Source organism: Telluria sp. AZSoR62 (assembly GCF_058111565.1).
On sequence record NZ_JBYTST010000001.1, the window covers coordinates 568,524 to 683,058 of the forward strand.

A 114,535-nucleotide genomic window follows, 5' to 3' on the forward strand; every position below is an offset into this window, starting at 1 on the left:
CGATGGGGTGGCGGAGCTGATCGCGAACGGGATTCCGTTCACGCCTTACGGCTGACCGGCGCAGCACGGCAGGACCCTGAACGCCCCGTATTCCGGGGCGTTTTCCTTGGCCCGCACAGGCGCCGGATGCGCCACGCATAACCGCGAACCTGTTGCAATAATTACTCGACTTGTCTTGCTGAGTGGGCGATAGTAGCCGGTCACATTTTGCCAGCCACTGCCATGATCAAGCCTGCCGAACACCTGCCTGTCGACGAATCCGGCTATGGAAGCATGTCGGGCTCCTCGGGCGACGTTGCCGACACCACGCCGCCGACGCTGGTCTTGGGCCCCGTCAACGGACAGGACGCGAGCGCCGACCTGGTATTCACCTTCAGCGAGCCGGTCAAACTGGGCGCCGGAACGCTGGTCATCTGGACGAACATGGGTACTCCCTATTCCGCCGACGTCGCCGGCAACCCGCACCTGAGCGTGTCGGGCAACACCATCGTTTTCAATCCGCCTGCGCCGTTGGACCTGAAGGCCGACCACGGTATCCAGTTCACCCAGGGCGCCATCCTCGACCTGGCCGGCAATGCGCTGAGCGGAGCGAACGGTGTGGTGGTGTATTTCACAACCGGCATCAGCACCACGCCGGTCAACCAGACCGGTACCGCGGGCCGCGACATCCTGCACGGCAGCGATTTCGCCGACACCATCCTTGGTGCGGGCGGAGGCGACGAACTGTATGGCTATGGCGGCGACGATGTCCTCGATGGGGGTGTGAGCAAGGGCAGCGATTACTCTGCAACCGACTATATTTCCGGTGGCGCCGGCAACGACATCCTGTACGGCAATGACGGCTACGACTATCTGCTCGGTGGCGAAGGCAACGACAAGGTCTACGGCGGAGATGACTCCGATCGCCTGTTCGGCGGCGCCGGCGACGACCTTCTCAACGGCGGCGAGGGCAACGACGAACTGAAGGACGATGCGGGTGAGGACGTGCTGCTCGGCGGCGGCGGCGACGACTGGCTGGTCGCCGCCAGCGCCTCGACCGGCAGGCTTGATGGCGGCGAAGGCAATGACCGGCTGGCAGCCTACAGCGGCGCCGACATCAGTGGCGGCAACGGGAACGATCAACTGGTCCTCACCCTCGCCGGCGGCGCCAGCGTCTCGGCGGTCGATGCCGGCGCAGGCGACGACGCCATCGAACTGGTATTCAACCAGCCTGCCGACGCGCAGGTAAGCGTCACGGGCGGAACTGGCGCCGATACCTACGCCCTTCGGGTAACGGCCCTGGTGGAAAGCGCCACCACGCGCGTGCGCGTCACGGACTTCACTGCAGGCGCGCATGGCGATCGCATCGACCTGTTCCCTATCCTGGGCGCCAGCTACAACGGCAATCCGTTCGGTAACGGACTGCTGCGCCTGGTCGCCGAGGGCGGCGCAACGCTGATCCAGCTGCGTACCGCGGCGGGCAGCTACCAGACCCTGGTGGAACTGGACGGGATCGCCCCTGCCAGCCTGGGGCGAGCGAATTTTATCGGCGATATCGATCCGGCCGGCTCGCAAACCGGCCTCGCGATCGGCGGCACCGAGTGGTATGACGTCCTCGCTGGTACGGTGATGAACGACACCATCGACGGCCATAGCGGATCCGACCAGTTGCATGGCAATGGGGGCGACGATCTGCTGCGCGGCGGCGAGCACCAGGACACCCTGGTGGGCGGTACCGGCAACGACGTCCTGCTGGGCGGGGACGGCGACGACTGGCTCGACGAACGCACCGACCCGACCGGCAACGACCGCCTCGAAGGGGGCGCCGGCAACGACCGGCTGTTTACTGCATCGAGCGGCACCAATGTGCTCGATGGCGGGACCGGCGACGACACACTATCCGGGGGTAACGGCGCCGACACCCTGCTCGGCGGCGACGGCAACGACACGCTCACGGTCGCCTCTGTGGGCAATGGCGCGGCGCGCAGCATCAGCCTGCAGGGCGGCGCCGGCAACGACCTGCTGAAACTGGGCGCCATGTCCGGCGCGGCTGCCGTGAGCGCGCAGGGCGGCGCCGGCGCCGATACCTTTGAGGTGCTGGCACTGGGCGCCCAGGCGCGCGTGACCGATTTCAACGCGGGCGAAGGCGACCGCCTGGACCTGCGGGCCCTGCTGCCGGCCAGCCTGGAGGACAATCCTTTCGGACCGGCCGGCTACCTGAAAGCCGAGCAGGTGGGCAACGACACCCTGGTCTATATCGACAGCGACGGCGCGGCCGGCGCGGCGCACCAGTTCCAGCTGGCGGTGACCCTGGCGGGCGTCTCCCCAGCATCGCTGTCGCGCACCAGCTTGAGCGGCGGCTACGACCGCCTGGGCAGCGAAATCGGCTTCACCATCCTCGGCACGAGCAAGGACGAGACGCTGCAGGGTGAAGACATGGACGACACCATCCGGGGCAATGGCGGCAGCGACACCCTGTTTGGCGGCAAAGGCAACGATCTGCTCGAAGTGGGCGACGCCCTCAGCTACGGTGCCCGCCTGGTTGGCGGCACGGGCAACGACACGCTGCGCGGCGGCGCAGGCCGCGACGACCTCGAAGGCGAGGCGGGCAACGATACGCTCGATGGCGGTGCAGGCGACGACCAGCTCGACGGCGGCGCCGGTGACGACCTGCTGCGCGGCGGCGATGGCGACGACCGGATCGAAGACGTATCGGGCAACAATGTGTTCGAGGGCGGCAACGGCAACGACACCATTCGCACCTCGACCTTCTACGATACCGAGGTTCTCACGCCGTTTTTCATCTCCGTCGATGGCGGCGCCGGCAACGACCAGATACAGGTTTCGCTCGACGCCGATACCGTGCTCGGTGGTACCGGCAACGACAACATCACGGTAACGGGATCCGGCAAGGATTTGGCTGGACAACCTGGGATGCGGATCGATGCCGGCGCCGGAGACGACATCATCGGCATCGAAACCTGGAATGCAACGACACGCTCGGTCGAAGCGGCAGGCGGTACGGGCCGCGACACTTATCGTTTCCTGCAAGCCGATCCACGGCTGCTGTTGACGATCACCGACTTCGCAGCAGGAGCAGGCGGCGACGTGCTCGACATCTTCTCGCTGCTGGCCTACGTGGATGGCAGCGGCAATCCATTCGGTCCCCTCAACAAGCTGCGGCTCGAGCAGCGCGGCAGCGACACGGTCCTTCAGCGCGAATCCGACACGGCAGCCGTTACCTGGCAGGATGTCGCCATCCTGCGCAACGTTGCAGCGACTGCACTCACTACCGACAATTTCACGGACGGTGCGCGTCCCGACGGCTCGCCCGCAGGCCTGGAGCGTAGCGGAACCGCGAACGACGACCATATGCGGGGCGGACGTCTCGACGATACCCTGCGCGGCGCGGGCGGCAGCGATACCATCTACGGTGGTCCCGGTGCGGACAGCCTGTACGGAGACGCCTGGTCGGACCAGCTCTTCGGCGAAGCCGGCGACGACCGCCTGTTCGGGGGCGACGATTCCGACAGCCTGCTCGACAATGCGGGCAATAATCTGCTCGACGGCGGCGATGGCCACGACTACCTTGCAACCTCGTCGCCGGACGGCGGCAAGTTGTTGGGGGGTGCTGGCCAGGACAGGCTGTACATCACCGGCGCCGGCGGCAATCTCGTACTCGACGGCGGCATTGGCGACGACGAGATCGACATAGGCTACTCAGCCTCGACCATCGCGGCAAGCGTGCGTATCCAGGGTGGAGATGGCAACGACCTGATCACGGTCAGCATGGGGGGCGTGCAGAAGATCGACGCTGTCGCCGAAGGCGGTGCCGGCCGCGACACTTACAAGATACTCGGCGTGCCGGGTCCAGCCCAGCTCACCGTTCTGGACTTCCGAACTGGCGAAGGCGGCGACCTCATCGACCTGAGCCGATTTGTCGACAGTGCATACGGCACCAACCCCTTCAGCCCGGCCCAGGGCATGCGGATGGAGCAACGCGGCGCCGACGCAGTGCTGCAGGCACGCATTGTCGAAGCAGGCCAGGCCGTGTACCGCGACGTGATCGTGTTCGCCGGGATCGACAAGGCCGCCATTGGCGCGGCCAATGTCGTAGGAGGCTTCAATCCTGACGGCTCCAGCACCGGCCGCACCATCGTCGGCACGGCCAACGCCGATACACTCGTGGGCGGCTGGCTCGACGACACCATCTCGGGCGGCGCCGACAATGACACGCTGTCCGGCCACGCGGGCAACGACCACCTGCTCGGCGGGGACGGCGATGACCGGCTCGACGGCGATGGCTACGTGAGCGCACCGGCTGCCGGTCATGACATCCTCGACGGCGGAGCAGGCAACGACGACCTGATCAGCCTGTGGGGAAGCGACGTCCTGCACGGTGGCGACGGCAACGACACCCTCACCCTGCGCTCCAGCGGCCAGGACACGGCGCCGCGCCAGCACGTGACCATGCACGGCGATGCCGGCGACGACATCATCAAGGTCCTTCCGTGGCGCGATGCGCCGCTCGATGTCGAGATGAGCGGTGGCATCGGCATGGACAGCTTCAAGATCTACTGGATGCCTGAGACGGGCTCGCTCACCATCACCGATTTCCAGGCCGGGACAGGCGGCGATGTGCTTGACGCCTTCATGCTCGACTACACCATCCCGCTGCGCGGGGAGATCTCGCCGTTCACCACAGGCCAGTTCCGTTTCGTCCAGCGCGGTGCCGATGCCGTCCTTCAAATGGACGCAAACGGCAGCGGGAGCTACCAGGATGTGGTCACGCTCAAGAACCTCGACAAGAACAGCTTGAGCGCGGCGAACATGGCCTACGGCCTGGCGCCGGACGGATCGACCAAGGGCCTCGACTGGATCGGCAGCGGCGCAGCCGACACCCATCCGGGTAGCTGGCTCGACGACACGCTCAGGGGCGGCGACGGCGATGACGTCCTGTATGGCGCGCGCGGCCACGACCTGCTCGACGGCGGCGCCGGGAACGACACGCTATCGGACTCCGAGGGAAAAGATACGCTGCTGGGCGGTCCAGGCAACGATACGCTCATATCGCGCGGCGATGACACCCTGGAGGGCGGCGACGGCGACGATTCCCTGATCAACCGGCTCGGCAACGTGCGCATGGATGGCGGCAACGGCAACGATTACCTGGCACTGTGGAGCGATTCGGGCGACTCTGCAACCGCGCACAGCATCCTGCTCGGCGGCGCCGGCAATGACAGGTTCAGCATCGAGTCGAACGCCAACAATCCTAACGTCGCCACAGTGACTGGCGGCAGCGGGCGCGACGTGTTCACTGCCGGGACCGGCCATTACACCGTGACCGATTTCCAGACCGGGATCGACGGCGACCAGATCACGATTCATGCATTGTCGGGCGGGTACGATGATCCTTTCGGCAGCGCGGCTTACCTGCGTTTCGTGCAGGATGGCGCCAACACGCTGCTGCTGTACGATGCCGGCCGCACCGGCAAGGGATTCGCCACGATCATGACCTTGCTCGGCACCGAGGCCGGCAGCATCACGGCGGCGAACGTCCTCGGGGTGAATCAACCGGCGCCGCCACCTCCGCCTCCACCTCCGCCGCCGCCTCCCCCACCGCCCCCGCCGCCGCCCCCGGTCGTGACCGCCCCGCCCGTCACCACCACCGGCAGCACGGGCAGCGACGAGATCCGCGGCGGCGCCGGCAACGACCTGCTCGACGGCGGCGCAGGCAACGACATCCTGGTCGGCGGCGCAGGCAACGACACCCTGGTTGGCGGCGACGGCCGCGACAGCGCCCACTATGCCGGCACGTTCGCCAATTATTCGGTCAAGGGCGGCAAGGACGAGTTCCGCATATTCGACCAGCGCACGTCCAATGGCGAAGGCACCGACTCCCTGGTCGGCGTCGAGCGCCTGCTGTTTGGCGACGGCGTGGGCATGGCCCTCGACATCGACGGCGTGGCCGGCCAGGCCTTCCGCATCTACCGCGCCGCTTTCGATCGCGCACCCGACCTGGGCGGCATGGGCTTCTGGCTCGCCAGCATGGACAAGGGCGCCACGGTGTACGACCTGGCCGTGGGCTTCGTGGCCTCGAAAGAGTTCGCGGATTTGTACGGCGCCGCGCCGACCAATGCGGAACTGGTCACGCGCCTGTACACCAACATCCTGCACCGCGCGCCGGAAGCGGCGGGTTACGCCTACTGGCTGGATATTTTGGACAGCAAGAAGGCCGACCTGGTGGGCGTGCTGGCGATGATCAGCGAGAGCGGCGAGAACGTGGACGGGGTGGCGGAGCTGATCGCGAACGGCATCCCGTTCACGCCCTACGGCTGATCGGGCAAATCAGGCGGGGTAGCGTGCGCGCGTGGCGGCCACCGACGCCGCCACCATCCGTTCCAGCACGGCGGCATCGACGTCGGCAAGGCTGCGCACATACAGGCAAGCCTTGCCCATCTTGTGCCGCCCGAGGCTGTCGCGGAAGGCCTGCAGCGCCGGTGCGTCGCAATCGAGGTAGATACTGATGTCGCCCTTGCGCGAGGCGAAGCCGGTCAGCGGCGCATCGCCTTCGCGGCCGCTGTCGTAGACGTAGTGGTAGCTGCCGAAGCCGACGATGCCGGGTCCCCACATGACGGGTGGCGCCCCGGTCGCCTGCTGCATCATGGCGGCGATCGCCTCACAGTCGCGGCGCCGCGCTTCGTCAGGGATGGCGTCGAGGTAGGCGCGCACGCTGGCGTCGGTCGCCACCGTCTTGTTCGCGGCCATGCGCTGGCTTACAGCTTGACGTCGAGGTGGGTCGCGACCCAGGCGTGGGCGTCTTCGACGCTGTCGAAGTGCACGGTGGCCAGGGTGGTCTTGTCGCCAGACAGAAGATTGGCGTACATGCGCTTCTCGTCGTTGTTCGAGCTGAGCAGGTCGGACTGCGGCGCCAGCTCGACGGTGGCGACCAGGTCGAGGTTGAGCAGGACCGCCTTCTTCGGGATGTTGTCCTTGTCGATGCGAATGAATTTGCTCATGGCCTGCTCCTGTCAGCTGCCGGCAATGACCATCTTCTCGATCAGGATCGAGCCGGTGGACTTGTTGCCGCGGGTAAGGACATCGTTACCGATGGCCACGATTTGCTGGAACATGTCGCGCATGTTGCCGGCAATGGTGATTTCTTCGACCGGGTACTGGATCACGCCGTTCTCGACCCAGTAGCCGGACGCGCCGCGCGAATAGTCGCCGGTAACGTAGTTCACGCCCTGCCCCATCAGCTCGGTGACGAGCAGGCCGGTACCCATCTTGCGCAGCATGCCTTCGAAATTGTCGGCCAGCTTGGTCTGGGTCGATACCAGGTCGAGGTTATGCGAACCGCCGGCGTTACCCGTGGTCTGCATGCCCAGCTTGCGCGCCGAGTAAGACGACAGGAAATAACCCTGCAGCACGCCGTTGTCGACAACCTTGCGGCGCACGGTTTTCACGCCCTCTTCATCGAAGGGCGCCGAGCCGACCGCGCCGATCAGGTGCGGGTCTTCCACCACGTTGATGTGGTCGGGGAAGACCTGCTTGCCGAGGGTATCGAGCAGGAAGGTGGATTTGCGATAGAGCGCGCCGCCCGAGACGGCTTGCACGAAGGCGCCCAGCAGGCCGGCGGCCAGCGGCGCCTCGAACAGCACCGGGCAGGTGCGGGTATCGAGCTTGCGCGCGTTCAGGCGCGCCAGCGCGCGTTCGGCGGCGTAGCGGCCCACAAGCTCCGGCTTGCCCAGCTTTTTCGGATCGCGCGCCGAGGTGTACCAGTCGTCGCGCTGCATCTTGTTGCCCTTGCCCGCGATCGGGGCCACCGAGATGGTGTGGCGCGAGAACGGGTAGCCGCCGATGAAGCCGCGGCTGTTGGCGCCGACGAAATGCGACTGCTGCACGTAGACGCTGGACCCTTCGCTGTTGGTCACCCGCGGGTCGACTTCGAAGGCCGCGTTTTCGCAGCGCTGGGCCAGCTCGACCGCTTCTTCGGTGGAGATCTGCCAGGGATAGAACAGGCGCAGGTCGCGCGGGTTCATCTCGAGCAGGTCGGCGTCGGGCAAGCCGGAGCAGTCGTCTTCGGCGGTGAAGCGGGCGATGTTCCAGGCCGCTTCGACGGTGGCCTTGAGCGAGCCGGTGGAGAAATCGGAGGTATTGGCGTTGCCGCGGCACTGGCCCACATAGACGGTGACGCCGATGCCCTTGTCGCGGTTTTGCTCGATGGTCTCGATTTTTCCTTTACGTACAGAAACTGATAATCCGCTTCCCTCGCTGATTTCGACCGAGGCGTCGGTCGCGCCCTGCTCTTTCGCATACGCCAAAACGTCGCGGGCGAGCTGTTTCAGCTGGTCCTGGGTGTGGGTGAAAGCGGAGTCGTTCATATAGTGTTTTTCGTGGCGAGCCCTAAAACAGTTATCATAGCAGCCGTTTACAGTTTTCACTGATCGGCCCAGTGCCAATCGGATCAATCCAAATCATGCCTAATCCAAATCGCGGCTCCGTTGGCTTCCAGTCCAACGAATTCGAGCAAGAGTACGAACGCCCATCGAAGTCCGAGGCCAAGCGCCACTCGAACGAGCTGCAAAAGCTTGGCGAACAGCTCGTCGACGCCGCGCGCGACCGGGTCAAGCGCATCGAGATGCCCGAGGACGTCAAGGAAGCCATCCTGACCTGCCAATCCATCACGAACCACGAAGGCCGCCGCCGCGCCCTGCAGTTCGTGGGCAAGAAGATGCGCACTCTCGACGAAGAGGAAGTGGCCGTCATCCAGCGCGCCATCGACAGCTGGAAAGGCGCTTCCAAGGCCGAAACCGCCTCGCTGCACGCACTCGAGCGCCGCCGCGAAAAGCTTCTCACCGACGACACCGCGCTCACCAAGCTGCTCGAAGAAGCGCCGGAACTGGACGTGCAGCACCTGCGCACCCTGATCCGCAACGCGCGCAAGGAGCAGGCCGAGAACAAGCCGCCGAAAGCCTACCGCGAGATCTTCCAGATCCTGAAGGACCTGAACAAGAAGTCCAAGCAGGCCGACACGGAAGCCGGCGACGAGGAAGCGGGCGATGACGAGTCCGACGACGAGTGATCACGAGTTGATCATCGGCCTGGTGTCGGTGTCGGACCGCGCCAGCGGCGGGGTCTACGAAGACAAGGGCATCCCGGCGCTAAGCGACTGGCTGGCCGCCGCGATCACCACGCCCTACCGGCTAGAGACCCGCTTGATCCCCGACGAACGCGCCGGGATCGAGCGCACCCTGATCGACCTGGTCGACCAGGTTGGCTGCGACCTGGTCTTGACCACCGGCGGCACGGGCCCTGCGCGGCGCGATGTCACGCCGGAAGCCACGCTGGCCGTGGCCACGAAAGAAATGCCGGGCTTCGGCGAGCAGATGCGCCAGATCAGCCTGCGCTTCGTGCCGACAGCGATCCTGTCGCGCCAGACCGCGGTGATCCGCGAAACCGCGAACCACGCGGCGCTGATCATGAACCTGCCGGGCCAGCCCAAGTCGATCAAGGAAACGCTCGAAGGGCTCAAGGACGATGCCGGCAACACGCTCGCCGGCGGCATCTTCGCTGCCGTCCCCTATTGCATCGACCTGATCGGCGGGCCCTACATGGAAACCGATCCTTCGGTCAGCAAGACCTTCCGCCCGAAGTCGGCGCTGCGTCCTGCCACGCCGACGTAACTTCTTAGGAAAAGCATGAACCAGCTGCTGGAAAACATCGAGATCGAAACCGCACCGAATCCGGAAATCGCCGTCATCTGGCTGCACGGCCTGGGCGCCGACGGCAACGACTTCGTGCCGATGGTGCAGGAGCTCTACCTGGCCGGCCTGCCCGGCATCCGCTTCGTGTTCCCGCATGCGAAGACCATGCCGGTGACGATCAACAACGGCTACGTGATGCGCTCGTGGTACGACATCGTTGCCACCGACCTGACCCGCCGCGAGGACGAAGGCGGCCTGCGCGCCTCGCAGCGCGACGTGGAAGCGCTGATCGCGCGCGAGAAGGCCCGCGGCATTCCCGCTTCGCGCATCATCCTGGCCGGCTTCTCGCAGGGCTGCGCGATGACGCTGCAGACCGGCATGCGCCATCCCGAGAAGCTGGCGGGCATGCTCTGCCTGTCGGGCTACCTGCCGCTGGCAACTGTTGCGGGTGCGGAGCGCACCGAGGAAAGCCTGGCCACGCCGGTCTTCATGGCCCACGGCCGCCAGGACGGCGTGGTGCCCTTCGCGCGTGCGCAGGAGTCGATGGAAGTGCTCAAGAAGCTGGGCTACCAGGTCGAGTGGCACGAATACAATATGCAGCACTCGCTGTGCCTGGAAGAGGTGCAAGATATCTCGAAGTGGTTCAGGAAGGTGCTGGCCTGAGGGCCACGCTGCTTCGTTCACCGCTACCCTTGATACCGTCGTTCCGGCGAAGGCCGGAACCCAATTTTTGCGCGCACTGCTGACGCTGAAAGCACGCGCTGAAGGATGCTAACCCTTCAACGCCGCTTCCACCGCATCCGACAAGCGCGACACAATCTCCGACAAATCCGCCGCCGTCGCAATGAAGGGCGGCGCCAGCAGCACGTGGTCGCCGTGCAATCCATCGATGGTCCCGCCCATCGGGTACACCATCAACCCGCATTCCATCGCCTTGGCCTTGATCGCCGCGTGCAGCTTGCGCTCCGGTGCGAACGGGGTCTTGGTTGCGCGGTCCTGCACGAATTCCAGCGCCAGGAACAGGCCGCGGCCGCGGATGTCGCCCACGTGCTCGTGGGTCCCGAAGACGTCGCCCAGCATGCGCCGCAAGGTCGCGCCGCGGCTGCGCACCCGTCCCAGTAGATCGTCGCGCTCGATCACCTTTTGCACTTCGAGGGCCGCCGCTGCCGCCACCGGGTGGCCGATATAGGTGTGCCCGTGCTGGAAGATGCCGCTGCCTCCCCGCAGGCAGTCGACGATGGTCTGGTGCGCCAGCACGGCGCCGATCGGCTGGTAGCCCGCGCCCAGTCCCTTGGCGATGGCGATGATGTCCGACGCCACGCCGTCCTGCTCGATCGCGTACATGCTGCCGGTACGGCCCATCCCGCACATCACCTCGTCGGCGATGAACAGGATGCGGTAGCGATCGCAGATGTCGCGCACGCCCTGGAAGTAGCCGGCCGTGGGTGGGATCGCGCCGCCGGTGGCGCCGACCACCGGCTCGGCGACGAAAGCGATGATGTTTTCCGGTCCGGCCTCGAGGATGCGCGTCTCGAGTTCGTCGAGCAGGCCGGCGGTGTAGTCGTCCACGCTTTGGTGCGCGGCGCGGCCGCGGTATTCGTAGCAGGCGCCGACCCGCACCGTGTCCATCAGCAGGGGCGCGAAGGCCTTGCGGCGCCACTCGTTGCCGCCCACCGCCAGCGCGCCCAGCGTGTTGCCGTGGTAGCTCTGGCGGCGCGCGACGAACAGCGTGCGCTGCGGCTCGCCCGCCTCGACCCAGTACTGGCGCGCCAGCTTGAGCGCGGTCTCCACCGCTTCCGAACCGCCCGAGACCAGGTAGACGCCTTTGAACTCCTGCGGCGCGCCGGCAATCAGGCGGTCGGCCAGTTCCTCGGCCACGTCGGTGGTGAAGAAGGAGGTGTGGGCGTAGGCGCAGCGGTCGATCTGGCGGTGCATGGCCGCGATCACGTCGGGATGGCCGTGGCCGAGCGAGGAGACGGCGGCGCCGCCGCTGGCGTCGATATAGGTGCGGCCGACGCTGTCGTGCATGCGGATGCCGCTGGCTGCCACCGCGAGCGGCGGGACCTGGCGCAGGTTGCGGTGGAGGATATGGCTCATTGCGACTCCCGAGGTAGAAGGACGACGCTTGACAATAAGCGTGCCGTGCGCGGGTTCTTTTGATTTTTGCCGGACGCTATGCAATTATTTTCCAATTACAACATTTGCGCCGCCCCATGACCGACCGACTCGGACCGATCGCCCCCCTTGATATGACGCCGGCCCAGCGCGCCGCGGCGCAAGCGATCATCGATGGCCCGCGCGGCGCGGTCTACGGCCCCTTCGTGCCGCTGCTGCGTAGTCCCGAGCTGATGGAGTATGCCCAGCGCATGGGCGAATACCTGCGCTACCGCAGCGCGATCGGGGTGCGGCTGTCGGAGCTGGCGATCCTGGTCACGGCGCGGCAGTGGAACCAGCAGGTGGAATGGGCGATCCATGCGCCGATCGCGGCGCAGGTGGGCATCCCGGGCTCGGTCATCGAAGCGATCGCCGAGCGGCGCCGGCCCGGGGACATGCTGGTGGACGAAGCGGTGGTGCACGACTTCTGCGTCGAACTGCACGAACGCAAATCGGTGTCGGATCGGGTGTATGCGGACGCGCTGGCGCTGTTCGGCGAACAGGGCGTGGTGGATTTGATGGGAGTGAACGGGTACTACACCTTCCTGGCCATGATCATGAATACGGCCAGGACGGCGGTGCCGGCATCGAGCGCGGGGCCGATGCCGGACTAGCGGCGCTCACTTCGGAAACGCCACCACTTCCTGCTGCTGCTCGCCGATCCCGGCGATCCCCAGGCGCAGCTTGTCGCCCTTTTTCAGGAAGCGCTGCGGCGTGCGGCCCATGCCCACGCCCGGGGGGGTGCCGGTGGTGATGATGTCGCCCGGCTCGAGCGTCATGAAGCGCGACACGTAGCTGACGATTTGCGCCACCGTGAACACCATGGTCGAGGTATTCCCGGTCTGCATGCGCTTGCCGTTCAGTTCCAGGTAAAGGTCCAGGTCCTGCACGTCGAAGATCTCGTCGCGCGTGACGAGGAAAGGGCCCACCGGGCCGAAGGTGTCGCAGCCCTTGCCCTTGTCCCACTGCGAGCCCATCTCGAACTGGAAGGCGCGCTCGGACACGTCGTTGACGACGCAGTAGCCGGCCACGAAATCCAGGGCGTCTTCTTCGCTCACATACTGCGCGCGGGTGCCGATCACCACGCCCAGCTCCACTTCCCAGTCGGTCTTCTTCGAGCCTTTCGGCAGCTGGATCGGGTCGTCCGGGCCGTTCAAGCTGCTGATGGCCTTGGTGAAGAACACCGGCTCGCTCGGCACGGCGGAGCCGGTCTCCGCCGCGTGGTCGGCGTAGTTCATGCCGATGCCGATGAACTTGCCGACGCCTTTGACCGGCACGCCCAGGCGCGGATTGCCGCGCACCAGCGGCAGCGTCTTCCAGTCGAGCTTGGCCAGCTTGCGCAGGGCTTTATCCGACAATACCGAACCGTCGATATCGTCGATCACCTTGGACAGGTCGCGCAGGCGGCCCTCTTCGTCGAACATGCCCGGCTTTTCCTTGCCTGGGCGGCCATAGCGCACCAATCTCATGCTTGTCTTCCCGTGAGTAGTCAGGCCCATGCGGGCCGAGGCGGCGATGATACCAAGGATCGGCGCGGGCGACGCGGTAGCCGGCGCGGCGGCTTATTGCAGCAGGAGATAGGCGCTCATGTCGAGCGCATCGCGTTCGGTGACGCCCATGTTGGGCATGGCGGTGTGGGGGTCGATCGATTGCGGGTCGCGGATCCAGCGTACCATGTTGGCCTGGTTGTTCTCCAGGTTGCCGGCCAGGACCTTCTGCCTGCCGTAGTCGAGCAGCGGCCGGCCGACGTACACCTTGGAACCGGGCACCGCCGTGATCATGTGGCAGGACTGGCAGGCATACTGGGTCAGCGCGACCTTGCCGCGCACCGGGTCGCCCTGGATGCCGGGCCGTTCGGGCGGTGCGCAGCCGGCCAGCGCGCCGGCCGCCAGCAGCACCCCGATGATGCGGGAGGCGGTCATGGCGCCACCTGCGTGGCGGTCGCGGCGCGGTAGTCGGCCGCGCTCATGGCCGGCATGGTGCGCACGAAGGCCACCACCGCCCAGATGTCCTCGTCGGCCAGGTGGTATTCCCAGGCCGGCATGCCGCTCATCTTGATGCCGTGCTTGGTAATCCAGTACAGCTCGCGCGTCTGCCAGCGCTGGGTCGCGTCCACCAGGGGACCGGGAATCGGCTGCATGCTCATGCCGATGGTCGACTGCGCGACGCCGGGGCCGCCATGGCACTGCACGCAGTTGGCGCGGTAGACCTGGGCGCCGCGCTGCAGCTGCTGGGCGCCGCCCAGTGCCGGGACCCGGATCTCCTGCGCGTGGTTCTGCACCGACTGTGTCATGCCTTCTTCCAGCACCGTGTACACGAAGGGGAAATGCTGGGCGGTGGCGCCGATGTTGTACCAGCCGCCATACAGCACGGCCAGGCCGGCCGCGCCCGCGGTGACGCCGGCCGCGAGCAGCGTCAGTACAGCGGTCTTGATGATCAGCCGGCGGCGGTTGGAGGGCATGCGAGGGGGCGTCCGATTGGAAGAGTTAAAAAAATTGCATCATTCTTTGTGTATTATAAAAGCCACCCAACAATCGTGATTTCCTAGCGTGCGCACCCTCTTATCCGACGAATCCGTCCCCCGAAACCATCACTATGCCGGCGTGTTGCTGGCATGTGCGGCGCTGCTGGCCGGCTGCAAGGGTGAAGCCGACGCCGTGCGCGTGCCCGGCGGCCAGGTCGAGCAGGGACTGCGCCTGGTCACCCAGTACCAGTGCGGCGCCTGCCATACCATTCCCGGGGTGCAGGGCGCGGCCGGCGAGTCGGCTCCCTCGCTCGACCATATCGGCAGCCTGAGCTACCTTGCGGGTGGCATTCCCAACCAACCGGCCAACATGGTGCAGTGGCTGCGCGTGCCGCACGCCGTCAAGCCCGGCACCGAGATGCCGGCCATGGGCCTGAGCGAACAGGAAGCGCGCCACATGGCGGCCTTCCTGTACACGCTGCGATAAGGCCGCCATGAACGACAACCTGCAATCGGTACTGCACCCGGCCGGCTGGGACGCCACCATCATCAGCCATTTCGCCTGGGTGCTGTTCGGCGCCGGCGCCCTGATCTTCGTGGCCGTGATGCTGCTGCTGGCCCTGAGCCTGCGGCCTCAGGGCCGCCCTGCCCACGCGATGCTGTGGATCGGCGGCGGGGGCATCGCCTTCCCGGTCGTGGTCTTGAGCGTGCTGCTCGGGTGGAGCACCTGGCGCAGCACCGAGCTGGCGCCGCAGACCTCGCGCGATGCGCTCGCGATCTCGGTGACGGCCAAGATGTGGTGGTGGGAAGTGCGCTACCGCGACCCGGTGAGCGGACGCGAGATCGTCGCCGCCAACGAGATTCACATTCCGGCGGGGCGCCGGGTCTACCTTGGCCTGAATGCGGCCGACGTGATCCACAGCCTGTGGATTCCGGCCCTGGCCGGCAAGCGCGACATGGTGCCCGGACGCGTCACGGGGCTCAGCCTGCGCGCCGACCGGCCCGGCATCTACCGCGCCCAGTGCGCCGAATACTGCGGCGCCCAGCATGCAAAAATGGCGCTGCACGTGGTCGCCCATACGCCCGCGCAATTCGATGCCTGGCTGGCGCGCCAGGCGCTGCCCGCGGCCCCGGCCAGCAGCCAGGTCCTGGCACGCGGCCGCGCCGCCTTCCTGGAGCAGCGCTGCCAGGCCTGCCACACCATCCGCGGCGTGACCGAAGAGGCGCGCCTGGGTCCGGACCTGACCCACGTCGGCAGCCGCATGCACATCGGCGCCGGCGCCTTGCCGGCCCGGCGCAGCAGCCTGCAAGCCTGGATCGCCGACCCGCACAAAGCCAAGCCGGGCGTGTTCATGCCGGGCTCGCAAGACCTCGACCGCGACACCCTCGGCGCGCTGGCCACTTACCTCGAGCACCTGAAATGAACGACGCCGCCGTACCGACTTCCCCGCACGCCAAGCTGCCCAGCTCCTTGCCCCGCCCTGAAGGCGAATTCGAGCAGCTGCAAGACGTCTGGCGCACGCCGACCGGCCTGCGCTTCATGACCTCGGTGAACAACACCAGCATCGGCCTGCTCTATATCGGCACCGCGCTGCTGTTCTTCGTACTGGCCGGCATCCTCGCGCTGATGATCAGGGTGCAGCTGGCGGTGCCGGGCAACACCCTGCTCAGCCCCGGCACCTACAACCAGATCTTCACGATGCACGGCACGGTGATGATGTTCCTGTTCGCCATTCCGGTGGTCGAGGCGATCGCGGTCTACCTGCTGCCCAATATGCTGGGCGCGCGCGACCTGCCCTTCCCGCGCCTGTCCGCCTATGCCTACTGGGCCTATGCGTTCGGCGGCCTGGCCTTCTTCTGCACCCTGTTCTTCAGCCTGGCGCCCGACGGCGGCTGGTTCATGTACCCGCCGCTGACCGGCGAAAAATACTCGCCCGGGCTGAACGCCGACTTCTGGCTGCTGGGGATCGGCTTCATCGAGATCTCGGCGATTGCCGGCGCGGTCGAGCTGATCGTCGGCATCCTGTTCACCCGCGCGCCCGGCATGACGCTGCGCCGCATGCCCGTGTACGCCTGGGCGATGCTGGTGGTGGCCGTGATGATCGTGTTCGCCTTCCCCGCCGTGATCGCGGGCACCGCCCTGCTCGAGATGGAGCGCGCCTTCGACTGGCCCTTCTTCATCTCCGACCGCGGCGGCGACCCGATCCTGTGGCAGCACCTGTTCTGGTTCTTCGGCCACCCCGAGGTCTACATCATCTTCCTGCCCGCGGCCGGGATGGTCTCGACCATGATCCCGACCATCGCCCAGTCGCCCCTGGTGGGACGGCGCGCCATCATCGTGGCGCTGGTGGGCGTGGGCTTCTTCAGCTTCGGCTTGTGGGCCCACCACATGTTCACCGCGGGCCTGGGCGTGCTGGAGATGAGTTTCATTTCGGCCGCCAGCATGGCGGTGGCCATCCCCACCGGCATCCAGGTCTTCGCCTGGATCGCCACGCTGTGGAACGGCCGCGTGAAGATGAGCGCCCCGACGATGTTCCTGATGGGTTTCATGTTCATCTTCGTGCTGGGCGGGCTGACCGGGGTGATGGTGGCCGTGATTCCCTTCGACTGGCAGGTGCACGACACCTATTTCATCGTGGCCCACCTGCACTACGTGCTCATCGGCGGGATGGTGTTCCCGGTGTTCGCGGCGATGTACTACTGGGCCCCGCTCATCAACGGCAACCAAATGTCGGAAAAACTGGCGCGCTGGGTGTTCTGGCTGATGTTTGGCGGCTTCAACCTGGCCTTCTTCCCGATGCACATCACCGGATTGCAGGGCATGCCGCGCCGGGTCTATACCTATGATGCGAACCTGGGCTGGAACCTGCTGAACATGCTCTCCACGATCGGCGCCTTCGTCTTCGCCGCGGGCGTGGTGCTGTTCTTCGTCGACCTGGTGCGCACCCTGCGCCGGCCCGACAAGGAAGTGGGCAACCCCTGGAATGCATCCACGCTCGAATGGCTTACGTCCGAATCCTACGGCAACCGCAGCATCCCACGCATCACCTCGACCAATCCGCTGTGGGACCAGCCAACCCTGTCCGCCGAAGTCGACCGCGGCCAGCACTACCTGCCCAATACCGCGACCGGGCTGCGCGAAACCATCGCCACCAGCCCGGTGAGCGCCGAGCCGCGCTACCTGATGGTGCTGCCGGGCGACAGCTGGCTGCCGGTGATCGCGGCGCTCGGCACGGCGGGCTTCTTCCTGCTGCTGACCGTGAAGCTGCACCTGCTGGCCTGGATCTTCGGCTTCATGGCGGTGGCCGGCACGCTCGGCTGGCTGTGGCAGTCCGACCGCAAGCCGATCATCGACCGGGCGCGCGTGTCCGACGACCTGGTGTTGCCGGTCAACGCCAAGGGACGCAATTCACAGTCGTGGTGGGGCACCATGGTCACGCTGGTCGTCGACGCCAGCATCTTCGCCTCCTTCGGCTTCACCTACATCCACGTGTCGATGCGGCTGCAGGTCTGCCCGCCGCCCGGCGCCGCGCTGCCGGCGCTGCCGTGGGCGTTCGCGTCTGGCGGTCTGTTGCTGGCCAGCTCCGTCCTGATGATCCTGGCGGTGCGCGCGCTCGGCAAGCGCCGCCTGCCCTGGCTGGTGCTGCTGGCGCTGGGCTGCGCGGTGGGCTCCTTCGTGCTCGATTTGGGCGGTCACCAGTACGCGGGACTGGAGCCGACCGCCAGCGCCTGGGGCGCCGCCATTGCCGCGCTGCTGAGCTACCAGGGCCTGCACATCGTGATCCTGGCCATCGCCGCGCCTTACCTGTGCCTGCGCGCCTGGCGCGGGCACCTGGGAGAACGCAGCCGCGCGACGCTCGACAACATCGCCCTGATCTGGCACTACACGACGCTGCAGGGCATCGCCGGCATGGCGCTGGTGCAGATCCTGCCGCTGCTGATGGAGTAGACATGGACGATCATTTCTGGCGCCGGCTCACACGCGGCACCCTGCCCCTGCTGGTGTGGGCGGCGCATTTCACCTTCTGCTATTTGCTGGCGGCGGCGCAGTGCTCGCCGGGCGGGCTGCGTGCCGGCGGACCGGACCGGGTGTTGCTGGGGGGCGTGACGCTGGCGGCGCTCGCACTGTGCGCGTGGCTGGCGTGGCGCGAACGCGCCATGCTGCGGGAAGACGTGCGTGACAAGGCGGGGCTGCTCGACTGGGCGGCCGCGCTGGGCGCGGTGATGGCCTTCGTGGCGATCGTGTGGACGGGGTTGCCGATCTTGCTGGTCGACGGCTGCGCCTGATGTGCCGGGAATCGACCTGCAGGCGTCGCAGGTTGAATGAATCAACGCCCTGCCGGCGTCACCCGCCAGATGACATTCCCCACATCGTCCGCCACCAGGATAGCCCCCCGCTTGTCCACCGCGACGCCCACCGGGCGTCCCAGGGCATCGCCCTTCTTGTCGACGAAACCGCCCAGGACCTCGACCGGCTTGCCCGACGGCTTGCCGTCGGTGAAGGGCACGTACACGACGTTATAGCCCGACAGCGGCTTGCGGTTCCAGGAGCCGTGCTGGCCGATGATGGCGCCGTTGGCAAACTGGGGCAGCAGCGCGCCGTTGTAGAAGGCCAGCCCCAGCGCCGCCACGTGGGCGCCGAGCGCGTAGTCCGGCACCAGCGCCTTGGCCACCAGGTCCGGGCGCGGCGGCTTGACCCGTTCGTCCACGTGCTTGCCATAGTAGCTGTACGGCCAGCCGTAGAAGCCGCCGTCTCTTACCGACGTCAGGTAGTCCGGCACCAGGTCGCTCCCCAGCTCGTCGCGTTCGTTGACCACGGTCCAGAGCGCGTCGGTCTGGGGATTCCAGGCCATGCCGTTCGGGTTGCGCAGGCCCGAGGCGAACAGCCGGGTCTTGCCGGTGGCGATGTCGATTTCAAGGATGGCGGCGCGGTCGACTTCCTGGTCCATGCCGTTCTCGGCGACGTTGCTGTTCGAGCCCGAGGTGGCGTAGAGTTTGCGGCCGTCGGCGCTGGCGATGATGTTCTTGGTCCAGTGGTGGTTCAGCGGACCGCCCGGCAGCGGCGCCACCGGCTGCGCGCCCGCGGTGATCTCGAGTTCGCCCGTGCGGTAGGGGAAGTGCACGATGCCGTCGGTATTGGCCACGTACAGCATGTCGCCGACCAGGGCCATGCCGAAGGGTGAATTCAGGCCCTTGAGGAACACCTTCTTGGTTTCGGCCACGCCGTCACTATCGGCATCGCGCAGCAGCGTGATGCGGTTCGCGCTCGGCACCGCGGCGCCGGCTTTTTCCATCACCTTGCCCATGATGTAGCCCTTGATGCCCTTCTTGTCTTCCGGGCGCTCGGGGGCATTGGTTTCGGCCACCAGCACGTCGCCGTTGGGCAGCACGTGCAGCCAGCGCGGATGGTCCAGGCCTGAGGCGAATACCTTCACCGCGAGACCCGGCGCGGTGCTCGGGGCGGCGCCTTGCGGCCAGCCCTTGGCGGGCGCGATGTCGACGGTCGGGATGACACGCTTCACCGGCGCCTTGATGACCGGCTCGGGGCCGACGTCGGCGCCGACCGGGAGGGTCGACTTGTCGCCGCAGGCGGCGAGCAGCAGGAGCATGGCGCCCGCCGACAGGCGGGGCAAGGTGTGGTCGCGCATGGCGTTCCCTCGGAGATAACGGACGGCATCCATTGTGCAGCGATGCTAGCCAATTTGGCAATGTTGCGCCGTCCGTTACTGCAAGGAAAACACCGTTCAGGAGGAAGTCACCAGTCCTTCTTCCCCTTGCGCCGCGGCGGCGGTCGATGCGCGCCGCCGGCGCAGCACGAAGCCCGCCAGTCCCGGCAGCTGTACCAGCAGCAGCACCGCAAACGCCGACCGGAAGGCAATGGCCGGCGCGTGGCCGGCGGCGTCCGGCGACCACAACCCGATCATCAGGCCAAAGCCCGCCTGCACCACGAAGGCGCCGATGAAGATCAGAAGGTTCAGGCAGGTCGCCGCGCGCCCGGTCAGCTCCTTCGGCATCGACTGCGCAATGATCGCGTATTCGATCCCGGTGATCGTGCCGACCAGCGTGAAAAGCACCGACAGCAGCTGGAAGCTCGGCGCGTAGCTGACCACGAAGGCCAGCTGCACCAGCAGGAACACGCCGATGCCGGCGGCGGCCACGTCGAGCGGGGCGATGCCGCGCCGTCCAGCCCATTCGGTGATCATGCCCACGGCGATCGCCCCGAAGATCACGGCGGCCATGCCCATGTAGAGCAGGTAGGCCACCGCGTCTTCGGGAAACAGCGCCACATCCGTCAGCCAGCGCCCGATCCACAGGCCCTGGATGCCGAAGAAGACCGCGTGCGGGACCAGCACCAGCGACGCCGTGGTGCGAAACACCGGCGCCCTGACGACCTCGCGCAGCGCCTGTCCCAGCGGGCCGCGCCTGGGCGCGGGGCCGCTGCTGCGCGGACAGAGGAGCCAGATCAGGAGGCCGCAGCAGGCGACGAGCGCCGCCAGGATCAGGAACAGGCCGCGCCAGTCGGTGTACTGCAGCATCTGCCGCACCGGCATGGTGGCGGTGGCCGCGCCCAGGCCGCCGACGGCGATCAGGTAGCCATGCACCGACGGCAGCCGGCTCGGCGTGATCCAGGTGGAGACGGCCTTGACCGCCGCCATGAAGCAGCCGCCCAGCCCGAAGCCCATGATGGCGCGCGCCGCCACCAGCTGGGCGAAGTCGTGGCCGCGCGAGAACAGCAGCGCCCCGAGCGCGCCGACCAGCATCATCGCCAGCTGCACCTTGCGCGGCCCGTAGCGGTCGAGCGCGATCCCGACCGGCAGCTGGACCAGGGCGAAGGCGAAGAAGAAGGCGCTGGTCAGCAGCCCCAGCTCGCCCGGCGTGAGCGCGAGCGCGCCCACCAGGTGCGAGGCCAGCACCGCGTTCACGTTGCGCAGCAGCGAAGACAGGTAGTGTCCCAGCGCGAAGGGCAGGAACACGTAGAAGAATACCGCCATGCCGGACAGGCGTGGCGTGGTGGCCTGGTCCGGCATGGTGCAGGTCTCCCGGGGGTCAGGCGGCGTCGGACTCGGTTCCGCCGTGCAGGGCCGGGCTGCAGCCGGTGTCCACCGCGCGCTGCCCCGCCGGCACCAGCGGGATCACCCGTCCGCGCGGGCCCTGGTGCGCGCTGCCGCCTTCCTCGAAGAAGAACTTGTCGCGCCCGAAGGCCGGCTTGAGGTGGTCGAGCCAGGTGGCCTCGGGATCGTACTTGGCAAAGAAGGGGCGGCGCACCCATTCCGGATTGCGGGCCTGCAGGAACTGCAGCGCGAACAGTTTCTCGTCGTTGATGGTGACCACGCCGTCGATCACCACCTTGCCCGGGAAGGCGCTCATCGACGGGCCGCGCACGGTGCGCGACAGGCCCGAGACCATCGAATACGCCTCCTGGAAGATCTGGTGGGCGCGCGCCAGCGGCAGCGAGAAATAGTCGCGCGGGCCGGTGTCGCGCTCGACGAACATGTAATACGGGATCGCGCCCAGGCGCACGCCGGTGGTCCACAGCTCGGCCCAGCTCTTCGGGTCTTCGTTGATGTGGCGGATCAGGGGGCCCTGCATGCGCAGCGTGGCGCCGGTGCCGACGATGCGCTTGACGGCCTGCTGGGCGATGGGGTGGCGCAGTTCGACCGCATGGTTGTAATGGCCCATGATGGCCAGGTTTTTACCCGACCGGACCACCTTCTCGAACAGGCGCAGCAAATCGTCGCTGTCCTTGTCCGACACGAAGCGCTGCGGCCAGTAGGCGACCGACTTGGTGCCGATGCGGATGTTCTGGATGTGGGCCAGCTCCGGCGCCAGCAGGGGCTCGAGGAATTCGGACAGCGAGCGGGTATTCATGATCATCGGGTCGCCGCCGGTGATCAGGACGTCGGTGACGTCCGGATGCGTCTTCAGGTAGGACACCAGTTCGGAGCACTCGCGCGCATCGAACTTCATGTCGTCCATGCCGACGAACTGCGGCCAGCGGAAGCAGAAGGTGCAGTAGGCGTGGCAGGTCTGGCCCGAGCTCGGGAAAAACAGCACCGTTTCCTTGTACTTGTGCTGCAGGCCCTTGAGCGGCGCATCGTTCACGCGCGGCACGTTGTGGGTCATCTGGCCGGCCGGGTGCGGGTTCATGCGCATGCGGATGCCGTGCACCAGGCGCGCGATGGCCGCGTCGTCCTTCTTGTACAGCACCAGGTCGCGCAGCTGCTCGTACTCCATCGCGGGCAGCATGTCGCGGTGCGGGAAAGTCAGGCGGTAGATCGGATCGTCCGGCACCTTGTCCCAATCGATCAGCTCGTCCAGCACATAGGCGTTCACGCGGAACGGCAGCACATGCGACACCACCTGCACCGCTTCCTGCAGGTCCGGCGACATCCATTGCCACTGGCGCGCCAGGTGGATCGTTTGCCGGGTATAGGGCTTGAACTTGGATGGCGTCGATTCGGTCATGATCACGGAAGGTCTCCAGGAAAACGTTGGACGGAAGGACCGGCAGGAGGAAAATCGTTGCCGGTAAGAATTCATCTTACGTTACGGAAATTAATGGAGAATTGCCGTCAATCAATCAGATTGGTCCTACGAATAGGCCTAGCACAAGGGATGAGCGCGCACGGGTCGATAGCGGGACAGCGCCTGCGCGCCTGACACGGATGCGCAACGTTCCTACCCGCCCTTGCCCTGCGATTGCGCTACCGCAATCCGCCGTCCTCCCACCCCGGTACATTTGCCAATGCACTTTAGCAATGTTGGCCCCAGAACATTCACCAAAGGAGTTACACCATGAAGTTGTTCGCTACTGCCGCCGCCCTGTCCCTGGCCCTCGTCGCCGCCCCCGTGCTGGCCAATTCGCCGACCGAAAAGGACGCCATCGCCATGGTCGAACGCGGTGTCGCCCTCGTGAAAGCCAAGGGCAAGGACGAGATGATGAAGAAGATCAATGCCAAGGACGCCGAATACGTCCAGGGCGAGCTCTACATCGACATGCGCGACCTCAAGACCGGCATCGTGCTGGCCCATCCGTATAACCCTTCGATCGTCGGCAAGGACCTGACCGACGTGCCGGATGCGAACGGCAAGAAATACCGCCGCGAGATCATCGACCTGGCCGCGGCCAAGGGCAAGGGCTGGGTCGACTACCAGTACAAGAACCCGACCAGCGGCAAGATCGAGCCGAAGACGACCTATATCCAGAAGGTCGACGACGTGGTGCTGGAAGCGGGCATCTACAAGAAGTAAGCCGACTGGATCAACTGGTACAACGCGTCCTGCCCTCCCCGGAGTCAAGCATGCTCAATAAATTGCGGATCGGTCCCAAACTCCTGCTGGCCCCGGGGCTCGTGCTGGTGCTGCTGACCATGCTGTCGGCAGCGGCCTACTACGGCATGGTGCGCCAGAACGCCTCGCTCGAGCACATGGTGCAGGTGCGCGCCGCGCGCCTGCAGTCGGTGGCCGACGTGGCGGGCGACGCGCGCTTTGCGCACGCGAACATCTACCAGCTGCTGGCCTGGGTGAACGGCAGCTTCGCGCAGAACCGCCTCACGGCCCTGACCGCGGACATCCACAAGAAGCATGCCGACGTCAAGACCAAGCTGGGCGAGCTGGCCAGGCTGGCCGAGCCGTCCGAGCGCGCCTCGCTCGACGGCTCGCTGGCGGCTCTGGCGAGCTACCGCAAGGCGGTGACCGAGACGATCGAACTGGCGCAAGTGGACCAGTCGATCGCCACCAATTCGATGCAAAAAGCGGAAAAGCAGTTCGTCGCGCTCGACACCGAGCTGCAGCGCCTGGCCGCGCTGGAGAAAAAACTCAGCGTCGAAGCGCACGCCGCCGCCAAGGCCGAGTTCCGCATGCTCGGCATGAGCATGGCCGGCCTGGTGGTGCTGTCGATCGGGCTGTCGCTCCTCGTGACGATGCTGGTGCGGCGCGCCATGCTGGCCGACATCCGCTCGATCGCCACCGTCGTGGGCGACCTGGCCGACGGCCGACTGCAGCCATCGGGCACGCCCGGCGCCGGCCGCGACGAGATTGCCGACACCTCGCGCGCGCTCGACCACAGCATCACCCGCCTGAACGGCGCCCTGCAAAGCATCATGCGCTCGGTGCGCTCGATCGACACGGCATCGAAGGAAATCGCCAGCGGCAACCTCGACCTGTCGACGCGCACCGAAATGCAGGCCGGCTCGCTCGAGCAGACCGCCAGCACGATGGAAGAACTGACCACGGCGGTGAAGGAAAACGCCAACAACGCGCGGCTGGCGTCCGACCTGGCGGCGGAAGCGGCGCAGCTGGCCTCCACCGGCGGCCAGTCGGTGGACCGCGCGGTGGCCACCATGGAATCGATCCAGGCCAGCTCGCGCAAGATCGTCGAGATCACCGGCGTCATCGACGGCATCTCCTTCCAGACCAACCTGCTGGCGCTGAACGCGGCGGTGGAAGCGGCGCGCGCCGGCGAGCAGGGACGCGGCTTCGCCGTGGTCGCGGCCGAAGTGCGCACCCTGGCCCAGCGCTCGGCGGCGGCGGCGCGCGAGATCAAGGCCCTGATCGCCGACTCGGTGAAGATCATCGAAGATGGCAGCGCCTCGGTCAGCCAGGCCGGCGCCAGCATGGGCGACATCGTCGCCTCGGTGCGCCAGGTGAACGACATCATCGGGCGCATCAGCATCGCCAGCACCGAGCAGGCCGACGGCATCGCCGAAGTGAACAAGGCGGTCGGGCAGATGGATGGCATGACCCAGCAAAATGCCGCCCTGGTCGAACAAGCCGCGGCAGCCGCCGAAAGCCTGCACGAGCAGACCGTCAACCTGGCCAAGGCGGTGTCGATCTTCACCTTCACCGATAGCGAACAAGGCCTGGCGACCGAGGCGGCGGAGATTGCAGCGGAAGAAGCGGACGAAGACGATGCGGGCTTTCACGGCCTGGACGAACGGCGTGGCCCAGGCAGCGCGATGCGCGGCCGGCCGCTGCGCGCCCTGACGGCCGCCCAGGGGCAGCGCCAGCGCCGCAGCTGATTCAACGGAACGGCCGGCTGACGTAACGCGAGCCGGCCAGCCCGAACCTCCACGGCACGTCCATCGCCTTCGAGATGCCGATGCGCGGCCCCACCACGACTTCCAGGTCGCGCGCCCCGGGCAGCAGCTCGAACGGCGGCTGCGACAATGCCATGCCGTTGTGGGCGCGCGTCACGCCCAGTGCCTGGCACAGCTTGCCCGGGCCGGAGCACAGCAGCAGGTCCTTGTCGCTGCCGCCGGTATCGCGCCGCACCCGCATCTGTTCCAGGCCCGCCACGGGTTCCAGCGCGCGGATCAGGACCCCGGCCCCATGCCCTTCCTCGCGGCAGACGAAATTGAGGCACCAATGGATGCCGTAGGAGCGGTAGACATAGGCGTGGGCGGGCGGGCCGAACATCGCGGCATTGCGCTCGGTCGGGCCGGAAAAGGCATGCGAGGCCGGGTCTTCGCGGTCGTAGGCTTCGGTCTCGACGATGCGTCCGCCGACGCCGTCCACCAGCACCGTCATGCCGATCAGCTGGCGCGCCACGATCTCCGCCGGGGCCGTGAAATCGATTCCTGCTATTGTCGAAAGTACCATGAGCCAATTTTATCGCGGGCTCAGGCAGGGCGCCGTTTTGGTGAAATCGCCACAGTCCGCAGCGTGTTAGAGCATTGCCTCAGTGCAATAGTTAAGCGGCTGGGGTATCATGGCGGCTGATCCCCGCTTCCCGCCGAAGCCATCGCTTGCCTGCCCTCGCCCATGAATACCGTCGCCGATCCCCTCCCGCATTCCGCGCAGCTCGACCAGGTCGATGCCCTGATCAAATCGATCCGCATCCCGCCGCGTCCCAGCCTGCTGGCCGACATGCAGCGCGAACTGGCGTCGGAAGACCCGTCGCCGGAAGCGATCGGCAAGATCGTGGCAAGCGACGTCGGCATGTCCGGCGCCCTGCTCAAGCTGGCCAATTCCTCGATCTACGGCGGCCGGCGCAAGGCCAAGTCGATCGAGCAGGCCATCCTTTTCCTCGGCATCAACCAGGTGGCGGCCCTGATGACCGGCCTGCTGGCGCGCCAGGCGATTCCCGTCAACAGTGCCAGCCTGGCCAGCTTCTGGGACATCTCGACCCGCCGCGCCCAGGCGATGGTGTTCCTGTCGCGCCGCCTGCGCATCGGCGAGGCCGACGTGGCGCACACCTTCGGCCTGTTCTGCGACACCGGCGTGCCGCTCCTGATGGACCGCTTCGCCGACTACGCCGACACCTATGCCGCCGCGTCGCTGGACGCCGAACGCCCGTTCACGGCCCTGGAAGACGAGCGCCACTCTAGCTCCCACGCCTCGGTCGGCTGCCTGCTGGCGCGCAACTGGGGCCTGTCCAGCGACGTCGGCTGGGCCATCCTGCACCACCACGATTTCGCCGTGCTGGACGACGCCTCGACCTCCGGCGCAGTGCGCTCGCTGGTCGCGCTCTCGCTGCTGGCCGAAGCGGCGATCAGCCGCTACCAGGGCCACGGCGAGTCGCTCGAGTGGGCCAAGGGCGGCGCCGCCGCCTGCGCCTACCTCGGCCTGACCGATGAGGAAACCGCCGAACTGCTGGACGAACTGGTGGAAGCCTTCCACGAGGACTGAACAAGCTTTGACAAGCCCCGGGCACAGGCAGATACTGCATTTGTAAGTACGCCTGTGGAGGGAGTCATGAAGCGTTTCGCGGTCCTGTTGTCATTGTCGCTATCGCTGCTGGCCGGATGTACCAGCATGCAGCCGCCGGCGGCCCCTCCCCTGTTTGCCGATGCGCGCTTCGCGCCCCCGCGCGAGCAAGTCGGCGCCGACGACCTGTTCACCCTCAGCCCGGCCATGCGGGCTTACCTGAACAGCCAGTCCTTCACCATCGCCTTGCGCCAGCAGGGCCAGCGCCACGGCCTGGTCGCCGCGCTCTACAGCAAGAGCGACCTGAAGCTCGAATACGAATCCACCAAGACCCGCACCGCCGCCGAGACCTATGCCGACCGCTCGGGCAACTGCCTGTCGCTGGTGATCATGACCGCGGCCTTTGCCAAGGAGCTGGGCATGCCGGTGCGCTACCGCAGCGTCGACGTCGAGGACAGCTGGAGCCGCACCGCGGGCCTGTACCTGGCCAGCGCCCACGTGAACATCAGCCTGGGCAACCGCATCGAGAGCGGCGTGCGCAGCACCGACCAGGACGACATGCTGTTGGTCGACTTCATTCCGCAGAAAGAAGCATCGCGCCTGCGTGCGCGCGAGCTGGACGAGGAAGACATCGTCGCGCTCTATTTGAACAACCGCGCCGCCGAGATGCTGGTACAGGACCGCATCGACGACGCCTACTGGTGGGCGCGCGCGGCTGTCGAAAAGCGCCCGGGCATGATCCGGGCGCTCAACACGCTGGGCGTGATCTACGAGAAACACGGCGACTTGCAGCTGGCCGAGCAGACCTACCGCGCGGCCCTGGAGCGCGAGCCGGAAAACATGGCCGTCATGCGCAACCTGCAGCCGGTACTGGCGTCGCTGGGCAAGCAGGGCGAGGCCGCGGCCCTGGCCAAGCGCATCGCCAGCATCGAGCCCTTCCCGCCCTACCACCACTTCGACAAGGGCATGATCGCCCTGCGCGCCGGACACTACGACACAGCCAGGGAACTGTTCGAGCGCGAAGTCAAGCGCGCGCCCTACAACGACGAGTTCCGCTTCTGGCTGGGCGTGTCGCACCTGCAGTTGGGCGACCTGACCCATGCGCGCGAGCAGATCGCCAAGGCGGTCGACACCAGCACCCGGCAAGAGATGCGGCAGGTGTATTCGGCCAAGCTGGCGCATTTGCGCAGGGTGAGTGCGGTGGGGACGCACATCCGCTGACAGCTGCCGCTACAGTTAAAACAGGGTGGACTGCGCCTGTGACGCCGGCAGCGTGGCGTCAGGCTGCTCGATCAATCGGCGCCACACCGCCAGCTTCTGATCAAACGTCATTGCCTGGTGTGCCGGTGAACTCGATGGCAGCACAACGGTGCGATAGCCGGCGGCTTCGAACTGCGGCGCGAACTTGCCCGAGGCCTGGCCGTTGAAGCCGACCGTTTCCAGCTGCGGGCACAGCGCGCGCAAGCGCTCGAAATCGTTCGCCGCCGGATTGCGGATGGCCGAATCCAGGCTGCCTTCGCGCTCGCAGCCGGCCAGCACGTCCCACAGGCCGAAGCGGTGCGCCAGCAGGCGCGGCAAGCGTTCGTCATAGGGCAGCGCCGCGAGATCCTCGCCAATGACCGCCGAGATCAAGGGCCAGAACTGGTTGCGCGGATGGGCGTAGTAGCGGCTGGCCGCCAGCGAGGCGGCGCCGGGGAAGCTGCCCAGCACCAGCACGCGGGTGTCCAGCGCGATCACGGGCGCCAGGCCGGTCAAGGAAGGGGTCGAAGTCGCCATGGGCTCGATTGTAGCCGGACGAAAAAAAGCGGCGAGCACTCGCGTACCCGCCGCAAAGGGCAGAACACCTGGAGAAACGGGTTTATTTCATGGCGACCTTGGCGGCGTCGATGGGTTGCGCATCCCAGCCGCCACCCAGAGCCCGGATCAGGGCCACGGTCGTCACCGCGCGGTTGCCGCGCAGCTGGACCGCAGCGCGTTCGACATTGGCCAGGTTACGCTGCGCGTCCAGCAGCTCGATATAGCTCGAGCGCCCGGCGTCGTACAGCTTCTGCGCCAGGTCGGCCGAGCGGCGCGCGGAGACCTGGGCAGCGTCGATCTGCTCGGCCTGGCCACTGAGGATGCGCAGGCCGGCCAGGTTGTCCTCGACTTCGGCAAAGGCCGTGAGCACGCTCTGGCGGTAGACGCCCACCGATTCCTCGAGCACCGCTTCGCTGCGCTCGACATTGGCGCGGTTGCGGCCGCCGTCGATGATCGGCAGCGACGTCAACAAGCCCAGTACCCAGGAGCGGCTGCTCCAGCGGAACACGTCGGAGAAGGCCCCGCCGATGCCGCCGCCGGCCGCGCTGATGGTGAGCGACGGGAACATCGCGCCGCGCGCCACGCCGATGCGGGCGTTGGACGCTTCCATCGCGCGCTGGGCGGCGACGATGTCGGGACGGCGTTCCAGCAGCGACGATGGCAGGCCGGCCGGCACCACCGGCATCAAGGCGGCATCGAGCAGCGGGCTCGGGCCCGCCACGAAATTCGCCGCGGGCTTGCCCAGCAGGACTGCCAGCGCATGCTCGGTGTTGGCGCGGTCGCGCTGCAGGCCGATTGCTTCGGCGCGCGCCGTCGACAGTTCGGTCTTGGCGCGCGACAGGTCGAATTCGCCGATGTCGCCCAGGTCGAAGCGGCGCTGGGTCAGCTTGACGCTCTCGGCGCGGAGGTTGACCGTCTGCGCCACCGTCTCCAGCTCCGCGTCGAGGGCGCGCAGCCGGAAGTAGGTTTGCGCCACGTCTGCCTGCAGCGCCAGCAGCACCGAGCGGTAGTTCGCCTCGCTGGTGGCGGCGTCGCTCCTGGCGGCCGACACGCCGGCGGCGACGCGGCCGAACAGATCGACCTCGTAGCTGGCCGTGAGATTGGCCGAGTAACTGGTCTGCGCCTGGGTCGGCGTGCCCTGCGGCAGGCCGGCCTCCAGTGGCGATGGACGGGCGCGCTGGGCGCCGATCCCGACGCCGACCTGCGGCATGCGGTCGGCATTGGCGATGCCGACGATGGCCCTGGCCTGCTTGACGCGGCTCGCGGCTACCGCCAGGTTGGCGTTGTTGGCAGTGGCTTCCTGCACCAGCGCGGTCAGCGCCGGATCCCGGAAGGCAAGCCACCATTCGCCGCGCGGCTGCGCTTCGGCCGGCTCGGCCTTCTTCCAGCGTGCACCCTCGATGCCGTCGACCACCGCCGGCGTCTGCGACTCGCGGAAGGCAGTAGGCGTTTCGATGGCCGGCTGCTTGAACTCAGGAGTGGCGCAGGCGGTGAGCAGCAGGGCTGCCAGCAGCGGGGCCACGCCCCTTGCGATCATGGTCTTCATCATTTCAATGCACTCCTTCCAGGTCCAGGACCGGGGCTTTCGCGGCCGGGACTTTTTTCTCGAAACGCTTGGCGAACGTGCGCAGCAAGACATAGAACAGCGGCGTCAGGAACAGGCCGAAGAAGGTCACGCCCAGCATGCCGAAGAACACCGCGACACCCATGGCATGGCGCATCTCGGCGCCGGCGCCGGTCGAGAACACCAGGGGCACCACGCCCATGATGAAAGCGATCGAGGTCATCAGGATCGGACGCAGGCGCAGGCGGCTCGCTTCCAGCGCTGCTTCGACGACGCTGCGGCCATGGTCTTCCAGTTCCCTTGCGAATTCCACGATCAGGATCGCGTTCTTGGACGCCAGTCCCACCAGCACGAACAGCGCGATCTGGGTGAAGATGTTGTTGTCGCCGCCGGTGAGCTTCACGCCGATCAGGGCGCACAGGATCGACATCGGCACGATCAGGATCACCGCCAGCGGCAGGGTCCAGCTTTCGTACTGGGCGGCCAGCACCAGGAAGACCAGCAGCACGCACAGCGGGAACACGTACACCATCGTGTTACCAGACAGGATCTCCTGGTAGGTCAGGTCGGTCCATTCGTAGGCGATCCCTTTCGGCAGCGTTTCCTTGGCCAGCTGCTCCATGATGGCTTGCGCCTGGCCCGACGACACGCCGGGGGCCGCGCCGCCATTCAGGTCTGCCGCCACGTAGTTGTTGTAGCGCTGGACGCGGTCCGGGCCATAGCTGTCCTTCACCTGCATCAGCGACGACAGCGGGATCATCTCGCCCTTGTCGTTGCGGACCTTGAGCTGGGCGATCTGCTCGGGCTGCGAGCGGAATGGCGCGTCCGCCTGCACCCGCACCTGGTAGGTGCGGCCGAACTGGTTGAAGTCGTTCACGTACAGCGAGCCGAGGTTCACCTGCAAGGTCTGGTAGATGCTCGCCAGCGGCACGCCCAGCTGCTTGGCCTTGACGCGATCGACGTCGGCGAACAGCTGCGGCACGTTGATCTGGTAGCTGGAGAACACGCCCGCCAGTTGCGGCGTGCCCCAGGCCTTGGCCTGCAGCGCCTGCGTGGCCTGGTAGAGCGCGTCGTAACCGAGGTTGCCGCGGTCTTCCAGCATCAGCTTGAAGCCGCCGGTCGTGCCCAGGCCGTTCACCGGAGGCGGCGGCAGCACCATGACGAAGGCGTCTTCCACCGCGCCCATGCGCTTGTTGATCTCGGCGGCGATGGCTTCGGCCGACTGCTCCTTGCCCTTGCGCTCGCTGGTTGGTTTCAGCGAGGTGAACACGATGCCGGCGTTCGGCGCATTGGTGAAGCCGTTGATCGACAGGCCAGGGAAGGCGATCGACGATTCCACGCCCGGGATTTCCTTGGCAATGGCCGACATGCGGCGGATCACGGCGTCGGTACGGTCCAGCGATGCCGCATCCGGCAGCTGGGCGAAACCGATCAGGTAACCCTTGTCCTGCGCAGGCACGAAGCCGGGCGGCACGACCTTGAACATGAAGATCGCAGCCACGCCCAGCGCCAGGTAGACGCCCAGGGTGGCGGTCTTGCGGCGCAGGACGGTCTTGACGCCACCTTCGTAGCTGTGCGACGAGCGGCCGAAGAAGCGGTTGAAGGCGGCGAAGAAGCGGCCGAAGACCTTGTCCATGACGCGGGTCAGACGGTCTTTCGGTGCGTCGTGGCTTTTCAGCAGCGCAGCCGACAGGGCCGGCGCCAGGGTCAGCGAGGCGAAGGCCGAGATCACGGTCGAAATCGCGATGGTCAGGGCGAACTGGCGGTAGAACTGGCCAGTCAGGCCCGCGACGAACGCGATCGGCACGAACACGGCGCACAGCACCAGGGCGATCGCGATGATCGGGCCGGACACTTCCTTCATTGCCTGGATAGTGGCGTCGCGCGGCGACAGGCCATTGCCGATATTGCGTTCGACGTTTTCCACTACCACGATGGCGTCATCGACCACGATACCGATCGCCAGCACCAGGCCGAACAGCGACAGCGTATTGATCGAGAAGCCGAACATCAGCATCACGGCAAACGTGCCCACCACCGATACCGGCACGGCCAGCAGCGGGATGATCGACGCGCGCCAGGTCTGCAGGAACACGATCACCACCAGCGCCACCAGCACCACGGCTTCCAGCAGGGTCATGATCACCGAATCGATCGACTCGCGCACGAACTGGGTCGGGTCATACACGATGCTGTATTCGACGCCTTCCGGGAAGTCCTTCGACAATTCGTCCATCTTGGCGCGCACGTCGGAAGACAGCTGCAGCGCGTTGGCGTTCGGGGCCTCAAAAATAGGGATCGCGACCGCCGACTTGTTGTTCAGCAGGGAGCGCAGCGCGTAGGAGCTCGAGCCCATTTCCAGGCGTGCCACGTCCTTCAGGCGCGTGACGGCGCCGTCTTCTCCGGCCTTGACCACGATGGCGCCGAATTCTTCCACGCTGGTGAGCCGTCCCTGGGTATTCACGGTCAGCTGGAACTGGGCGTCCTTGGTCGGGCCCTGGCCGACCACGCCGGCTGCCACCTGCACGTTCTGCTCGCGGATCGACGACACCACGTCGCCTGCGGTCAGGCCGCGCGCCGCCACCTTCTGCGGATCGAGCCACACGCGCATGGCGTAGTCGCCCGAGCCGAACAGCTGCACTTCGCCCATGCCGTTCAGGCGCGCCAGCTGGTCCTTGATGTTCAGCACCGCGTAGTTGCGCAGGTAAAGGTCATCGTAGCGGCCATCCGGGGAATTCAGGTGGACCACCATCGTCAGGTTCGGCGAACTCTTGACGGTCGTGACGCCGATCTGGCGCACCTCTTCCGGCAGGCGCGGCAGCGCGCGCTGCACGCGGTTCTGCACCTGGCTTTCGGCACGGTCGATGTCGGTGCCGATGGCGAAGGTCAGGGTCAGGGCCAGCGCACCGTCCGAGGTGTTCTGCGAGGTCATGTAGAGCATGTCCTCGATGCCGTTGATCTGCTCTTCCAGCGGCGCCGCCACGGTTTCGGCGATCACCTTCGGGTTGGCGCCCGGGTACTGGGCGCGCACCACGACGGAAGGCGGCACCACGTCAGGGTATTCGGAAATCGGCAGCTGGAAGATCGAGATCAGTCCGCCGACAAAGATGATCACCGACAGCACGACCGCGAAGATCGGCTTGTCGACAAAGAATCGGGAAAAGTTCATGTTCTTACTCCTTGGCGGCCGTGTTCAGGGCAAGCTTGGTGCCGGCCTTGGCCGCTGCCGCGGTCGGGTCGGCGTCCATCGCCACGATCTGCGCCGTGACAGGGGCGCCCGGACGCACGCGCTGCAAGCCGTTGACGACGATCTTCTCGCCTGCCTTCAGGCCGCTGCGCACCACGCGCATGCCGTCGACCACGGGGCCGAGGGTGACCGGGCGGTACTCGGCCTTGCTGTCGGCGCCGACCACCACGACGTACTTGCGGCTCTGGTCGGTGCCGACGGCACGCTCGTTGATCACCACGGTCTGGTTGGCCACGCCGCTGCCCACCTGGACGCGGGCAAACAGGCCGGGCGCCAGCATGCGGTTTGGATTGGCCAGGGTGGCGCGCATGCGCACGCTGCCGGTGGTGGCGTCGAGCTGGTTGTCCACGAATTCGAGCTTGCCTTCATGCGGGAAGCCTTCTTCGTTCGTCAGGCCGACCTTGACCACCGCCGGGGCGCCGCGCTGGGCGCGGCTGCCGACCCGCAGGTAGGTCTGTTCGTCGCCGTCGAAGCTGGCGTAGATGCGGTCGAGCGAAACGACCGAAGTCAGGACTGCACTGGCGTCGACCAGGTTGCCGAGAGTGATCTCGGCTTTCGACACGCGGCCGTCGATCGGCGCGGTCACGCGGGTATAGGCCAGGTTCAGGCGCGCCGATTCATGCTGGGCCTGGGCGGCGCGGGCGCCGGCGTCGAGTTCCTTCTGGGCGGCGGACTTCTCGTCGAATTCGCGCTGGGCGATGGCCTTGTCGGCCAGCAGTCGCTCGGCACGCTGCAGTTCCAGGCGCGCCAGGTCGGCACGGGCGCGGGCGGCATTGGCCGCGGCGCCGGCACGGTCGGCTTCGGCCTGGTAAGGGCGCTGGTCGATCACGAACAGCACGTCGCCCTTCTTCACTTCGGCGCCCGGCTTGAAGTTGACGGCGGTGATGTAACCGCTCACGCGCGGACGGATCTCGACCACCTCGACGGCTTCCAGGCGGCCCGAGAATTCCTGGGTCTCGGCGACCGGCTTCTCGAACACGATCGCGGCGGAGACCGGCGGCGCGGCGGGCGCAGCTGCCGCTGCTTCAGCCTTGCTGTTGGCATCGGAGCAGCCGGTGAGCATGGCGCCTGCCAGGCCCACGGCCGCCAGAGCGCCGACGAGGATTCTTACGCTGCCCTTGCGTTGTTGTAGGTTATTCATGATGAACCTTTCTTATGTGGTGAGACAGAAAACGTCGCTCGCAAAACAGGCGAGCAAAAAACGGGAAAAAGGGGGCCCCTCCACGCCTGCAGGCGCAGATGACGGATGTCTTGCTGGTTCAGTGACCGCTGCTTGCGATCAGGTCAGGATGCGAAGGCTAGCCCCGACATCGGCGGCGCATGACGCCGGGGTCGCAGGCGGCGATGCCGCGGGGTGCAGATGCCTTGTTCATGGCTCACCTCTTTCTTGATGGGGTCCCTCACGCCGCTTGCGCGGCGAATTTTGGGAAAAACGGGGCCTCCCCGCGCCTGATGGCACGGTGGTTGCGGGAAGCATTCAGGGTTGCAGCGGGCGCTGGCCGGTCAGCGGTCCAGTCCTGCAAGGAAGGTGGCCATCTCCGCGAGCGCCTGCACCTTGCATGCACATTCGTTGCGCCCGTTCGGGTCTTGCAGCGGGGCCGGCTCCATGCGGCGCACCGTCGTGCGCACGCCGGCGTTGATCAGCTTGGCGCCGTATTGTTCGGCCTCGTCGCACAATGGGTCGTCTTCGGCCGACAGGATCAGGGCCGGCGGCAGGTTCTTCAGCCGGGTCGAGCGCAGCGGCGACGCGTAAGGGTGGGCGCGGTCGGCAGCATGCGGCAGGTAGCCGCGGTAGGCGGCGGCGCAATCGGTGCTGAGCTTTTCGCGGTCCGGGCAGCCGTTGAGCTGGCGCATCGAGCCGGTGGACAGGCCCGGGTCGAGCATCGGCATGACCAGGATCTGGCCGGCCAGCTTGGGCGCGGCGCGGTCGCGCGCCATCAGGGCGCACACGGCAGCCAGATTGGCGCCGGCCTCGATGCCGGCCACCACCAGCTTCTTGCCGGACCAGCCGAGCTTCGTCTTGTTCTTGGTCGTCCACAGCAGCACGGCGTGGGCGTCTTCCACCGCGGCCGGGAAAGGGCTGACGGTAGCGAGCGTATAGTTCGAGGCCAGGACCGCGCGCTCCTCGTTGCTTTCGGCCAGGTGGCGCAGGAAGGCATCGGATTCCTGCAGGTCGCCATCGACGAAACCGCCGCCGTGGAAGAACACGATCAGCGTGTCGCGCTTGACGGGCGTGCCGGCCAGGTACAGGCGGGCGGCCAGCAGGCCCTGGGCGCCGCCGACTTCGAGCTCGCGCACCACCACCGCGCTGGCTTGCGCCTGTTCCAGCACTGCGCTCATCGCTGGCCTCCGGCGGGCGCCACGGCGAGGCGGTTCGCATCGAGGCAGGCATCGCAACCCATCTCGACCTGCATCGTCAGCGCCTGCAGGCCGCGCGCTTCGGCGCCGGCGGCCATCGAATAGGCGTCGGTTCCCAGCAGGCCCGCCAGGGCCAGCCCGCCGAGGGCGGCGGTTACCGTGTTGAAGATTGCGTTCCGAATGCTCATGGCCTGCTCCGTGTGTTTACTTTTTGCTGCGATGCACACAATATAGTCTTGTTCTACAATCGGATAAAGATGGCAATATCGAATTGATTGTTCAGATTTCCGAACAATCGCAAGAAACAGGACAACAGGAGTCCGACATGAACAAACTCCAGGCCATGGAAGTCTTCATCCAGGTGGTCGACTGCGGCAGCTTCACCAAGGCGGCCGAGATGCTCAACCTGCCCAAGGCGACCGTCTCGACCCTGGTCCAGACGCTCGAATCCACACTCTCGGTCAAGCTGCTGCACCGCACGACCCGGCAAGTGATGATCACGTCCGACGGCGCCGCCTATTACGAGCGCTGCATCCAGATACTGTCCGACGTGCGCGATGCCGAGGAATCGCTGTCGCGCCACCGGCTCAGTCCGGGCGGGCGCCTGCGGGTGGACACGCCCACCGGACTGGCTTCGGAGATCCTGATCCCCGCCCTGCCGACCTTCTTCGAGCGCTACCCCGACATCACGATGGAACTGGGCAGCACCGACCGTCCGGTCGACCTGGTCGAGGAAGGCGTCGACTGCGCCGTGCGCGGCGGCGAACTGCTCGATCCGAACCTGATCGCGCGCCGGGTCGGCGTCATCAACTTCGTCACCTGCGCCTCGCCCGGCTACATCGAGCGCTACGGCATGCCGCAGCACCCGCGCGACCTCGAGCGTCACCGCTGCGTCAACTACTTCTCCGCCAAGACCGGCAAGATCTCGAAATGGGATTTCACCCGCGACGGCGAACGCATCGACGTCGCCCTGCCCGGCGCCATCGCCCTGAACGATTCGAACGCCTACGTGCAGGCCGGGCTGGCGGGACTGGGCGTGATCATGATGACCGACTACCTGCTCAACCAGCACATCGCGGCCGGCCGGATGATCCAGGTCCTGCCAGAGTGGGGCATCGACCCGCTGCCGGTGCACATCGTCTATCCGCAGAACCGCCACCTGTCGGCCAAGGTGCGGGTATTCGTCGAGTGGGTGTCGGAGCTGTTTGCGGCGCACCCGAACCTGCGGCTGCAGGCGCCGAAAACGCCCGCAACCAGCAGCGTTGCGGAAGCGGAGACGGTGTAGAATCGGCTGAAACAAGAAGCCGGAGACCCCCATGGATCACAGTTCACAACCCCGCAATATCGATGTCCTGCTGGCGCGCTACGGCGACAGCCACCAGGACCACACCAACGAGATCATCCACTTCGTGTGCATCCCGCTGATCGTCTTCAGCCTGCTGGGCATCCTGTGGGCGATCCATCCGGCCGTGGCCATCGCCGTCACGCTCGGCTCGCTGGTCTACTACCTCAAGCTCTCGCGCGGCTTCGCGCTGGGCATGGGCGTGATGAGCGCCGCGATGCTGGGGATCCTGGCCCTGACGCCGCCGATGACGGTGCTGCCGGTGTCGGTCGCCGTCTTCGTGGTGGCCTGGATCGGGCAGTTCATCGGACACAAGATCGAGGGGAAGAAGCCGTCGTTTTTCGATGATTTGAAATTCCTGCTGATCGGACCCCTGTTTGTCCTGAGCTTCCTGTACCGGCGCTTCAGGATCGCCTACTAATCGCAGCGTGCGTCAAAACGCGGGAGCACGTATACTCCCGCGATGCCCTCTTCCGTCCTGTTTACCGTCGCCTCGCTGATCTGGGGCTCGACCTTCTTTGCCATCACCCTGCAGCTGGGCGAAGCGCCGCCCGCGGTGTCGGTGGCCTACCGCTTCTTCCTGGCCGCGGCCACGCTCTTCATCATCTGCATCGTGCGGCGCGACCGCCTGGCGCTGCCGCTGCGCACCCATCGCTGGATCGCGCTGCAGGGGATCCTGACCTTCTGCATCTCCTACCTGTGCACCTACGAATCCGAGCAATACGTGGTGTCGGGACTGGTGGCGGTGGTGTTCGCGCTGATGGTGTTCTGGACGCCCCTGCTGAGCCGCCTGTTCTTCGGCACCGGCATCAACCCGCGCACGATCCTGTGCGGCGTGGCGGCGATCGCCGGCGTCGCCCTGCTGTTCTGGCATTCGATCGGCACCGCATGGCGCGATTACCAGGCCGGCGGCAGCGCCAAGTTCATCGCCGGGGTCGTGCTGGCCCTGGTGGCCACGCTCGCCAGCTCGGCCGGCAGCATCGTGGTCAGCCGCGTGCAGAAGGAGTGCGCCAACCTGCCGCTGACCATGGCCTGGTCGATGCTGTGGGGCGCCTCGCTGGTGACTGTCTGGGCGCTGCTCACGGGCGACCGCTTCGTGCTGCCGCAAAGCGCCACCTACTGGGCCGGCCTGGTCTACCTGTCGATCTTCGGCTCCGTGGTCGCCTTCTTCGCCTACTTCACGCTGATCAACCGCATCGGCGCGCAGAAGACCGTCTACATCGGCGTCGTCACGCCGGTGCTGTCGGTGCTGCTGTCGATCCAGCTCGAGGGCTACCGCCCCGGCCCGGTCGAATTCGCCGGCATGATCCTGTGCCTGGCCAGCGTGGCCTGGGCCCTGCGCGCGCCCGCAGCCAAACCCGTGCAATCCGCAAACCTGAACAACGCCATCGAAACCCCATGACCCAATTTTCCATCCGCCCCGCCACTCCACTGGATGTCGCGCATATCCAGGCCATGATCCTGGAGCTGGCCGTGTTCGAGAAACTCGAACACCTGGTGGTCTCCACCGAAGCTCTGCTGCACGAAGGCCTGTTCGGCCAGCGTCCTTCGTGCGAAGCCATCGTCGGCGAAGAGGACGGCCGGGTCGTCTGCTTCGCCCTGTTCTTCCATAATTTCTCGACCTTCCTCACCAGGAAGGGCCTCTACCTCGAAGACCTCTACGTGCTGCAGTCGCACCGCGGCAAGGGCTATGGCACGAAGATGCTGGCGCGCCTGGCGCAGATCGCCGTCGAGCGCGAATGCGGCCGCTTCGAGTGGTCGGTGCTCGACTGGAACGAGCCGGCCATCCAGTTCTACAAGTCGATGGGCGCGGACGTGATGCCCGACTGGCGCATCTGCCGCCTGGCGGGCGACACCCTCACCGCGATGGCCGAACGCCAAAGCTAAGTACTTCCCCACTGCACAAAGAAAAACCCACGGGGCCGTGAGGCGCCGTGGGCGAACCCATTTGCATCAATGGGGAGGGGAGATGGTGAAGCACAGGTGTGAACTATAAGTGCGCTTCCTTAATCCGGGATTAATCCTTACCGCCAGTTACTGTTGTTACGACCGTTTAGGTAATAATTCCCGAGCTGGAATTTGGCGATTTGACGCCAATCAAGAAAAGCGGGGTCAGCCGCAAATGCGTTGCGCATGCCTGACGAATACGGGGAGCATGCGCCTGCGCGGCGCATCAAACCGCCGTCAAGCGGCTGTGATATGTGCTGGACGCAGCACGCCGCCATTCACCACCGCGCGGCAGGGATTGAACCCCATCGCATAGGCCAGGTCGGCCGGACGCGCGATCTCCCACAGGGCCAGGTCGGCCGCCTTTCCCACTTCCAGCGTGCCGATCTCGCCCTGCAGGCCAAGCGCACGCGCGGCGTGGCTGGTGGCGCCCAGCAGCGCCTCCTGCGGCGTCAGGCGCCACAGCGTGCAGGCGATGTTCATCGCCAGCAGCAGGGAAGTCATGGGCGAGGTGCCGGGATTGCAGTCGGTGGCGACCGCCATCGGCACGCCGGCCTCGCGCAGCGCCCCGATCGGCGGCGGCGTGGTGTCGCGCAAAAAATAATAGGCGCCGGGCAGCAGCACCGCCACCGTGCTGGCGTGCGCCATGGCGTCGATGCCGGCCTGGGTCAGGTGTTCGAGGTGGTCGGCCGACAGGCCGTCGAAACGCGCCACCAGCTCGGCGCCGCCCTGGCTGGAAAGCTGCTCGGCATGCAGCTTGACCGGCAGCCCGAGGGTGCGGGCCGCGTCAAACACGCGCTCGGTCTGGGCCACGGTGAAGCCGATGCGCTCGCAGTAAGCGTCCACCGCGTCGACCAGTCCCTGCTGCGCCAGCTGCGGCAGCATCCGTTCGCACAATTCGTCGACATAGGCGTCCGGCCGGCCGGCGAATTCCGGCGGCAGCGCGTGGGCGCCCAGGAAGGTGGTGGCCACGCGCACCGGCAGGCGCTGGGCTACCTGGCGCGCGGCGCGCAGCATGGCTTCTTCGGACGCCAGGTCGAGGCCATAGCCGGACTTGATCTCGAGGGTGGTCACGCCTTCGCACAGGAGCTGGGCCACGCGCGGCAGGCTTTGCGCCAGCAACGCCTCGACACCGGCCTGGCGCGTCGCGCGCACGGTGGACATGATGCCGCCGCCCTGGCGCGCGATGTCTTCGTAGCTGGCGCCGTTCAGGCGCGCTTCCCATTCGCTGCTGCGGTTGCCGGCATGGACGATGTGGGTGTGGCAGTCGATCAGGCCCGGCGTCATCCACCTGCCCTGGCAATCGTGCTGCGCCTTGGCGGCGGGCGCGTCGCCGCGCGCACCCAGCCAGGCAATGCGGCCGTCCTTGACGGCAAGCGCGGCGTCGCGCAGCTCGCCGTAGCCTTGCACCATGGTGGCCAGGTGCACGTTGGTCAACAGCAGGTCGGCCGCCTCACTCATAGGACTCTTCGTCCTCTTCGCTGTGGTAGTAGATGTCGACGATGTAGATCATCGCCTGCCCGGCTTCCAGCTTCCAGATGGAGCCCGCTTCGAGCACCACCGCATCGAAGCGCACCAGGCCGATGCGCTCCTTTTCGTTGCGCAGCTCGAGCGCTTCGCCTTCGGCCAGGAACAGCACCGTGATGTCGGCGCGCGCCACGAAGGTGGAGATGCCGGTGAGCCGGCGCCGCCCGAAGGTGTGGTAGCAGCGGTCGCTGCGCGTCATCGCGTTGAAGTCGGTGCTGCCGCCGCGGCTGAGCTTTGCGGTGACCTCCGAGCTGCCGTCGAACGCAATCACCGGATCGCCATCGGTAAGCAGGACCGGGTCGCCGTCGATGTCGAGCGTCATGCCATGGCCCTCCACCAGCGCCAGCGTGCGGTCCACGCCGGGGAACTGCGAGAAGGCGCCGTCCTTTTCGATGGTGGCCAGGCTGACGCGCCAGTCGAAATCCTCGAAGCCGGCGTCCGGCGGGCCGATGGCGATTTCGGTCGTGCTGCCGCCGCCGTTTTTCCACGGTACCGGCGACAGGCTTGCGAATGGGATCAGTACGGTCATTGGCTTACCTCGCGTAATTCGTTGACGGCTTGTCGGTAGCGCTGCGCGATCGCGTCCTGCGCCATGTGGCGGCCTGCCTGCACCACCCAGCGCCCGCCGCACAGCACGTCGCGCACCAGGTTGTCGTTACCGCAGAACAGGAAGCGGCCGAGAACGTCCTCGTCCGCCACGCCATCCAGGTTCGGATGCGTCCCGTCCAGCACCAGCAGGTCGGCGCGGCGGCCTTCTTCCAGCGCGCCGACCTTGCGGCCGGCCGCCTGGGCGCCGCCGCGTAACGCAGCTTGCCACAAGTACTGGCCGACGTCGCGCTGTTGCGGTGTGAAGGCGATATTGCGGCGCTGTTGCACCAGACGCTGGCCGTATTCCAGCCAGCGCAGTTCCTCGACCGGGCTGTGCGACACGTGGCTGTCGCTGCCGATGCCGAAGCGCCCGCCGGCCTCGATGAAGGCCTGCAGCGGGAACAGGCCGTCGCCCAGGTTGGCCTCGGTGGTCGGGCACAGGCCGGCCACGGCGCCGCTGCGGGCCAGCGCGCGCACTTCCCCGTCATCCAGGTGGGTGGCGTGCACCAGGCACCAGCGCTCGTCGATGGCGGCCTGCTCCATCAGGTACTGGACCGGCCGGCGCCCGGTCGCAGCAAGGCTTTGCTCTACCTCGGCCTGCTGCTCGGCGATATGGATGTGCAGCGGGCGTCCCGCCGGCAGGCCGGCTGCCAGCTCGCGCACCTGCCCGATGGTGGCCGCGCGCAGCGAATGCGGCGCCGCGCCCACTTCCAGCTGCGGCCCGCGCAGCGCGCCCAGCGCATCGACGATGCCGAGGATGTCGTCCACGCCCGTGCGGAAGCGCTGCTGCCCGGCGCCCAGGGGCTGCTCGCCGAAACCGGCGTGGCTGTACAGCACCGGCAGCAAGGTCAGGCCCATGCCGGTGGCATGGCCGGCCGCCGCGACGCGTTCGGCCGTCTCCGCGGGCCGCGCGTAGGGCGCGCCGCCCGGGCCGCGCTGCAGGTAGTGGAATTCGCACAGCGAGGTATAGCCATGGCGCAGGCATTCCGCGAACAGCTGGGCGGCGATGGCCTCGATCTGTTCCGGCGTGATGCGCGCGGCGAAGCGGTACATCAGGTCGCGCCAGGTCCAGAAGCTGTCCGGTCCCTCCCCTGCGCGCTCGGTGAGGCCGCCCAGCGCGCGCTGGAATGCATGCGAATGCAGGTTGACCATCCCCGGCACCACATAGTCGGCGCGCGCCACGCCCAGCGGCGGCGCGGACTGCGGCGCCACGCGGGTCAGGTCGCCGTGCACGTCCCATTCGACCAGCACGTCGCGCTGCCAGCCGCCGGGCAAGAGCGCATGGCGGGCAAACACGGCCCTCATCGGGCGACCCATTCGGCGGCCGAGCCGATCATGGCGCGCAGCAGCGGCTGCACCTGGGCCGCAACATCCGGGCGGTATTCAAAAGGCGGCGCTTCGTTCATGTACAGGCACTGGCACATCTCGAGCTGGATCGCGTGCACGCCGTCTTGCGGCTGGCCGTAGTGGCGGGTGATGTGGCCGCCCTTGAAGCGGCCGTTGACGGCGATGCTGAAGCGGTCCTGGGCGCGCGCGACGCCCACCACGGCCTGTTCCAGGCCGGGTGCGCAGGACGTGCCGCCGGCGGTGCCGAAGTTCAGGTCCGGCAGGCGGCCTTCGAAAAAGCGCGGCACGGTGGAAGCGATCGAATGCGCATCCCACAGCACCACGCGGCCGAATTCGGCTTTCAGGCGCTCGAGTTCCGCGCGCAGCTGGGCGTGGTAAGGCATCCAGTATTGCTGCAGGCGGCGCTGCACCTCGGCTTCGTCCGGCACCTTGCCCGGCAGGTAAAGGGGCTCGCTGCCGAAGGTGTCGACCGGGCACAGGCCGGTGGTGTCCATGCCCGGGTAGAGGTTGGTGTTCTCGGGCGGGCGGTTCAGGTCGATCAGGTAGCGCGACCAGCGCGCCGAGATGGTCGACACCCCCATCTCTTCCAGGAAGCCGTACAGCTCGGGCAGGTGCCAGTCGGTGTCCGCGCGCGCGGACGCGCAAGGCGCCATGGTGCTTGCTACCTCGTCCGGGATGTCGATGCCCGCATGGGGCATCGACACGAGCACCGGAAGCCTGCCTGCCTTGAACCGAAAGTCCATTGCCTCTCCTGGATCAGATTGTTAAGGGTGCAGCGCCACGAACAGTTCCTTGCATGACGCCGACAGCTCGCCGTCCACCACCATCTTGCGCGCGGCCTCGATGTCCGGCGCGAAGAAGCGGTCGGCATCGTACGGGGCCACCCGTTCGCGCAGCTGGGCGTGCACGTGCTCGAGGTGGTTCGAGGTGGTCAGGGGGCGGTGGAATTCGATGCCCTGGGCGGCCGCCAGCAGCTCGATCCCCACGATCACCGACGTATTGTGCGCCATCTGGTCCAGACGGCGCGCCGCGAAGGTGGCCATGCTGACATGGTCTTCCTGGTTGGCCGAGGTCGGCAGGCTGTCGACGCTGGCCGGATGGGCCAGCGACTTGTTTTCCGAGGCCAGCGCGGCGGCGGTGACGTGGGCGATCATGAAGCCCGAGTTCAGGCCCGGCTCGCGCACCAGGAAGGCGGGCAGGCCCGACAGGTTGGCGTCGATCAGCAGCGCGATGCGGCGCTCGGACAAGGCTCCGATCTCGGCGATGGCCAGCGCCAGCGTGTCGGCGGCGAAGGCCACCGGCTCGGCGTGGAAGTTACCGCCGGAGATGATCGCTCCGTCGTCCGGGAACAGCAGCGGGTTGTCGGTCACGGCATTGGCTTCGATCAGCAGGGTGCGGCCGGCGTTGGCGATCAGGTCCATCGCCGCGCCCATCACTTGCGGCTGGCAGCGCAGGCTGTACGGGTCCTGCACGCGCTCGTCGCCCACCAAGTGCGAGGCGCGGATGGCGCTGCCCGCCACCAGCTCGCGGTAGATGCCGGCGGCCGTGATCTGGCCCGGCTGGCCGCGCACCGCGTGGATGCGCGCGTCGAACGGGGCGTCGCTGCCGCGCGCCGCGTCGAGCGAGAGCGAACCGGCGACCATGCCCGCTTCCAGCACGCGCTCGGCCATGAACAGGCCGTGCAGCGCCAGCGCGGTCGAGACCTGGGTGCCGTTGATGAGGGCCAGGCCTTCCTTGGCGACCAGGTTGACCGGCTCGATGCCGGCCGCCTTCAATGCGTCCGCCGCATCGACGACTTCGCCCTTGTAGCGCACCGGGCCCACGCCCAGCATGGCCAGGGTCATGTGGGCCAGCGGCGCCAGGTCGCCCGAGGCGCCGACCGAACCCTGGCAGGGAATGGCCGGCATGATGCCGGCGTTGTACAGGGCGATCAGGGTCTCGATGATGACCGGGCGCACGCCCGAATAGCCGCGCGCCAGGCTGCCGATCTTGGTCAGCACGATCAGGCGCACGATGTGGTCGTCGATGAGCGGACCGGTGCCGACCGCGTGCGACAGGATCAGGTTGCGCTGCAAGGTCGCCAGCTGGTCGTTCGGGATGTGGGCCTTGGCCAGGATGCCGAAACCGGTGTTGATGCCGTAGGCCGGGTCGCCCTTGGCGACGATGGCGTCGACCAGCGCGAGCGAGGCGTGCACCGCCGGCCAGGCGCTCGGCGCCAGGGTCAGCGGCGCGTGGCCGGCCCAGACCGCGCGCAGGTCGGACAGTGTCAGCTGGCCGGGTTGCAGGGTGATGCCATGGTTCGATTGGTTCATATCGTAACTGCCTTACTTGATCATCGGGAGGTTCAGGCCATTGCGCTTGGCCGTGTCGATCGCACTGTCGTAGCCGGCGTCCGCATGGCGCATCACGCCCGACCCGCTGTCGTTCACCAGGACCCGCGCCAGGCGCTCGGCCGCGGCATCGGTGCCGTCGGCCACGATCACCACGCCCGAGTGCTGCGAATAGCCCATGCCCACGCCGCCGCCATGGTGCAGCGAGACCCAGGTGGCGCCGCCGGCCGTGTTGAGCAAGGCGTTGAGCAGCGGCCAGTCGGACACCGCGTCGGTGCCGTCGCGCATGGCTTCGGTCTCGCGGTTGGGGCTGGCGACCGAGCCGGTGTCCAGGTGGTCGCGGCCGATCACGATCGGCGCCTTCAATTCGCCCGTGCGCACCATCTCGTTGAAGGCCAGGCCGGCGATGTGGCGCTCGCCCAGTCCCAGCCAGCAGATACGCGCCGGCAGGCCCTGGAAGGCGATGCGCTCGCGCGCCATGTCCAGCCAGCGGTGCACCTGCGCGTGATGCGGGAACAGCTCCTTGATCTTGGCGTCGGTTTTATAGATGTCTTCCGGGTCGCCCGACAGCGCCACCCAGCGGAAGGGCCCGCGCCCTTCGCAGAACTGGGGACGAATATAGGCCGGCACGAAGCCCGGGAAGTCGAAGGCGTTCTCGACGCCCTCGTCCTTGGCCACCTGGCGGATGTTGTTGCCGTAGTCGACCGCGTAGCAGCCCATCGCCTTGAAGTCGAGGATGGCGCGCACGTGCACTGCGCAGGAGGCGGCGGCGGCGGCTTTCAGGCGCGCGTGCTGGCCTGGATCCTGCTGGGCCGCCTTCCATTGCTCGACCGTCCAGCTGCTGGGCAGGTAGCCGTTGATCAGGTCGTGGGCCGAGGTCTGGTCGGTGACGAGATCGGGCTTGATGCCGCCCGCCTGCGCGCGGCGCACCAGTTCCGGCAGCACGTCGGCGGCATTGCCGAGCAGGCCGATGGAGACGGCTTCGCGTTTCGCGACCGCGTCCTGGACCATGGCCAGGGCTTCGTCGATGTCCCTGGCCTGCTTGTCGAGGTAGCGGGTGCGCAGGCGGAAGTCGATGCTGGTCTGCTGGCATTCGATGTTGAGCGAGACCGCGCCGGCAAAGCTCGCGGCCAGCGGCTGGGCGCCGCCCATGCCGCCCAGGCCGGCGGTGAGGATCCAGCGGCCGGCCATGTCGCCGCCGAAGTGCTGGCGGCCGGCTTCGGCGAAGGTTTCGTAGGTGCCCTGCACGATGCCCTGGGTGCCGATGTAGATCCAGCTGCCGGCCGTCATCTGGCCGTACATGAACAGGCCCTTGCGGTCCAGTTCATTGAAGTGCTCCCAGTTGGCCCATTTCGGCACCAGGTTCGAGTTCGCCAGCAACACGCGCGGCGCGTCCGGATGGGTGCGGAACACGCCGACCGGCTTGCCGGACTGGATGAGGAGGGTTTCGTTGTCTTCGAGCGTGCGCAGCGAGGCCAGGATCTGGTCGTAGCATTCCCAGTTGCGCGCGGCGCGGCCGATGCCGCCGTAGACCACCAGCGCCTGCGGGTTTTCCGCGACCTCGGCGTCGAGGTTGTTCTGGATCATGCGGTAGGCGGCTTCGGTGAGCCAGCTCTTGCAGGTCAGTTCGGTGCCGCGCGGAGCGCGGATGGAGCGCGTCGGGTCGAAGCGCGGGTCGTGTGGCATCTGGTCGTTCATGGCGGCTCCTGGAAAGGAAAAGTGCAGCAATGAAGTCTAGGTTGTCTATACAACCAAGTCAACCGGTTTTGGTGGGCGTGTTGACGATGCCCGTAGGGTGGGCGTAAAACAGTCCACCGGACTGTTTTACCCTGCCCACCCTACGGGTGACGTCAATTTATGCTTTACTTCTTGAACACCTGCTTGCCCGCCACCCAGGTCTCCAGCACGCCGGTCTTGTGGATGTCGTAGGTCGGCATCCTGAACAGATCGCGGTCGATCACGATGAAGTCGGCATGCTTGCCCGGCTCCAGCGAACCCAGGCTGTTCTCCTGGTGGCCGGCATAGGCCGCATCCAGCGTGAAGCAGCGGAAGGCTTCCTTCAGCGACATCGCCTGGTTCGGGTACCAGCCCGCGACCGGCTGGCCGCTTGCATCCATGCGGGTGACGGCGGCGTGGATGCCGAAGAAGGGATTGGGCGACTCCACCGGGAAGTCGGAACCGCAGGCGATGCGCGAGCCCTGGTGCAGGAAGCTGCGCCAGGCGTAGGCGCCCTTGATGCGCTCCGGGCCCACGCGGGTCTCGGCCATGTTCTTGTCGGAGGTTGCGTGGGTCGGCTGCATCGACGGGATGATGCCCAGCGACAGGAAGCGCGGGATGTCGGCAGGCGCCACCACCTGCGCATGCTCGATGCGGTGGCGCTGGGCGCCGCTCCTGGTGGCCGCGACTTCCTTCTTGTAGATATCGAGGATCTGCTTGTTGCCGGCGTCGCCGATCGCGTGCACATTGACCTGGTAGCCACGGCGCATGGCCTTGGTCATCATGGCGTCCATCTGCGCGGTCTTGAAGAACAGCAGGCCATGCGAATGCTCGTCGCTGTAGGGCTTGAGCAGGGCGGCGCCGCGGCTGCCCAGGGCGCCGTCCGAGTACAGCTTCACGGAACGCAGCGCGTACATGCCGTCGGCATAGTCGCGTAGCGGGCCATTTTTTGCCAACTGGTCAAAATCCTTGTCGGTGCCGCCGATCATGCCGTAGACGCGGGCGGTGAGCTTCTTCTTGTCGGCGTAGTCGCGGTACAGGCGGTCTTCCGCCACGCCGACCCCGGCATCGTGCACGGCCGTCAGGCCGACGCGCGCCAGCTCCTGCAGCGAGCGGTCCAGCATGACCCGGCCTTCGGCTTCGGTCTGGGCCGGCATGACCTTGGTCACCAGTTCCTGCGCCGCGTCGACCAGCACGCCGGTGGCCTCGCCGTTCGCATCGCGTTGAATCTTGCCGCCGGCCGGATCGGGCGTCGATTTGGTGATGCCGGCCAGCGCCAGCGTGCGGCTGTTGGCCCAGCCGGCGTGGCCGTCGACGCGCTCGAGCCATACCGGGCGATCAGACACGACAGGATCGAGGTCGGCGGCGGTCGGGAAGCGGCCCAGCTTCCAGTTTTCCTGGTTCCAGCCGCGGCCGCGGATCCAGGCCAGGCCCGAGTTCGAACGCGCATAGGTGGCGATGGCGCGGGTGGCGTCCGCCAGCGAGGTAGTGGCGGAGAGGTCGAGCTGGGTCAGTTGCTGGCCCAGGCCGAACACGTGGCCGTGGGCGTCGATCAGGCCCGGCAGCACGGTACGGCCACCCATGTCGACCTGGCGCGCGCCCCTGGTTTTCGCCGCCACCTCGGCGGCCGTGCCGACGGCCGTGATGCGGCCCTTGTCGTCGTAGGCCAGCGCGCTGAACTGCACCAGCTCGCCCTTGCTGTTGAGGGTGTAGCCGTTGGCATTGGTGATGACCGTGTCGGCATGGGCCGAGGACAGGACGCCGAGGCCGGCAAGGACAATCAGGGAAGACAGGGGGATCCGGCGCGCGTGCATAAGCTGTTCTTTTCTCCGTGTTGGATGGGTTCGACGCCTTGTGGGCGTGGCACGGAGCAGTGTATAGGAATGCAGGCAGCGGGAAAAGCGCTCAAAGGGCGTCGTGGAAGATGATCCCGAGCGTGTGGCGGGTGCCGCTGCGCAGGCGGCTCACGCCATGGCGCATCGCCACCCGGTAGACCCCGCGCGTGCCCTGCACCGGGCGGTGGTTGACCGCGAACACGACCGCGTCGCCCTGCCCGAGCGGCACCACTTCGGCGCGCGACTGCATGCGCGGGCGCTGCTCGGTCAGGACGAATTCGCCGCCTTCGAAATCCAGGCCGGGCTTCGACAACAGCACCGCCACTTGCAGCGGGAACACCAGCTCGCCGTAGAGATCCTGGTGCAGGCAGTTGTAGTCGCCCTCGCGGTAGCGCAGCAGCAGCGGGGTCGGTTTCACCTGGCCCGCCGCATGGCAGCGCGCCAGGAAGTCGGCGTGTTCTTGACGGAAGCGCGACTCGACGCCCAGGGCCGCATGCCAGCGGTTGGCGATGCCGGCCAGCGGCGGGTACAGCGCCGTGCGCAGCGCAGCCAGGGCCGGTGGCAGCGGATAGGCGAAATACTGGTACTCGCCACGCCCGAAGCCATGCTGCTGCATCAGCACCCGGCTGCGAAACAGCGCGGGCCGGTCGTACAACGCGGCCGCCGCCATGCAGTCCGCATGCGGCAGCAGGCCCGGAATGACCGCGCAGCCGAAGGCGTCGAGCTCCGTGCCGACGCGCTCCCAGTCAACCTCGATCATTGCCCTGCCTCGCGTTCGAGCAGCGTGCGCTTGCGTTCGACGCCCCAGCGGTAGCCGGACAGTGCGCCATCCGTGCGCACCACGCGGTGGCAGGGAATCGCGACCGCCACCGGGTTCGCCGCGCAGGCGCCGGCCACCGCACGTGCGCCGGCCGGCAGGCCGATGCGTTCGGCCAGTTCGGCATAGCTCACCGTGGAACCGGCCGGAACCGCGCGCAGGGCTTCCCACACGCGGCGCTGGAAGGCGGTGCCGCGCACGTCCAGCGGCAGGTCCAGGCCCAGGCCGGGGGCTTCGACGAAACCGACCACCTGCGCCACCGTGCGCTCGAAGTCCAGCTCCGCGCCGATCAGTGCGGCCCGAGGAAAGCGCTCCTGCAGATCGCGCAGCAGCGGTTCGGGCTCGTCGCCGATCAGGATCGCGCAGATGCCGCGGCTGGTCGCGGCCACCAGGATCGCGCCCAGCGAGCAGGCGCCGATGGCAAAGCGGATCGTCTCGCCCTGCCCGCCCGCGCGGTAGCTGGTCGGGGTCATGCCGAGCGCGCCGGCGCTGGCTTCGTAAAAGCGTCCGCTCGAATTGAAGCCGGCATCGTAGAGCGCATCGGTGACGCTCGGCGCGGCCGCCAGGCCCTGCTGCAGGCGCGCGGTACGGCGTGCGCTGGCGTAAGCCTTCGGCGTGATCCCGGTATGCGCCTTGAATACGCGATGAAAGTGGAAGCGGCTCATGCCCACCGCCTGCGCCAGGCTGTCGAGGTCGGGCGCCGTGTCGGCTTCGTCGATCATGCGGCAGGCGCGCGCCACGGCGACGGCCTGGCGTTCGGCCAGGGGCGGCAGCGCCGGGTAGCAGCGCTGGCAGGCGCGAAAGCCGGCGCTTTCCGCCGCGGCGCAGCTGGCGTGGAAGGCGACGTTGGCGCGCAGCGCGCCACGCGAGGGACAGGACGGACGGCAGTAGACGCCGGTCGTGCGCACGGAATAATAAAAGCGGCCGTCGGCGTCGGGGTCGCGCCGCTGCACGGCGGCCCAGCGTGCGTCATCGGTGTCGTAAGGGCTGGTCATGGCGTTCATGGTGGAGTCCCGGTGAGGTGCGATGGGAACAGGCTAAGCGTCTTCCCCGCCCCCGGCACTCCGGGTCTTGCTTTCGAATTGCAATGCTAGAATCGATGCTCATGGCATACCTGGCGTCATCGCCTTCCCCGGAGAGTAGTTTGGAAGACCCCATCGCGCAAGACAGCACCCCCATTTTCCAGCGGATCAAGGATTACCTGGTCGGCGAGATCGCGTCCGCGCGCTGGAAGGAAGGCGAACTGGTGCCCTCGGAGCAGGCGCTGGTGCGCCAGTTCGGGGTCTCGCGCATGACGGTCAACCGCGCCGTGCGCGAGCTCACCGCCGAAGGCGTGCTCACGCGCCGCCAGGGTTCGGGCACCTATGTGGCGCCGCAAAAATACCAGGCCACGCTGGTCGAGATCCGCAACATCGCCGACGAGATCCGTGCGCGCGGGCGCGCCCACCGCAGCCAGCTAGGCCTGCTGCGCGAGGAAACCGCCGGCGACGAGCTGGCCGCCGAATTCGAGCTGGCCCCTGGCGCGCGGCTGTTTCACTCGATCATCGTCCACTTCGAGAACGATGTGCCGATCCAGGTCGAAGACCGCTGGGTCAACCCGGCCTGCGCGCCCAGCTACCTGGAACAGGACTTCAGCACCATCACGCCGAACGAGCACCTGATGGTGGCAGCGCCCCTGCAGGGCGCCACCTATGGCATCGAAGCGCAGCCCGCCCCGGGCGGGATCGCCGCCATGCTGGCCATCGAACCCGGCCTGCCCTGCCTGGTGCTGCACCGCCGCACCACCTCGGGCGGGCGCGTCGCCTCGGTGGCCACGATGTGGCATCCGGGCCACCTGGCGCGTTTCACCGGCAGCGTCTAGGCGCCTGCCTCGCGACTAGCGAGCAACACTCGCGCACACTAGTTGTTCAATAATTCCACGGGAGTGGAAAACTTCGCCATAATGGCCCCGGTCCAGGCGCAGCCCTCTTATTCGATCCCATGAACCCTTCGACTTCGTCCACTTTGCACGCCGCGCCCCAGCGCGTGCTGCTGCTGGACGACGACCGCTTCATGCTGGCGGTGCTGCGCGACATGCTGGAGGGCTTCGGCCCCTTCGACGTGCACGCCGAGTTCGATGCCCAGTCGGCGCTGGCCGAGCTGCCTCGTCATGCACCCGACCTCGTGATCTGCGACCTGGCCATGCCCGAGATGGATGGCATCGAATTCCTGCAGGCCGCGGCCAGCCGGGGATTCAATGGGCGGGTGATCCTGGTGTCGGCGCTGGACGACGGCCTGCGCGACGCCGCCAGCGAGCTGGCGCGCGCCCTCGGGCTGCAGGTGGCGGGCGCCTTCCGCAAGCCGGTCGCGGCCGAGCAATTGCGCCTTGCGATGCAATGTTAAGATTTTGTACAAACCTGCCCACACTTTTTAAAAAAATGGGGTATTATTCGGCACATCCCCGCCTGACACCCCCTTGCCGTCCTTCCATATTGAATTGTGCACACAGTGCCTCCACCATTGTGTAGCGGTTAGTCATTCAGTGGCAATGCGCGTTAAGCGATGCACGGAAGCCGGCCGGGACGACGCAGGATCGGCATTGGCCGCCAGGCGTTAAATTGATCCTTACCTCTTTTGAGGAACCTATGAGCGAAAACATTAAACACATCAGCGATGCAAACTTCGATACCGAAGTGCTCAAATCCGAGCTTCCGGTTTTGGTAGACTTCTGGGCCGAGTGGTGCGGTCCGTGCAAGATGATTGCACCTATCCTGGAAGAAGTCGCCAAGGAGTACGAAGGCAAGCTGATCATCGCTAAAGTGGATGTCGACGCGAACCAGGCCGTACCGGCCAAGTTCGGCATCCGCGGCATCCCGACCCTGATCCTGTTCAAGAACGGTGTCGCGGCTGCGCAAAAAGTTGGCGCGATGGCCAAGGGTCAATTGATCCAGTTTATCGATAGCAACATCTGATACCATAGAGGCGGCAGCGCGCCCGCGTTGCCGTCATTGTCGGGAAGCTTCGGCTCCGGTGCTTCCCAACGAGCAGTTTAACGAACCCACGTCGTTCCCTCCCCTACCTTTACTTTCCCGTCACGGGACACCCACACAAACATGCATTTATCTGAACTGAAGGCAATGCACGTCTCCGCGCTGCTGGAGATGGCTATCGGCCTCGACATCGACAACGCAGCACGCCTGCGCAAACAGGAACTGATGTTCGCGATCCTGAAGAAGCGCGCCAAAGGCGGCGAACAGATCTTCGGCGACGGCGCCCTCGAGGTGCTGCCCGACGGCTTCGGCTTCCTGCGCTCGCCCGATGCGAGCTACATGGCCTCGACCGACGACATCTACATCTCGCCGTCGCAGATCCGCCGGTTCAACTTGCATACGGGTGACTCGATCGAAGGGGAAGTGCGTACGCCGAAAGACGGCGAGCGCTACTTCGCACTGGTCAAGGTCGACAAGGTCAACGGCGAGTCGCCGGAAGCCTCGAAGCACCGCATCCTGTTCGAAAACCTGACGCCGCTGCACCCGAACGAGCCGCTGCGCCTCGAGCGCGACATGAACGGCGCCGAGAACATCACCGGCCGCATCGTCGACCTGATCTCGCCGATCGGCAAGGGCCAGCGCGGCCTGCTGGTGGCATCGCCGAAGTCGGGCAAGTCGGTCATGCTGCAGCACATCGCCCACGCGATCACCTCGAACCACCCCGACGTCACCCTGATCGTGCTCCTGATCGACGAGCGTCCGGAAGAAGTGACCGAGATGCAGCGTTCGGTGCGCGGCGAAGTCGTCGCCTCTACTTTCGATGAGCCGGCCACCCGCCACGTGCAGGTCGCCGAGATGGTGCTGGAAAAAGCCAAGCGCCTGGTCGAGATGAAGAAGGACGTGGTCATCCTGCTCGACTCGATCACCCGCCTGGCGCGCGCCTACAACACCGTGATCCCTGCCTCGGGCAAGGTCCTGACCGGTGGTGTCGACGCCAATGCGCTGCAGCGTCCGAAGCGTTTCTTCGGCGCGGCACGTAACGTCGAAGAAGGCGGCTCGCTGACCATCGTCGCCACCGCCCTGATCGAAACCGGTTCGCGCATGGACGACGTGATCTACGAAGAATTCAAGGGCACCGGCAACATGGAAGTGCACCTCGAGCGCCGCCTGGCCGAGAAGCGCGTCTACCCGGCGATCAACCTGAACAAATCGGGTACCCGCCGCGAAGAACTGCTGATCAAGCCGGACCAGCTGCAGAAGATCTGGATCCTGCGTAAGCTGCTGTACTCGATGGACGAGATCGAAGCGATGGAGTTCATCCTCGACAAGATGCGCGCGACCAAGAACAATGTCGAATTCTTTGACATGATGCGCCGCGGCGGCTGACCGGCCGACGCAGCGACGCGCGCAAGGCGGCCTTCGGGCCGCCTTGTCGTTTGTGGTTACCTGGAGCGACCGGCGCGGCCTGCTGGACGGCTTTGTTGCCTTGGCGGCGCAACCGTTTTATAATCGTGGGTTCAGCAGTCATCAACCCTGGCAAGTGATCGGCAATCGGGTCAAGAAGCAAGGCGACCGACGAAGTGCTGTTTGGCTACCAACTCTTAGAAAGCACCACCATGAAGACCGATATCCACCCAAATTACCGTGAAGTTGTGTTCCACGACCTGTCGTGCGACTTCAAGTTCATCACCCGTTCGACCATCAACACCCGCGAAACGATCCAGCACGAAGGTAAAGAATACCCGCTGATCAAGATCGAAGTCTCGGCTGAATCGCACCCGTTCTTCACCGGCAAGCACAAGATCGTCGACACCGCTGGCCGCGTCGAGAAGTTCCGCCAGAAGTTCGGTGCAGTCGGTTCGAAGACCGCCGTCGCCAACGGCTAATTCGCCGCAGCACGACACGCACACCCGGGCCGCAGCGCCCGGCGTTGCCAGAAGAGAAGCCGGTTCACCGGCTTCTTTTTTTTCGCGGCTATACTACGCGACTATTCTCATCTTGCAACAGACTACCCGATGAAACCCGTCCGCCTCCCCGCCGCCGCCACCCTGGCGCTGCCCCGCTGGGCCCTGCTCGCGCTGGGCATGCTGTACATCCTGCCGGGCCTGATCGGCCGCGACCCGTGGAAGGAAGACGCCGGCCCCTTCGGCATCATGTGGACCATGGCGCATGGCGGCCTGCAGGACTGGCTGTACCCGAACATCGCCGGCCTGGCGGCAAGCCAGGAAGGCCCGCTGGCCTTCTGGCTCGGCGCCCTGTGCATCAAGCTGTTCGGCTGGATCCTGGGCGACGTGCTGGCCGCACGCGTGTCGACCATCGGCATCTTCGTCACCGGCGCCATGTCGCTCTGGTACACCGCCTTCCACCTGGGGCGCCGCGCCGAGGCCCAGCCGCTGCGCCTGGCCTTCGGCGGCCAGCCCGAGCCGGACGACTACGGCCGCACCCTGGGCGACACCGCCGTCCTGATCTACCTCGGCTGCCTCGGGCTGCTGGTGCAGAGCCACCTGACGCTCTCGGCCACGCTGCAGGGCGCCCTGCTTGCCTATTTCCTGTACCGCGCGGTGCGCTATGTCGAGAGCGCCACCACCCGCAATGCGGTGCTGGTCGGCCTGTCGCTGGGGCTGCTGACGCTCACGCGCGGCATCATGCCGCCGGTGGTGCTGCTGCTGGCCCTGTTCGCCTGCACCGGCTACCTCAAGCTGCAGACCGCGGCCAGCCTGCGCCACCTGGGCCTGGCCGCAGGTGTCGGATTTCTTATCACCCTGGTGTGGATCGTCCCGGCCGCCCTGGTCCAGCCCTTCGGCCTGTCGCCGGTCGGCGACTGGCTGGCCTGGAACGCGGCCCAGATTGCGCTGCCGGGCGCGGCCTCGCTCAAGGGTTTCCTGCGCATCGGCGTGTGGTTCTTCTGGCCGGCCTGGCCCTTCGCCCTGTGGGCAGTGTGGGCCTGGCGCCGCCAGCAGCGCCTGCTGCACATCGTGATGCCGGTGATGTTCTTCCTGGCCCTGATGCTGCTGATGCTGTGCGACCCGGAACCGGAAAACGGCGACTTCCTCAAGATGCTCGCCCCGCTGGCGCTGATGGCCGCGTTCGGCCTGCCGACCATGAAGCGCGGCACCATCAATGCAATCGACTGGTTCTCGGTGATGGTGCTGACCATCCTGGGCGCGCTGATCTGGCTATTCTGGATCGCCAAGCTCACCGGCTGGCCGGCCCAGCTGGCCAAGAACGCGCTCAAGCTGGTGCCCGGGTTCAAGCCGGAAGTGGGCGTCGTCGCTTTCCTGGTGGCTGCCGCCGCCAGCATCGGCTGGATCATGCTGGTCCACTGGCGCCTGTCGCGCCAGCCTTCGGTGCTGTGGCGCGCGGTGGTGCTCTCGTCGAGCGGACTGATCCTGGTATGGGTGCTCTTGATGACCCTGTTCCTGCCGGACCTGAACTACAGCAAGAGCTACGCCGGCGTGGCCCAGCAGATCGCGGCGCGCCTGCCGGCCGACGCCGGCTGCATCGACACCAATGTCGGCCCGGCCCAGCGCGCCTCCTTCGCCTACTTCGGCCGCCTGCCTTTCGTCGGCCTGGCCGGTGGCGAATGCAATTACGTGCTGCTCCAGGACAGCATCAAGAATCGCGACGACAACATCCTCGCGCGCCGCTACGGCGTGCGCGGCGCCACCATGCTGTGGGAGGGCCGGCGCGCTTCCGACCGCGACGAACGCTTCCGCCTGTTCCGCCGCCGCTGAGTTTTACTGCTCCTCCAAAGCCGCCCGCCTCACCGCCGGCGGCTTTTTTCTTCTCTGGCACGATTCATGCATAGTTTATCCATCAGTGCGCGCACCCCAGCTTTGATGTGAGAACCTACGCCTTGATGGCAGTGCGTTTGAGCGGAGTCAACTTCTCCGTCAGGTTGGTGGTCAGAATAATACGGTCGCTCTGTTGTCGTGCGGCCCCACCGGTCAAGCAGCGCTGCGAGGAGATAGTCATGAAAAGTATTACGTTTTCCGAAATTGTCCGGATCAACGAGCGGCCCTTTTTCCTGGGCCGGCGTGGAACCTGGCGCCAGCTGCTGCCCTGGGTGCTGACCCTGGCGCTGGGCCTGCCCCTATTGATGCTGCTGCTGCACTTTATCGACCCGGCCACGCCGCTGCCCTTCATCGTCCTGCCGGCGCTCGCCGGCGGCCTCATGCCGGTCGCCATGATGGGCCCGGGCCGCTTCGAGATGAACACGCATTTCGACGCCCGCCACATGATCAGCAAGCTCGACGACGCGCTGACCTCGCTGGGCTACCGCCGCACCGCCTCCGAGACCGACCACCTCAGCTATTTCCGTCCGCGTCCCTGGCTGCGCGGCCGCGAAGGCGCGATCGAAGTCGCCGTCACCCCTACTGCCCTGCAGGTCGTCGGTCCGGTCGGCAGCCTGCGCCTGCTCCAGCAACGCATCGCCTGCTGAGGCGCCGGCAGCGGTCGCCAAAGGCATCTCCATCGGGGAGCGCGACGGTACTGGTCAGCGGGGCAAGGGGTGTGCTAAGATTCGCGCCTGCTGTTGGGCCTCTGTGGCGGAATTGGTAGACGCACTTGACTCAAAATCAAGCGCCGTAAGGCGTGCCGGTTCGATTCCGGCCGGAGGCACCAAGCATACCCAACGCAATACCCTGTCTTCCTGTTGTACAAGCAATCCGCGCATTCAGAAGTGCGATGTGCCGGAGCACTCCACATTCTCCCTTCCGCGTTAGCGATCCTTTCTGTTACACACACGCTTCACTCAAAGATGACGCATGAGTCACCTCGAAGAGAACGTAGAGCTTGACTTCGTATACAGGACGGCATAGCTAGCGTTAACCGATCTGCCCTTCCAGAAATGCGGTCCTGCAGCATCCTCGCTGTGGACTCTACCTTCGGCGGAATAAACCACAACACGCGAGGATTCAATCGACGGCAAACCGCTCGACCGAGCGTAAACCGCGCTGAATTCTGTCGAACATTTTTACAGTTACATTCAAGAATGAATGGCTGGCTGCCGGTCCGACATCAGCATCTGCTTGTTGACGTGCTGAGAGCATCCTAAAGAAAACCTGATAACACCCTCTCCCCTCAGTAATACCGCCAAACCAGCAAGACTCGTTGCCAAACATTAATATTTTCGATATTGTGTGTCCTGAATTGTTTGTTGAAAAAACGGGGGCGCGATGGGAATGCTGGCCGCATTGAAAGTATGGTTCGAACGCACTTATCCCGCGCACCAATGGGAATACGACGACTATGACAAGCGAACGTGCACCATCTGTGGCTGCGGTCAGGAGCTCGACCTAGGCGGCGGGCATTCCGGCTCCATGTGGGAGGAGATGATCAAGGGTGACCGCGCCGCGCACGTGACCACTGTTTCGCCTGTTGTCGCGCCTCTCCAACTGCCCGATACACCGACATTGTCGGGAAATGAAATCCTGAACTGATCAGATGCGGCGTTCCATGGCGGCTTGGCCACTGACTTAGTCACCATGGGTTGCGTCGTTGCCAACGCGGATTCGCTCAGCAGGAGCTTTCTGCAGTGCCTCACCTGAAAATCCCGCGACCTGCTATCCCCGATCCACTGTGACATCAGGCACCCGCTTGCTTGTCGACCGTAGGGTCCTTGCCCTCAGAATCCTAAGCTTCACACCGCCAAGGCAAAGCAAGGCAAGGCAAGGCAAGGCAGCGCCATTGCAGCAGGCGGTTCGCCGGTAACAGCTCAAATTCCGTTGGTAAATTTTATAGATCCTAACAGGCGCCGCTCTCGGTGCTGGGCAACTCCACAAGTAACGGTGACAGAGCCATCAAGTCCGGCCAGCATGCACCTTAGCGTCAGCGGCGTCTGGATCAGCGCCGGCGCGCCGGCATCCAGCGCTCGTAGCGCCGCTCGATGCGCTGGCCGGTGCCGTCCTGCGAGATCTGGTCGAAGGCCGTGTTCAGGCGCGCGACCACGTCGTTCGGCACGGCCCGGTTGCAGGCCAGGTACACCCCGATTTCATTGAACACGAGCAGCGGTACGAGTTTCTTGTCGTAGCCATAACGCGCCAGCACGGTGCTGCCGCTGCGCAGGCTGGCGGCCCACAGGTCGATGCGCCCCAGCATCAGCTTCTGCGGGTTGGACAAGTCGTTCGAGGTCGGGTCTGTCGTGAAGCCGCGCTCGCGCAAATAAGCGTCGCGGGCGTCGCCGTTATAGGTGCCGATGCGCAGGCCGCGTGCATCCTCGAGGTTGCGCAACTGCAGCTTGCGGTCGGCGCGCCCCACCAGCACCCATTGGGCGATATCGGTGGGGCCAACCCATTTGAAGAGCGGCTCGCGGTCGGGCGTGCGAGTGGTGGAATACACGCAGGCGTCCGGGCGCTGCAGGGCCGCATTGTAGGCGCGCTTCCAGGGCAGCATCTCGATCGTGTAGGCGACGCCGGCGCGGTCCATGGCTTCGCGCACCTTGTCGGTGGCGATGCCCACTACCCGGCCGCCATCGAGCATGCTCGACGGCGCCGACAATTCGGTCGTGATGTACAGGCGCGGCGGTTCGGACGCTGCCGGGGCAGGCGCGGCCGATGCGGCGCCGCTCACTACTGTCATGACAAACGCGACAAATCGATTACGCAACATGTTTGCTTACCCGGTACAACGCCGACTGCGTCGATAAATACAGCATATCAGCAAGATGTGATTTACCACAGGCATGTGACAAGGGTGGTGTCCGTGCGACACAATTCTGGCGAAACCTGCATGTTTCCTAAGCGGCACAAGACTTTGCCTTATGGAAATGCGATACTGATGAGAACAAGCCCGGGCGTACGCATACCCAAATTACTCAAAAAAGCCGACTATGCCGCAATTATTTTCAGTACCGGATGACCCGTCGCTGCTGACGTTTGGCGTGCATGAACCCAGTTTCGTGCTGTTGTCGGTGCTGATCGCGATTTTTTCGTCCTGGATGGGCTTGCAGATTGCAGGCCAGGCCGCAGCCAGCCGCACCCACCGCGCGATCGTCCTCGGCAGCGGCAGCCTGGCGCTGGGCGCCGGCGTCTGGGCCATGCACTTCATCGGCATGCTCGCCTTTAACCTGTGCACGCCGATCACCTACGATCCGCTCACCACCATCCTGTCGGCGCTGCCGAGCATCGGCGCCTCGGCCGTGGCCCTGTCGCTGATCTCGCGCAAGCGCCTGGGGCCCCTGGGCCTGCTCATCGGCGGCGTGGTGGTCGGCGCCGGCATCGGCGCCATGCATTATTCCGGCATGGCCGGCATGCGCATGAGCCTGCAATTGCGCTACGACCCGGCCATGTTCGCGCTGTCCATCGTGGTCGCGGTGGTGCTGGCCACGGTGGCGCTGGGCGTGCGCTTCGGCCTGTCGCGCTTCACCTCGCTGACCGAATCGCGCCGCCTGCTGCTCTCGGCCATCGTGATGGGCTGCGCCATCGCCGGCATGCACTACACCGGCATGGCGGCGGCGCGCTTCGTCGGCCAGGTGGCCCCGGGCGGCGTCGGCTCCTCGAACAGCTCCTTCCTGGCGCTGGCGATCTCGCTCACCACCGTGATCTTCACCGGCCTGGTGCTGGCCGCCAACGGCCTGCTGCGCTACCGCCAGATGTTCCTCGAACTGCAGCGCAGCGAAGCCTGGATGCGCGCCCTGCTCACCACCACCGTCGACGGCGTCATCACGATCGGGCGCGACGGCATCGTCACCGAATTCAACGCCTCGGCCGAGCGCATCTTCGGCTGGCGGCGCGACGAGATCGTCGGCCGCAGCGTGAGCCTCCTGATCGCCGACGAAGACAACTCGGCGCGCGACAGCCTGCTTGGTTTCCTGCGCAACGGCCATTCGGCCTCGCTGTCGAAAGGCAGCGAAGTACTGGGCCGGCGCAAGGACGGCAGCCTGGTGCCGGTGCGCCGCGCGATCGGCCATGCGCGCATGGGCCAGCAGGACCTGTACGTCTGCTTCATCACCGACATCAGCGAACGCCGCGCCATCATGCAGGCGCTGCACGAGAGCGAAGCCCAGTTCCGCTCCCTGATCAAGAACATCCCCGGCATTTCCTTCCGCAGCGCGATCGACGGCGACTGGCCGATGGTCTTCATCAGCGATGCGGTCGAACGCGTGACCGGCTATCCGGCCGCCGACTTCCTGGGCACGCCGCCGCGCCGCACCTTCGGCACCATGATCCATGCGACCGACCGGGTGCAGGTGGCGGCCGAGATCGAAGTCGCGCTGCGCGAAGAACGCCCCTACCTGGTCGAATACCGCCTGCTGCACGCCGACGGCGGCGTGCGCTGGCTGTGGGAAAACGGCAGCGGCGTGCGCCACGACGACGGCGAGCTGTGCTGGCTCGACGGCGTCATCCTCGACATCACCGAGCGCCGCCAGATGGAAGAAGCGCTGCGCGAAGCCAAGGAAAAGGCCGAGCAGGCCGCCGCCGCGCGCGCTTCGTTCGTGGCCAACATGAGCCACGAGATCCGCACCCCGATGAACTCGATCCTGGGCTTCACCGACGTGCTGCTCGACGGCGAGCTGGACAAGGACCAGCGCCGCCACCTCGACACCATCCGCAGCGCCGGCCGCGCCCTGCTGCGCCTGCTGAATGAAATCCTCGACACCGCCAAGCTGGACAAGGGCGCGGTGGAGCTCGAGCAGAACGACTACAACCTGCTGTCGCTGATCGACGAGCTGTCCTCGACGCTGGCCGCCAACGCGCGCGCCAAGGGCCTGCACCTGGACATCCAGTACGACCCGGCGCTGCCGACCGGCCTGCGCGGCGACGAACTGCGCGTGCGCCAGGTGCTGACCAACCTGAACGACAACGCCATCAAGTTCACCCCGTCCGGCACCGTCACGCTGCGCGTGACCGCGGACGGCGACCAGCTGTGCATCGCCGTCATCGACACCGGCATCGGCATCGCCCCGGACCGCCTGCAGGCGATCTTCGATCCCTTCACCCAGGCCGACGCCTCGATGACGCGCCGCTTCGGCGGCACGGGCCTGGGCACTACGATCTGCAAGCAGCTCGTGGAGCTCATGGGCGGCCGCATCTGGGCCGAGAGCGAGCCGGGCAAGGGCACCACCTTCCACGTGCGCCTGCCGCTGGTGCTGGCGCGCTTTGCCCAGCAGGCCCCGCGCGTGCGCAGCGCCGCCGTGCTGCCGCCGCTGCGCGTGCTGGCCGCCGACGACGTGCCGCAGAACCTGGAGCTGCTGCAGCTGCTGCTGTCGCGCCGCGGCCATACGCTCACTGCCGTGGCGGACGGCGCCGCCGTGGCGGAACAGGCCACCCGTGGCGAATTCGACGTGATCCTGATGGACTTCCAGATGCCGGTGCTCGACGGCCTGGGCGCCACCCGCGCGATCCGCGCCCACGAGGCCGCGACCGGGCGCGCACGCGTGCCGGTGATCGCGATGACCGCCAGCGTGCTGGCCGAGCATCGCAAGGCCAGCGTCGAAGTCGGCATGGACGGTTTCGCCAGCAAGCCGGTCGACTGGTTCACCCTGTCGCACGAGATCGCCCGCGTGCTGGGCCTGGCCCCGGCAGGCGCCGACAAGGACACTGACGGCATCCCGGGCCCGGCGCGCGAGGTGCTCAACCGCCGCGTCGGCCTGCGCCGCTGGGCCGACAAGGAAGACGTCTACCTCGAGGCGCTCGAGCATTTCGGCCGCCAGTACGCCGACCTCGCCACCACGCTGAAACTGCACGCCGCCGCCGGCGCCCACCAGGACCTGCGCATGCTGGCGCACAAGGTGCGCGGCGTGGCCGCCAACGTCGGGCTGGAGCAGCTGTCCGACGCGCTCTCCAGGCTCGAACACGCGACCAACACGGTGCCGACCGACGAGCGCGCGGCAGCCGGCGCACTGGAAACCTCGACCGCCGCCCTGGCAGAGGCGCTGGCCGCGATCCGCGCCGGCAGCGCCCAGCCGGCGCCGGCGCAAGCTGCCGACGGCGTCGACCTGCCGCGCGCCCAGCGCGCCGGCAAGCTGCTGCTGCAGGCCCTGCGCCGCGGAGCACTGGACGATGCCGCGCTGGCCGGGCTGGCGGCGGCGCTGGCCGGCCATCCGGCCGCGCCGCGCGTCGCCCAGGTGCAAGGCGCGATCGGCGATTTCGAATTCGACCTCGCCCTGGAACAGTTGGAGGCCGTGATGGCCACGCTGGGCGAATAAGACCCTTTCAGGACGTACGCGCATGACCCAACCGAACAACCGGCCGCTGATCCTCGCGGTCGACGACGAGGCCAGCAACCTGCAGTTGCTGCGCCAGATCCTGCAAGACCACTACCGCCTGCTGTTCGCCAAGGACGGCGCACGCGCGCTCGAGCTGGTGCGCCAGGAAAATCCCGACCTGATCCTGCTCGACGTGATGATGCCCGGGATGTCCGGCTATGAAGTCTGCGCCGCGCTCAAGGCCAATCCGGCGACGGCGTCGATCCCGGTGATGTTTGTCACCGCGCTGACCGATACCGCCGACGAGCTGGAAGGCTTCAACGCGGGCGCGGTCGACTACATCACCAAACCGGTCAGCCCGCCGATCGTGCGCGCGCGCGTACGCACCCACTTGTCGCTGGTTCGCATGGAAGAGCTGCGCGCCACGCGCCTGGAGATCGTCCAGCGCCTGGGCCTGGCGGCAGAGTACAAGGACAACGAGACCGGCATGCACGTGATCCGCATGAGCCACTTCTCGCGCATCATCGGCATCGCCGCCGGCCTGTCCGAGGCGGAAGCCGACGACCTGCTGCACGCGGCCCCCATGCACGACGTCGGCAAGATCGGCATCCCCGACCGCATCCTGCAAAAGCCCGGGCCGCTCGATCCGGACGAATGGAAGATCATGCAGAGCCACGTGACGATCGGCGCCGAGATCATCGGCGAGCACGAAGGCGGCATGCTGGCGCTGGCCGGCCAGATCGCCCTCACCCACCACGAGAAATACGACGGCAGCGGCTACCCGCGCGGCCTGCGCGGCGAGGAGATCCCGCTGGCCGGGCGCATCGTGGCGATCGCCGACGTGTTCGACGCGCTGACCTCGAAGCGGCCATACAAAAAGGCGTGGAGCGAAGAAGAAGCGCTGAATTTCCTGCGCGAGCAGCGCGGGCGCCATTTCGATCCGGCGCTGGTGGACCTGTTCATCGGACAGATCGATGCGGTGCGCACCGTCCAGCAGCGCTGGGCCGAGGCGTAACCGTTTCTCGGTTGGATGCCGGCGCGGACCCGCGCCGGCCACCGCTTATCGCGTCGGCGGCAACCCCGCCAGCCCGACGCCGCTTCCGGCACTAGCCGGCGCCTTGCGCGCCACCAGCTCCTGGTACAGGGCCGTATAACTGGCCGCCATCCGCTCCGACGTGAACAGTTCGTGGTAGCGCGCCTCGGCCTGCACGCCCATGCGGCGCGTGAGCTCGGGGTTTTCCCACAGCGTATGCAGGGCGCCGCGCAGGGCCTGCGGGTCGGACGGCGGCACGGCCAGGCCGGTCTCGCCGCCGATGTTGATATAGGTGGTGCCGGTGCCGATCTCGCAGGAGATCATGGCCTTGCCGTACATCGCGCCCTCCAGCAGCGAAATGCCGAAGGCTTCCGAGCGCAGGTGCGAGGGGAAGGCCAGCGCATAGCACAGCGTGAGCAGGGCCGCCTTGTCGGCTTCGTCGAGCGCGCCGGTGAACACCACGTTGCTCAGGCCCAGGCGCTGCGCCTGTTCCTTCAGCGCCTGCTCTTCCGGGCCGGTGCCGACGATGACGATCGGGTAGTCGAGCCCCTTGGCCGCCTCGAGCAGGATGTGCAGGCCCTTGTAGTAGCGCAGCACGCCCACGAACAGGAAGAACTTGGGGCCAACGCGCGCGCGCCAGTGCGCCAGGCGGCAGGGATCGACGCTCGGGTAGGTGGTCTTGTCCAGGCCGTAGGTGATGACGCGCGTCTTGTCGCGGTAGCGCGCCAGCACGGTCGAGGAAGCCAGGTAGTTGGGCGAGGCAGCGACGATGCTGTCGACGCTGCGCAGGAAGCGGTGCTTGAGCGGCTGGTACAGCCGCAGCAGGTGCTTCTGGCGCACGATGTCGGAGTGGTAGCTGACCACGGTCGGCTTCTTCACGCGCGAGATGAAATGCGCCATGTCCATGAAGGGCCAGGGGAAGTGGTAGTGCACGACGTCGGCCTCGTTGGCCATGCGCGCCAGCGCGCCCAGCGCCTGCACCGAGCAGGCGTTGGAAGCGATCTCGAAATTGAGCGGCACGCGCTGCACGGTGTGGCCGTCGAACTGGATCGGCGCCAGGTCTTTCTGGCGCGACAGCGACAGCACGGTGTTGGTCACGCCCAGGCGCGTCGTGCCGACGCACAGCTGGCGGATCACCTGTTCGATGCCGCCCACCGAGTCCGGATAGTACGTCTTGTAGAAATGAAGGACACGCATGTTGGGAGCTTACTGCGAAAGAACGGTTCGGTACACCGCGGCGGTCTGCCGTGCGGTGGCGTGCCAGGTGAGTTGTTCGGCGCGCGCGCGGCCGGCCGCGATGCAGCGGGCGCGCTCGGCGGCGTCAGTGGCCAGGGTCTGCATGGCATCGGCCAGTTCGCCCACGCTCGAGGGATCGACCTCGAGCGCCGCGCCCTGCGTGACTTCGGGCAGCGAGCTGGCATTCGAGGCCACCACCGGCACGCGCGAGGCAAAGGCTTCCACCACCGGGATGCCGAAGCCTTCGTAGAGCGAGGGGAAGGCGAACACGCCGGCGCCCAGGAACAGGTGGCGCAGCTCCGCCTGGTCGGTGAGCTTATCGAGCCAGGCGATGTTCTCGCCGTCGGCGCGCGCCTGTTCGAGGCGTGCCACGAGTTCCTCGCAGCGCCAGCCGCGCGCGCCCACCACCACCAGCGCGCGCTCGTCGCGCAGCTGCCTGGGAAGCGTGAGCCAGGCGTCCAGCAGGCGGCCGACGTTCTTGCGCGGCTGCAGGGTGCCGACGGTGAGGAAGTAGCCGGGCGTGAGCCGGTATGTGGCCAGGGTCGCGGCCACGGCCGGCTCGTCCGCCGGTTCCAGCCATTCGTCGTCCACGCCGCAGTACACCACCGAGACCCGGTTCGGGTTCACGCCGAAGCATTCGACCAGCTCGTCGATGGCGAAATGGGACAGCGCGATCACATGGTCGGCCTTGGCCGTGGCCTTGCGCTGGAGCCAGTTCTTGAGCGTGCGCAGGCGCGGGTTGCACCACTCGGGATACTTGATGGGCAGCGCGTCGTGCAGGGTCGCCACCACCGGGCAATCCATGCGCACGATGCGGTAGTCGGTGACGTGGAACAGGTCGGCCGGCATGTGCACGCGGTGGGCGCCGGGCGTGGCCAGGTCGATCAGGGAGGCGGCTTCGAAGGATTGCGGCAGCGGCCGGCCGATGCTGATGCCGCCATGTCCGCCACGGACACGCGGCCAGGAAAAGGGAAGGACGGTGCAGCCGGCGCGGGGAAGATGGCGCATCAGGGCGCGGGTGTAGACCCCGATGCCGTCGAGGCGGCCGCCGGTCAGGCCCGGTTCGATCATGGTCGTCCCGAGTCCGACGGTGAGACCGCCGCCACTCACGCCAGGTACATCCAGCGCAGCGTCTCGGACAGCGGCGTCGGTTCGAGCTGGCCGATGACGGCAGTCAGCTTGCTGTTGCTGCCGGCCAGCGTGAGCACGTCGTTGGCCCGGACGAAGGCCGGGTTGACGTGCACGTCGATGTGGTAGCCGGCGATCTCGCTCATCATGTCGATCAGGTTGGCCAGCGAATGCGAGCTGCCGGAACAGACATTGAAGGCTTCGCCGCTCGGCGCCACCGCCAGCAGGCGGCGGTAGGCGCGCGAGACCATGCGCACGTCGGAGAAATCGCGCGCGATCGCCAGGTTGCCCAGTTCGATGCGGCGCTCGTTGCGGCGGAAGTGCGAGACGATCTTTGGCAACAGGAAGTTCTCGGCCTGGCCCACGCCGGTGTAGTTGAACGGGCGCGCGATCGTGATCGGCAGCTTGTCCATCCACAGGCGCGCCATGTATTCCATGGCCAGCTTGCTGACGGCGTAGTCGTTGGCCGGGGCTGGAGCCACGTTCTCGTCGATGAGGGGAACGTTGGCATTGCCGTAGATATTCGCCGACGAGGCCAGCAGCACGCTGGTGGGGCGGTGCGACGCGGCGGCCAGCGCCTCGAGCAGGTTGCGCGAGCCGACCACGTTGACCCGATAGATCAGTTCGGAATTGGTATGCGCCACGAAGGCGATGCCCGCCAGGTGGGCGACCACGTCGGGCTGGACTTCTTCGACCATGCGCGCCACCGCTTCGCGGTCGCACAGGTCGAGCGCATGGATGTCGGGGCCGAGCGCTTCGCCCGGCATGACGGTGCCGTAGACGCGGTAGCCGGCGGCAGTGAGCTCCTGCGCCAGGTAATGGCCGGTGAAGCCGCGCAGGCCCGTGATGAGCGCGCGGCGTCCCTCGCCTTCCCTCCCGCCGATGAATGCCGGGATGTCGCCAGTGGCCACACGCTCCATATCAGAACGAGAACCCGATTTCGTTGCGACGCAGGTCGGCGTCGACCATCATCTGGCACAGCTCTTCCAGCGTGGTCTTCGGCTCCCAGCCGAGCACGCGCTTGGCCTTGGCCGGATCGCCGATGAGCAGCTCGACCTCGGCCGGGCGGTAGAACTTGGGCGAGACGCGCACCAGGGTCTTGCCGGTACGGGCGCAGTGGCCGGTCTCGTCTTCGCCGGAGCCGGTGAATTCGAGGTCGATGTTGGCGCCCTTGAAGGCCATGGTGACGAAGTCGCGCACGGTCTCGGTGCGGTTGGTGGCCAGCACGAAGGTATCGGGCTGGTCAGCCTGCAGGATGCGCCACATGCCTTCGACGTATTCCTTGGCATAGCCCCAGTCGCGCTTGGCGTCCAGGTTGCCCAGCTCGAGCACGTCGAGCTTGTTCAGGACGATCTTGGCGACCGAGTCGGTGATCTTGCGGGTGACGAACTCGCGGCCGCGCAGCGGCGACTCGTGGTTGAACAGGATGCCCGAGGAACCGAAGATGTCATAAGACTCGCGGTAATTGATCGTCATCCAGTGCGCGTACAACTTGGCCACACCGTAAGGGCTGCGCGGATAGAACGGGGTGTCCTCGACTTGCGGGACAGCCTGCACCTTGCCGAACATCTCGGAGGTGGATGCCTGGTAGAAGCGGATCTTCGGGTTGACGATGCGGATGGCTTCGAGCAGGTTGACCGCGCCGATGCCGGTGATCGAGGCGGTAGCCACCGGCTGCTCGAAGGACACGCCGACGAAACTTTGCGCCGCCAGGTTATAGACCTCGTCCGGCTGGGCATTGTCGACCAGGCGGATGCTCGAGGACAGGTCGGTCAGGTCGTATTCGACCAGGGACAAATTCGGGTGCTTCTCGATACCAAGTTCTTCGATGCGCCAGAAATTGACGGAACTGGAGCGGCGATAGGTGCCGGTCACGTGGTAACCTTTTTCCAGGAGGATCTGCGCCAGGTAGGCGCCATCCTGGCCGGTGATGCCAGTGATCAGGGCTCTTTTTGTTGTTTGCATGTTCTTGGGTTCTAGAAGATGGTCTCGCAGGCCGCCAGACAAATGACGAGCCGGGATTGTAACAGAGAGGGGAAACTCACACCCTTGCACGATAGAAAGTCGTGCAAGAAAAGCAACGGATATCTAGTCATTATGCCTTGAAATGGCTGGGGTCCGTCGCCCGCTTACGGTTTGTTACCGTTGTATTTGTGCGAAGACAAATAGTGAAGTTTTCCGACATTCCCGGCTGACACAGCCCAAAATCGGCCGCGCCAGACATGGCACCGGGGCCTGCCCCGGCGCCACGCTGACGCGCCGCCTAGCGCTGCGACACCGCGTCGACCACGCACAGCGCGGTCATGTTGACGATGCGGCGCACCGTCGCCGACGGGGTCAGGATGTGCACCGGGCGTGCGCAGCCCAGCAGCACCGGGCCGACGGCGATCCCGTTGCCGGCCGCGGTCTTGAGCAGGTTGTAGGAGATGTTGGCGGCGTCGATGTTCGGCATCACCAGCATGTTGGCGTCGCCCTTGAGCGTCGACTGCGGCATGATCTTGGCCCGCATCTTCGAGTCGAGCGCGGCGTCGCCATGCATCTCGCCGTCGATTTCCAGGCCAGGGGCCTTCTGCTGCACCAGCGCCAGCGCGGTGCGCATCTTCACTGCCGACTCGCCGTTCGAGGTGCCGAAGTTCGAGTGCGACAGCAGCGCCACGCGCGGGGTGATGCCGAAGCGCTCGAGCTCCTCGGCCGCCATGATGGTCATCTCGGCGATTTCCTCGGCGCTCGGGTTCTCGTTGACGTGGGTGTCGAGGATGGCCAGCTGGCGCTCGGGCGTGATGATGATGTTCATCGCCGCGTACACATTCGTGCCCTCGCGCCGGCCCAGCACCTTGTCGATGAATTCCAGGTGGGTCCAGGTGGTGCCGTAGGTGCCGCAGATCATGCCGTCGGCGTCGCCCTTGTGGATCATCATCGCGCCGATCAGGGTATGGCGGCGGCGCATGGCCAGCTTGGCCATGTCCACGGTCACGCCCTTGCGCATCACCATCTGGTGGTAAGTCTGCCAGTAATCGCGGTAACGCTCGTCGAAGTCGGGATTGATGACGTCGAAATGCTCGCCGAGCTTCAGGCGCAGGCCGAATTTCTCGATGCGCTTTTCCAGCACGGCCGGGCGGCCGACCAGGATCGGGCGCGCCAGCTTCTCGTCGACCACGACCTGCACGGCGCGCAGCACGCGCTCTTCCTCGCCCTCGGCGTAGACGATGCGCTTGACCTCGGCCTGGGCGGCCTTGGCCACCGAGAACAGCGGCTTCATGAAGGTGCCGCTGCGGTAGACGAACTGCTGCAGGCTCTCGGCGTAGGCTTCCATGTCGGCGATCGGGCGCGTGGCCACGCCGCCGTCCTGGGCGGCCTTGGCCACCGCCGGCGCGATATGGGTCAGCAGGCGCGGATCGAACGGCATCGGGATCAGGTATTCCGGGCCGAAGGACAGGTTGGCGATGCCATAGGCCGAGGCCACGATGTCCGACTGCTCGGCGTGGGCCAAATCGGCGATCGCATGCACCACCGCGATTTCCATTTCGCGCGTGATGGTCGTGGCCCCGCAATCGAGGGCGCCGCGGAACATGTACGGGAAGCAGAGCACGTTGTTGACCTGGTTCGGGTAGTCCGAACGGCCGGTGGCGATGATCGCGTCGCTGCGCACGGCCTTGACGTCTTCCGGCAGGATTTCCGGGTTCGGGTTGGCCAGGGCCAGGATCAGCGGGCTCGGCGCCATCGCGGCCACCATGTCCTGCTTCAGCACGCCTCCGGCCGAGAGACCCAGGAAGATGTCGGCGCCGGGGATGACTTCCGCCAGCGAGCGGTGCGGCGTATCCTGCGCGAAGCGCTCCTTGTCCGGGTCCATCAGTTCCGCGCGGCCCTTGTAGACCACGCCGGCCAGGTCGGTGACAAAAATGTTCTCGATCGGGAAGCCCAGGTCGACGATCAGGTCGAGGCAGGCCAGCGCGGCCGCGCCGGCGCCGGAGACCACCAGCTTGCAGCTTTTCAGGTCCTTGTTCACGACCTTCAGGCCGTTCAGGATGGCCGCGCCGACGATGATCGCGGTGCCGTGCTGGTCATCGTGGAAGACCGGGATCTTCATGCGCTCGCGCAGCTTGCGCTCGATGTAGAAGCACTCGGGCGCCTTGATGTCTTCCAGGTTCACGCCGCCGAAGGTCGGCTCGAGCGAGGCGATGATGTCGACCAGCTTGTTCGGGTCGTTCTCGGCGATCTCGATGTCGAAGACGTCGATGCCCGCGAACTTCTTGAACAGCACGCCCTTGCCTTCCATGACCGGCTTCGAGGCCAGCGGGCCGATATTGCCCAGGCCGAGGACGGCGGTGCCGTTGGTGATCACGGCGACCAGGTTGCCGCGCGCGGTGTACTTGAACGAATTGGCGGGGTCCTTGACGATCTCTTCGCAAGGCGCAGCCACGCCCGGCGAATAGGCCAGCGCGAGGTCGCGCTGGTTCAGCAGGCCCTTGGTCGGGGTCACGCTGATCTTGCCGGGGCGGGGAATCTGGTGGTACTCGAGCGCTGCAGCACGCAGTTGTTGACGCAATTCTTCTTTTTTGTCCGATGACGAATCCATGCTGGGCAGCCTTCCTGATACTAGAGGGGAACCTCCAATTTTATCAGACGAGCACTTATCGAAGGCTACGTATTTTCAACAAGGGGCCGGCCGATCCATAAGCTGGGCAGATATATCGCGTCGATTTAGTTGCCGAGCTAATAGTACGATCACCCGGGCCCGCCGCGCCATATCGATATCGTGATGGCCGTGCCAAGCTGTATGGCCGATGCCGGCTGCCGGTACAATCCGCCCATGCTTTCCGAATTCGACCTCATCAGGCAGTTCTTCAAACGCGACCGGCCGGGCCGGGCCGATCTGGGCATCGGCGACGACTGCGCCCTGCTCACGCCCGCTCCCGGACGCCAGCTTGCGATTTCCAGCGACATGCTGGTCGAGGACCGGCATTTCTTCGCCGGCGCCGATCCCACGATGCTCGGCCATAAAAGCCTGGCCGTGAACCTGTCGGACCTGGCGGCGATGGGCGCGCGCCCGCTTGCCTTCACGCTGGCCCTCAGCCTGCCGGCTGCCGACCCGGCGTGGCTGGAGGGCTTTTCGCGCGGGTTGTTCGAGCTGGCCGATGCGCATGGCTGCGAGCTGGTGGGAGGCGACACCACCAAGGGCCCGCTGAACATCTGCATCACCGTGTTCGGCGAGCTCGCGCCCGGCCACGCGCTGCGGCGCGATGCGGCGCGGGTGGGCGACGACATCTGGATTTCCGGGACGCTGGGCGATGCGCGCCTGGCGCTGGCGTCGGCCTGGAAGGAAGTGGCGCTCGATGACGCGGACCACGCGCAGGCGGCGCAGCGGATGCACATGCCGGCGCCGCGGGTGGCGCTGGGCCTGGCGCTCGCCGCAGAGCCCATCGCGCATGCCGCGCTCGACATCTCGGATGGTCTGGTGGGGGACCTGGGGCACATCCTGGCGGCTTCGCGGGTGGGCGCGACGCTGGACGTCGATGCGCTGCCGGCAGGACCTGTGCTGGCGCGGCAGGAGCTGGCCTTGCGGCGGCGCTTCACCGCGGCCGGTGGGGACGATTATGAGTTGTGCTTCACGGCGCCCGTCGCCAATCGCGAAGCGGTGATCGAGGCGGGGCGTGCGAGCGGCACGGCGGTGACGCGCGTGGGAAGGATCGAGGCGGCGCCGGGCTTGCGCTTCGTCGATGCAAACGGCGCGCCGCTCGACCTGCAACTGAGCGGGTGGGATCACTTCAGCTGATGCACGGCTGATTTGCCCGGCTCGTCCTCGTCCTCGTCGCGCGGCTCCTTGCGGTCGTCGTACGGCCCATACGTCAGCCAGTAATGGCGGAACGCCAGCCGGATATTCTCCCGCAGCTGCAGGTCGTGCCAGGGCTTGGTATAGAAGCGGTAGATCGCCCCGCGGTTGATCGAATCGAGCACCGACTCCACGCCCGTATAGCCCGACAGGATGATGCGGATCGTCTCCGGGTACATCTCCTTGACCTTGCTGAGGAATTCGGTGCCGCTCATGACCGGCATGCGCTGGTCGCACAGGATCACCTGCACGCGGTACAGGGCCAGCAGGTCGAAACCCTCGGCCGGCGAGGACGCCGTCAGCACGCGGTAGTTGTCGCGCCTGAACAGGCGGTGCAGCGAAGTGAGCACGTTGACGTCGTCGTCGACGATGAGCAGGGTCTGCACCTTGTCGTCGTGCGTGGGCGGCGTGTCGGGCTGGATGCGGTTCTCCTGCACCAGGCGCGCCGCCTCCACGGCGGGCAGCGCGCGCGAAAAGTGAAAACCCTGGATCTCGTCGCAACGGTTGCGCCGCAAGTAGGCCATCTGGGCCCGCGTCTCCACCCCTTCGGCGATCACCTGCATGTGCAGGCTGTGTGCCATGCTGATGATGGCCAGCGCGATGGCCGCGTCGTCCGGGTTGGTCACGATGTCGCGCACGAAGGCGATGTCGATCTTGAGCTTGTCGATCGGGAAGCGCTTGAGGTAGGCCAGGCTCGAGTAGCCGGTGCCGAAGTCGTCGATCGCGATGCGGATGCCCAGCTCGCGCAGGCGGCCCAGCACCTCGATGGTGTGCTCGGCATTGGACATCAGGGCGCTTTCGGTCAGCTCCAGTTCCAGCATGCCCGGCTCCACGCCATGGCGCTCGAGCGCGGCGCGGATCACGCCCTCCAGGTCGCCCTCGACGAACTGGCGGCTCGACACGTTCACCGCCACCCGGACTTCGCGCAAGCCTTCCTTGTTCCAGGCCGCGATCTGGCGGCAGGCCTCGTCGACGATCCAGTCGCCGACCCGCACCACCAGCCCGGTCTCTTCCATGATCGGCACGAATTCGGCCGGATAGACCAGCCCGAAACCGGGACGGTTCCAGCGCAGCAGCGCTTCCATGCCCGATACGCGGCCGGTATTGAGCTCGAGCTTGGGCTGATAGTAGAGCACGAACTGCTTGTCCTCGAGCGCGCCGCGCAGGGCCAGCTCCAGGTCCAGGCGCGCCAGCACCTGCACGTTCATCCCGGCGGTGAAGAAGCGGTAGCCGTCGCGCCCCGCTTCCTTGGCGCGCACCATGGCCGCGTCGGCGTATTTCACCAGGGTGCCCGGGTCGAGCGCGTCTTCCGGATACATGGCGATGCCGATGCTGGCCGTGAGCCCGGCCTGCTGGCCGCGCAGGTCGAAGGGCGCGCGCAGCGCGTCGCGCACTTCGTTGGCCATGTTGACCGCTTCCTGCTGGTCGCGCGTCATGGTCAGGAACAGCGCAAACTCGTCGCCGCCCAGCCGGCCCGCCGATTCGCGCAGGCGCACCACCCGCACCAGGCGATTGCTGAACTGGCCCAGCAGCTCGTCGCCCAGGTCGGTGCCGAGCGAATCGTTGATGATCTTGAAGCGGTCGAGCGTGATGCACAGCACCGCCACGCGCCAGTTCTTGTCGCGCGCCAGTTCGATCGCGACGTTCAGGTTCTCGAAGAACAGCGTGCGGTTCGGCAGCCCGGTGAGCGCATCGTAATGCGACATGTGGCGCATGCGCTGCTGGGCATGCAGGCGCTCGCTGATGTCGCGCGCCACCGCGATGAGCATGCGGTTCTTGCCGAGATCCTGCAGCTTCCAGCTGATCTCCACCGGGACCGCGCCCTGGCCGCCGGCGCGCAGCAGTTCGGTCTCGACGATATCGCCCGGCATGGTGTCGAAACGCGGCGCCGGGTGCATGCCGCCTTCGTCGCCGTCGGCGCCGGCAAAGGCGCGTGTGGCCGGCGCGTCGGCCGCCAGGTGGCGCTCGAGCAGCTCGCGCGTGCCCAGGCCCAGGGCCACCGGGTCGATCCGCAGCAGCGCCTCGCGCGAGAAGCCCAGCATGCGGCAGGCGCCGTCGGACACGTCCACCATCGCCATGCTGGCGGTGTCGATCAGGAAGATCGCATCGGGTGTGGCGTCCATCGCGCCGCGAAAGCGCGCCAGCTCGGCGGTGCGTTCGCGCACCTCGCGTTCCAGCCCCACGCCGTAGTCCTGCGATTCGCGGTGCAGCAGGCGCACTTCCAGCAGGTTGCGGATGCGCGTCATGACCTCCACGGTGTCGAAGGGCTTGCCGATGAAGTCGCGCGCGCCGGCTTCCAGCGCGGCCAGCTTCTTGTCCGGTTCGGCCGTCACCACCAGCACCGGCAGCCACGAGTCGCTCTCGAGCGGCTTGAGCGCCTCCATCACGTCGAAGCCGTCCATGCCGGGCATGTGCAGGTCGAGGATGATCAGGTCGAAGCGGTGCTTCAGGTGCAGCGACACGACCTGGCGCGGGTCGTTGGTACTCGAGACGTTCTCGTAGCCGGTGGTCTTGAGGAGGTATTCCAGCAGCTGGACGTTGACGGGCTCGTCGTCCACCACGAGGATGCGCGCGCGGCGGATGTCGGACAATGAAATCATTCGGCCTTCCTTTCGGCAGGCAGCGCTCCAACGGGGTGGAGCACCGCCAGCGTACTGTTGATCGCTTCGGTGAATTTGTCGATGTCGATCGGTTTGGTCAGGTAACGGTTGAAGCCCGCCGCCTGGCCGCGTTCGATATCGCGCGGCATGGCGTTGGCAGTCAGGGCGATCACGGGAATGGCGGCCGTCAGCGGATCGGAGCGCAGCTGCTTGAGCACGTCGATGCCGCTCATGCCGGGCAGGTTCAGGTCCATCAGGATAATCTCGGGCAGCTGCTCGCGCGCCAGCGCCAGGCCGACATGGCCGTCGGGCGCGGACAGCAGGCGCAGGTCGTCGCGGAAGCGCACGATTTCTTCCACCAGGCGCAGGTTGGCCGGGTTGTCCTCGACGTACAGGATCACATGCGGCTCGCCTTCGCGCGGCAGGGTCGGCAGCACCGGCAAGGCTTGCGCGCCCTCGTGCACCGGGACCGCCAGCGGCGCGGTGGTGGCCAGCTCGATCCAGAACACGCTGCCAACGCCGGGGCTGCTGGTCACGCCGATGTCGCCGCCCATCAGTTCGACAAGGCGCTTGGTGACCACCAGGCCGATGCCGGTGCCCTCCTGGTTGCCGCCCTCCTGGCCGAGCCGGTTAAACGGCTGGAACAGGCTCGCCACCTGTTCCGTATCCAGGCCCACGCCCGTGTCCTGCACCGCCATGCGCAGCCGGCTCGGGGCCACCTGCTCGCAGGTGAGGACCACGGCGCCATCCTCGCGGTTGTATTTCACCGCATTCGACAGCAAATTGAGCAGCACCTGCTTCAGGCGCGTGCGGTCGGCCAGCACCACCGCGCCCGGCGCTTCCGGGAACAGCACGCGCACGCCGCGCGCCGCCGCGATCGGGGCCACCATGGCGCGGCATTCGAGCAGCGTGTCCGACAGCGCCACCGGTTCCATCGACAGCGTCACCGTGCCCGACTCCACCTTGGCCAGGTCGAGGATCTCGTTGATGAGCGTGAGCAGGTGGCGGCCGGACTTCAGGATATGGTTGGCGAATTCCTTTTTCTGCTCGAGCGTCGAGGGCAGGCTGTCGGAGGTGAGGATCTGGGCAAAGCCCAGGATCGCATTGAGCGGCGTGCGCAGCTCGTGGCTCATCGACGAGAGAAACGCCGACTTGGCCTGGTTCGCGCTCCTCGCTTCTTCGATGGCGTTGGCCAGTTCGGCATTGGCCAGCGCCAGCTGCAGGGTGCGCTCGTCGACCCGGTGCTCGAGCTGCTCGTTCAGGCGCATGACTTCCTGCTGGGCGCGCGAGCGTTCCTGCACCTCGTGCGCGATTTCGGCGCTGGAGGTTTCCAGCTCGCGCGTGCGGCCCTCGATCTCGATCAGCATCGCATTGAACGAGTCGACCAGCTCGCCGGCTTCGTCGTTGCTGATGCGCGGCGCGCGGCGCGAATAGTCGCGGGTGGCGACGACGTCGCGCGCGATCTCGGTGATGGCCACGATCGGCGCCGTCACCACATGCCCCATGCGCCGCACCAGCAGGTAGGCCACCCCCATCGCCAGCAGGGTCACGCCGGCCGCGATGCTCAGGTAGCTCAGGGTGCGCTCCAGCAGCTGGTTTTCCGCGCGCAGGTAGACCGTGCCGAGCGTGTCGCCGTTCTCGACGATCCCCTGGTGAATGATCAGGTCGTCGCCGTCGGTGCCGGGCGCGCCGGAAAGCACGCCGGGCATGGCGCGGGTTTCCCCGGCAGCCTGGTAGGACGCGAACAGGTCGCCCTTGGCGTCGTAGATCGCCGCGGCGCGCACCTGCGGACGGGTGCGCAGCAGCGCCAGGTTCTCGTTGGCCAGGCGCGGGTCGTCGAAGGTCAGCGCGGCCGAGGTCATGTGCCCGACCAGTTCGGCCTGGGTGGCGAGGTCGTTGGTGAGGGTGCGGTGGTAATGGCGCAGGTCGTAGCCGATGATGATCGCGATCGAGACCAGCAGGGCCGCGAGGGTGGTCGTCATCACCGCCGTCACCAGCTTGGTGCGGATCGAGTTCAGCGCGGCCATGCGGCCTCCGGCGCCGGCCAGGCAGTGGGGGGCGTGCCGCACGGATGCGCCGGCCCCATCCGGTTACGCGCAATTCGTTCGAGCGGCATCGAGGGTCCTACGAAAACGGAAAAGTGGCCCTTGCCGGGTCGGGCGATGGGGCGTGACCAGCATAGCTTACCGTTGTGTGACATGTCGCACGGAACCTTTAACGATTCACATTGTCTCGCGCCGTACGCCCATCTATGCACGGAGGGTAGCATTTTGTCGATCCAACCCGTGCCAGGACGGGGCGGAGCGCGCTAGAATGAACTTGCGCGCACTCGGGTGCGCCATCCCTGCAGCGACGCCGGCACGCTCGCGCGGCCCGACCCCGACCAGCACTCAAAGGAGCCTCACGTGACGAACGATATTCTCGATCTAGCTAGCAAAGTTGGCCGCGCACTCGAGGCCAAGCGCCTGGTCCTGGCCACTGCCGAGTCCTGTACCGGCGGCGGCGTATCCCAGGCCATCACCGAAATCGCGGGTTCCACCGGCTGGTTCGACTGCGGCTTCGTCACCTATTCGAATGCCTCCAAGAGCGAGCTGCTCGACGTCCCGGCCGCGCTCATCGCGCAGTTCGGCTCGGTCAGCGAAGAAGTCGCGGGCAAGATGGCCGAGGGCGCACTGGCCAGCAGCACGGCCGACGTCGCGCTGTCCACCACCGGCATCGCCGGCCCCACCGGCGCTGTGCCGGGCAAACCCGTGGGCACGGTGTGCTTCGGCTGGTCGCGCGGCGACACCACGTTCACCGAAAGGCTGGTGTTCCAGGGCGACCGCCAGTCCGTGCGCGAGCAGACCGTGGCGCATGCGCTGCGCGGCCTGCTGCGCTTCATCGAATAAAGCCGGCGATGCTCAAACCCGCCTGCCGCATGGCGGGGGCCCTGGCGCTGCTCGCCGGCGCCGCGCCGGCCTGCGCCTTCGCGAGCGCCTATACGGTCTATGCCGCTGGCGACATCGCGCGCTGCAAGCACCCGGACCCGCGCTGGTCGGGCGCGGCCGCCACCGCGAACCTGGTCGAAGGCCTGTTGCGGGCCGACCCGCAATCGGCGGTGCTGAGCCTGGGCGACCATACCTATCCGCGCGGCACCGCAGCCGAATTCAGGGATTGCTACGGCCCGACCTGGGGGCGCTTTCGCGAGCGCACCTGGCCCACGCCCGGCAACCACGAATACGCAACGGCCGGGGCCAGGCCGTATTTCGAGTATTTCGGCGCGCGCGCCGGGCGCGGCTACTACAGCCTGCGCCTGGGCAGCTGGCTGGTGATTTCGCTCGACAGCAACCTCAAGGGCGCGGCGCATGCGGCCCAGATCGACTGGCTGCGCGCCGAACTGAAACAACAGCCTGCCACCTGCACCCTCGCCTTCTGGCACCATCCCCTGTACAGTTCGGGCGGGCATCCGCCGCCGGGCCGGATGCGCGACGCGTTTGCGCTGCTGCACGCGGCCGGCGCCGAGCTGGTGCTGTCGGGCCACGACCACGACTATGAGCGCTTCGCGCCGCAAGACGCCGACGGCAAGCCGGCGCCGCGCGGCCTGCGCCAGTTCGTGGTCGGCACCGGCGGGGCTTACGCCACGCCTTTCGTATTCTTTGCCCCGAACAGCGAAGTGCGCGAAGCCAGTTATGATGGCGTCCTCGCGCTGCGCCTGCTGGACGGCGCCTACGAGTGGCGCTTCCTGCCGGCCGAACCCGGCAAGGTGCCCGCGGGTGCGCGGCTCGACCACGGGCGTAGTCCCTGCCACTAAGCACCACCGAGCTGCCACCGACCGGAGTCCGGCATGCCTTCCTTCTTATTTTTTGCTCGTTTCATCCTGACCATCACCCTCATGACCGTACTTCCCCAGGACACGCAGGCCCAGCCTGCCACCACGCCGCTGCCCACCATCGCCTTTGAAAAAACCGTCCTGCCCAACGGGCTGCAGCTGATCCTGGTCGAAGACAAGCGCCTGCCGATCGTGGCCGTCAACCTCTGGTACCACGTCGGCCCCGCCAACGAGACACCGGGCCTGGCGGGCTTCGCCCACCTGTTCGAGCACATGATGTTCAACGCCACCCGCCACGTCCCGCGCGGCCTGGCCGACCGCCTGCTCGAGGGCGCCGGCGCCACCGACAGCAATGGCGGCACCGGCTACGACAGCACCAGCTATTACGACACCGTGCCCTCGAACCAGCTCGAGCTGGCGCTGTGGGTGCACGCCGACCGCATGGGCTACCTGCTCGACGTGCTGGACCAGAAGGCGCTGACCAACCAGCAGGACGTGGTGCGCAACGAGCGCCGCCAGACGGTCGAGGACGAGCCCTATGGCGTGGTCGAGGAAGCGCTGGCGCAGGCGCTGTTCCCGAAGAACCATCCCTACCACGCCTCGATCATCGGCTCGCATGCCGACATCCAGAACGCCCAGCTCAAGGACGTGCGCAGCTTCTTCGAGCGCTTCTACGGCCCGAACAACGCCAGCCTGGTGATCGCCGGCGACATCGACAAGGCAAGGACGCGCGCGCTGGTCGAAAAATATTTCGGCAGCCTGCGCCGCAGCGCGCCGGTGGCACGCCCGAGCATCGTCACGCCGCCGATCACCGCCGAACGACGCGTGGTGGTGCGCGACCGGGTCGAGCTGCCGCGCGTGTTCATGGGCTGGCTCACGCCGCCCGCCTACCAGGCCGGCGACGCCGAGCTGGCGCTTGCGGCCGAGATCCTCGGCGGCGGCAAGGCCAGCCGCCTGTACAAGAAGCTGGTGTACGAACGCCAGATCGCGCAGGAAGTCGGCGCCTCGCAGAACTCGTATGGCCTGAGCTCGACCTTCGTCATCGACGTCACCGCGCGCAGCGGCGTTCAGGCGCGCGAGCTCGAGGCGGCGGTCGACGCCGAACTGGCGCTGCTGCGCGAGCAGGGCCCGAGCGCGCGCGAAGTCGAGCGCGCCCGCCATAGCCTCGAAACGGCGCTGCTGAGCTCCATCGAAAAGCTGGGCGGCGACGGCCTGGCCGACCAGCTCAACCACTACAACCAGTACACCGGCGACCCGGGCTACCTGGCCAAGGATTTGGCGCGCCTGCGCCGCGTGACGGCGGCGGATATCCAGCGCGCGGTGCGCAGCCATCTTGGCCAGCAGGCGCGCGCCGTCGTCACCGGCCTGCCCGGCAAGCAGGTGGTGAACGATCCGCGCGCACCCAAGCCGCCCAAGGCCGGCAGCGGCGACAGCGCCGGCATCAATGCGCCCGAGCCGTGGCGCGCGCAGGCGCCCAAGCCCGGCCCGGCGCCGCAGTTCACGCTGCCGCAGGGCGAGTCCTTCAAGCTGGCCAACGGCCTGACCATCATCCACCACCACAACCCGGCGCTGCCGCTGGTGTCGACCCAGCTGGTGGTGCGCAGCGGCAGCGCCGCCAACCCGGCCGGGCTGCCCGGCCTGGCCGGCTTCACCGCCCAGATGCTCGAAGAAGGCACGGCCACCCGCAGCGCGCCGCAGATCGCCGACGAGATCGCGCAGCTCGGCGCCTTCCTGGGCAGCGGCACCAGTGCCGACGCGTCGATCGTGTCGCTGCTGTCGCTGCGCTCGACCTTCGCCCCGGCGCTGGACGTGCTGGCCGATATCGTGCAGCGCCCGGCCTTTCCCATCGCCGAAGTCGAGCGCCAGCGCGCCGACCGCATCGGTGAACTGATCCAGCAGCGCGACGATCCGGAGAGCGTGGCCTCGGTGGCCGCCGCCGGTGCCCTGTACGGCGGCAAGCACGCCAAGGGCTACGGCCAGCTCGGCACCGAGCCGGCCATCCGCGACGCCACCCGCGACGACCTGGTCGCCTTCTGGCGCCGCCACTACGTGCCGGAAAACGCGGCGCTGGTCGTAACGGGCGATATCACGCGCGCAGAACTGAAAGCCCTGGCCGAGGCGCGCTTCGGCGCCTGGGCCGGCGCGGATGCACCCGCCGGCAGCCCGGGCGCGCCCGCGACCACCGGGGCGCGCCTGGTCGTGGTCGACCATCCGGACGCCGGCCAGACCGCGCTGCGCGTGACCAGCATCGGCGTGGCCCGCGACACCCCGGACTTCCCGGCGCTGCAAGTGATGAACGGCGCGCTGGGCGGCATGTTCTCCAGCCGCCTGAACAACAACCTGCGCGAGACCAAGGGGTATAGCTACGGCGTGTTCTCCGAATTCCGCTACGACCGCACGCCGGGTCCGTTCGTGATCGCCGGCAGCGTCAAGCAAAGCGCCACCGGCGCTTCGGTGCGCGAGATCTTCCGCGAGGTCGCCGCCATGCGCGAGGCCGCGCTGCCGCCGGCGGAGCTCAGCGCCGCGCGCGACGCGCAATTGCTGTCGCTGCCGGGCCAGTTCGAGACCAATGCCGACATCGGCGCCAGCCTGGCGGAGAGTTTCCTGTACGGGCTGCCGCTCGACTATTACAGCCGCCTGCCCGCGCAGCTGGCTGCGGTGACGGCCGCGCAGGTGCAGGGGGCGGCGCGCAAGCACCTGGACCCGGCGCGGATGATCGTGGTGGCCGTGGGCGACCGCAAGCGCATCCTGCCGCAGCTGCAGCCGCTCGGGCTGGGCACGGCCGAGCTGCGCGACAGCGACGGGCAGCTCCTCGACGCGCGCTGAGCCGCGATGCGGCGGCCGGAGCCAGGATGTATCGGCGGCGGCGGCCGGTGCCGCCGGCAGTCAGACTGCCGGAGCTTATTTTCGGAGAGAAGCCTGCCGCATTTTGCCCGCGAACCATGACAGGGCGATCGCGGGAACCGACAGGAGAGCCACATATACGATCCCTGCACCCAACAGTGCGGAGGCACCGGAAGTCGCCAGGATCGCGGGGATCTGGGCAAACATGACAATGGCGCCCGCGGACCATTGGGAACGTTTCAGCGCCCACCCCATCATCACTGTCAAAACGAGCGCGATCGGGTAAATGACGGTCCAATAATGCGCCAGGTCCCAGGGTTCCGCACCGCCACCGATGACCGAGACGACAGTCCAGAAGACCAGGGCGACAGCGAAGACAGCAATATAAGCCATACATTTTCTTTGTGATGTGACCGGCATCCAGGCTCTCGCTCCGGATGACCCTCGCGCGACCGGCGCCGTGACCTTCTGCCGCCGGACCGGGGTACGGGGTTGAAGGCCGATGTGGAAGGTGCGCAGCCACGCGAGCAGAAATACAGCATCCTCACCGTGGCACGACCGCACCGGCGGTGGCAGCGGCATCGGATGCAGGACCGAATACTACAGGGGAAAAACGAACTCAGCCGTTTCATCAGGCAGCGCGTCATTGGGTCGTCGCGCCGCGGTGTAGCGGGTTGCACGCATGGCAGCGACAAGCCGCTTGCCGCATCCGCCAATTTGGCCTAACATGTGAACAACTCTTCACATGTTGAACAAATAGTACGATGACCCACCACCCCGACTTCGAACTCGCCGCCGGCGCCGTCGAAGAGCTGGCGGACCTGTTCCACCTGCTCGGCGACGCCACCCGACTGCGTATCGTGCTGGCCTGCCTGGGCCAGCCGACCGCGGTGGGCGAGATCGCCGCCTCGCTCGAGCTGTCCAGCTCCCTGGTCAGCCACCACCTGCGCCTGCTGCGCGCGGCCCGCATCGTCAAGGCCGAGCGCCAGGGCAAGCAGGTCTTCTATTCGGCTGCCGATGCCCACATCAGCAGCCTGCTCGCCAACATGTTCGAGCATATCGCCGAACCAGCCACCGGAATCGACGCATGAGCGACCACAAGCACGACCACCACGATCACGATCACGATCACGACCATGGCCACTCCCACGGCTTCGGGCACCACCATCACCACATGCCCGACCCGGCGGGCAACGGGCGCGCCTTTGCACTGGCGATCGGCGTCAATGCGCTGTTCGTCGTCATCGAGTTCGTCTATGGCTTCATCGCCCATTCCACTGCGCTGATGGCCGACGCCGGCCACAACCTGTCGGACGTGCTGGGCCTGATGCTGGCCTGGGGCGCGGCCGCACTGGCGAAAAGCGCCCCGACCCGCCGCTATACCTACGGCTTGCGCGGCTCCTCGATCCTGGCGGCGCTGGCCAACGGCCTGCTCCTGATGGTGGCCTGCGGCGCGATCGCCTGGGAAGCCGTGCACCGCTTCACCAACCCTGCGCCGGTCGAAGGCATGACGGTCACCGTGGTCGCGGGCATCGGGGTCCTCATCAACGGCTTCTCGGCCTGGCTGTTCCTGGCCGGCAGCAAGGGCGACCTGAACGTGCGCGGCGCCTACCTGCACATGGCGGCCGACGCCGCGCTGTCGCTGGGGGTGGTGATCTCGGGCCTGGTCATCCTCGCGACCAACTGGACCTGGATCGACCCGGCGGTGAGCCTGGTGATCGTGGTGGTGATCGTGCTGGGCACCTGGTCGCTGCTGCGCGAATCGGTGCAGCTCTCGATGGCCGCCGTGCCGCCCGGCGTGGACGCGGGCGCGGTGCGCAGCTACCTGGCCTCCCGGCCGGGCGTGAAGGAAGTGCACGACCTGCACATCTGGGCCATCAGCACGACCGAGAACGCGCTGACGGCGCACGTGGTGATGCCCGGCGGGTATCCGGGCGACCGGGTGCTGGACGAGATGGTGGCCAGCTTACGGCAGGACTTCGGCATCCACCACTGCACGCTGCAGGTGGAAGAAGGCACCACCCGGCACGATTGCGCGCTGGCCGGGCACGAGCATGAAGGGCATGCGCACGCGCACTAATCGCAGATGAACTTGCCGTTGCTGGAGTGTTCGATGTAGGTCGGCGGCGTATCGGGGGAAGCCGCCTGGATGTAGGTCACCGCGCAGGCCATCCTGTTCGCGCTGCTCACGTTTTTCGGCGACACCATCAGGCCGCCGTTCTCGAAGGTGATGTTGTAGTCGTCGTGCTGCGTCACGCCCATGCCCAGGCCCGCGGCCGCGGCAAACAGGCGTACCTGCCCGAGGTCGCCCGCGGCCGGGTAGCCGTTGTGGAGCAGGATGGTCTGGCCTTCGAAGAAGACCGCGCCGCTCATCATGTTGTTGCTGACCATTGCCTTGGCACGCACCATCGAGGCCGTCGATACCAGGGCGCCCTTGGCTGCCCGCAGGTTGGCGGCGCGCGCATCGCCGGCCAGGTTGGAAAACCGCGGCAGCGCGGTCGCGGCCAGGATGCCGAGGATGACGATGACGGCGATCAGCTCGATCAGGGTAAAACCACCCTGCTTGCCCGCCTTGAAAGGTGGTGTGGCCATAGCGCGCTCCATGGGAAAGTTGTCGGCGACGATCGTCCCGAGCGTTTCCCGACCGGTGCTCCGGTCGAACGCGTGTCGTCACCGCTGAAGACAGGATACGGCGCGCGCCATCCTCAGCACTGAGCTACAGCAACTTTTGTGTCCACATGGAAATAACTACGGTCTCAGCCGGCCAGGTTCGCGTACAGCGCCGTGCTGAGATAGCGCTCCCCGAACGAAGGGATGATGGTCACGATCAGCTTGCCCGCATTCTCGGGCCGGCGCGCCACCTGGATCGCCGCCCACAGCGCCGCGCCCGATGAAATCCCCACCAGCAGGCCTTCCTCGCGCGCGGCGGCCCGGGCGGTCTCGAAGGCGTCTTCGTTCCTGACGGTGATGACCTCGTCGTAGGCGTGGGTATTGAGTACCTGCGGCACGAAGCCGGCGCCGATGCCCTGGATCGGGTGCGGGCCCTTGCTGCCCTTGGACAGCATGGGCGAGGCTTCCGGCTCCACGGCGATGGCCTGGAAGCCCGGCTTGCGCGACTTGATGATCTCGCTCACGCCGGTGATGGTGCCGCCGGTGCCCACGCCCGCCACCAGGATGTCGACCTTGCCGTCAGTGTCGCGCCAGATTTCCTCGGCGGTGGTGCGGCGGTGGATATCCGGGTTGGCCGGGTTGTTGAACTGCTGCGGCATGAAACAGGTAGGGTCGGAGGCCACCAGTTCTTCGGCCCGGCGGATCGCGCCCAGCATGCCTTCGCTGCCCGGGGTCAGCACCAGCTCGGCGCCATAGGCGCGCAGCAGCATGCGCCGTTCGCTGCTCATGGTTTCGGGCATGACGAGCTTGCAGCGGTAGCCGCGCGCGGCGCACACCATCGCCAGCGCGATGCCGGTGTTGCCGCTGGTGGGTTCGACAATGACGGTGTCGGGCTTGATCAGCCCGGCCTGCTCGGCGGCCTCGATCATGGCCAGGCCGATGCGGTCTTTCACGCTATGGGCGGGATTATGGTATTCGAGCTTGCCCACGATGTCCGCGCCGGCGCCCTGCGCCAGCCTGCGGATCCGGACCAGGGGGGTGTTGCCGATCAGCTCGGTGACATCGTTTGCGATTCGCATGCCATTCTCCTCGGAGCCACCATCTCGTGATGGGATTGACTTACTTTACGTTCAGCAGTTCCACGTCGAAGATCAGGTCGGCATCCGGCGGGATCTCGCCGCCGCCTGCGCCGCGCTTGCCGTAGGCCAGTGCGCTCGGGATGATCAGGGTGCGCTTGCCGCCCACCTTCATGCCCGCCACGCCCTGCTCCCAGCCCTTGATGACGCGGCCCGCGCCCAGCTGGAACTCGAGCGGCTCGCGGCCGGCGTCGAGCGAGGAATCGAACTTGCGGCCACGCTGCTTCGGCGCCAGGGGCTTGTGGAACCAGCCGGTGTAGTTGACCACGACATTGCTGCCGATGGTGGCTTCCTTGCCCTTGCCCACGACGCGGTCGACGATCTCGACCTGTGGAGTCGGCAGCGGCGGCAGGGTCGGCGCGGCTTGCGGCGCCGGCTGGGTGGCTTGCGGCACGGTCTGCTGCTCGGGCGCAGGCTGGGTGGTCGGCTTGGAGGCGTCCTGGACGGTGGTGTCCTGGGCGCTGGCGGCGGTGGCCACCAGCATCAGGGCGGACAAGAGGGTGCGACGAATCATGGTGGCTCTTCCAATCAAAAGATCATTAACTGATCCTATGATAGCAAGGCCTCTTCCGCTTGCACAGTTTCCGGTTGAGCGCCCTCGAGCGGCTCGGCATTGGCCGCGTCGGCCAGCTTGCGCAGCAGGTGTCCGGCAGCCACCATCCCGAAGGTGGCCGTGACCACCATGCTCGAGCCGAAGCCGGCGCAGTTCAGGCCGGTCACGCCGTTGGGGTCGACCGCGCAGGCGTCGCCGCTGTCCGGATAGCGCAGTGGCTCCATCGAAAAGACGGCGTCGATGTGGTATTTGTTCTTTTCGCCGCGGGCGAAGCCGTACTGCGCGCGCAGCAGCTTGCGCACCTTTTTCAGCAGCGGCTCCTGCTCGGTGCGGCCCAAGTCGCGCACCTCGATTTTCGTCGGGTCGATCTGGCCGCCGGCGCCGCCGATGACGACCAGGGGCATCTTGTTGGCGCTGCACCAGGCGATCAGGGCGGCCTTGGACTTGACGCCGTCGATGGCGTCGACCACATAGTCGAACCCTTTGCCGGCCATCATGGCCTCGATATTGGTCGGGTCGATGAAGTCCTCGACCAGGGTCACCTTGCAGAACGGGTTGATCTGCGCGATCCGCTCCTTGAGGGCGTCGATCTTGGCCATGCCGATGGTCGAGGTCAAGGCCTGCAACTGGCGGTTGATGTTCGATTCGGCCACGTTATCGAGGTCGATCAGCGTGAGGTGGCCGACCGCGCTGCGCGCCAGCGCCTCGACGATCCAGGAGCCGACGCCGCCCACGCCGATCACGCAAACGTGCGCCGCACGGAAGCGTTCGAGAGCACGCTCGCCATAGAGGCGCGCAATCCCGCCGAAACGGCGCGCAAAGTCGACTTCATCGTTGAGGGTGGCTGCAAAAGCGGGGGTGTCTGTCAGGATCATCCCGCCATTTTAACGGACGATCGTTTCGCATCTGCACTAAAATAACTTCTCGTCAATCAAATATTTTCGCCTGTTAACAAAACGCCCCATGACCCCACTTCTCCACGACACCGCGCCCGATTTCGACCAGCCGATCGCTGTCCTCAAGCATTGCCACGGACGCATCCGCAAGCAGCTGGCGACGCTCGACAAGCTGCTGGCCCACCTGCCCGAATTCGGGGCCGACGAGCAGGCGCGCCAGGCGGCAGCGGCGGTACTGAAATATTTCGACAAGGCGGCCCACCTGCACCACGAGGACGAGGAGCAGGACCTGATCCCGATGCTGCGCGCCGTGGCGCAAGGCGAGGACGCCGCGACGCTGCAGGCGCTGGCGCCGGTAATCCTGCAGGATCACAAGGACATGGACGCGCTGTGGCAGGACTTGCACGAGCAGCTGGTGGCCATTGCCGAAGGCAGGTCGAGCGTGTTGTCGGCCAGCGCCGTGCAGCGCTTCAGCCAGCGCTACTCCTCGCACATGGACCGCGAGGAAAGCACGATGGCGCCGATGGCCATGCGCCTGTTCAGTCCGGAGCAAATGGCGCAGCTGGGCAAGGCGATGCAGGCGCGCCGCGGCATCGAGCCGCAGGGTGCGGCGCCGGCCGTGGGCCAGGCGGTGGCCGACCTGCGCAAGGATTACGGCCAGGCCAGCCTGAACGAAACCGAAGTAATGGACGATCCGATGCTGCAGTTCACGCAGTGGTTCGAGCAGGCCCTGAAGGCCGAGGTGAACGAGCCGAATGCGATGTCGGTGGCCACCGTGGGCCTGGATGGCAGGCCGAGCTCGCGTATTGTGTTGGTCAAGCAATTCGATGAGCGCGGCTTCACCTGGTACACCAACTATAACAGCCGAAAGTCTGAGGAGTTGCAAAATAATCCACATGCGGCCTTGCTATTCTTCTGGAGTGAACTTGAACGCCAGGTTCGCATTGAAGGACGCGTGGAGCGCACGTCCGCCGAGGAAAGCGACCGCTATTTCCGCAGCCGCCCCTTGAAAAGCCGCCTGTCGGCCATCGCCTCGCAACAGAGCGCTCCCATCGGCAGCCGTGCCGAACTCGAAGAGAACTACGACGCCACCGCGCGGCTGGCTGGCGAAGATCCGGCGCGGCCAGGCAACTGGGGCGGTTTCCGCCTCGTGCCCGAGCGCCTGGAGTTCTGGCAGGGACGCCGCTCCCGCTTCCACGACCGCATCGTCTACGAGCGGCAGGAAGACGGCAGCTGGACGCGACTGCGTTTGCAACCGTAAGCCGGGCGCAGCGCAACACTGCACGCCGGCTGTCAACGCCGGAGGTGATCGTGTTCGAACAGATGATGTTGTCGGCCTGGAGTGCAGGCCTGCGTAACAAGCTGTCCCTGCCCTTGCGGGTCGAACTATGGGACGGCCGGCAACTCGAGTTTTCTTCCGAGGCGACCGGCGCGGCCGCGTCGCGCGTCACCATCCGCGTGCCCGACCGCTCCGCCCTGCGCTACCTGCGCTCGCCTTCGCTCTACAGCCTGGGCCGCGCCTATGTCGAAGGCGCCATCGAGATCAAGGGGCGCGCCGCCGACATCATCAACGTCGGCAACACCCTCGCCGCCAACCTGGCCGGCAAGAGCAACCGCTTCACCGACGCCCTGCGTGTCGGCATCCACCGTGCGCCGCACACGCGCGAAAAAGACGCCGAAGCCATCCGCTATCACTACGACGTCTCCAACGATTTCTACGCCGCCTGGCTCGATCCCGGCATGGTGTATTCCTGCGCCTATTTCGAAACCGGCACGGAAGACCTGGCCACGGCCCAGCAAAAGAAGATCGACCACATCCTGCGCAAGATCGACCTGCGGCCCGGCCAGACCCTGCTCGACATCGGCTGCGGCTGGGGCGCGCTGGTGCTGCGCGCGGCCCGGCACTTCGGCGCGCGTTGCGTGGGCGTCACGCTGTCGGACAACCAGGCGGCGCTGGCGCGCGAGCGCGTGGCCCAGGCCGGGCTGCAGGGCCAGGTCGAGATCCGCCTGCAGGACTACCGCGACGTCGCCGGGCAGTTCGACCGCATCACCAGCGTCGGCATGTTCGAGCACGTCGGCGTGGCCCAGCTGAAGGCATATTTTTTACAAGTGGACAAATTATTGGCGCCGGGCGGCGTCGTGATGAACCACGGCATTACCACCACCAACGTGGACAACAGCGCCACGCCCTATGGCGGGGGCGATTTCATCGACGAATACGTCTTCCCGGACGGCGAGCTGGCCCACCTGGCCACGGTGGTGCATGCGATGCAGGAAGGCGGTCTGGAAGTGCGCGACGTGGAAAACTTGCGCCGCCATTACGCGAAGACGTGCGCGCTGTGGACCGACAACTTCGAGAACAATGCCGCGCATATCCGCACGCTGACCGACGAGAAGCGGTTCCGGATCTGGCATTTGTACCTGGCGGGATGCGCGTATGCGTTTGCGCATGACAGGATCAGCCTGTACCAGATCGTGTGCGGGAAGGCGGGTGGGGATCCGGGGCAGATTCCGTGGTCGCGCAAGTACATGTACCCGTGACGCTTCAACGAAATCGTAGGGTGGGCGTAAAACAGTCCGGTGGACTGTTTTACGCCCACCCTACGATGCCCGGCAGAGCGCACTCTCCTGTTACTTCAGCCGCTCCGTAAACGTCTTGCGGAATTTTGCGACTTTCGGCGCCACCACGAAGGCGCAATACCCCTGCAGCGGATGCTGCGCGAAATAATTCTGGTGATAATCCTCGGCCTTGTACCAGGTTTCCTGCGGCAGCAACTGGGTCACGATCGGCGCGTCCCACACCGAGGCCATCTCGGCCATCACCTTGCGCGCGGTCGCTTCCTGCTCGGGCGAGGTGGTGAAGATCACCGAGCGGTACTGCGGCCCCACGTCGTTGCCCTGGCGGTCCTGGGTGGTCGGGTCGTGGATGGTGAAGAACACTTCCAGGATGTCGCGGTAGGAAATCACGTTCGGGTCGAATTCCACCCGCACCACTTCGGCGTGGCCGGTGGTGGCCGCGCACACCTGCTCGTAGGTCGGGTTGACCACGTGGCCGCCCATGTAGCCCGATTCGACCCGGGTCACGCCGCGCGCTTCCAGGTACACCGCCTCCAGGCACCAGAAGCACCCGCCGCCCAGGATGGCCACTTCGGTTGCTGTTTGCTCGCTCATCGCACACCTTGTTTCGTCAGTTTCGATAGCACTTAATGTAACGCAAACCCGCTCCCTCTGCAGTGCGGCAGGGACCCGGGCTCGCCTTGGCGCGCGACAATGGCATAATGGCGCCATCCTTCAAGGTCCCCATGAATACACGTGCTCCCCACGCCGCATCGCGCGGTTTCGATTCGGCGCATTTCCGCCATGCGCTGTCGCAATTCGCCACCGGTGTCACCGTCATCACCACGCGTCTTGCCGACGGTACATTCCGCGGCCTGACCGCCAGTTCCTTCAACTCGGTCTCGCTCGAACCCCCGCTCGTGCTGTGGAGCCTGGGCGCGGGCGCGAACAGCCTGCCCATCTTCAGCGGCAATTCGCACTACGTGATCAACATCCTCGCCGCCGGACAAGAAGAACTGGCAATGCGCTTCTCGCGCCGCACCGACAATCCCTTCGAGGGCGTCGACTACGAACTGTCGCGCACCGGCCAGCCGATCCTGCAGGGCGTCTCGGCCTGGTTCGAATGCCACAACCGCAGCCGCTATCCCGAAGGCGACCACGTCATCTTCGTGGGTGAAGTCGAGCAATGCGCCGTCCATCCCCAGCCGGCCCTGCTGTTCCACGGCGGACGCTTCGGCAAGACCGGCTAGGCGCAAACCGACAGGATTACGCCAGCTCCCTGGAGTTTCAGGCAAGTCCGCGGGCAGCGCCCGCCCTACCATGCTCTCCATCTTAACGCCACGCACGTGGCATCACCTGGAGAGCACATCATGCGTAAAGTCTGGTTCATCACTGGCGCGGGCCGCGGTATCGGCGCCAACATTGCCCACGCTGCCCTGGCCGCCGGCGACCATGTCGTCGCGGCCGGCCGCAGCCTGGCCCAACTCAAGAACACCTTCGCCGGCATCGACCCAAACCAGGTCGCCCTGGTCGAACTCGACGTCGCCGACGAGGCCCAGGCGCCGCGGGCGGTGCAGGCGGCCGTCGCGCGCTTCGGCCGCATCGACGTGCTGGTGAACAATGCCGCCTATGGCCTGCTGGGCAATTTTGAAGAAATCTCGACGGGCGAGATCGCACGCCAGTTCGGCGTGAACGTCTACGGCGTCATGCACGTGCTGCGGGCGGTGCTGCCCGTGATGCGCGGCCAGCGCGCGGGGCACATCATCAATATCAGCTCGATCGCCGGCGTCACCGGCTTCGACGGCGCCTCCGTCTACTGCGCCACCAAGTACGCGATCGAAGGCCTGTCCGCCTCGCTGGCGCTGGAGGTGGCCAAGTTCGGCATCCGGGTCACGGTGGTCGAGCCGGGGTTCTTCCGCACCGAATTCCTCGACCAGAACTCGGTGCGCTACGGCGACAAGCTGATCGACGATTACGCGGCCCATGGCTCGGTCGAAGCGGCCTACGGCGCCTACAAGGGCAAGCAGCTGGGCGACCCGGTGAAGCTGGCAGCCGCCGTGCTGCAACTGGCCGGCATGGCCGAGCCGCCGCGCCAGTTCCTGGCGGGGAGCGATGCGCTGGCCATGGCCTCGGCCGCCATCGACGCCAGGCTGGCCGAGCTCGGCGCCCTGTCCAGCCTGTCGCGCTCGACCGACCACCCGGCCTGAGGCGGAAACGCGGAGCCAGGCAATGTTGTATCCTGCCAGCAGACCATGAACAGTCCTGCCCCCTCCCCTGTCCCGGCCGGCGCGCCGGGCGGCCCGCTGGCGCGCCTGGCCGCGCTGCTGGCCGCCCATGCGCCGCACGATGGCTCGTTTGCGACCTGCATCCCGGGCGTGCATGCGGTGCGCACCTCGACCGCAAGCGCCGAGCTGGTCCATGGCCTGCACCGGCCGGCCCTGTGCCTCGTCGCGCAGGGCGCCAAGACCGTGATGCTCGGCGGCGAGTCCTACGACTACGATCCTTCGCGCATGCTGATCTTCTCGCTCGACCTGCCGATCGCGGCCATGATCAGGCAAGCCAGCGTGGCCGCGCCCTACCTGTCGTTCCGGCTCGATTTCGACCAGGAGCGGCTGGCCGATCTGATCCTCAAAGCCTGGCCCGAGGGCGTGCCGCCGGTGCGCGACGGCCGCGCCGTGTATGTCGCCCAGGCCGGGGACGCGATCGTCGACGCCGCGGCGCGCCTGCTGGCGCTGGCCTCGGCGCCGGACGATGCCGCGCTGCTGGCGCCGCTGGCCATCGACGAAATCATGCTGCGGCTGCTGCGCGGCCCGTTCGGCGCCCGCCTGGCGCAACTGGGCCGGGTCGAGACGCGTCGCATCGGCAAGGTCGTCGCATGGATCCGCGCCCACTACGACCAGCCGATCCGCATCGACGACATGGCCGGGTTCGCCCACATGAGCCCGTCGTCGCTGCACGGGCAGTTCAAGTCGCTCACCTCGATGAGTCCCTTGCAATTCCAGAAAACCCTGCGCCTGCAGGAAGCGCGGCGGCTGATGCTGTCCACCGGCATGGACGCGAACCTGGCCTGCCAGCGGGTCGGCTATGTCAGCGCTTCGCAATTCAGCCGCGAGTACGCCCGTCATTTCGGCAACACGCCGACGCGGGACATGTCGCGCCTGCGCGATGCCGGGCTGGGCGAAACGGTATCGTTCAGCCAGTAGGCGGTCGCCAGCCCCGGGCTGCGCGCCCCGCACGACGCGTGCCGAGCAAAAATGAAAATCGTTGTCGCCATTTCAAAAGATGCGGCGGCGCGTCATTCCTATAATGGCCAATGATGGTGGGCCCGGGCCGGTGGCCGGGCGCGCGTCTTTCTACCAAGAACTTACCGAGACAGGATGATCCATGAACCGTTCCGATTCGCCCCGCAAAGCCGCCTTCCATTGGGATGACCCGCTGCTGCTGAACAGCCAGCTGACCGATGAAGAGCGCATGGTGCGCGACGCCGCCGCTGCCTATTGCCAGGACAAGCTCAAGCCGCGCATCCTCGAGGCCTTCCGCCACGAACGCATGGACACCTCGATCTTCCGCGAAATGGGCGAACTCGGCCTGCTGGGCCCGACCATTCCGGAGCAGTACGGCGGCCCGGGCATGAACTATGTCGCCTATGGCCTGATCGCGCGCGAAGTCGAGCGCGTCGACTCGGGCTACCGCTCGATGATGAGCGTGCAGTCCTCGCTGGTCATGGTCCCGATCTTTGAGTTCGGCAATGAAGCGACCAAGCAGAAATACCTGCCGAAGCTGGCCACCGGCGAATGGATCGGCTGTTTTGGTTTGACCGAGCCGAATCACGGTTCCGACCCGGGCTCGATGGTTACCCGCGCCCGCAAGGTGGACGGCGGCTACAGCCTGACCGGCTCCAAGATGTGGATCACCAATTCGCCGGTCGCCGACGTGTTCGTGGTCTGGGCCAAGGACGACGAGGGCGCAATCCGCGGCTTCGTGCTCGACAAGGGCATGCAGGGCCTCTCCGCCCCGGCCATCCACGGCAAGTTCGGCCTGCGCGCCTCGATCACCGGCGAAATCGTGATGGACAACGTGTTCTGCCCTGAAGAAAACGCCTTCCCGGACGTGCGCGGCCTGAAAGGCCCGTTCACCTGCCTGAACTCGGCCCGCTACGGCATTGCCTGGGGCGCGCTGGGCGCGGCCGAAGACTGCTGGCATACCGCGCGCCAGTATGTGCTCGACCGCCACCAGTTCGGCAAGCCGCTGGCCGCCAACCAGCTGGTGCAAAAGAAACTGGCCGACATGCAGACCGAGGTCACCCTCGGCCTGCAGGGCTGCCTGCGCCTGGGCCGCATGAAGGACGAAGGCACGGCCGCGGTCGAGATCACCTCGATCATGAAACGCAATTCCTGCGGCAAGTCGCTGGACATCGCCCGCGTTGCCCGTGACATGCTTGGCGGCAATGGTATTTCGGATGAATTCGGCATCGTGCGCCACATGGTCAACCTCGAAGTGGTCAACACCTACGAAGGCACCCACGACATCCACGCACTGATCCTGGGCCGTGCCCAGACTGGTATTGCCGCATTCTGATTCCCGTTTTGTGATGCAATGCGCCGCCAGCAACAGCTGGTGGCGCTGCCACGTCTGGTCATTCTGATTTTATTACAACAAGTTATTTACGGATTTCAATCGAGCGCTGTCAATACTGCTCTTATTTGCGGTACGATAGTTACCAGTTGCGCATAACTAGACGTTTCAACGACCACTTCGCGAGGCCCGATGAGCGCTCTCGATGGACCGCATTCGCACGCCATGGAAGACGCCCCTGCGTTATCCCTTGAGCTGCTGCTCCGCAATCTACCAGGTGCGGCTTACCGTTGCCTGAACGATAGTGACTGGACGATGGAATTCGTCAGCGATGGCATCGAACGGCTCACCGGTTACCCTGCAGCTGCGTTTATGGCCCGACCCGGGCTTTCCTATGCCAACATTATCGTTCCCGAAGATCGCCATGGCGTGGAACGCGGGATCGCACTCGCCATACAGGATGGGGGCGAATTCCAGCTGACCTATCGCATCCGCTGCGCTAACGGCGATTTGAAGTGGGTGTGCGAACAGGGGTCAGCTGTGCGGCGGCAGCGGGGTTACGTGCTGGAAGGCTTGTTGTTCGACTTCACCCGGCTGCATAACGCCAACATGCTGGTGCACGAACAGGCTTCTTACCTCCAGCGCGCGCGCGACGCCATCGTTGCCATGGACATGAATTCGCGCATCTCCTATTGGAACAGCGGCGCCGAGCGGCTGTACGGCTGGAGCGCTTGCGAGGCACGCGGCAGGAAGTTCAACGAGCTGCTGTGCGAGAACCTGCCGGCCTACCATGCCGCCTACGAGACAACGCTTGCAACGGGCGAATGGTCGGGCGAATTGTCCCACATGCGGCGCGACGGCGTGTGCATCGAGACCGACACCCGCTGGACCCTGCTCTGCCCCGACGAGACCATCCGCGCGCCGCAGAAGATCCTGGTGATCAGCACCGACATCAGCGAACGCAAGCACAACGAAGCGAAGATCTACCGCCTCGCCTTCTTCGACGCGCTGACCGACCTGCCCAACCGCGCCAGCCTGCTCGACCACCTGCGCCGCGCCCTGCTGGGCAGCGCGCGCACGCGCAAGTGCGGCGCCTTGATGTTCTGCGACCTCGACAACTTCAAATACCTCAACGATTCGCAGGGCCACGCCGCCGGCGACATGCTGCTGCAGGCGGTGGCGCGGCGCCTGGAGCATTGCGTGCGCGAAGCCGACATGGTGGCGCGCTTGGGCGGCGACGAATTCGTGATCCTGATCCAGCCGGTCGAAGACACGCGCGAAGGCGCGGCGGCCCAGGCCGAAACGGTGGCGGCCAAGGTGGTGGCCGCGATGGCCGCGCCTTTCCAGCTGGCCGAGATGATGTATTCGGTATCGGTCAGCGTGGGCGTGGCGACCATGTGCGGCACGGTGGACACGGTCGAATCCACGCTGCGCCAGGCCGACGCCGCGATGTACCAGGCCAAGGCCTGCGGGCGCAATACCTACCGCTTCCACGACCCGGCGGTGCAGGCCGCGTGGTCGGCGCGGGCGGAACTGGAGAGCGGCATGCGGCGCGCGCTGCGCGACAACGAATTCGTGCTGCACTACCAGCCGCAACTAGACCGCAGCAGCCGCGTGATCGGCGCCGAGGCATTGCTGCGCTGGCGCCTGCCGGACGGCCGCCTGCTGTATCCGGCGGAGTTCATCCACGCCGCCGAGGAAAGCGGCATGATCATCGAGATCGGCCGCTGGGTGCTGCGCACCGCCTGCGCCGAACTGGCGCGCTGGCAGCGCTATCCCGACACCGCCGGGCTGACCCTGTCGGTGAACGTCAGCGCCGGCCAGTTCACCGAACCGGACTTCGTGCCCATGCTCAGCGAGATCTTCGAGCAGACCGGCGTGCAGCCCTCCAGCCTCAAACTGGAGCTGACCGAAAGCCTGGTGGTGAGCGACTTCACCCAGACCGCGCACACGATGGGCATGCTCAAGCAGCGCGGCATCAGCTTTTCGCTGGACGACTTCGGCACCGGCTACTCGTCGCTGGCCTACCTGCGCAAGCTGCCGCTGGACCAGCTCAAGATCGACCAGTCCTTCATGCGCGACGTGCTCACCGACCAGAACGACGCCTCGATCGTACGCTCGATCATCGCGCTGGGCGACAGCCTCGGGCTACAGGTGATCGCCGAAGGGGTGGAGACGCCCGGGCAGCGCCAGTTCCTGTCGGACGCCGGCTGCTTCATCTACCAGGGCTTCCTGTACCAGCACGCGATCAGCGCCGAGCATTTCACGCAGTACGCGCGCACCGTGCACTAGCGCCCTGCCAGCGCCAGCGGCAAGCCACGCGCCCAGCGGTTCGAGGACAGCGAAAACTCGAGCGCCCGCACCTGGTGGTACCAGCCGGCCGGCACGTAGAGCATCTCGCCGGGACGCACGATGCAGTCGACCAGCGCCGCCTGGCGCGCCAGCGGAAAGCGCTCGTAATCCGGCGCTTCCGGGTCGACCGGTGAACCGAACAGGATGGCATTGGCTTCGCTCGGGTACAAAAAGGCGTCGTGGTGCGGCGGCGCCAGGAAGATGCGCTTGCTGCCCCAGATCTGCGCGAAGATGTTGTCGTCGTAGTCGCAGTGCAGCGGGGTCATGGTGCGCTCGGGGCCGAGCCAGAAGCGCGGCGGTCCCATCTTGTCGAAGTAGGCAGGCCAGTGGCACATGCGGTTCAATTCGCGCAGTTCCAGGTTGCCGACATAGGGCGGAAGCGCGTCGGTGCCCGGCGCCAGGTCGAGGTATTCGCCTAGCGACATGTCTTGCATCGCGCGGTCGGGGTGGAAGGCGGTGTTGATGTAGTCGCCCACGCGGGCCCGCACCCGCAGGTGGCTGTAGCGCTCGCGCAGGTCGGCGGGCGTCAGCGCCAGCAACGGCCAGCGATCGACGACGCCGGTCATGATGAAAGGCAGTCCCTGCATGGCGCGCGCGCGGAACGCCGCCGCGTCCAGCCGTTTCACGCGCGGGATCTCCTGCAGGGCCGGCAGGCTGCTTGCCGCCTGCTTGATGGCTTCGCGCATGGCGTCGATCGAGGCGACGCCGCGCACCTGCGCATCCTTCTGTTCGCGCGCGGCCTTCCTGGCGGCGGCTTCTTCGGGCGTGGCCGGTGCGGCGGCCGGCAGCGGCGGAAGGCGCGGCGCGGGACGTGTTTCTCTTACCATGGGTGCTGTACTTTCTGCGATGCGCTCTGTCAGGCGAGAGTATAGTCGCGATGGCAGCCAGACCGAATACCCCTTCCACCCGCAACGCGAAAGGCCTCCATGTCCAGCCAACTCGATACCAGCATCATCGACTCCTGGTCCCGCAATACCGATCCCTGGGTGGCCGCCGTGCGCAACGGCGACATCGAGACCCGGGTCCTGGTCACCAACGGGGCCATCGTCGACACGGTGCGGGCCCATGCGCCGCAAACGGCCGTCGACCTGGGCTGCGGCGAAGGCTGGCTGGTGCGCGCCCTGCCGGAAGTGGCCATGGTCGGCGTCGATGCCATCGGCGGGCTGGTCGAGGCGGCGCGCGCCATGGACGCCGGCGGCGATTACCGCTGCCTGAGCTATGAAGACATCGCCGCCGGCAAGCTGGTGCTGGAAGCCGATCTCGCCGTGTGCAATTTTTCGTTGATCGGCAACGAAGCGGTCGACGGCCTGTTCGGGGCGGCGCCCAGCTTCCTGCGCCCGGGCGGAATGATGGTGGTGCAGACCGTGCATCCGGTCATGGCCTGCGGCGACGCGCCTTATGTCGATGGCTGGCGCACGGGCAGCTGGGCGGGGTTCAGCAGCGACTTCCAGGATGCCCCGCCCTGGTATTTCCGCACCCTGTCGAGCTGGATCGCACTGTTCGAACGCCACGGCCTGCGTGTGCGCGCACTGCGCGAGCCCATCCATCCAGGCACCGGGAAGCCGGTGTCCCTGATCCTTGCCGGAGAGCTGCTCGCGTGAATCCGGATGCGATTCACCAGCACACAGGCGCCTGACATTGTGAGATTTACACTTCGTTACATTTAACTTTCCCAAAAATGTTGTTCGATTGAGTTTTGCTGTGTGGAAATAGTTTCTTTGTGGATATAATCGGCCAGACATGTTGCCGGCTACCGGCTAAGCTTTTTCTGGACAGGACAACCACATGGCAAGCACCACCAACTCGACCGTCAATTCGTTTTATCTCGCGTTCTATGGCCGTCCAGCAGACCCGGCCGGTATGAAATACTGGGCTGAGCAATTGACCAAGGCTAATGGCAACATCGACGCCATCAAGAGTGCCTTTGCTACCTCCGAAGAAGCCCAGGTCCGTTTCGGCAGCGATACCGCGGCCGAACGCATCACCGAGATCTACCAGCAACTGTTCAACCGCGCCCCGGAGCCGGCAGGCCTGGCCTACTGGGTCGATGCCGTGGCCAAGGGCCATGCCACCCTGGCGGACGTCGCCATCACGGTGCTGGGCAGCTCCCAGGGCGCCGACAGCACCCTGTCCACGATGCGCCAGCAGGCCGCCGACAGTTTCACCGCCCAGGTCGAGGCGTCGGGCAGCGCCTATTCCGGTAACGCAGCGGTCGAAGCGGCGCGCGTGCTGGTGCGCGCCGTCACCCTCAATACCAAGAAAGTCGATATCGACGCACTGGTGAAGTCGACCGCGGCCCTGGCCGAGGTCGCCACCAAGACCCCCGAGGCAGTGGCCGCCCTGGGCACCGGCAGCGAACTGCTGGGCCTGTTCGATACGAAGCAGGGCGGCGCCGATCCGGTGAGCCTGGTCGATACCCTGGTGGAAACCGCCCGTTCGGCGGCCGCCAACCCGAGCATCGTCGCCACCCTGATGCGCGGCGGCGGCATGCCCGGGCTGCTCAAGCAGCTGCCGGAAGGCGTCACCATCAAGGACCTGAAGGACCAGATCGGCAAGGGCGGCATGAAGGCCGCGCTCGAATCCCTGTTCGGCGACAAGCCGGGCAATGGCCCTAATCCAACGCAGCCAGGCACGCCCTCAAGCCTGACGCTGGAATTCCACCTCACCGAAGGCAATGGCTCGGTGATCCTGGACAGCAGCGCCGCCGACATCACCGGCCTGGGTAACGCGGCCGGCCTGGTCGTGCAGGACATCAGCACCGCCACGCCGAAAGCCGTGACCGGCTTCACCATCGACGGCGACGAACTCGCCTTCGCTGCGCCCTTGGCAGCGGGCCTGTACCAGGCGAGCTGGAAAGCAGACACCTTCACCACCGCGACCGGCCATGCGGCAGCGGGCTCGCTGGCATTCGCAGGTGGACGCGACGGGCTGTTCAACCAGGAAGGTTTCACTGTCGCCAAAGTCTCGACGATTTCGGCCAATGCGCTGCGCGCCGCGACCGAGAACGTCAACGAAGCATTCGTTGCCGGCGGCACCGCGACCCTGCGCATCGCCACCGGCGGCGGCCACGACGTGGTGGTCGACCAGGGCGCGAAGGTGGCGATCGTGGTCGACACCATCGACGGCGCATCGTCCGACCTGGTGCTGGGCTTCGACACCGGCAACGACACCGTGTCGCTGGAAGGCAAGGCAGCGACCGCCATCGACGACAATGCCGACGGCAAGATCCAGTGGGCCAGCGCCGGCGCGGCACTCGAGGCCACGGCCGAAGCCGTCTCGGTCACGGTCGCTACTGCCGTCACCATGGGCAGCACGGCCGCGGTCACCCAGACCCTGCTGGCCCTGAACACCGCGCTCGACTTCAGCAAGCTCGCCCTCAACGACGAGCTGCTGATCCTGGCCGAAGGCGCTACCGGCACCGGCGCCGCGCTGTTCCAGTATGTAAACAAGGACGGCAACGGCAAGATCGACGCCGCCGAACTGACCGAGATCGCCATGTTCGCCGGCGGTGCGCCGGAGCAGGTCGATATCGTGCTGGTCGGCGCAGCGCCGGTGACGACGCCGTAACCAGGATCGCGTCGCCCCCGAGCCCCCTGCCCTGGCAGGGGGCTTTTTTTGGGACGAAAAAAAGCCCGCACGCGGCGGGCCTTCGATCGAGCGAAACGCCCTTAGAACTTGTAGCCGACTGCCAGCATGACCGCCACAGGATCGAGCTCCATGTGCTGCTTCTGGCCGGTCGAGAAATGCACGTCGGTGCGCAGGCGGCCCTTGTTGACGTTGACGTCGGCGAACCACTTGTCGCTGAAGTTCATCGTCACGCCGGCCTGCAGGGTGTAGGTGAACTTGTTGTCGATGCTGAAGGTGGTCGGCACGCCGCGGCCCGGGTTGGTGATCGCCGTCATCCTGGCCGAACCACGCTCTTTCATGAAGTAGGCGTAGGTGGCGCCGATGCCCACGAAGGGACGGAAGGTCGCGGTCGGTGCGAAGAAGCGGTATTGCGCGAACAGGGTCGGCGGCAGCACTTCGACCGAACCCAGTTGGCCGGTGCCGGCAATCGCACCGGCGCCATAGATCTTGTGCTTGTATGGCGTGCCCAGGCAGGTTTCGAGCGAGATATTGTCGGTCAGGCCGTAGGCGATGCTCAGCACCGGCTGTATGTCGCTGCCGACATCGGCCTTGGTGCCCGGCAAGGCCGGCGCGCTGATGTCGCCGCTCTTGACCTTCGGGGTGATCTGGTTGAGGCCGAGCTTGGCGGTGAACTGGCCGGCCGACTGGGCCGATGCGGTCGAGGCGCAGGCCAGCGCGGCAGCCACTGCCAGCGCTTTCACGACGCTATTGAATTGGTTTGTCATTCTTGTTTTCTCCTGGTTCCGATGGTGAGGCCCGCCCTTACCGGGCGGGCCCGCGCAGTCTTACAGCCAGCCCTTGACGGCCATTTCCTTGAGGACGAAACGCGCCACCAGGTTGTTTTCGAACGGCGTCGGGTGGATGTCGTCGGCGAACATGTAGTGGCTGACGTCGCCCGCCACGGTATTGGCGTTCGTGCAGATCAGGGAAGTGGTGCCCAGTGCGTTCGGACCGCAGGCCGGGGTCGTGGTGTTGGTCAGGCCGTAGATCGCCGGATTCTTCACCTGGTCGTTGCTGATGGTGTAGAGGTCGACGTACAGGATGCGGTCGTCGGTGCCCAGGCCGGACTTGAGCTGGGTGTTGAAGGCGTTGACCATGGCGGCGATCAGCGCCTGGATGTCGGCGGTCCTCGACTTGGCGGCCGGGGTGCTGGCCACGTCCGGCAGGTTGGCCACCACCACATACCTGGCGCCCTTGCCCACGACTTCGTTCTTCACCAGTGCAGCCATCTGCGCGCCGGCGGCGCCCAGTTCGGCGACCATCTTCGGACCGTTGGCGGCGGCATAGTCGTTGCCGGCCTTGGTGCCGGCGGCGGTTGCGTCGGCCTGGGCCTTGGCGACCATCGGGCCGTAGACGGCCGGCTGCGCCACGGCGGCGTTGCCCGGCTGGGTCGCGGCAGCCGTCACGGCAGCCTGGACCACGCTCTGGTCGGTCTTGCCGGGACGGGCGTTCTCGGTGGCGATGGCCACGCCGATCGCCTGGGCGGCGCTTTGCGGATTGGTCGCGCCGGCAGCCAGCTGCATGGTCAGCGAGGTGGCGAAGGCCTGGGCGCCGGCCGCATTGCCGGCAGCCGTGGCGGCGGCAGACAGGGTCGCCAGCTGCATCAGCACGTCGTTACCGCCCGACAGCAGGGTGACCAGTTCGGTGCCGCTGAACTTGTTGCCGTTGCGGGACAGGTGGTTGGCGACCTGGGTCACCAGCGGTACGGTGGTCTCGCCGATCGGGGAACCGGTGGCCGGATTGCCCGGGCCGACCGGGTTGGTCACGCGCGAGCCGCCCTGGGCGTAGTTGAAGCAGGTGAGGTTCTGGACCACAGGGACCGAGAAGCCCTGGGCTGCGTTGCCGATCAGGCCGGTCTGAGCCGCGCAAGGCGCAGGCAGTTTCAGTTCCGCAGCCAGGTAGTCGACCCAGATCTTGCCGGTCAGTTCAGGATTCTTGGAAGTGCCGTCGCCGTTGATGGTGAACTTGCCGCCACCGGCGGCCTTGACCGCGCCCACGGCGTAGGTGCCCACGTCCGACAGGCTGTCGCCGAACGACACCTGCTGGGAGAACGTGATTTTCTGGGTCTGTTCGCCGCCGCTTGGACTGGTTCCGCCGCAAGCAGCCAGTACGGCCGCCGTCAACAGTGCAAGCGCGAGTTTGGTTTGACGCATTGTGTCTCCTGATAGGGAAGTTTTTATTGAAACGAACGGCCGTACTTTTCTTATGATCAATAATATGCCAGCGTTCAATTTCGAAGTATAGAAATTGTTGCCTGTTTGTCAGTTCCTAACGACAAAATGGCAAACGCGGGGGAGCCGATTATAGCCCCGGCAAGATGCTGGAAAGAAGTGGTTTTTTGAGCAGGTGATGTGGCAGAACGCCCGTACCGACAGGCGTTCTACCCGATCAGCATGTCAGGCGGGCGACGTGCCGGGAGCAGCCTGGTTCAGCAGTCCATGCACGATGCCGGTCGAGCCATGGGCGGCGCGGCGCAGGCGGTCATTGACCCCGTGCCAGTCCCCGCCTTGCGGCGGCGCCTCGACCAGGATCACGTCGGCGCCATGGCCGTCCATCGCGCGCAGCGCGGCGTAGAGCGCATGGGCGAAGCCGTCGGGCGTGGCCGGCAGGCGCAGCGCGGTGTGCGTGCCCGGCATGTCCGAGTAATGGATCAGCGCGACCTTGCGCCCTGCCCCGTCCAGCTGCGCCAGGGTCCGGCGCAGCGTGGCGCTGTCCTGCATCGCCACCGGCGTGTGCGGCGCGTAATGCGATTCCAGCGTGCCGGACGCGCGCGGCGCTGCGGCATCCGGTGCACCAGGCACGCGGTCGATGACGGCGGCAATCGCCTCGGCGCTGATGTGGCCCGGACGCAGCAATACCGGGCCGTGCGTGGCCAGGCGCGACAAGTCGACGATGGTCGACTCGATGCCCACTTGCGAGGCGCCGCCATCGAGCACCATGGCAACCGAGCCCTCTGCGCCGAATTCGTCGCGCACGTGCTGGGCCAGGGTCGGGCTCACGGCCCCGAACTTGTTGGCCGAAGGCGCCGCCACCCCGCCGCGGCCGCCCTTGAAGGCGCGCAACAGCGCGATCGCCACCGGGTGCGAAGGGCAGCGCAGGCCGACCGTGTCCTGGCCGCCGCTGACGGCCGCCGGGATGTTCGGGGCGCGCCTGAGGATCATCGTCAGCGGGCCGGGCCAGAAAGCCTCTGCCAGCGCATGCGCTTCCCTGGGGATGTCGGTGGCCCAGTACTCGAGCGGCGCATCCGGCGCCAGGTGCACGATGACGGGGTGGTCTTGCGGGCGGCCCTTGGCGGCATAGATGGCGGCGACCGCTTGCGGGTTCTCGGCATCGGCGCCCAGGCCATACACGGTCTCGGTCGGGAAGGCGACGAGTTCGCCCTGCTCCAGCGCGCGCGCAGCAAGCGCGATGGCGGCGTGGTCGACGGCGTCCATCATTCGGCGATGCCCAGGATGGCGCAGGCCTCGCGCAGGCTGGCCTGGGCCGCCTCCAGCGTGGGCGCCACGAACGTCACGTGGCCCATCTTGCGCGCCCGGCGCGGGTCGTCCTTGCCGTACAAATGCAGGTTGGCGCCCGGCAGCGCCAGCACGCGGTCCCAGGCCGGCTCGCGCGGCGAGTCGCTGCCTTCGTCGAACCAGACGTCGCCCAGGATGTTGAGCATGACGCTTGGGGAATGCTGGCGCACGTCGCCCAGCGGCAGGCGCGCCATCGCGCGCACCTGCTGCGCGAACTGGCTGGTGATGCAGGCGTCCATCGTGTAGTGGCCGCTGTTGTGCGGACGCGGCGCCATCTCGTTGACCACCAGGCTGCCGTCTTCCAGCACGAAGAACTCGATGCACAGCACGCCCACATAGCCCAGCTGGCCGACGATGGCGCGTGCGGCGTCCTGCGCCTGCTGCGCGCAGGCCGCGGACACGTTCGGTCCCGGCACGGTGGTGGTGAACAGGATGCCGTCGCGGTGCACGTTCTCGGCGATCGGGTAGACCACCGAGGCCCCGTCCGCGCCGCGCGCGGTGAGCACCGAGACTTCGTAGGCCAGCGGCAGCATTTTCTCCAGCAGGCAGGTCACCCCGTTCATGGCGTCGAAGGCGGCGCGCACGTCCTCGCGCGAGCGCACCCGCACCTGGCCCTTGCCGTCGTAACCCATGCGCACGGTCTTCAAAATCCCCGGCAGCAGCTCGTCCTCGATGGCGTCGATGTCGGCATGGGAAGCGATGGTCTTGTGCGGCGCCGGCATCACGCCGGAAGCCGGCGCGCAATCGACAAAGAAGCGTTTTTCCGCAATGCGGTCCTGGGCAATCGACACGCAGGCGGCATTGGGCGCAACAAAAGCGCGTTCGCCCAGCCAGGCCATGCTGTCGGCCGGGACGTTCTCGAATTCGGTGGTGATGGCCACGCATTGCGCGGCCAGTTCGCCCAGGGCGCCCGCATCGGTGTAGGCGCCGGCAATCAATCGTTCGGCGACCTGCCCGGCCGGGCAATCCTGGCCCGGTTCGAGCACGGCGACCTTGAAGCCCATGCCTTGCGCGGCGTGGGCGAACATGCGGCCAAGCTGGCCGCCGCCCATCACGCCGAGCCAGGCCGACGGTTGGGCGCTTGGGAGAAACGGTTTACTCATGTGGCATTCAAACGGGAAGTACCATGGCCTGGGCGGCCGCGGTCTGCTCGAGGCGGAAGGCCAGCAGTGCCTGGGCCAGCGCCTCGTCGCCGGCCGCCAGCATGGCCACCGCGGTCAGGGCCGCATTGGCCGCGCCGGCTTCGCCGATGGCGAAGGTCGCGACCGGCACGCCCTTGGGCATCTGCACGATCGACAGCAGCGAATCCTCGCCGCGCAGGTATTTCGACGGCACCGGCACGCCCAGCACCGGCACAATGGTCTTGGCGGCCACCATGCCCGGCAGGTGGGCGGCGCCCCCTGCCCCGGCGATGATCGCGCGCAGGCCGCGCGCACGCGCGGTGTCGGCATACGTGAACATCTCGTCCGGCATGCGGTGCGCCGAGATCACCTGCGCTTCGAACGGCACCTTGAACTGCTTGAGGATGGCGACGGCATGCTGCATCACGTCCCAGTCCGAGGACGAACCCATGATGACGCCCACTACAGGTTTTGCTTGCTCGGTCATCGTCAAGCCTTCAGCTTGTCGCCGGTGAGGCGCTCGATGGCTTCGAAATACTTGGCCTGGGTCTTGTCGATGACGTCCTGCGGCAGCGATGGCGCCGGCGCGGTCTTGTTCCAGCCGGTGAGCGTCTCGAGGTAGTCGCGCACGAACTGCTTGTCGAACGATGGCGGCGACATGCCGGGCGCGTACGAGTCCGCCGGCCAGAAGCGCGACGAATCGGCGGTCAGCACTTCGTCCATCAGGTGCATGACGCCGTTGTCGTCCAGGCCGAATTCGAACTTGGTGTCGGCGATGATGATGCCGCGGGTGGCTGCGTATTCCGCGGCAGCGGTGTAGAGCTGGATGCTCACGTCGCGCATCTTCGCGGCCAGTTCCTTGCCGATGCGGTTTTCCATCTCCTCGAACGAGATGTTCTCGTCGTGCTCGCCCAGGTCGGCCTTGGCCGCCGGGGTGAAGATCGGCTCCGGCAGCTTGTCGGCCTGGCGCAGGCCGCTTGGCAGCTGGATGCCGCAGATCGCGCCGCTGGCCTGGTAATCCTTCCAGCCCGAACCGATGATGTAGCCGCGCACGACGGCTTCGACCATGATCGGCTTGAGGCGCTTGGCCACGACCGCGCGGCCGCGCACCTGCTCCACTTCTTCCGGCGCCACCACGCTCTCCGGCGCCACGCCGGTCAGGTGGTTCGGCACGATGTGGCCGAGCTTCCCGAACCAGAAGTCGCTCATCTGGTTCAGCACCATGCCCTTGCCGGGGATCGGCTCGTTCATGACCACGTCGAAGGCCGACAGGCGGTCGGTGGTGACGATCAGGATCTTGTCGTCGCCGACGGCATAGTTGTCGCGTACCTTGCCGTGACCGAGCAATGGCAGGGACTGGATGGAGGATTGGTAGAGGCTGTTCATAGATGGGATATCAGGGAAACGGAACCGGTGGGTGCCACCGGTCGAGTGGGGCAGGCCGGGGGTGGCCTGTGCCAATGCGTGATTTTACGTCAATTCGCACGGCGCCGCCCCGGCATGGGCCGGGACGGCCTGCCCTGCGAAGTAAAACTTATTGCACGATCTGCGACAGCTCGCCCGCCTTGTAGCGCTCGGCCATCTTGTCCAGCGGCATAGGCTTGATCTTCGCGGCCATGCCTTCGCAGCCGAAGGACAGGTAGCGGGCCTTGCAGATCTCGGTCGCTGCTTCGCGGGCCGGCTTGAGGTAGTCGCGCGGGTCGAACTTGCCCGGATTCTGGAACATGTACTTGCGGATCGCAGCGGTCATGGCCAGGCGGATGTCGGTGTCAATGTTGATCTTGCGGACGCCGTGCTTGATGCCTTCCTGGATCTCTTCGACCGGCACGCCGTAGGTCTCTTTCATGTCGCCGCCGAATTCGCGGATGATCGCCAGCAGCTCTTGCGGCACCGACGACGAACCGTGCATCACCAGGTGGGTGTTCGGGATGCGCAGGTGGATTTCCTTGATGCGGTCGATCGCCAGGATGTCGCCGGTCGGCTTGCGGGTGAATTTATACGCACCGTGCGAGGTGCCGATGGCGATCGCCAGCGCGTCGCACTGGGTCTTGGCGACGAAGTCGGCGGCCTGGGCCACGTCGGTCAGCAGCTGCTCGCGGGTCATGGCGCCGTCGGCGCCGTGGCCGTCTTCCTTGTCGCCCATCATGGTCTCGAGCGAACCGAGCACGCCCAGTTCGGCCTCGACGGTCACGCCGATCGAGTGCGCGAACTTGACGACTTCGCGCGAGACGTCGACGTTGTACTCGTACGAAGCGACCGACTTGCCGTCGGCTTCGAGCGAGCCGTCCATCATCACCGAGGTGAAGCCCGAACGGATCGCGGCCATGCAGACTGCCGGCGACTGGCCGTGGTCCTGGTGCATGACGACCGGGATGTGCGGGTAGGCTTCGACAGCGGCGTCGATCAGGTGGCGGAGAAAAGCTTCGCCTGCGTATTTGCGGGCGCCGGCCGAGGCCTGCATGATCACCGGCGCGTTGACCGCGTCGGCGGCAGCCATGATGGCCTGCACCTGTTCCAGGTTGTTGACGTTAAACGCCGGCAGGCCGTAGCCGTGTTCGGCGGCGTGGTCCAGCAGTTGACGCATCGAGACGAGTGCCATGGTTGATTACTCCAAACAATTAAGAAACTTTTTCATCCAGCTCGCCCACGCGCACGATCTTGAGCGCATTGGTACCGCCGGCCTGGCCCATCGGCGAGCCCCAGGTGACCACGATCAGGTCGCCCTTGCGCACCATGCCTTCGCGCATCAGCACTTCTTCCGCCTTGCGCAGCACGGCGTGGCTGCCGCCCTCCTGCAGCAGATGGAATGCTCGCACGTTCCGGTACAGCGACGCCTTGCGTTGCGTCGTCTGGAGCGGGGTCAGGGCGAAGATCGGGGTATCGATCGAATGGCGGCTCATCCACAGCGCGGTCGAGCCCGACTCGGTCAGGGCGACGATGGCTTTCACCTTCAGGTGATGGGCGGTGAACAGCGTGCCGTAGGCAATCGACTGGTCGATACGGGTGAACTGGACGTTCAGGAAATCGGCGTCGAGCTTGTTGTATTCGGATTGTTCCGCTTCCAGGCAGATCGCGGCCATCATCTCGACCGTCTCGACCGGGTACTTGCCCGATGCAGTCTCGGCCGAGGTCATGACGGCGTCGGTGCCGTCCAGCACGGCGTTGGCCACGTCCGACACTTCGGCGCGGGTCGGCACGGCGTTGACGATCATCGACTCCATCATCTGGGTCGCGGTAATGGCCAGCTTGTTCGAGGCGCGCGCCATGCGGATCATGCGCTTTTGCAGCGCCGGCACGGCGGCGTTGCCCACTTCGACCGCCAGGTCGCCGCGGGCGACCATGATGCCGTCGGACGCGTCGAGGATTTCCTGCAGCACCGGAATGGCTTCGGCGCGCTCGATCTTGGCGATCATCATCGGCTTGTGGTGGAAAGGCTCGCCCGCGATATTCGCGAGCTGGCGCGCCATTTCCATGTCGGTGGCGTTCTTCGGGAACGAGATCGCCAGGTAGTCGGCCTGGAAGCTCATCGCGGTCTTGATGTCTTCCATGTCCTTGGCGGTCAGCGCCGGCGCGGTCAGGCCGCCGCCCTGGCGGTTGATGCCCTTGTTGTTCGACAGCTCGCCGCCCACCTTGACGGTGGTGCAGATCTCGTGGCCGACGACCTTGTCGACGATCAGCACGATCAGGCCATCGTTGAGCAGCAGCTTGTCGCCCGGCTTGACGTCGCGCGGCAGCGCCTTGTAGTCCAGGCCCACGCGTTCCTGGTTGCCCAGCTCGCCATCGTCGCCCCACTTGGCGTCCAGGATGAAACGGTCGCCATTGTTCAGGAAGATCTTGCCGTCTTCAAATTTACCGACGCGGATCTTCGGACCCTGCATGTCGGCCATGATCGCCACTTCGGTGCCGCATTCTGCAGCGGCGCGGCGCACCAGCGCGGCGCGGTCGATATGGTCCTGGGCCTTACCGTGCGAAAAATTCAGACGCACGACGTCGACGCCGGCGCGGATCATTTTCACGAGGATATCGAAGTCGGTCGATGCCGGACCGATGGTGGCAACGATCTTGGTGGCGTTGTACAGGGGGCGCGCAGCTTGCATGGTCGGGATCCTTGATTCTGAAATGAGAAGCGCAGCTTGCTAAGCTGCGCTGGTACTTGCTGGCCTTATTTCGCCTGGCGCTGGAGCAGGATGTCCACTGCCGGCAGGGTCTTGCCTTCGAGGAACTCGAGGAAGGCGCCGCCGCCGGTCGAGATATAGCCGATCTGGTCGCCGATCTCGTACTTGGCAATCGCCGCCAGGGTGTCGCCGCCGCCGGCGATCGAGAAGCCCTGCGATTTCGCGATGGCCAGCGCCAGGGTCCTGGTGCCTTCGGCGAACTGGTCGAACTCGAACACGCCTACGGGTCCGTTCCAGACGATGGTGCCGGCCTTGGCCACCTGCTCGGCCAGCATGGCGGCCGTCTTCGGGCCGATGTCCAGGATCATGTCGTCGTCGCTGACGTCCGCCACGTCCTTCACCGTAGCCGCTGCCGTCGGCGAGAACTCTTTCGCACAGACGACATCGACCGGAATCGGCACCGAGGCGCCGCGCGCGCTCATCATGTCGATGATCTGCTTGGCCTCGGCGACCAGGTCGTTCTCGACCAGCGACTTGCCGATGTTCAGGCCGACGGCCTTCATGAAGGTGTTGGCGATGCCGCCGCCGACGATCAGGTTGTCCACCTTGCCGGCCAGGCTTTGCAGGATCGACAGCTTGCTCGATACCTTCGAGCCGGCCACGATCGCCAGCAGCGGGCGTTTCGGTTGACCCAGGGCCTTGCCCAGCGCGTCGAGTTCGGCCGCGAGCAGCGGGCCCGCGGCGACGACGGGCGCGAACTTGGCGATGCCGTGGGTGGTGGCTTCCGCGCGGTGCGCGGTGCCGAAGGCGTCGTTCACGTACACGTCGCACAGCTTGGCCATCTTCCGGGCCAGCGCGTCGTCGTTCTTCTTCTCACCCTTGTTGACGCGGCAGTTTTCCAGCAGCACGACCTGGCCTGGCGCGACATCGACGTTCTCAAGCCAGTCCTGCTTCAGTTCCACCGGCTGGCCGAGCAGCTCGGACAGGCGCGCGGCGACCGGCGCCAGGCTGTCTTCCGGCTTGAATTCGCCTTCCGTCGGACGGCCCAGGTGCGAGGTCACCATCACGGCGGCGCCGGCCTTGAGTGCGGCCTGGATGGCCGGCACGGAAGCGCGCACGCGGGTGTCTTCGGTGATATTGCCAGCGTCATCCTGCGGAACATTCAGGTCGGCGCGGATGAAGACGCGCTTGTTTTTCAGCGCATCGCGGTCGATCAGGTCTTGCAGGCGGGTGAAACTGAGAACGTCGTCCATTGGCTAGTCAACAGTGAAATAGTGAAAGAACGTCATTGTACATTAGCCCGGGGCGCCAAAAACGTGTAAGACACGCAACAGTGTGAAGACCAGCATGCCGAACAAAATGGTCAAAATCATGCTGCGGCGCCATAGGTAAAACGCGAGCGCCGCCAGGCCGGCGAGCAGCTTCGGATTGGCCAAGGTGAATTGCGCCTGGCCCTGCGTATCGACCAGCATGTCGGGCCCGACGATGGCCGCCAAGGCGCAGGCCGGCGCATAGCGCAGCATTTCCTGTACCCGCGGCGGGATCGTCACGCGGTGGCCGATCAGCCAGAACGAGCTGCGGGTGGCGGCGGTCGCCACGCACAGCACGCCGATGATGGCCCAGATTTCCCACTCAGACATGTTTTGCCTTTCGCTTGGCAAAGGTCTCTTCGACCAGCATCGCCGTGAGCATGCCGACCACCACCGCCAGCAGCAGGCCCAGCTTGTAGGGAAGGCCGTAGGCCAGCACCGAGATGGCGACCGCCACCACCACGCCGCACAGCGCGGCGCTATTGATGATCAAGGGGACCATGATGCAGAGGATGGCCAGCGTGCCGGCAAAACCCAGGCCCCATTCGGACGGAATCGCGCTGCCCAGGAAGATGCCGATCAATGAACCGGCCTGCCAGGCGAACCAGTTCGGGTACATCAGCCCCTTTAAATAGGACAGCTTGCCGGCCACGCGCTCGACGGTCGGATAGCGCTGCAGGAACATCGCCACGGTCATGTCGCCGGAGACGTAGCCAAGCAAGAAGCGCTGCTTCCAGGGCAGGTGGGTAAAGTGCGGCCCGAGCAGGGCGGAAAAGATGACGAAGCGCAGGTTGACGACCAGCGCGGTGGCGAAGATGACCCAGATCGGCGCGGCCGCCGCGATCAGGGGCAGCGACGCCAGCTGGGCGGACCCGGCGAACACCAGCAGGGTCATGCCGACCGCCTGCACCGGGCTCAAACCGCTCTTGACCATGGCAATGCCGACCACCAGGCCCCAGGCGGCGATGCCGAACAGGGTGGGCAGGCCGGTCATGAAGCCTTCGCGCCAGGCGGCGGGGTCGTGCGCTTCCGTCGTTGCAGGATGGGGCTGGCCCGGCGGGGCGGCCAGGCTCATGTGGTCTTCCCGCAACGACCATGGCAGGCGGCTGCGGCGAGGGGCTTGAAACGACGAAGCATGAAACGCATGTAAAAAAGGGGTGGTCGGAGCGGCGCCGGGTGGCAAAGGCTGCGCCCGGGCTCGATTGGTGTCGGTTTGTTATTCTACCGATCATTTCGGTATGCAGGGTGAATCCGGTAGAATCGCGTCTTTGTCCAACTTTCGCTTGACGGAGAACCAGATGAACCAAAAGACGATGCCCGTGGTGGAGCTCGAGGCCAAGGACTTGCCGGCACATTGCCCGAACCCGGCCATGCCGCTGTGGTCGTCGCACCCGCGCGTCTTCCTCGATTTCGACCACCATGGCGACGCCAAGTGCCCGTACTGCGGCACCCAGTACCGCCTGGCGGCCGGCACCGTGCTCAAGCACCACTAATCCAGTCTTGTCCGGCGCGTTTCAACACCGCGCCCCTCCCCCATGCATTACCGTGCGCCCGCGTGGCTCCCCGGTGGCCACCTCCAGACGATCTACCCGGCGACCTGCACGCCCAAGCCGCCGGTCGCCTATCGGCGCGAGCGCTGGACCAGCAGCGACGGCGATTTCGTCGATGTCGATTTCGTCGACGGCCAGCCGGGCAAGCCGCTGGTGGTGCTGTTCCACGGGCTGGAAGGCTCATCGAACAGCCATTACGCACGCAGCCTGATGGCGGCCCTTGCGGCGCGCGGCTGGTCGGGCGCCGTGCCCCACTTCCGCGGCTGCTCGGGCGAGCCGAACCTGCAACCGCGCTTCTATCACTCGGGCGACGCCGACGAGGTGGACTGGATCGTGCGCCTGCTGCATGCGCGCGCGTCCGGCCCGCTGTTCGCCGCCGGCGTGTCCCTGGGCGGCAATGCGCTGCTGCGCTGGCTGGGCGAATCGGGCCAGGCGGCCGGCATCGTCGCTGCAAGCTGCGCGGTCTCGGCCCCGCTCGACCTGGCACAGGGCGGCAAGGCCCTGGGCTCGGGCTTCAACATGCTCTACACCCGCATGTTCCTGCAGTCGCTCAAGCCCAAATGCCTGGCCAAGCTGGAACGCTACCCCGGCCTGTTCGACCGCGACGCCCTGATGCAGGCGCGCGACCTCTACGCTTTTGATAACGTCGTCACCGCGCCGCTGCACGGCTACCGCGACACCGACGACTACTGGCACCGCGCCAGCGCGCGCCACGTGCTGCACGAGATCACGGTGCCGACCCTGGTGCTCAATGCCCGCAACGATCCCTTCCTGCCGGGCGAGCACCTGCCCCTTACCGCATCGAAGGCGGTCACGCTGGAATACCCGGACGAAGGCGGGCATGTCGGCTTTCCGGTCGGCCCCTTCCCCGGCCGCATCGACTGGCTGCCGCAAAAAATCCTGCATTTCTTCGATGCCGCGGCCCCGAACTGCGCGACCCGGACGCACGAACTATGCGAAGCTTCGTGACATGGACGACATCGTAAAACAGGCAATGGCCAAGTGGCCCAACGTACCCCACTGCTACGGCTGGCTGGCGCTGGACGCGCGCGGCAACTGGCGCATGCGCGACGACACCGCGCAGCGCGCCAATGCACCCGGCGACAAGCTCGCGCACGTGGCCCTCATCGGCTTCATCAACCGCAATTACGCGCACGACGACAAGGGCCGCTGGTATTTCCAGAACGGCCCGCAACGCGTGTACGTGAACCTGGAAGCGACGCCTTTCATCGCGCGCACCGATCCGGCCCAGGGTTTTGTAGTGCAGACCGGGCAGGCGCTGGCAAGGGTGGAAGGCGTGTTCCTGACCGACGCCGGCGCGGTGATCCTGCAGGCGGGCGAGGTCGTGGCGCAGCTCGACGACCGCGACGTGGAACAGGTGCTGGGACGGATGGAGCTCGATGGCCGGCCCGCCTCGATCGAAGCGATCATGGCCTGGATCGAGGACGATTCGGAGGAGCTGGTGCTGGCGCTGGGCCAGGCGCGTGTGCGCGTCGAACGGCTGGCATCGGACGCCGTCGCGCGCCGCTTCGGCTTCGTGCCAACCCCGGGCGCGTGACACCCTACCCAACCGGCCCATAGGGTGGTGCGGCTCCACCCGAGGATTGGATCGGCCTGCAACGCATATGCTGCCCACGCGTTCAACCACGCATGAACAGCCGCACGACCATTCATTCCCGGCCGAACGCCCGCCCTACGGGCGATCCTTCTCTTCTTCCTTCTCCGCTTTCTGGCGCGCCTTGAGCTCCCGCTCGCGCGCATCGATGACCGACTGGTCGTAGAACGACACGTCGCCCGCCTTGCGCGCCAGCTCGAGCTGCGCCACCGCCGCCGGCAGCGCGCCGGCCACCACATACGATTCGGCCAGCGCCATGTGCTGCAAGGCGATCTTGCCTTGCTTGGCATAGGCCCGTGCCAGCAGGTCGTGCAGCTTCGGTTCCTCGCGGTAGAGCTGGGTCTGGTCGCGCAGGTAGCGCGTGGCTTCTTCCAGCTTGCCGCCCGCGATCAGCGCCTCGCCATACTGGCGCGCCAGCGCGCGCGACAGCGGATAGCGCTGGCGCGCCAGGTCCGCTTCCTGCACCGCCTGCTGCACCACGGCCGCCGGCTGGCCCGGCGCCAGCTTGATCTCCAGCGCCAGCCCGGCAAACATCGTGGCGCCGTCGCCCGCATTCGATTCGCTGGAGAACACGCCTTCCTTCGGCTTGACGGTGGTGCGCGCCTTGTCCAGCCAGGACTGCGCCTCAAGCGTATTCCCCTGGCGCAGCGCCAGCAGGGCCAGGCCGTACTGGCCGCCGGCCTGCAGGTGGCGGTGCCCGTCCTTGAGCTGGGTCTCGAAGGCTTGTTTCGTTTCGCGCCGGCCGTTCACGCTTTCGTCCTGCAATACGCGCGCACGCGCACGCACCAGCTGGAAGTCGAGGTTGTCCACGCGCGGCTTCTTCGGGATCTCGCGGATGCGCGCCTGCATGTCGGTGATGCGCTCGGCCGTCAGCGGGTGGCTGCTCAGGCTGGCCATGTGGGCGGGGATGTCGCCATACATCTTGGTGGCGGTCTGCAGGCGCTTGAAGAAGCCGACGATGCCGGTGGTGTCGTAGCCGCCCGCACTCATGATCTGGAAGCCGACCCGGTCGGCCTCGCGCTCGGCGTCGCGGCTGAAGTTGAGCTGGCGCTGCACGGCCAGGCCTTGACCGCCCATCAGCACGCCCATCGCGGCGTCGGAACTGGTGCGGGCAGCCAGCGCCGCCAGGATCATCGCCGCCAGCGGCAGCAGCACGTCCTGCTTTTGCTGCCCCAGCATGCGGGCGATGTGGCGTTGCGAGACGTGGCCGATCTCGTGCGACATCACGCCGGCCAGTTCGGATTCGTTCTGGGCCGCGACGATCAGCCCCGTGTGCGCCCCGATGAAGCCGCCCGGCAGCGCGAAGGCGTTCAGGTTCGGGTCGCGCATGGCGAAGAAGGAAAAATCGGCATTGGTCTCGCCGCGCGCGCCCGGCACGGCCACGACCAGCGCGTTGCCGAGGTTGTTCAGGTATTCGGTGATCGGGTCGTCGTCGAGATAGGCCGGATCGCGCCGCACGTCGCGCATGATTTCCTCGCCCAGCTTGCGCTCGACCACCGGCGACAGGTCTTGCCGCGCGGCGTCGCCAAGCGTCGGCAGGCGGTTATTGTCGGGCTTTTTCTGGGGCTCGGCGGGGGCGGCCATGGCGAATGCGGCCGCCATGGACAAGGCCAGGGCGGACAATGCAGGGCGCCAGCGGCGCGCCGATGCTGGGCGGGGAGCATATTTCACAGTGCTATCATAACCTTATCCGCAGCCGCCTTGCTGCCCAGCGAAGCACTTTAATCCACCCCTAATTTTTCCCCGCAATGAGCTCCCCTACCCCGCCGACTGAACACCTGACCCACTTCGATTCGACCGGCCAGGCCCACATGGTCGACGTCGGCGCCAAGCAGGACACCCACCGCATCGCCGTCGCCGCCGGCACCATCCGCATGAAGCCCGAGACGCTGGCCCTGATCCAGTCGGGCACCGCCAAGAAGGGCGACGTGATCGGGATCGCGCGCATCGCCGCCATCATGGCCTCGAAGCGCACCAGCGACCTGGTGCCGCTATGCCATCCGTTGCCGATCACGCGGGTGGCGGTGGATTTCGAGGTGGAT

General features: G+C 66.5%; 100 protein-coding genes and 1 tRNA gene (2 of these 101 only partly in view). 48 read left to right on the forward strand and 53 right to left on the reverse strand.

The features are described from left to right. Positions 1–55: the 3' portion of a type I secretion C-terminal target domain-containing protein gene (locus AC3XQU_RS02505; RefSeq protein WP_489872543.1), read on the forward strand. 6,695 nt of this gene lie to the left of the window's left edge; the window shows 55 of its 6,750 coding nt (coding positions 6,696–6,750); its start codon lies beyond the left edge, outside the window; its stop codon occupies positions 53–55. A gap of 167 nt (positions 56–222) precedes the next feature. Then, the gene (locus tag AC3XQU_RS02510; RefSeq protein ID WP_489872544.1) at positions 223–6,318 is read left to right on the forward strand and encodes a type I secretion C-terminal target domain-containing protein; all 6,096 of its coding nucleotides are present in this window, start codon (positions 223–225) and stop codon (positions 6,316–6,318) included. A 9-nt stretch (positions 6,319–6,327) separates the two neighbouring features. Here AC3XQU_RS02510 and AC3XQU_RS02515 read toward each other — a convergent pair whose 3' ends face one another. The 3 genes from AC3XQU_RS02515 to pmbA are packed head-to-tail and all read right to left on the reverse strand — an operon-like array spanning position 6,328 to position 8,363. Further along, on the reverse strand, positions 6,328–6,747 hold the full coding sequence (locus AC3XQU_RS02515; RefSeq protein WP_489872545.1) for a DUF1801 domain-containing protein: 420 nt from the start codon (positions 6,745–6,747) through the stop codon (positions 6,328–6,330). 8 nt (positions 6,748–6,755) lie between these two features. Next, positions 6,756–6,998: a hypothetical protein gene (locus tag AC3XQU_RS02520; RefSeq protein WP_489872546.1), complete on the reverse strand. Its 243-nt coding sequence runs from the start codon at positions 6,996–6,998 to the stop codon at positions 6,756–6,758. A 12-nt stretch (positions 6,999–7,010) separates the two neighbouring features. After that, a complete protein-coding gene (pmbA, locus tag AC3XQU_RS02525; RefSeq protein WP_489872547.1) occupies positions 7,011–8,363 on the reverse strand; it encodes a metalloprotease PmbA in 1,353 nt (450 codons plus the stop codon). A gap of 95 nt (positions 8,364–8,458) precedes the next feature. Between pmbA and yjgA the strand changes: the two genes are divergently transcribed. The 3 genes from yjgA to AC3XQU_RS02540 are packed head-to-tail and all read left to right on the forward strand — an operon-like array spanning position 8,459 to position 10,349. Beyond that, positions 8,459–9,064, forward strand: a complete 606-nt coding sequence (gene yjgA / locus AC3XQU_RS02530; protein ID WP_489872548.1) for a ribosome biogenesis factor YjgA — start codon at positions 8,459–8,461, stop codon at positions 9,062–9,064. Beyond that, positions 9,042–9,665: a molybdopterin adenylyltransferase gene (mog, locus tag AC3XQU_RS02535; RefSeq protein WP_489872549.1), complete on the forward strand. Its 624-nt coding sequence runs from the start codon at positions 9,042–9,044 to the stop codon at positions 9,663–9,665. Before yjgA ends, mog begins: the two co-directional genes overlap by 23 nt. A 15-nt stretch (positions 9,666–9,680) precedes the next feature. Beyond that, positions 9,681–10,349 (forward strand): alpha/beta hydrolase, encoded by a 669-nt coding sequence (locus tag AC3XQU_RS02540; protein WP_489872550.1) that lies wholly within the window; start codon positions 9,681–9,683, stop codon positions 10,347–10,349. 108 nt (positions 10,350–10,457) lie between these two features. On the opposite strand, the gene AC3XQU_RS02545 is transcribed toward AC3XQU_RS02540, so the two are convergent. Then, positions 10,458–11,783 (reverse strand): aspartate aminotransferase family protein, encoded by a 1,326-nt coding sequence (locus AC3XQU_RS02545; protein WP_489872551.1) that lies wholly within the window; start codon positions 11,781–11,783, stop codon positions 10,458–10,460. 116 nt (positions 11,784–11,899) lie between these two features. Between AC3XQU_RS02545 and AC3XQU_RS02550 the strand changes: the two genes are divergently transcribed. Further along, entirely contained in the window at positions 11,900–12,454 is a 555-nt protein-coding gene (locus AC3XQU_RS02550) for a carboxymuconolactone decarboxylase family protein (protein WP_489872552.1), read from the forward strand. A 6-nt stretch (positions 12,455–12,460) separates the two neighbouring features. On the opposite strand, the gene AC3XQU_RS02555 is transcribed toward AC3XQU_RS02550, so the two are convergent. From AC3XQU_RS02555 to AC3XQU_RS02565, 3 genes are all read right to left on the reverse strand, one after another. Then, the gene (locus AC3XQU_RS02555) at positions 12,461–13,309 is read right to left on the reverse strand and encodes a fumarylacetoacetate hydrolase family protein (RefSeq protein WP_489872553.1); all 849 of its coding nucleotides are present in this window, start codon (positions 13,307–13,309) and stop codon (positions 12,461–12,463) included. A gap of 93 nt (positions 13,310–13,402) precedes the next feature. Next, entirely contained in the window at positions 13,403–13,762 is a 360-nt protein-coding gene (locus AC3XQU_RS02560; RefSeq protein ID WP_489872554.1) for a c-type cytochrome, read from the reverse strand. Further along, a complete protein-coding gene (locus tag AC3XQU_RS02565; protein ID WP_489872555.1) occupies positions 13,759–14,301 on the reverse strand; it encodes a c-type cytochrome in 543 nt (180 codons plus the stop codon). Before AC3XQU_RS02565 ends, AC3XQU_RS02560 begins: the two co-directional genes overlap by 4 nt. An 88-nt stretch (positions 14,302–14,389) precedes the next feature. On the opposite strand from AC3XQU_RS02565, the gene AC3XQU_RS02570 reads away from it, so the two are divergent. From AC3XQU_RS02570 to AC3XQU_RS02585, 4 genes are read left to right on the forward strand one after another with little or no spacing between them, the layout of a single operon-like run. Beyond that, positions 14,390–14,791, forward strand: a complete 402-nt coding sequence (locus AC3XQU_RS02570; RefSeq protein WP_489872556.1) for a c-type cytochrome — start codon at positions 14,390–14,392, stop codon at positions 14,789–14,791. 7 nt (positions 14,792–14,798) lie between these two features. Continuing rightward, complete coding sequence (locus AC3XQU_RS02575; protein WP_489872557.1) at positions 14,799–15,728, forward strand: cytochrome c oxidase subunit II; 930 nt, start codon at positions 14,799–14,801, stop codon at positions 15,726–15,728. Further along, positions 15,725–18,253, forward strand: coding sequence for a cytochrome c oxidase subunit I (ctaD, locus tag AC3XQU_RS02580; RefSeq protein WP_489872558.1), 2,529 nt, complete (start codon positions 15,725–15,727; stop codon positions 18,251–18,253). The genes AC3XQU_RS02575 and ctaD overlap by 4 nt, the downstream gene beginning before the upstream one ends. Before the next feature lie 2 nt (positions 18,254–18,255). Beyond that, positions 18,256–18,591: a hypothetical protein gene (locus AC3XQU_RS02585; RefSeq protein ID WP_489872559.1), complete on the forward strand. Its 336-nt coding sequence runs from the start codon at positions 18,256–18,258 to the stop codon at positions 18,589–18,591. A gap of 41 nt (positions 18,592–18,632) precedes the next feature. Here AC3XQU_RS02585 and AC3XQU_RS02590 read toward each other — a convergent pair whose 3' ends face one another. The 3 genes from AC3XQU_RS02590 to AC3XQU_RS02600 form a co-directional block, all read right to left on the reverse strand. Further along, entirely contained in the window at positions 18,633–19,952 is a 1,320-nt protein-coding gene (locus AC3XQU_RS02590) for a PQQ-dependent sugar dehydrogenase (RefSeq protein ID WP_489872560.1), read from the reverse strand. Positions 19,953–20,048: 96 nt separating this feature from the next. Continuing rightward, entirely contained in the window at positions 20,049–21,332 is a 1,284-nt protein-coding gene (locus AC3XQU_RS02595) for an MFS transporter (RefSeq protein WP_489872561.1), read from the reverse strand. 19 nt (positions 21,333–21,351) lie between these two features. Continuing rightward, positions 21,352–22,770 carry a KamA family radical SAM protein gene (locus tag AC3XQU_RS02600; protein WP_489872734.1) on the reverse strand — a complete coding sequence of 473 codons (1,419 nt, stop codon included), beginning with the start codon at positions 22,768–22,770 and terminating at the stop codon, positions 21,352–21,354. A gap of 330 nt (positions 22,771–23,100) precedes the next feature. On the opposite strand from AC3XQU_RS02600, the gene AC3XQU_RS02605 reads away from it, so the two are divergent. Both AC3XQU_RS02605 and AC3XQU_RS02610 read left to right on the forward strand, forming a co-directional pair. Continuing rightward, the gene (locus tag AC3XQU_RS02605; protein WP_489872562.1) at positions 23,101–23,556 is read left to right on the forward strand and encodes a cache domain-containing protein; all 456 of its coding nucleotides are present in this window, start codon (positions 23,101–23,103) and stop codon (positions 23,554–23,556) included. A 50-nt stretch (positions 23,557–23,606) separates the two neighbouring features. After that, on the forward strand, positions 23,607–25,325 hold the full coding sequence (locus AC3XQU_RS02610; RefSeq protein ID WP_489872563.1) for a methyl-accepting chemotaxis protein: 1,719 nt from the start codon (positions 23,607–23,609) through the stop codon (positions 25,323–25,325). 1 nt (position 25,326) lies between these two features. On the opposite strand, the gene AC3XQU_RS02615 is transcribed toward AC3XQU_RS02610, so the two are convergent. Next, on the reverse strand, positions 25,327–25,905 hold the full coding sequence (locus tag AC3XQU_RS02615; protein ID WP_489872564.1) for a DNA-3-methyladenine glycosylase: 579 nt from the start codon (positions 25,903–25,905) through the stop codon (positions 25,327–25,329). A gap of 162 nt (positions 25,906–26,067) precedes the next feature. Between AC3XQU_RS02615 and AC3XQU_RS02620 the strand changes: the two genes are divergently transcribed. Further along, a complete protein-coding gene (locus tag AC3XQU_RS02620; protein ID WP_489872565.1) occupies positions 26,068–26,934 on the forward strand; it encodes an HDOD domain-containing protein in 867 nt (288 codons plus the stop codon). Positions 26,935–27,000: 66 nt separating this feature from the next. Next, on the forward strand, positions 27,001–28,173 hold the full coding sequence (locus AC3XQU_RS02625; RefSeq protein WP_489872566.1) for a tetratricopeptide repeat protein: 1,173 nt from the start codon (positions 27,001–27,003) through the stop codon (positions 28,171–28,173). 15 nt (positions 28,174–28,188) lie between these two features. Here the strand turns inward: AC3XQU_RS02625 and AC3XQU_RS02630 are convergent, their stop codons facing one another. From AC3XQU_RS02630 to AC3XQU_RS02655, 6 genes are all read right to left on the reverse strand, one after another. After that, entirely contained in the window at positions 28,189–28,728 is a 540-nt protein-coding gene (locus tag AC3XQU_RS02630; protein WP_489872567.1) for a DNA-deoxyinosine glycosylase, read from the reverse strand. Between the two features lie 82 nt (positions 28,729–28,810). Further along, positions 28,811–30,295, reverse strand: a complete 1,485-nt coding sequence (locus tag AC3XQU_RS02635; RefSeq protein ID WP_489872735.1) for an efflux transporter outer membrane subunit — start codon at positions 30,293–30,295, stop codon at positions 28,811–28,813. A gap of 4 nt (positions 30,296–30,299) precedes the next feature. Next, entirely contained in the window at positions 30,300–33,482 is a 3,183-nt protein-coding gene (locus AC3XQU_RS02640) for an efflux RND transporter permease subunit (RefSeq protein WP_489872568.1), read from the reverse strand. A gap of 4 nt (positions 33,483–33,486) precedes the next feature. Beyond that, positions 33,487–34,701: an efflux RND transporter periplasmic adaptor subunit gene (locus AC3XQU_RS02645; protein ID WP_489872569.1), complete on the reverse strand. Its 1,215-nt coding sequence runs from the start codon at positions 34,699–34,701 to the stop codon at positions 33,487–33,489. Positions 34,702–35,063: 362 nt separating this feature from the next. After that, a complete protein-coding gene (locus AC3XQU_RS02650; protein ID WP_489872570.1) occupies positions 35,064–35,900 on the reverse strand; it encodes an alpha/beta hydrolase in 837 nt (278 codons plus the stop codon). Continuing rightward, positions 35,897–36,106 (reverse strand): hypothetical protein, encoded by a 210-nt coding sequence (locus AC3XQU_RS02655; protein WP_489872571.1) that lies wholly within the window; start codon positions 36,104–36,106, stop codon positions 35,897–35,899. Before AC3XQU_RS02655 ends, AC3XQU_RS02650 begins: the two co-directional genes overlap by 4 nt. A 137-nt stretch (positions 36,107–36,243) precedes the next feature. Here AC3XQU_RS02655 and AC3XQU_RS02660 point away from each other — a divergent pair, with 137 nt between their 5' ends. The 4 genes from AC3XQU_RS02660 to AC3XQU_RS02675 are packed head-to-tail and all read left to right on the forward strand — an operon-like array spanning position 36,244 to position 39,147. Further along, the gene (locus tag AC3XQU_RS02660) at positions 36,244–37,203 is read left to right on the forward strand and encodes a LysR family transcriptional regulator (protein WP_489872572.1); all 960 of its coding nucleotides are present in this window, start codon (positions 36,244–36,246) and stop codon (positions 37,201–37,203) included. Between the two features lie 31 nt (positions 37,204–37,234). Next, positions 37,235–37,681 (forward strand): Mpo1 family 2-hydroxy fatty acid dioxygenase, encoded by a 447-nt coding sequence (locus tag AC3XQU_RS02665; protein ID WP_489872573.1) that lies wholly within the window; start codon positions 37,235–37,237, stop codon positions 37,679–37,681. Positions 37,682–37,723: 42 nt separating this feature from the next. After that, positions 37,724–38,662, forward strand: coding sequence for a DMT family transporter (locus AC3XQU_RS02670; protein ID WP_489872574.1), 939 nt, complete (start codon positions 37,724–37,726; stop codon positions 38,660–38,662). Then, a complete protein-coding gene (locus tag AC3XQU_RS02675; RefSeq protein ID WP_489872575.1) occupies positions 38,659–39,147 on the forward strand; it encodes a GNAT family N-acetyltransferase in 489 nt (162 codons plus the stop codon). Before AC3XQU_RS02670 ends, AC3XQU_RS02675 begins: the two co-directional genes overlap by 4 nt. A gap of 297 nt (positions 39,148–39,444) precedes the next feature. On the opposite strand, the gene hutI is transcribed toward AC3XQU_RS02675, so the two are convergent. The 9 genes from hutI to ada form a co-directional block, all read right to left on the reverse strand. Then, positions 39,445–40,668: an imidazolonepropionase gene (hutI, locus tag AC3XQU_RS02680; RefSeq protein WP_489872576.1), complete on the reverse strand. Its 1,224-nt coding sequence runs from the start codon at positions 40,666–40,668 to the stop codon at positions 39,445–39,447. Continuing rightward, the gene (locus AC3XQU_RS02685; RefSeq protein ID WP_489872577.1) at positions 40,661–41,263 is read right to left on the reverse strand and encodes a HutD/Ves family protein; all 603 of its coding nucleotides are present in this window, start codon (positions 41,261–41,263) and stop codon (positions 40,661–40,663) included. Before AC3XQU_RS02685 ends, hutI begins: the two co-directional genes overlap by 8 nt. After that, entirely contained in the window at positions 41,260–42,627 is a 1,368-nt protein-coding gene (locus tag AC3XQU_RS02690; RefSeq protein ID WP_489872578.1) for a formimidoylglutamate deiminase, read from the reverse strand. Before AC3XQU_RS02690 ends, AC3XQU_RS02685 begins: the two co-directional genes overlap by 4 nt. After that, positions 42,624–43,412 carry an N-formylglutamate deformylase gene (hutG, locus tag AC3XQU_RS02695; protein ID WP_489872579.1) on the reverse strand — a complete coding sequence of 263 codons (789 nt, stop codon included), beginning with the start codon at positions 43,410–43,412 and terminating at the stop codon, positions 42,624–42,626. Before hutG ends, AC3XQU_RS02690 begins: the two co-directional genes overlap by 4 nt. Positions 43,413–43,433: 21 nt before the next feature. Next, a complete protein-coding gene (gene hutH, locus AC3XQU_RS02700) occupies positions 43,434–44,981 on the reverse strand; it encodes a histidine ammonia-lyase (protein WP_489872580.1) in 1,548 nt (515 codons plus the stop codon). A gap of 12 nt (positions 44,982–44,993) precedes the next feature. Further along, entirely contained in the window at positions 44,994–46,697 is a 1,704-nt protein-coding gene (hutU, locus tag AC3XQU_RS02705) for a urocanate hydratase (protein ID WP_489872581.1), read from the reverse strand. A gap of 164 nt (positions 46,698–46,861) precedes the next feature. After that, entirely contained in the window at positions 46,862–48,529 is a 1,668-nt protein-coding gene (locus AC3XQU_RS02710) for an amidohydrolase (protein ID WP_489872582.1), read from the reverse strand. A gap of 91 nt (positions 48,530–48,620) precedes the next feature. Beyond that, complete coding sequence (locus AC3XQU_RS02715) at positions 48,621–49,310, reverse strand: 2OG-Fe(II) oxygenase (protein ID WP_489872583.1); 690 nt, start codon at positions 49,308–49,310, stop codon at positions 48,621–48,623. Continuing rightward, complete coding sequence (ada, locus tag AC3XQU_RS02720) at positions 49,307–50,362, reverse strand: bifunctional DNA-binding transcriptional regulator/O6-methylguanine-DNA methyltransferase Ada (protein WP_489872736.1); 1,056 nt, start codon at positions 50,360–50,362, stop codon at positions 49,307–49,309. Before ada ends, AC3XQU_RS02715 begins: the two co-directional genes overlap by 4 nt. 110 nt (positions 50,363–50,472) lie before the next feature. Here ada and hutC point away from each other — a divergent pair, with 110 nt between their 5' ends. The 9 genes from hutC to AC3XQU_RS02765 all read left to right on the forward strand — a co-directional run bounded on the left by hutC (position 50,473) and on the right by AC3XQU_RS02765 (position 57,777). After that, the gene (gene hutC, locus AC3XQU_RS02725) at positions 50,473–51,228 is read left to right on the forward strand and encodes a histidine utilization transcriptional repressor HutC (RefSeq protein WP_489872737.1); all 756 of its coding nucleotides are present in this window, start codon (positions 50,473–50,475) and stop codon (positions 51,226–51,228) included. Positions 51,229–51,347: 119 nt separating this feature from the next. Then, positions 51,348–51,749, forward strand: a complete 402-nt coding sequence (locus tag AC3XQU_RS02730; protein WP_489872584.1) for a response regulator — start codon at positions 51,348–51,350, stop codon at positions 51,747–51,749. A gap of 242 nt (positions 51,750–51,991) precedes the next feature. Then, complete coding sequence (gene trxA / locus AC3XQU_RS02735) at positions 51,992–52,318, forward strand: thioredoxin TrxA (RefSeq protein WP_489872585.1); 327 nt, start codon at positions 51,992–51,994, stop codon at positions 52,316–52,318. A 141-nt stretch (positions 52,319–52,459) separates the two neighbouring features. Next, positions 52,460–53,722, forward strand: a complete 1,263-nt coding sequence (gene rho, locus AC3XQU_RS02740; RefSeq protein ID WP_489872586.1) for a transcription termination factor Rho — start codon at positions 52,460–52,462, stop codon at positions 53,720–53,722. Positions 53,723–53,952: 230 nt separating this feature from the next. Beyond that, positions 53,953–54,222 carry a type B 50S ribosomal protein L31 gene (locus AC3XQU_RS02745; RefSeq protein WP_489872587.1) on the forward strand — a complete coding sequence of 90 codons (270 nt, stop codon included), beginning with the start codon at positions 53,953–53,955 and terminating at the stop codon, positions 54,220–54,222. A gap of 129 nt (positions 54,223–54,351) precedes the next feature. Beyond that, positions 54,352–56,070 (forward strand): ArnT family glycosyltransferase, encoded by a 1,719-nt coding sequence (locus AC3XQU_RS02750; protein WP_489872588.1) that lies wholly within the window; start codon positions 54,352–54,354, stop codon positions 56,068–56,070. 239 nt (positions 56,071–56,309) lie between these two features. Beyond that, positions 56,310–56,777 carry a hypothetical protein gene (locus AC3XQU_RS02755; RefSeq protein ID WP_489872589.1) on the forward strand — a complete coding sequence of 156 codons (468 nt, stop codon included), beginning with the start codon at positions 56,310–56,312 and terminating at the stop codon, positions 56,775–56,777. Between the two features lie 97 nt (positions 56,778–56,874). Continuing rightward, positions 56,875–56,959: transfer RNA gene (locus AC3XQU_RS02760), tRNA-Leu, on the forward strand. Between the two features lie 560 nt (positions 56,960–57,519). Next, a complete protein-coding gene (locus tag AC3XQU_RS02765) occupies positions 57,520–57,777 on the forward strand; it encodes a hypothetical protein (RefSeq protein WP_489872590.1) in 258 nt (85 codons plus the stop codon). 403 nt (positions 57,778–58,180) lie between these two features. Here AC3XQU_RS02765 and AC3XQU_RS02770 read toward each other — a convergent pair whose 3' ends face one another. Further along, entirely contained in the window at positions 58,181–58,915 is a 735-nt protein-coding gene (locus AC3XQU_RS02770; protein WP_489872591.1) for a substrate-binding periplasmic protein, read from the reverse strand. Positions 58,916–59,216: 301 nt separating this feature from the next. Between AC3XQU_RS02770 and AC3XQU_RS02775 the strand changes: the two genes are divergently transcribed. Next, positions 59,217–62,483, forward strand: coding sequence for an MHYT domain-containing protein (locus tag AC3XQU_RS02775; protein ID WP_489872592.1), 3,267 nt, complete (start codon positions 59,217–59,219; stop codon positions 62,481–62,483). A gap of 22 nt (positions 62,484–62,505) precedes the next feature. Continuing rightward, the gene (locus AC3XQU_RS02780; protein WP_489872593.1) at positions 62,506–63,498 is read left to right on the forward strand and encodes an HD domain-containing phosphohydrolase; all 993 of its coding nucleotides are present in this window, start codon (positions 62,506–62,508) and stop codon (positions 63,496–63,498) included. Between the two features lie 45 nt (positions 63,499–63,543). Here the strand turns inward: AC3XQU_RS02780 and AC3XQU_RS02785 are convergent, their stop codons facing one another. The 5 genes from AC3XQU_RS02785 to AC3XQU_RS02805 form a co-directional block, all read right to left on the reverse strand. Then, positions 63,544–64,713, reverse strand: coding sequence for a glycosyltransferase family 4 protein (locus AC3XQU_RS02785; protein WP_489872594.1), 1,170 nt, complete (start codon positions 64,711–64,713; stop codon positions 63,544–63,546). Between the two features lie 9 nt (positions 64,714–64,722). Continuing rightward, the gene (locus tag AC3XQU_RS02790) at positions 64,723–65,823 is read right to left on the reverse strand and encodes a glycosyltransferase family 4 protein (protein WP_489872595.1); all 1,101 of its coding nucleotides are present in this window, start codon (positions 65,821–65,823) and stop codon (positions 64,723–64,725) included. Positions 65,824–65,858: 35 nt separating this feature from the next. Further along, positions 65,859–66,800, reverse strand: coding sequence for a GDP-mannose 4,6-dehydratase (locus AC3XQU_RS02795; protein WP_489872596.1), 942 nt, complete (start codon positions 66,798–66,800; stop codon positions 65,859–65,861). A 1-nt stretch (position 66,801) separates the two neighbouring features. Then, the gene (gene gmd, locus AC3XQU_RS02800; RefSeq protein WP_489872597.1) at positions 66,802–67,845 is read right to left on the reverse strand and encodes a GDP-mannose 4,6-dehydratase; all 1,044 of its coding nucleotides are present in this window, start codon (positions 67,843–67,845) and stop codon (positions 66,802–66,804) included. Between the two features lie 298 nt (positions 67,846–68,143). Continuing rightward, positions 68,144–70,456, reverse strand: a complete 2,313-nt coding sequence (locus tag AC3XQU_RS02805) for an NADP-dependent malic enzyme (protein ID WP_489872598.1) — start codon at positions 70,454–70,456, stop codon at positions 68,144–68,146. Positions 70,457–70,690: 234 nt separating this feature from the next. Between AC3XQU_RS02805 and thiL the strand changes: the two genes are divergently transcribed. Further along, positions 70,691–71,653 (forward strand): thiamine-phosphate kinase, encoded by a 963-nt coding sequence (gene thiL / locus AC3XQU_RS02810; RefSeq protein ID WP_489872599.1) that lies wholly within the window; start codon positions 70,691–70,693, stop codon positions 71,651–71,653. On the opposite strand, the gene AC3XQU_RS02815 is transcribed toward thiL, so the two are convergent. Next, entirely contained in the window at positions 71,641–74,310 is a 2,670-nt protein-coding gene (locus AC3XQU_RS02815) for an EAL domain-containing protein (RefSeq protein WP_489872600.1), read from the reverse strand. The two genes, thiL and AC3XQU_RS02815, sit on opposite strands and share 13 nt — an antisense overlap. Continuing rightward, a complete protein-coding gene (locus AC3XQU_RS02820) occupies positions 74,307–76,337 on the reverse strand; it encodes a sensor histidine kinase, YfiR-like protein-associated (protein WP_489872601.1) in 2,031 nt (676 codons plus the stop codon). Before AC3XQU_RS02820 ends, AC3XQU_RS02815 begins: the two co-directional genes overlap by 4 nt. A 378-nt stretch (positions 76,338–76,715) precedes the next feature. Between AC3XQU_RS02820 and AC3XQU_RS02825 the strand changes: the two genes are divergently transcribed. Genes AC3XQU_RS02825 through AC3XQU_RS02835 form a run of 3 tightly spaced genes read left to right on the forward strand, consistent with a single transcriptional unit; the run spans position 76,716 to position 80,944 of the window. After that, a complete protein-coding gene (locus AC3XQU_RS02825; protein WP_489872602.1) occupies positions 76,716–77,198 on the forward strand; it encodes a CinA family protein in 483 nt (160 codons plus the stop codon). An 8-nt stretch (positions 77,199–77,206) separates the two neighbouring features. Continuing rightward, a complete protein-coding gene (locus AC3XQU_RS02830) occupies positions 77,207–78,100 on the forward strand; it encodes a metallophosphoesterase family protein (protein ID WP_489872603.1) in 894 nt (297 codons plus the stop codon). Positions 78,101–78,133: 33 nt separating this feature from the next. Further along, complete coding sequence (locus tag AC3XQU_RS02835) at positions 78,134–80,944, forward strand: M16 family metallopeptidase (RefSeq protein ID WP_489872604.1); 2,811 nt, start codon at positions 78,134–78,136, stop codon at positions 80,942–80,944. Positions 80,945–81,019: 75 nt separating this feature from the next. On the opposite strand, the gene AC3XQU_RS02840 is transcribed toward AC3XQU_RS02835, so the two are convergent. Beyond that, positions 81,020–81,355 carry a hypothetical protein gene (locus AC3XQU_RS02840; protein WP_489872605.1) on the reverse strand — a complete coding sequence of 112 codons (336 nt, stop codon included), beginning with the start codon at positions 81,353–81,355 and terminating at the stop codon, positions 81,020–81,022. 371 nt (positions 81,356–81,726) lie between these two features. Here AC3XQU_RS02840 and AC3XQU_RS02845 point away from each other — a divergent pair, with 371 nt between their 5' ends. Further along, positions 81,727–82,053, forward strand: a complete 327-nt coding sequence (locus AC3XQU_RS02845; protein WP_489872606.1) for an ArsR/SmtB family transcription factor — start codon at positions 81,727–81,729, stop codon at positions 82,051–82,053. Next, positions 82,050–83,042: a cation diffusion facilitator family transporter gene (locus AC3XQU_RS02850; RefSeq protein ID WP_489872607.1), complete on the forward strand. Its 993-nt coding sequence runs from the start codon at positions 82,050–82,052 to the stop codon at positions 83,040–83,042. The genes AC3XQU_RS02845 and AC3XQU_RS02850 overlap by 4 nt, the downstream gene beginning before the upstream one ends. Here the strand turns inward: AC3XQU_RS02850 and AC3XQU_RS02855 are convergent. The 4 genes from AC3XQU_RS02855 to tcdA all read right to left on the reverse strand — a co-directional run bounded on the left by AC3XQU_RS02855 (position 83,039) and on the right by tcdA (position 86,136). After that, entirely contained in the window at positions 83,039–83,554 is a 516-nt protein-coding gene (locus tag AC3XQU_RS02855; protein ID WP_489872608.1) for a pilus assembly FimT family protein, read from the reverse strand. The two genes, AC3XQU_RS02850 and AC3XQU_RS02855, sit on opposite strands and share 4 nt — an antisense overlap. Positions 83,555–83,718: 164 nt before the next feature. Further along, a complete protein-coding gene (gene cysK / locus AC3XQU_RS02860) occupies positions 83,719–84,651 on the reverse strand; it encodes a cysteine synthase A (protein WP_489872609.1) in 933 nt (310 codons plus the stop codon). Between the two features lie 40 nt (positions 84,652–84,691). After that, the gene (locus AC3XQU_RS02865; protein WP_489872610.1) at positions 84,692–85,222 is read right to left on the reverse strand and encodes an FKBP-type peptidyl-prolyl cis-trans isomerase; all 531 of its coding nucleotides are present in this window, start codon (positions 85,220–85,222) and stop codon (positions 84,692–84,694) included. Positions 85,223–85,257: 35 nt separating this feature from the next. Next, positions 85,258–86,136, reverse strand: coding sequence for a tRNA cyclic N6-threonylcarbamoyladenosine(37) synthase TcdA (tcdA, locus tag AC3XQU_RS02870; RefSeq protein WP_489872611.1), 879 nt, complete (start codon positions 86,134–86,136; stop codon positions 85,258–85,260). Positions 86,137–86,224: 88 nt separating this feature from the next. Between tcdA and pdxH the strand changes: the two genes are divergently transcribed. Beyond that, complete coding sequence (gene pdxH / locus AC3XQU_RS02875) at positions 86,225–87,418, forward strand: pyridoxamine 5'-phosphate oxidase (RefSeq protein ID WP_489872612.1); 1,194 nt, start codon at positions 86,225–86,227, stop codon at positions 87,416–87,418. A gap of 50 nt (positions 87,419–87,468) precedes the next feature. Next, on the forward strand, positions 87,469–88,698 hold the full coding sequence (locus AC3XQU_RS02880) for a class I SAM-dependent methyltransferase (protein ID WP_489872613.1): 1,230 nt from the start codon (positions 87,469–87,471) through the stop codon (positions 88,696–88,698). 90 nt (positions 88,699–88,788) lie between these two features. Here AC3XQU_RS02880 and msrA read toward each other — a convergent pair whose 3' ends face one another. Further along, a complete protein-coding gene (gene msrA, locus AC3XQU_RS02885; RefSeq protein ID WP_489872614.1) occupies positions 88,789–89,328 on the reverse strand; it encodes a peptide-methionine (S)-S-oxide reductase MsrA in 540 nt (179 codons plus the stop codon). Between the two features lie 131 nt (positions 89,329–89,459). On the opposite strand from msrA, the gene AC3XQU_RS02890 reads away from it, so the two are divergent. The 5 genes from AC3XQU_RS02890 (at position 89,460) to AC3XQU_RS02910 (ending at position 95,580) form a co-directional block, all read left to right on the forward strand. Then, entirely contained in the window at positions 89,460–89,963 is a 504-nt protein-coding gene (locus AC3XQU_RS02890; RefSeq protein ID WP_489872615.1) for a flavin reductase family protein, read from the forward strand. A gap of 120 nt (positions 89,964–90,083) precedes the next feature. Next, positions 90,084–90,920 carry an SDR family NAD(P)-dependent oxidoreductase gene (locus tag AC3XQU_RS02895; protein ID WP_489872616.1) on the forward strand — a complete coding sequence of 279 codons (837 nt, stop codon included), beginning with the start codon at positions 90,084–90,086 and terminating at the stop codon, positions 90,918–90,920. Positions 90,921–90,965: 45 nt separating this feature from the next. Next, positions 90,966–91,916, forward strand: coding sequence for an AraC family transcriptional regulator (locus AC3XQU_RS02900; protein ID WP_489872617.1), 951 nt, complete (start codon positions 90,966–90,968; stop codon positions 91,914–91,916). 181 nt (positions 91,917–92,097) lie between these two features. Beyond that, entirely contained in the window at positions 92,098–93,291 is a 1,194-nt protein-coding gene (locus AC3XQU_RS02905; protein ID WP_489872618.1) for an acyl-CoA dehydrogenase, read from the forward strand. Between the two features lie 312 nt (positions 93,292–93,603). Further along, positions 93,604–95,580, forward strand: a complete 1,977-nt coding sequence (locus AC3XQU_RS02910; protein WP_489872619.1) for a putative bifunctional diguanylate cyclase/phosphodiesterase — start codon at positions 93,604–93,606, stop codon at positions 95,578–95,580. Here AC3XQU_RS02910 and AC3XQU_RS02915 read toward each other — a convergent pair. Then, the gene (locus AC3XQU_RS02915; protein ID WP_489872620.1) at positions 95,577–96,467 is read right to left on the reverse strand and encodes a cupin-like domain-containing protein; all 891 of its coding nucleotides are present in this window, start codon (positions 96,465–96,467) and stop codon (positions 95,577–95,579) included. The two genes, AC3XQU_RS02910 and AC3XQU_RS02915, sit on opposite strands and share 4 nt — an antisense overlap. A gap of 99 nt (positions 96,468–96,566) precedes the next feature. Between AC3XQU_RS02915 and AC3XQU_RS02920 the strand changes: the two genes are divergently transcribed. Together AC3XQU_RS02920 and AC3XQU_RS02925 are read left to right on the forward strand one after the other, a co-directional pair. Continuing rightward, positions 96,567–97,241, forward strand: a complete 675-nt coding sequence (locus AC3XQU_RS02920) for a class I SAM-dependent methyltransferase (protein WP_489872621.1) — start codon at positions 96,567–96,569, stop codon at positions 97,239–97,241. A gap of 184 nt (positions 97,242–97,425) precedes the next feature. Beyond that, positions 97,426–99,207 (forward strand): DUF4214 domain-containing protein, encoded by a 1,782-nt coding sequence (locus tag AC3XQU_RS02925; protein WP_489872622.1) that lies wholly within the window; start codon positions 97,426–97,428, stop codon positions 99,205–99,207. Between the two features lie 101 nt (positions 99,208–99,308). Here the strand turns inward: AC3XQU_RS02925 and AC3XQU_RS02930 are convergent, their stop codons facing one another. From AC3XQU_RS02930 to AC3XQU_RS02980, 11 genes are all read right to left on the reverse strand, one after another. Next, positions 99,309–99,992: an OmpW/AlkL family protein gene (locus tag AC3XQU_RS02930; protein WP_489872623.1), complete on the reverse strand. Its 684-nt coding sequence runs from the start codon at positions 99,990–99,992 to the stop codon at positions 99,309–99,311. A 60-nt stretch (positions 99,993–100,052) separates the two neighbouring features. Beyond that, on the reverse strand, positions 100,053–101,420 hold the full coding sequence (locus tag AC3XQU_RS02935) for an SGNH/GDSL hydrolase family protein (RefSeq protein ID WP_489872624.1): 1,368 nt from the start codon (positions 101,418–101,420) through the stop codon (positions 100,053–100,055). Positions 101,421–101,663: 243 nt separating this feature from the next. Next, on the reverse strand, positions 101,664–102,704 hold the full coding sequence (locus AC3XQU_RS02940) for an L-threonylcarbamoyladenylate synthase (RefSeq protein WP_489872625.1): 1,041 nt from the start codon (positions 102,702–102,704) through the stop codon (positions 101,664–101,666). Next, positions 102,701–103,885, reverse strand: coding sequence for a 5-(carboxyamino)imidazole ribonucleotide synthase (locus tag AC3XQU_RS02945; RefSeq protein WP_489872626.1), 1,185 nt, complete (start codon positions 103,883–103,885; stop codon positions 102,701–102,703). The genes AC3XQU_RS02940 and AC3XQU_RS02945 overlap by 4 nt, the downstream gene beginning before the upstream one ends. A gap of 7 nt (positions 103,886–103,892) precedes the next feature. Then, positions 103,893–104,390 (reverse strand): 5-(carboxyamino)imidazole ribonucleotide mutase, encoded by a 498-nt coding sequence (gene purE, locus AC3XQU_RS02950; protein ID WP_489872627.1) that lies wholly within the window; start codon positions 104,388–104,390, stop codon positions 103,893–103,895. Between the two features lie 2 nt (positions 104,391–104,392). Further along, entirely contained in the window at positions 104,393–105,289 is an 897-nt protein-coding gene (locus tag AC3XQU_RS02955; RefSeq protein WP_489872628.1) for a phosphoribosylaminoimidazolesuccinocarboxamide synthase, read from the reverse strand. Between the two features lie 148 nt (positions 105,290–105,437). After that, complete coding sequence (gene fba / locus AC3XQU_RS02960; RefSeq protein ID WP_489872629.1) at positions 105,438–106,502, reverse strand: class II fructose-bisphosphate aldolase; 1,065 nt, start codon at positions 106,500–106,502, stop codon at positions 105,438–105,440. 19 nt (positions 106,503–106,521) lie between these two features. After that, complete coding sequence (gene pyk, locus AC3XQU_RS02965; RefSeq protein ID WP_489872738.1) at positions 106,522–107,982, reverse strand: pyruvate kinase; 1,461 nt, start codon at positions 107,980–107,982, stop codon at positions 106,522–106,524. A gap of 83 nt (positions 107,983–108,065) precedes the next feature. Then, on the reverse strand, positions 108,066–109,271 hold the full coding sequence (locus AC3XQU_RS02970; protein ID WP_489872630.1) for a phosphoglycerate kinase: 1,206 nt from the start codon (positions 109,269–109,271) through the stop codon (positions 108,066–108,068). Between the two features lie 42 nt (positions 109,272–109,313). Further along, positions 109,314–109,658, reverse strand: a complete 345-nt coding sequence (locus AC3XQU_RS02975) for an AzlD domain-containing protein (protein ID WP_489872631.1) — start codon at positions 109,656–109,658, stop codon at positions 109,314–109,316. Continuing rightward, on the reverse strand, positions 109,651–110,403 hold the full coding sequence (locus tag AC3XQU_RS02980) for an AzlC family ABC transporter permease (RefSeq protein ID WP_489872632.1): 753 nt from the start codon (positions 110,401–110,403) through the stop codon (positions 109,651–109,653). The genes AC3XQU_RS02975 and AC3XQU_RS02980 overlap by 8 nt, the downstream gene beginning before the upstream one ends. A gap of 223 nt (positions 110,404–110,626) precedes the next feature. On the opposite strand from AC3XQU_RS02980, the gene AC3XQU_RS02985 reads away from it, so the two are divergent. The 3 genes from AC3XQU_RS02985 to AC3XQU_RS02995 are packed head-to-tail and all read left to right on the forward strand — an operon-like array spanning position 110,627 to position 112,436. After that, entirely contained in the window at positions 110,627–110,821 is a 195-nt protein-coding gene (locus AC3XQU_RS02985; protein ID WP_171087614.1) for a zinc-finger domain-containing protein, read from the forward strand. Positions 110,822–110,863: 42 nt separating this feature from the next. Further along, positions 110,864–111,847 (forward strand): YheT family hydrolase, encoded by a 984-nt coding sequence (locus AC3XQU_RS02990; protein ID WP_489872633.1) that lies wholly within the window; start codon positions 110,864–110,866, stop codon positions 111,845–111,847. A gap of 1 nt (position 111,848) precedes the next feature. Further along, on the forward strand, positions 111,849–112,436 hold the full coding sequence (locus AC3XQU_RS02995) for a DUF2946 family protein (protein WP_489872634.1): 588 nt from the start codon (positions 111,849–111,851) through the stop codon (positions 112,434–112,436). 135 nt (positions 112,437–112,571) lie between these two features. Here AC3XQU_RS02995 and AC3XQU_RS03000 read toward each other — a convergent pair whose 3' ends face one another. After that, positions 112,572–114,095, reverse strand: a complete 1,524-nt coding sequence (locus AC3XQU_RS03000) for a M48 family metalloprotease (protein ID WP_489872635.1) — start codon at positions 114,093–114,095, stop codon at positions 112,572–112,574. A 146-nt stretch (positions 114,096–114,241) separates the two neighbouring features. Here AC3XQU_RS03000 and moaC point away from each other — a divergent pair, with 146 nt between their 5' ends. Further along, positions 114,242–114,535: the 5' portion of a cyclic pyranopterin monophosphate synthase MoaC gene (moaC, locus tag AC3XQU_RS03005; RefSeq protein ID WP_489872636.1), read on the forward strand. Its footprint extends 207 nt past the window's final position; the window shows 294 of its 501 coding nt (coding positions 1–294); it begins with the start codon at positions 114,242–114,244; its stop codon lies beyond the right edge, outside the window.

Coding starts and splice junctions, on each gene's coding strand:
- AC3XQU_RS02510 (WP_489872544.1), top strand. CDS start 223: ATGATCAAGCCTGCCGAACACCTGCCTGTCGACGAATCCGGCTATGGA.
- AC3XQU_RS02515 (WP_489872545.1), bottom strand. CDS start 6,747: ATGGCCGCGAACAAGACGGTGGCGACCGACGCCAGCGTGCGCGCCTAC.
- AC3XQU_RS02520 (WP_489872546.1), bottom strand. CDS start 6,998: ATGAGCAAATTCATTCGCATCGACAAGGACAACATCCCGAAGAAGGCG.
- pmbA (WP_489872547.1), bottom strand. CDS start 8,363: ATGAACGACTCCGCTTTCACCCACACCCAGGACCAGCTGAAACAGCTC.
- yjgA (WP_489872548.1), top strand. CDS start 8,459: ATGCCTAATCCAAATCGCGGCTCCGTTGGCTTCCAGTCCAACGAATTC.
- mog (WP_489872549.1), top strand. CDS start 9,042: ATGACGAGTCCGACGACGAGTGATCACGAGTTGATCATCGGCCTGGTG.
- AC3XQU_RS02540 (WP_489872550.1), top strand. CDS start 9,681: ATGAACCAGCTGCTGGAAAACATCGAGATCGAAACCGCACCGAATCCG.
- AC3XQU_RS02545 (WP_489872551.1), bottom strand. CDS start 11,783: ATGAGCCATATCCTCCACCGCAACCTGCGCCAGGTCCCGCCGCTCGCG.
- AC3XQU_RS02550 (WP_489872552.1), top strand. CDS start 11,900: ATGACCGACCGACTCGGACCGATCGCCCCCCTTGATATGACGCCGGCC.
- AC3XQU_RS02555 (WP_489872553.1), bottom strand. CDS start 13,309: ATGAGATTGGTGCGCTATGGCCGCCCAGGCAAGGAAAAGCCGGGCATG.
- AC3XQU_RS02560 (WP_489872554.1), bottom strand. CDS start 13,762: ATGACCGCCTCCCGCATCATCGGGGTGCTGCTGGCGGCCGGCGCGCTG.
- AC3XQU_RS02565 (WP_489872555.1), bottom strand. CDS start 14,301: ATGCCCTCCAACCGCCGCCGGCTGATCATCAAGACCGCTGTACTGACG.
- AC3XQU_RS02575 (WP_489872557.1), top strand. CDS start 14,799: ATGAACGACAACCTGCAATCGGTACTGCACCCGGCCGGCTGGGACGCC.
- ctaD (WP_489872558.1), top strand. CDS start 15,725: ATGAACGACGCCGCCGTACCGACTTCCCCGCACGCCAAGCTGCCCAGC.
- AC3XQU_RS02585 (WP_489872559.1), top strand. CDS start 18,256: ATGGACGATCATTTCTGGCGCCGGCTCACACGCGGCACCCTGCCCCTG.
- AC3XQU_RS02590 (WP_489872560.1), bottom strand. CDS start 19,952: ATGCGCGACCACACCTTGCCCCGCCTGTCGGCGGGCGCCATGCTCCTG.
- AC3XQU_RS02595 (WP_489872561.1), bottom strand. CDS start 21,332: ATGCCGGACCAGGCCACCACGCCACGCCTGTCCGGCATGGCGGTATTC.
- AC3XQU_RS02600 (WP_489872734.1), bottom strand. CDS start 22,770: ATGACCGAATCGACGCCATCCAAGTTCAAGCCCTATACCCGGCAAACG.
- AC3XQU_RS02605 (WP_489872562.1), top strand. CDS start 23,101: ATGAAGTTGTTCGCTACTGCCGCCGCCCTGTCCCTGGCCCTCGTCGCC.
- AC3XQU_RS02610 (WP_489872563.1), top strand. CDS start 23,607: ATGCTCAATAAATTGCGGATCGGTCCCAAACTCCTGCTGGCCCCGGGG.
- AC3XQU_RS02615 (WP_489872564.1), bottom strand. CDS start 25,905: ATGGTACTTTCGACAATAGCAGGAATCGATTTCACGGCCCCGGCGGAG.
- AC3XQU_RS02620 (WP_489872565.1), top strand. CDS start 26,068: ATGAATACCGTCGCCGATCCCCTCCCGCATTCCGCGCAGCTCGACCAG.
- AC3XQU_RS02625 (WP_489872566.1), top strand. CDS start 27,001: ATGAAGCGTTTCGCGGTCCTGTTGTCATTGTCGCTATCGCTGCTGGCC.
- AC3XQU_RS02630 (WP_489872567.1), bottom strand. CDS start 28,728: ATGGCGACTTCGACCCCTTCCTTGACCGGCCTGGCGCCCGTGATCGCG.
- AC3XQU_RS02635 (WP_489872735.1), bottom strand. CDS start 30,295: ATGAAGACCATGATCGCAAGGGGCGTGGCCCCGCTGCTGGCAGCCCTG.
- AC3XQU_RS02640 (WP_489872568.1), bottom strand. CDS start 33,482: ATGAACTTTTCCCGATTCTTTGTCGACAAGCCGATCTTCGCGGTCGTG.
- AC3XQU_RS02645 (WP_489872569.1), bottom strand. CDS start 34,701: ATGAATAACCTACAACAACGCAAGGGCAGCGTAAGAATCCTCGTCGGC.
- AC3XQU_RS02650 (WP_489872570.1), bottom strand. CDS start 35,900: ATGAGCGCAGTGCTGGAACAGGCGCAAGCCAGCGCGGTGGTGGTGCGC.
- AC3XQU_RS02655 (WP_489872571.1), bottom strand. CDS start 36,106: ATGAGCATTCGGAACGCAATCTTCAACACGGTAACCGCCGCCCTCGGC.
- AC3XQU_RS02660 (WP_489872572.1), top strand. CDS start 36,244: ATGAACAAACTCCAGGCCATGGAAGTCTTCATCCAGGTGGTCGACTGC.
- AC3XQU_RS02665 (WP_489872573.1), top strand. CDS start 37,235: ATGGATCACAGTTCACAACCCCGCAATATCGATGTCCTGCTGGCGCGC.
- AC3XQU_RS02670 (WP_489872574.1), top strand. CDS start 37,724: ATGCCCTCTTCCGTCCTGTTTACCGTCGCCTCGCTGATCTGGGGCTCG.
- AC3XQU_RS02675 (WP_489872575.1), top strand. CDS start 38,659: ATGACCCAATTTTCCATCCGCCCCGCCACTCCACTGGATGTCGCGCAT.
- hutI (WP_489872576.1), bottom strand. CDS start 40,668: ATGAGTGAGGCGGCCGACCTGCTGTTGACCAACGTGCACCTGGCCACC.
- AC3XQU_RS02685 (WP_489872577.1), bottom strand. CDS start 41,263: ATGACCGTACTGATCCCATTCGCAAGCCTGTCGCCGGTACCGTGGAAA.
- AC3XQU_RS02690 (WP_489872578.1), bottom strand. CDS start 42,627: ATGAGGGCCGTGTTTGCCCGCCATGCGCTCTTGCCCGGCGGCTGGCAG.
- hutG (WP_489872579.1), bottom strand. CDS start 43,412: ATGGACTTTCGGTTCAAGGCAGGCAGGCTTCCGGTGCTCGTGTCGATG.
- hutH (WP_489872580.1), bottom strand. CDS start 44,981: ATGAACCAATCGAACCATGGCATCACCCTGCAACCCGGCCAGCTGACA.
- hutU (WP_489872581.1), bottom strand. CDS start 46,697: ATGAACGACCAGATGCCACACGACCCGCGCTTCGACCCGACGCGCTCC.
- AC3XQU_RS02710 (WP_489872582.1), bottom strand. CDS start 48,529: ATGCACGCGCGCCGGATCCCCCTGTCTTCCCTGATTGTCCTTGCCGGC.
- AC3XQU_RS02715 (WP_489872583.1), bottom strand. CDS start 49,310: ATGATCGAGGTTGACTGGGAGCGCGTCGGCACGGAGCTCGACGCCTTC.
- ada (WP_489872736.1), bottom strand. CDS start 50,362: ATGACCAGCCCTTACGACACCGATGACGCACGCTGGGCCGCCGTGCAG.
- hutC (WP_489872737.1), top strand. CDS start 50,473: ATGGCATACCTGGCGTCATCGCCTTCCCCGGAGAGTAGTTTGGAAGAC.
- AC3XQU_RS02730 (WP_489872584.1), top strand. CDS start 51,348: ATGAACCCTTCGACTTCGTCCACTTTGCACGCCGCGCCCCAGCGCGTG.
- trxA (WP_489872585.1), top strand. CDS start 51,992: ATGAGCGAAAACATTAAACACATCAGCGATGCAAACTTCGATACCGAA.
- rho (WP_489872586.1), top strand. CDS start 52,460: ATGCATTTATCTGAACTGAAGGCAATGCACGTCTCCGCGCTGCTGGAG.
- AC3XQU_RS02745 (WP_489872587.1), top strand. CDS start 53,953: ATGAAGACCGATATCCACCCAAATTACCGTGAAGTTGTGTTCCACGAC.
- AC3XQU_RS02750 (WP_489872588.1), top strand. CDS start 54,352: ATGAAACCCGTCCGCCTCCCCGCCGCCGCCACCCTGGCGCTGCCCCGC.
- AC3XQU_RS02755 (WP_489872589.1), top strand. CDS start 56,310: ATGAAAAGTATTACGTTTTCCGAAATTGTCCGGATCAACGAGCGGCCC.
- AC3XQU_RS02765 (WP_489872590.1), top strand. CDS start 57,520: ATGCTGGCCGCATTGAAAGTATGGTTCGAACGCACTTATCCCGCGCAC.
- AC3XQU_RS02770 (WP_489872591.1), bottom strand. CDS start 58,915: ATGACAGTAGTGAGCGGCGCCGCATCGGCCGCGCCTGCCCCGGCAGCG.
- AC3XQU_RS02780 (WP_489872593.1), top strand. CDS start 62,506: ATGACCCAACCGAACAACCGGCCGCTGATCCTCGCGGTCGACGACGAG.
- AC3XQU_RS02785 (WP_489872594.1), bottom strand. CDS start 64,713: ATGCGTGTCCTTCATTTCTACAAGACGTACTATCCGGACTCGGTGGGC.
- AC3XQU_RS02790 (WP_489872595.1), bottom strand. CDS start 65,823: ATGATCGAACCGGGCCTGACCGGCGGCCGCCTCGACGGCATCGGGGTC.
- AC3XQU_RS02795 (WP_489872596.1), bottom strand. CDS start 66,800: ATGGAGCGTGTGGCCACTGGCGACATCCCGGCATTCATCGGCGGGAGG.
- gmd (WP_489872597.1), bottom strand. CDS start 67,845: ATGCAAACAACAAAAAGAGCCCTGATCACTGGCATCACCGGCCAGGAT.
- AC3XQU_RS02805 (WP_489872598.1), bottom strand. CDS start 70,456: ATGGATTCGTCATCGGACAAAAAAGAAGAATTGCGTCAACAACTGCGT.
- thiL (WP_489872599.1), top strand. CDS start 70,691: ATGCTTTCCGAATTCGACCTCATCAGGCAGTTCTTCAAACGCGACCGG.
- AC3XQU_RS02815 (WP_489872600.1), bottom strand. CDS start 74,310: ATGATTTCATTGTCCGACATCCGCCGCGCGCGCATCCTCGTGGTGGAC.
- AC3XQU_RS02820 (WP_489872601.1), bottom strand. CDS start 76,337: ATGGCCGCGCTGAACTCGATCCGCACCAAGCTGGTGACGGCGGTGATG.
- AC3XQU_RS02830 (WP_489872603.1), top strand. CDS start 77,207: ATGCTCAAACCCGCCTGCCGCATGGCGGGGGCCCTGGCGCTGCTCGCC.
- AC3XQU_RS02835 (WP_489872604.1), top strand. CDS start 78,134: ATGCCTTCCTTCTTATTTTTTGCTCGTTTCATCCTGACCATCACCCTC.
- AC3XQU_RS02840 (WP_489872605.1), bottom strand. CDS start 81,355: ATGGCTTATATTGCTGTCTTCGCTGTCGCCCTGGTCTTCTGGACTGTC.
- AC3XQU_RS02845 (WP_489872606.1), top strand. CDS start 81,727: ATGACCCACCACCCCGACTTCGAACTCGCCGCCGGCGCCGTCGAAGAG.
- AC3XQU_RS02850 (WP_489872607.1), top strand. CDS start 82,050: ATGAGCGACCACAAGCACGACCACCACGATCACGATCACGATCACGAC.
- AC3XQU_RS02855 (WP_489872608.1), bottom strand. CDS start 83,554: ATGGCCACACCACCTTTCAAGGCGGGCAAGCAGGGTGGTTTTACCCTG.
- cysK (WP_489872609.1), bottom strand. CDS start 84,651: ATGCGAATCGCAAACGATGTCACCGAGCTGATCGGCAACACCCCCCTG.
- AC3XQU_RS02865 (WP_489872610.1), bottom strand. CDS start 85,222: ATGATTCGTCGCACCCTCTTGTCCGCCCTGATGCTGGTGGCCACCGCC.
- tcdA (WP_489872611.1), bottom strand. CDS start 86,136: ATGATCCTGACAGACACCCCCGCTTTTGCAGCCACCCTCAACGATGAA.
- pdxH (WP_489872612.1), top strand. CDS start 86,225: ATGACCCCACTTCTCCACGACACCGCGCCCGATTTCGACCAGCCGATC.
- msrA (WP_489872614.1), bottom strand. CDS start 89,328: ATGAGCGAGCAAACAGCAACCGAAGTGGCCATCCTGGGCGGCGGGTGC.
- AC3XQU_RS02890 (WP_489872615.1), top strand. CDS start 89,460: ATGAATACACGTGCTCCCCACGCCGCATCGCGCGGTTTCGATTCGGCG.
- AC3XQU_RS02895 (WP_489872616.1), top strand. CDS start 90,084: ATGCGTAAAGTCTGGTTCATCACTGGCGCGGGCCGCGGTATCGGCGCC.
- AC3XQU_RS02900 (WP_489872617.1), top strand. CDS start 90,966: ATGAACAGTCCTGCCCCCTCCCCTGTCCCGGCCGGCGCGCCGGGCGGC.
- AC3XQU_RS02905 (WP_489872618.1), top strand. CDS start 92,098: ATGAACCGTTCCGATTCGCCCCGCAAAGCCGCCTTCCATTGGGATGAC.
- AC3XQU_RS02910 (WP_489872619.1), top strand. CDS start 93,604: ATGGAATTCGTCAGCGATGGCATCGAACGGCTCACCGGTTACCCTGCA.
- AC3XQU_RS02915 (WP_489872620.1), bottom strand. CDS start 96,467: ATGGTAAGAGAAACACGTCCCGCGCCGCGCCTTCCGCCGCTGCCGGCC.
- AC3XQU_RS02920 (WP_489872621.1), top strand. CDS start 96,567: ATGTCCAGCCAACTCGATACCAGCATCATCGACTCCTGGTCCCGCAAT.
- AC3XQU_RS02925 (WP_489872622.1), top strand. CDS start 97,426: ATGGCAAGCACCACCAACTCGACCGTCAATTCGTTTTATCTCGCGTTC.
- AC3XQU_RS02930 (WP_489872623.1), bottom strand. CDS start 99,992: ATGACAAACCAATTCAATAGCGTCGTGAAAGCGCTGGCAGTGGCTGCC.
- AC3XQU_RS02935 (WP_489872624.1), bottom strand. CDS start 101,420: ATGCGTCAAACCAAACTCGCGCTTGCACTGTTGACGGCGGCCGTACTG.
- AC3XQU_RS02940 (WP_489872625.1), bottom strand. CDS start 102,704: ATGATGGACGCCGTCGACCACGCCGCCATCGCGCTTGCTGCGCGCGCG.
- AC3XQU_RS02945 (WP_489872626.1), bottom strand. CDS start 103,885: ATGAGTAAACCGTTTCTCCCAAGCGCCCAACCGTCGGCCTGGCTCGGC.
- purE (WP_489872627.1), bottom strand. CDS start 104,390: ATGACCGAGCAAGCAAAACCTGTAGTGGGCGTCATCATGGGTTCGTCC.
- AC3XQU_RS02955 (WP_489872628.1), bottom strand. CDS start 105,289: ATGAACAGCCTCTACCAATCCTCCATCCAGTCCCTGCCATTGCTCGGT.
- fba (WP_489872629.1), bottom strand. CDS start 106,502: ATGGCACTCGTCTCGATGCGTCAACTGCTGGACCACGCCGCCGAACAC.
- AC3XQU_RS02970 (WP_489872630.1), bottom strand. CDS start 109,271: ATGGACGACGTTCTCAGTTTCACCCGCCTGCAAGACCTGATCGACCGC.
- AC3XQU_RS02975 (WP_489872631.1), bottom strand. CDS start 109,658: ATGTCTGAGTGGGAAATCTGGGCCATCATCGGCGTGCTGTGCGTGGCG.
- AC3XQU_RS02980 (WP_489872632.1), bottom strand. CDS start 110,403: ATGAGCCTGGCCGCCCCGCCGGGCCAGCCCCATCCTGCAACGACGGAA.
- AC3XQU_RS02985 (WP_171087614.1), top strand. CDS start 110,627: ATGAACCAAAAGACGATGCCCGTGGTGGAGCTCGAGGCCAAGGACTTG.
- AC3XQU_RS02990 (WP_489872633.1), top strand. CDS start 110,864: ATGCATTACCGTGCGCCCGCGTGGCTCCCCGGTGGCCACCTCCAGACG.
- AC3XQU_RS02995 (WP_489872634.1), top strand. CDS start 111,849: ATGGACGACATCGTAAAACAGGCAATGGCCAAGTGGCCCAACGTACCC.
- AC3XQU_RS03000 (WP_489872635.1), bottom strand. CDS start 114,095: ATGGCGGCCGCATTCGCCATGGCCGCCCCCGCCGAGCCCCAGAAAAAG.